The organism is Bovifimicola ammoniilytica (assembly GCF_025567085.1).
Classification (GTDB): Bacteria; Bacillota; Clostridia; order Lachnospirales; family Lachnospiraceae; genus Bovifimicola; species Bovifimicola ammoniilytica.
Genome location: NZ_JAOQJN010000002.1, coordinates 1 through 115,343 on the forward strand (window position 1 = coordinate 1; position 115,343 = coordinate 115,343).

Genomic DNA, 115,343 nt, shown 5'->3' on the forward strand with positions numbered 1-115,343 from the left:
AGTTTAATTCAGACATAAGCAATAAGAATGATGAAAATCTATGGTCAGATTGTGTTTATAGTGAAGCGACTATAACAGAAGTATACACAAATCACTACGGAGCAAGTGAACTTCGTGATACACTGCAGGGTATGGCTACGAATACATCCTACTTCACCTCAGCCGAGCAGGGCTTGATGAATGCCACCACAGTGACAACGAAGGATACGAAGAATAGTAGTGTAACCTATACCACCACAGACAAACTGTATGCGTTACAGGGAGATTATGATAATGACCAATACTTGTGGGCAGGAACCGATGACAGTACAGTACTTGCCATGAGTAGTTACTTGAGGAACGGAGAGTGGTTCTGGCTGCGCTCGCCTTACGGTGGTAGTGGTGACATTGCGTTGTGCGCGGATCGGGGCTATTATGTCATCCTCGGCCGTGTCGACATCGACTCCGGGAGCCCTGTTCAGCCCGCTTCCAATCTGGATCTGTCATCTGTTCTCTTCGCATCTGCTGCGACAGCAGCATCATCTGATACAAAATCGGAAAAGATAACAGACAGTGCGGCGATGACTTTAAGACTGGACGGAACAGGTAAGGATATTGGTACAGTAACATATAACACCACAACAGGTGATATTAAGGTGGTGAAGGGTACCACATCACAAACCGTGGCACTTGTCGTACAGGGCAATGACGGAACAAATGACTGGTATTACAGTAAACAGATTACAGGAACAGAGACGATAAATGCTTCAGATATTAAGTCAGCACTCAGTTTGACATCAGATATAGATTTATCAGCCTGCAAAATCTGGCTGGAAACTACAGACAGTACCAGTAATCTGACTTATGCGGTAAATGCAACTGACATAATAAGTATCACATCAGTAGCAATTACAGATATTGATATTCCGGTGTCTAATACTGCTTTGGATACCGAAGCATCATGTACAACAGAAGGTGTAAAAAGCACCACACCACAGATTACATGGACACCAAGTGATACCACAGCGGGATATAATACGAGATACACGGCAAGCATTACACTTACAGCAGCTACAGGCTACGAATTTGCAGATAATGTGACAGCTACCGTATCAGGCAATACCGCAACGAGTGTTACAAAGAATGCTGCAGATGATACATTGACAGTAACCAAAGAATTTACAACAGACAAGAGAAAGATAGAAAGTGTAGCTGCGCCGACAGTACCGGAAAATAATACATTTACAGCTTACTATGGCTATGATGGATATGATACAACGCCTATAAGCGGAACGAACACGGAGCTTGGAAAGACGGCAACAGTAACATTTGAAGGAACAACGTCACCAACTACAGAAGATATGGCTGTGACATGGACCATTGAGAGTGACGGAGGAGTTTATGACAAAACGCCGGAAGCAGAGAACATCTTTAGGTGGACAATCCCTGAATCTGCATTGACGAATTATAACGCTGCTAACTGTCAGGGCTATGATACAAGTACAGGCAATATCACAGGCACGATTACGGTTAAGAATAAAGCCGCAACCCCTGTCGCCATCACCGGAACAGACAGCAGTATAACATATACAGGTGAAACCGTTGATGTATCACAGTATTTTAGCATCGACAATAATGCAGGAGCTGCAACGTATACACTTGTTACTGGAACGAATGGCGGAACCGGAAAAGGCACGCTTTCGGGTACAACACTTACCGTAACCCAGACAGGAACCTTTAAGATTAAGGTAAGTACTGTAGCAAACGGAATCTTTGCGGCAGGAGAGAAAACAGTTACTCTTACGGTAGATAACGGAACCATCCTGTATACGGCAACGGATTACAGCACAACCTATGACGGACAGCCACACAGCATCAGCGTGAGCGTGACCAATCCTGAAGGAGCAGCCGTAACCTATAGCACCGATGGCATAACCTACGGCAGTGATAATCCTTCTTTTAGCAATGAAGGTACGTATACCGTATACTATCGGATTACGAAGGATAACTATACTACCGTTGAGGGTTCAAAGACAGTAACCATAAATAAAAAGCCTGTTACCATAACAGCACAGGAACAGGATATTGTCTGGGGTAAAGATATTAACCAAAGTCTGTATACCGTATCAGAGGATGGACTCATTACAGGTGACAGCATTAAAGAAATAACCCTTACACCAAGCACAACAGATCGTACAGAGAATGGAACAATCTCCGTAAGTGGTGTGAAGATTGAAAGTGCTGCAGGTGTGGATGTGACAGCCAACTATGATATCACAATGGCTAATGGTAATTTGAAGATTACCCACAATACAGCCCTTGCTCCTGAGCGGATTGAAGCATCAAAGACAAAGACCACGTATACAGCAGGCGATACCCTGAATGTGGATGACCTTGCAGTCACTGTGTACTATGCAGACGGATACAGTGAACCTGTGCAGGATTATACAACCAATGTATTCGCAATAGATATGTCAGCGGATGGAGATAAGATACTGACAGTATCATATACTAAGAATGGCGTAACAAAGACAAAGGATATTACCATAAAGGTAAATGCAGCTCCGACATCTTATAAAATTATATCCGGTGCAGACAGTGAGTGGAAGCAGAATACAGACGAAACCATCACTATCATAGGAAATGGAGAATTTTCTAAATTTGAAAGCGTAAAAGTAGATGGAGGCATAATTGATGCAAAGAACTACACCGCAAAAGAAGGTTCAACGATTATTATCTTAAAGGCAGATTACCTGAAAACACTTTCTGTCGGAACACATTCATTTGAAATTGTATGGGTAGATGGCTCCGCAGTTACAAGCTTTAAGGTAAGCAAGAATACATCAGATAATGAAGGTAGTAAAGACAACAGCAATGATAATCCAAATAGTAATCCAGTAGATGTACCTGATGACAAGAAAACTAATGGCAGTGACAGTGAAAATAATGCAGATGACAGCCTGCAGATAACAGCACCTCAGACTGGCGATAACAGCCATCCAATGCTCTGGGTGACATTATTAGCTGCTTCACTTGCCAGTCTGCCTGCATTGTTAAGTGTACGCAGAAAAAAAGATGATGAATAATATGCAGCGTTAAGACTTACGGCATGTAATTTCATAAAAGGGATAACCGGGTTGTGCTCGGTTATCCCTTTTAAGATGGAAGCATTTCAATCAGTTTACCATGCTAGTTTTATTTTGTGTTATACTGCTTTATAAGATTTTATTTCCCTTATTATTTCCCTTATCAGAGTTTGTAAACTCGTATGGGACGATATAACACAAGGGAAAGTCTAAGGGGAGGTTCACCTGCGATAAACTTTGTGTTTTCAAGGGCTTGAGAGATATTTGATAACAAAATATAACAGTTATTATTTGCACATGGCTATGCGAGTTTTATTGTGAATAATGCATTAGTCTGTGATGAGGAAAAGGTTAAGGCACAACTTGATCAGCCGGAAGAGAGATGATGTAAAAATAATGTAAAGTAAATATAATAAGGTAGTGTCAAATAAGTTATGAAAAAAATAAGCCAAAAAAAAGCTCAAGTGAACTTTGAAAATTGCAGATATTTAATCTTTTAATGAGTGACGCCACCCTTGACAGCACAACAAAAACTGCTGTAACGCGATTGCCGACGGTGAAGATGAAGAGTACAGTTAGTTCTTTTTCCGTCGCTCACAGCAGTGTAGCAGTTTTGTTTGAACCATCAAGGGCATAGCCAGAATCAAAGATTCTGGTGGCTGTTTATTATGCCTCGGGTTCAGAATCTAAGAACAGTTAGAGCCTTCGGCTTTTTGTAGATTTAGTATTGTCTGCTGTCCAAGATAGATAAGCAACTGCCATTTACCGGGCATATTGTTAGCATTGGACAGTTCGTTAACTTTATTGAGAACTTTGTATTTATTGTGTTTGTGAGGCCTTAAAAAGTTATAGTAGGCAACCCAGAGAGCAAGGTCGTAGTTGGCACCGTCGATGTTATCAAATCCGTTAGTAGTTCTGTAAGATGCTTTGTATGTACGATTTAGTCGTTCAATCATCTGCTTAAAGGGACGGAATTCGGTTGAGACTTCATCGTCGTTGGTAAGTCCAATTACTCGGGTAATATCAAAGTTAATTTTACCTTTTGATTCACGGAAAAACTGTTGTGCAGCAAGAGGATATGCACTGTATCCATCAGCAATAAATTTAAAGTCTTTTGGTATTTCTTTCAGATGTTTAAATGCCATACGCATTGCAAGGATGCAGGGACCAACACCCCCGATTATTAGATACCTGATAGCCAATGATGGAACGTTTGGCGGCATCCATAATGAACCAGATGTAGGACTTTATGCCACGGATTTTGATGTATGTTTCATCTGCTGTAAATGTTTTATCAACACCATAATCATAGTTGTCAACAAAAGGCTTAACGCATATAGCTGCAGTTTTGCAATAGTTGGCAATGGTCTGATGTGAAATGTTGATGTTGTAAAGGTCTTTTAAAGCCTGTTTTGTCTTGCGAAGAGATAATCCAAGATTAACATGCAGTGTAAGACAAAGAGACATTATGTGTGAATCAAACTTGTTGAATTTTAGAGAAGAAGCATTTTTAGGCAGAGAGTTTAAATCAATCTTAAAGAAATCTATCGTGAATTCGCGATAGATGTAATGGAGTTTGTATTTGTTTTTGCCATATTCTTCTTTCAGATGCTCTTTATCAACCTTCTTAAGATTGTGGATATAGTAAGGGCACTTGGGATTAACACATTTATGGATAATAAAGTGTTTACGGTCTTTCTTGCGAACCAGTGTATGAGAGCAATGAGGGCATCTCAAAACAGAAGTTTTTGAAAAACGACTTTTATCAGATGGTGCAAAACGATTCTGGCATATCTTACAAAGAAGCTGGCTTTTCTTTTTGCCATCATTCCATATAAGATATTGGAATGGAGCATTGCAAAGGTAAAAGTTGCAGTCCTCTGGAATATCACATTCACCACGACGAAAGACGGGTTTGATGGTTTTGTTATAGCGTTGTTTGTAGTAGGAAATGAGGTCAGTCCATTCACAATCCTGCTTGAAGGATATGATTTTGGGAAGTTCATCAATTTTAAACTTCTGATATTTTGGAGAATGGGAATCATCAAAAGCCCACTGCTTAAGAGAAATGTATCTGCAGATAAAGTTTAATAACTGACCAATAATTTTATTTTGGTATTTGATGTAATGTAATAAGTATAGTATAATGTCCATTAGCATTTATCCTTTCTGGTATTATGGATTTTTGAACGATGACATTATATCAAAAAAGGGAGGTAAATGCTCTTTTTATTTGCAAACTCCCTAAAATAAAGGTTTTTAATAAAAAATAAGGTAGTAAATTTGACACTACCATATGTGAAATGGAGGAATTGTTATGCCAAACATTAAACCAGTATCGGATCTTAGAAATTATACAGAAGTATTAAAGGAAGTTGATGTGTCTAATAGAGTATATTTAACACGTAATGGACACGGCCAGTATGGAATCCTCACAATGGCAGAGATTGATGAGCTTGATAGATATCGAGCTGCATATACATTGTCTTCAAAACTGAAAAGCTCTGAGGAGCGTGCGAATAAAGAGGGATGGATTTCAGCAGATGATTTAGAAAAAGAACTGGTGGTATAGAATTTGAAGAGATTAGAATACTCACCGGATGCGGCGCAGAAATTGCGTAATATCAAACGTGATGTAACGGTAAATTATGACGCAGATGTAGCAAAACGTGTTGTGTCAAATATGACGCAGACGATTCGACGGTTACAGAGATTTGAACAGTCTGGAATATCAGTAGAAAAGGCAATAGGTGTACCATGTGATTATCTGATGGTATATACAGAACATTATTTGGAATACGAACAACATCTCAGGAGACAGAAGATTACTGGGATGAAGATTAGAATGATTGATGTTGAAAATTATGTAAAACAGAGTGTCTAATGGTGTATAGATGAATATAGAGTGATAAGTTGCTGAAGATAATGCGTATATGGAAGTGGTAAGTATACTGTTGAAAAATTAATCCTAGATTATTAGAAGAAAGAGCAGTAAGGATAGATGGATACAGCGGTTTCCTTTTTCTGGATGAGAAGGGAATGCCGTTTGTGGCAATGCATTGGCAGCATCGATTCAATCATATGGTTGGCCAATACAATGATATTTACCGGGTGCAAATGCAATATCACGCCGCATATATGCAGGCATACCTACTGCAGTAATATGGCGAAAGCTGGTATGAATTCGAAGACACTGCAATACTTGATGGGACATAGTGATATAGGTGTTACGCTTAACACATACACCTATTTGGGATTGGAAGATGCCGAAGATGAATTGAAGCACCTGGAATATTTGAAGAAGGCAAGGAATGAGCTTGATAAGACAGAAGGAAAGTGGAATGTAACGCAGAAAATGTTTAAGGCGATTTGACAGGAATCAAGTTGCCGAAATTGTGATTTTGTAGTAGAATAGGCAATAACAGAGTTGCCAGAAACAATATTGTATTTGGAACCAAGCCGGGCGATTATGCCTGGCTTATTTACTTTATAATAGAAAGAAGGTATATGAATATGTGGTATGAATGGTTTTTTGATGGAATTGGATCTACCATAGTATCGCTTGTTCTAGGTGCGATTATAGGAGGATTCACTGGCTATAAAGTAGGAATTCATCATACAGTAAAACTTAATCAAAAAGCAGAAAATTCGGCAGAGCAGAAACAAATAATTAAAATGGCAGAAACATTTGACAGTACAGAATCAAATCACAATACAAATGTAATTATGAAACAAAAAGCAAAGAATAACGCAAAACAAACACAGATAGGTGGTATTGGGAATGGAAGAGATTAATCAGGTACAAAAAGCTGGAAAAGAAGCACAACAGTATCAAATTGGTAATATAACTATAAATTCAGGTATAACCGAAGAAAGAGCAAGAGCTGTTTTTGATGAAATGATTCCGCAGGCATTAGCAAATTATACGCAGGAAGCGTACAAGACTGCTAATGAAAGGGTAAACAAGTTAGAAGAAAGAATAATGCCTCGTTTAGAAAAAGTGGAGGGATTGTTACCTTCTTTTGCAGATCCAGCATTTCATGTATTACTCAGGAAGGCACAGAATAAGGCGGCAGTCACTGAACGAGAGAGTGATTATGACTTGTTGACAGAATTGTTGATATGTCATGTTCAAAAAGGAAATGACAGAAAAAAGCGAGTCGGAATAGATAAAGCAATAGAGATTATTGATTTTATAGATAATGATGCATTATGTGCTTTAACAATAGCATTTGTTACAAGAGCTTTTTTGCCTGTAACCGGAAACGTAGAAATGGGTATAAGCATATTAAATCAGATGTATCAAGAACTTATTTATGAAAAATTACCAGTAGGAGATTCTTGGATGGATCATTTAGATATCCTGGGAACAATCAGGATTACTCCATTTAGTAGTGTAAATAAAATAGAAGAAATCATTGCTAATAGTTTAGATGGATATGTAGCTGTTGGAATAAAGAGAGATTCTGCTGATTATTTTAAAGCTACTCAATTACTTCAAACGGTTGGCTTGAGTAATAATATTTTAGTGGCGAATGAATTTTTGCAAGATTACGTAAAGTTAGAAATACGAAATGTAGATGCAATCAGTCAATTATCTATCATTAACGACAAGATATCGAGACCGATAAATCAAAAAGAAGTTGATATATTGAAAGAAATTGTAAAATTATATGATGATAACAGTGAATTAAAAACTAAAGTCAAAGAGAAATTCTTTTTACGGTTCGATTCATATGATTCCTTAAAAAAATTACATGAATGGTGGAATTCAATAGAGGGTTCTTTTTCTATTACTGAGGTTGGAAGAATCATTGCATATATTAATGCAAAAAGATGTATTCCTGAATTACCAGACATTCTAGCGTAGTAACCACCCACCATTTTTACTACGTTCCTACTACGATAGAGGTTCACACCTTACGATATCTTGTCAGTTTTTGCATTTTTGACCGAAATCTGTACAAGAAATAAAAGAAAATTTAAGAGTGCAAACCAGGGCAAAAGCTTGGTAAACTGCGCTATTTAGGAGGTACTATGAAAAAAATACGTGTTCTCATGGTTTGCCACGGCAATATCTGTCGTTCACCAATATCAGAATTTGTCCTCAAGGATATGGTAGAAAAACGTGGCATACAAGAACAATTTGAAATAGCATCGGCGGCAACATCCACCGAAGAAATTTGGAATGGAAGAGGTAATCCTATTTATCCGCCAGCACAGGCAGAGCTTAAGAAACATAATATTGGCAACACTCCATATACCAACTTTGCAAATAAGAGAGCAAGACAGGTAAGAAAGGAAGATTATCAATACTATGATTACTTGCTTTGTGCAGATTCGGCGAATATAAGAAATACGATTTGTATTACCGGAGAAGATACGGAAAATAAGATTCAATTACTATTAGATTATTCGTTTAATCCTAAGAGGCGAGGCCAGTCAATAACTGATCCATGGTACAGTAACCGGTTTGATGAGACCTATAGAGATGTATATGATGGATGTGAGGGCTTTTTGAAATATTTAGAAGATAAAAATATGATATAATCATATTAATAATAGATACATTTATTGATTTTTATCAATTGGTTTATTAGTTTTGAAACAAAAGTGGGTAGCATTTATGTCAAGGAGAAAATATATGAGAAAGGTACTTAAAATAGAGCTTATAATAGTTGTTGTAGTAATAATTATAGCAATTTTACATCCTGTTGTATCGAATAATATTAAATACTCAAAGGCAGAGAAGCTGATGGAAAAGGGAAATTATTCAGAAGCAAATGACATATTATTTGATTTAGAATTAGACGAATTTCGAGAAAGTGAGAAGTTGCGGGAAATATGTAATGCACATATTTTATATGGCAGGGGTGAGATTGATATGGCAAAATATTATATGAGTAATGTTAATTTGAATATCTTATCTAAAAAGCAGAGACGTATTGAGAAAGAATTTATTGAACAGATAGATTCAGAAGTTGATGATTACGTAGAAGAAAAGGATAAAGAAAAAAGAAAATATGAAAATAAGGTGAAAAATGGTGTTCCATTTGTAGGAATGTATGAAAAAGATATAGATAATACGAAATTAGGAACGCATACAAGTGTTGAAAATCAATATCTGAATAGTCAGAATAAAAAGTATAAAAAGATAGTTTATGCAAAGAATTATTATTTTAAAGATGGTGATTTTATAATTTTCAGTGCAAAATGCGTAAATGGTATGGTAACGTGGGTAACGGATAATAGAGAAAAGTACGATGAATATTTAAAAGCAAAGAAAAATGCAAATAAGAATTATCATTCAGGCAGTTATAATCCATATGATTCAATGGATGATTATGATGATCCGGAGGACTACTATTATGACAATATGGATGAATATGATGATTATGGCGATGCAGAAGATGACTGGGATGATTATATGGATGAAAAAGATTGACAAAAATGAAAGAATTATAAAAAATATGTCATAAATATAGTATTTACTGCATAAATTATAATTAAAAAAAATTTAAAATAGGAGGTTTTAATTATGAAATCAAAATATTTAGACAAGCCATTCGATAATTTTGAACAAGATTTTGCAGATAAGAATTATTATTTAATGGATAAATATTTGAATTCCAGAAAGTTGAAAGATAAGGACGAGATGAGATCGGCATTAGGTGAATATTATATGTTGGCAGTAAGAAAATATCTTAAAAATGAAAAATTAAGGAAAAAATATAATTTTGAAGCAATATGTATAATGACACTTAAAATGGGCGAAAGTAATTATTGGAGAGCATTAAATCGTAAGAAAAGATGTCCGATAGGTGGTATTATAAGTTATGATGATTTTAGGACATCTTATACGGAAGATAATAATTGCAATATAGTTCTAGAGTGTAATATTTACATAGAATTTGTAGACAATTATGCAATTAATATGGCTATGGCTGAAGCTATATACAATGAATTATCAACTGTAGAGCAGAAAATTTTTCTATATCGTTTTAATAGATGGAGCGATAGTGAGATTAGAAAAGAACTAAATATAAGTGAATATAGATATGACAAATATTTAAAGGAAATAAAGAAAAAGGTAAAGAGAATAATTAAAGAATGATAAAGTGTTTAAGAGTAGTCATATAAACTGTGTATACATAAATTAAGTGAATATATTTATATAAGTATATTAGAAAATAGCTTCTAAAATAATTTGATTTAGCTTATTCTAAAATGATTTTAATATACTTTGTTACACAATCTTCTATTTGAATTTATTTATAATAGGGTTAACTATTCTATCCATCTGTACGATAAATATATTAGAAGGTTGAGTTCAGAATCAGCCAAAACAATTGAATATATAATGAAAAGGAATTTATTAATGATTCAAATGGATGATGCTTTCTTTCTTTATTATTTAATTTATTTATTTACACATTCAAGGAGGAATGAAAAATGAGTAATATATTTACAGATTCAAATGTATCAACAATAGCTAATGGAGTAGCAGCATATTCAAATATGAATAATAAAGGAGCTGCTAATAAGTCAGCAAAGATGAGTAATAATAGTAGTGTTAATGACAGTGCATCGACTGCTGAAACAAGTGCATCAGATACAGTTAAGAAGACTAAAGTAAGTGGAAAGACAATAGGCACGCCTGAATTATCTGAAAAAGCGGCAAAATATTATGAGACACTTAAGAAGAAATATTCTAATATGGATTTTATCTTAGTAAGTGCTGATATGAAAGAGCAGGCTAAGAGCCAGGCAGGAAGTTATGCTAATGCAAATAAGATGGTCGTGCTAATTGATGAAGAGAAGATAGAGAGAATGGCTGAGGACGAGAAGTTCCGTAAGCAGTATGAGGGCATCATTGCAAATGCAGCAAGTGGCATTTCACAACTCGGAAGTAAGATAGCAGGCAGTGGAGCAAGTGTAAAAGGCTATGGTATGCAGGTTAATGATAATGGAACAGCCTCATATTTTGCAGTTCTTGAGAAATCAAGTGAAGCACAGAAAGAGCGTATTGCTAAGAAATCAGCAGAGAATAAGGCTAAGAAGAAAGAAGAGCAGAAAAAGGCTGATAAGGCAGCAAAGCAGGAAAGATTAGAAAAGAGTCGTGAAAATAATGCAGCAAAGAATTCATCAGGAGTTGATTCAGATGATATAAATGTGAGCGGGGATTCTGATACAATTACTATTACGGCATCATCTATTGACGAGCTTTTGAGAAAGATAGATGATTATAACCAGCTTTATAAGAGTGATAATGTAAGAACTGATGCAGAGAAGAAAGTCGGTCAGAGATTTGACTATTCTATTTAACTGTACAGCTAATCATTTGAAAATTTGGAGATTTACAAATGAATAATTCGGCTAATTTAGATTTGACTGAGGGAAAGATTACAACTAAGTTATGGCATTTGTGATACCTTTAATGCTTGGAAATGTGTTGCAGCAGCTCTACAATCTGGTTGATACATGGGTTGTTGGAAAATATATCGGCGAAAATGCTTTAGCGGCAGTAGGGTCATCATATACTTTGATGACCTTTTTGATGTCCATAATAATAGGCTTGTGTCTTGGAAGCAGTTCATTTATTTAAATGGCATTTGGAAAAAGAAGAGAAGATTTGATAAGAAATGGAATATACACATCATTTGTAACAATTGCGACATTGACAGGTATATTAATGCTTATATCATATTGTGGAATAAATGAAATTTTTAATATAATGAATGTTCCTGATAATGTGAAAAGTGGAATGAAGATATATATGCTATATTGTCTTGCGTGTTTTGCAAGGCCGCTTATGGCAATATTTGTAAATGCATTTAAGACAAATATTATAAATATCGGGGTACACTATTTAAGGATAGAGGGTGCATTTTATATAGGAATTGGCATTTTATTTATGCTATATGGTTATTACCGCGCAGTTAACAGCCCGATGGTTTCAGTAATATTAACAGTTATTTCACTTGGAACAAGAGTGATTTTAGCATATGTATTGTCGGGAATTTCATTTATCGGAGTTACAGGTATATGGGCAGCCATACCGATTGGCTGGTTTTTAGCAGATTTTACAGGAATAATAATATATTTATATGATGCCAGGGTCAAAAGGTCTAAAAAAATATGAGCATGCGTATAGGTGAGTGAAAGACCTTTGAAACCGCTACAATATGAGCATAATTATGGAGGAATTTATATGTGTACAGCAGCAACTTATAAGACAAAAGATTTTTATTTTGGAAGAACTTTAGATTATGAATTTTCCTATGGAGACGAGATAACGGTCACACCGAGAAATTATGTATTTAATTTCAGACATATGGGTGAGTTAAAGACTCATTATGCAATGGTTGGAATGGCACACGTTGCAGATGAGTATCCTCTTTATTACGATGCATTTAATGAAAAGGGCTTATGTATGGCGGGACTTAATTTCGTTGGAAATGCAGTCTACGAAGAGATTGATGATTCGAGAGAGAACGTGGCCCAGTTTGAATTTATTCCATGGATATTAAGTAAATGTGCGACTGTAAATGAGGCACGTAAGTTATTAGATAAAATGAATCTTGTAGGAACGCAGTTTAATGAAGTATTTGCGGCAGCACAGCTACACTGGATTATAGCCGACGAAAATGAGGCGATAACGGTTGAATGTGTTAAGGAAGGCTTGAAAATATATGATAATAAAGCGGGTGTTCTTACGAATAACCCACCATTTCCACAGCAGATGTTTCTATTGAATCAATATATGAGTTTATCATCAAAGCAGCCAGACAATACATTTTCGAAAGTGCTTGATTTACAGCAATATAGCAGAGGAATGGGAGCAATCGGGCTTCCGGGAGATTTATCATCGACATCGAGATTTGCAAGGGTTGCATTTACAAAATTGAATTCGATTTCAAGTGATTCAGAGGAGGAAAGCGTAAGCCAGTTCTTCCATATATTAGGTTCCGTTGACCAGCAAAGAGGGTGCTGTGAAGTGGCAGATGGCAAATATGAGATAACCTTATATACATCATGCTGTAATGCAAATAAGGGTATCTATTACTACACATCATATGATAACAGCCAGATTTCAGCAGTAGATATGAATAGAGAGAATTTAGACGGAAGTAATCTTATTAAATATCCTTTACTTACAAAAGGACAGATTATGTGGCAGAATTAATGATATATGAATTGCACATTTGGTAAAAATGTGCAATTTTTTTTCTTTAAATTACCTGATTTTTTATTTGCGGATAGAAGCATAGAGTGATATTATTATAACTAAAGTTAGAGAAAACTAACTAAAATATGACATATATAACTCGATAAGATATGAGGATTGTGACATATGAGATTCAGATGCCATTGATTTATATGTTGAAATAAAAAGATAAAGGAGATTTAAAGATGTTTATTGATATTAAAGGAGCCAGAAAACAGTATGGTAGTGGGGAAACACTGGTAAATGCATTAGACGGAGTGGACATATCATTAGATGAGGGAAAGATTTATGTAATTCTTGGACCATCGGGTTCAGGAAAGAGTACCCTGTTAAATATGATAGGAGGACTTGATTCCTTAGATTCAGGAACAATTACAATTTCAGGTAGAAATATAAGTAACGCCAATAAGAAAGATTTGACAGAATACAGAAGAGAGGATATTGGTTTTGTGTTCCAGTTCTATAATCTCATTCCTGATTTAACAGTTCAGGAGAATATAGAGGTGGTTTCAGATATTTCTAAGAATCCTATGGATATTGATGAGGTATTAGAAGCGCTTGACATCAGCAAATACCGTAGACGTTTTCCTAAGGAATTATCAGGAGGACAGCAGCAAAGAGTGGCAATTGCGAGAGCGCTTATTAAGAATCCTAAATTACTTCTTTGTGATGAATTGACAGGTGCGCTTGATTCTAAATCATCACGTAGTGTACTTAAATTCATTGAGAAAGTTAATGAGCGGTTTAAAACTACTATAATCATTATTACACATAATGAGGCAATAGCTGATATGGCGAATAAGGTAATCAGAATTAAGGACGGTCGTATTGATTTGTGCAAGGAAAATGCAACGAAGAAAAAGGCAGACGGATTGGAGTTGTAAATTATGACATTAAATAAGAGATACATAAGAAATATTAAAGACAATCTTTCGTTCTATATTGCATCAATTGTACTTACTGCAGTTGCCCTTTTGATGTTTTTCCTCTTTTATATAGCAGGAACAGGAATTAAAGATTATGGTGACAAATTCTTTGACAGGAATAAATTAGAAGATGCGACATTTACTACATATTTAGAGATTCCTGATGAAGAAATAGAGAAGTTAGAAGATAAATATAACATTACATTTGAGAAAGAACATTATGTAAATATCAGTGAAGATGATTATAAAGTAAGAGTATTTAAAGCTAGTCATAAGATTGATTTGTATGAAGTAATTGACGGAAAAGATATTGAAAATGATGATGAAATAGTTATATCCAGAGGTTATGCACAGAATATGAATGTGAAATTAGGTGACAGCATAGAAATTGCAGGTAAGAGTTACAAAGTCACAGGCTTCTTCTTGAGACCGGATTATCTGTATATGCTTGAAAATGCAGATGACACCTATAAGAATATTACATCATTTTTCTTAGCATATATGACCGATGATGCTTATGATGCACTTGGTTCTAATGCGTGTCAGTACAAAGTTATCTATAATAAGAATAGTGACAGTACAGCATTTAGAAAATATATTAATGATGAATATAAAGTAAATTCATATTTATCAAAAGATGATAATGAGAGAATTACAATGGTAGATGACCAGGCTGTAATGTTTATTGTTATGGCATATGTATTCTTAGTAACACTTCCACTTATTACTGTTGCACTCATTTCGATTATAATTGGCAGAAAAGTTAAGAATGAACAGAAAATGATAGGTACTCTTACAGCACTTGGATATAAGAAGAGCCAGTTAGTAAGACATTATGCTATACTTGCCGTGATTCCGGGAGTTGCTGGTGGAATACTTGTAACAATAATAACTAAGATATTACAGCAGCCATATGGTGAACTTGGGCTTGCGGATTACGAGCCTATGCCTGTTAAATTCCGTTTGCCAATATTTGCAGCTATTCTTGGTATAGTAATTCCTACATTATTATATGCATTAGCAGCAATTAAGAAAGTAAATAAGTTGTTAAAGAAAGATACAGTTACCTTACTTAACGGAAATGCTGATGAATCAAAGAAAACTAAAAGAGTTATGGTTAATTCTAAAAGCAAGGTTAAGAATAAATTCGCAGTAAGAAGTCTGATTGGCAATCCTGGAAGAACATTTGTCGTATTTTTAGGTGCTGCACTTGGTGCATTTATTATTACAATTGGATTCACATTTATTGATACTTTTAATGATATTGCGGATAATGGAATGGGTAATATAGGAACATTCAAATATGAATATATCCTCAATTCGCTTGAAACAAAAGAATATGATGATGCAGAGAAACTTATTGTTGGAAATTATGAATATAAAGATGCAACATTTAGCTTAATGGGTGCTGATTCAGATGTTTCACTTATGAATACGAATACTAAAGATGGTAAAAAGGCTGACCTTGATAAAGGCTTCTATATCAGTAATGTAATGGCTTATGCTTATAAAATAAAAGCAGGCGATACGGTAAAATTTAAAAATCCTTATACAATGGAAGAATATTCAGTTGTGATTGAGGGTATTATTGATAATGACAGCCAGAAATTAATACTTGGAAGAAATGACAAAGTAAGAGAAATTATGGGAATAGAAGATGATGTGTATAACTGCCTCTTATCTAAAGAAAAATTAGATATTGGTGACAAGGTTTCTAAGACAATCACATCAGATGATATAAAAGAACAGATGCAGACAGTTATGGACGAAATGGGAAGTATTATATATGCACTTATCATAATCGGTGCTATAATATGTGTATCAGCATTATATGTATCTGTTAATATGTTATTGACTGAGAACCGCCATAACATATCTATGCTTAAGGTATTAGGACTTACTGACAAAGAGATAAACAGAATGGTAATAAATGTTAATCATTTTATTATTCCATTTTCAATTGCAGTTGGTATGGGATTAGGATATCTTGCAATGGTTATTGTGTTCAGAGTATTTTCACAGCTTGAGGGCAATTACTATAAGTCTACATTTAGTTTTGGAAACTTTATTCTTACAATTGTAATTGTAACATTGTGCTATGTAGTTTCACTTATATTAGTACGACGTAAAGTAAATAAGGTAAATATGGTGGAAAGTCTTAAGGATAACAGAGAATAAAAATACCTGGAGGCAGAAAAAGTGATTAAAGGATTTGCGCACATAGCTTTATACACAGAGAAATTCAAAGAGACAATTAATTTCTATAAGGAAATATTCGATGCAAAGGAAATGGGATATTTTAAGACTAAGACTGATGCCTGCTGGTTGTCGGTAGGTGACGATATTTTGGAAATATTTAATGAAGAGAGTCTTGGAGACGGTGCTTTTAAACATATTGCAATTGAATGTGATAATGTAGATAATTTATTCGAAAAGGCGCTTAAATGTGGAGCAGCACCACATGTCTATCCTAAAGATATTGCTCTTGCACTTAATGATAAGGTAGAAGCAAGGATAGCTTTTATCAAAGGAATTAATGGTGAACAGATAGAATTATTTGAAAGAAAATGATAAAACCTCTCATATAGAATGCTTGTTATTTAGGCAATAATAAGATATAATACATAACGAGTTAGACATAACTAACTTGTGTGTAAATCATAAAGGACTCCCTATAAACAAAACTGCTGAATTTGTTTACCGGAAAACTTCATTTTCCGGAGGGAGAACCTTGAATTGCTGAAAGGAGAGCGAAAGCCATGAATTATTTAGAAATTGAAAAAGTAATAGGAAGAGAGATATTAGATTCGCGTGGAAATCCAACAGTAGAAGCTGAAGTAGTATTAGCAGACGGAACAGTTGGAAGAGGAGCAGCACCAAGTGGAGCTTCTACAGGCGAATTTGAAGCACTTGAACTTCGCGACGGAGTGAAAGATAGATATTTAGGAAAAGGTGTTGAAAAAGCAGTAGAAAATATCAACACAATTATTAATGATACATTAGCTGGAATGGATGCATCTGACATTTATGCAGTAGACAAAGCTATGATAGATGCAGACGGAACAAAGGACAAGTCTAAATTAGGAGCAAATGCAATTCTTGCAGTATCTATCGCATGTGCAAGAGCAGCATCAATATCACTTGATATTCCTCTTTATCGTTTCCTTGGTGGCATCAGTGGTAACAGGTTGCCGGTTCCTATGATGAATATTATTAATGGCGGATGTCATGCATTATCATCAGGATTAGATGTTCAGGAATTTATGATTATGCCTGTTGGTGCACCATCATTCAAAGAATGCTTAAGATGGTGTTCGGAAGTATTCCATGCACTTGCATCTATTCTTAAAGAAAGAGGACTTGCTACATCAGTTGGTGATGAGGGTGGTTTCGCTCCGGCATTAAAATCTGATGAAGAAGCAATCGAAACAATCTTAGAGGCTGTTAAGAAAGCAGGTTATGAACCTGAGAAAGACTTTATGATTGCTATGGATGCAGCATCCTCAGAATGGAAAACAGGAAAGAAAGGCGAATACAAATTACCTAAAGCCGGAACAGTATTCACATCTGACGATTTAATTGAACATTGGAAGAATCTTGTTGAGAAATATCCAATCATCTCAATTGAAGATGCATTAGATGAAGAAGACTGGGAAGGATGGCAGAAGCTTACAAAAGAACTTGGAGACAAAGTTCAGTTAGTAGGTGATGACTTATTCGTTACAAATACAGAGAGATTATCTAAGGGTATCAAACTTGGTTGTGGTAACTCTATATTAATCAAATTAAATCAGATTGGTTCAATCTCAGAAACACTTGAAGCCATTAAGATGGCACATAAGGCAGGTTATACAGCTATAAGCTCACACCGTTCAGGTGAAACAGCAGATACAACAATTGCTGATTTAGCAGTTGCCCTTAACACATGCCAGATTAAGACAGGTGCGCCAAGCCGTTCAGAACGTGTAGCTAAGTACAACCAGTTACTCAGAATCGAAGAAGAATTAGGCGATAGCGCGGTTTATCCTGGAATCAACGCATTCAATGTTGTTAAATAATAATATAAAATATATATAGTAAAGCAATAATAAAGCAATAAAGACCAGCTGGAATTACACCAACTGGTCTTTATTATTTACCAGGAAATTCCTGTTGAAATACACATTATATAATATTAGCAACCAAAACAATTACGGATATAGTTCCATAAATCGCTACAGTTTGAAATAAACTTAAAACACATTTTAATATCCTCCTTTATTTTTTATTGAATACTTTTATTTGTCTTAGCTAATGACAAATGAATCGTAACAATTTTGTAACATATTTGCAATATGATAGTATTGGAAGATAAGTCAGCAACTGGAAAATGATATATCTGTCTTAATCGTAAAAAAAATTTAATAGATTAATTGCATTGTCTATGATATAATCAACAGATAAGCAGATTGTGGATATTTTTGTGAAAGGAATATGGAAGATAATGCTTAACGAAGAAAAGATAAGACTTATGACGAAGTTAGCAATATATGAACAGGGAGAGGGCAAGGAATCAATTAAGAGCAACAAGTATTATAAGAAAGATTATGTTGGACTTAAAATGATTAATACAGCCATAACCATAACATTGGCATTTATGTTGTGCCTGATATTGTGGGTAATATATAAGGTGGATTTTTTTGCGAAGAACATAGTATCTATGAATTTATTTACACTTGGTAAGAAGATTCTTATTATATATGTTATAACATTTATTATATATATGCTTATTTCGTATGTGGTTTATTCTATAAAATACCTGAAGATGCATGATATGAATGTAGAATATTCAGAGAATTTAAAAGAATTATATATGGTTTACAAAAGAGAAGAAAAGAGTAAAAGCGAAACAAAATTAGGAGGAACAGACTCTGATGACAAAACTTTTGGTTTTTAAGGAAAAAATAAGAAAATTATATAGTTCACATTCAACGTATATATTGCCGGTTATAAGATTTGTATTGGCACTTACATATGTCTTGATGATTAATAATTATTTAGGTATTGGCGGGATACTAAATAACTCTGTGTTAGCTATAATTATAGCAGCTTGTTGTTCGTTGTTGCCAGTCAATGTAATAGTGTTTTTAATGTCATTACTGTTGATAGTGAATATATATAGAATAGCAGCAGAGATGGCATTAGTTGCATTAGTTATATACCTTATAATGTATATTGCTTATTTCAGATTTTCGGTTAGATATGGTTATGTATTACTCGTTATGCCAATAGTATTTTTATTAAGAATACCATATTTAATGCCACTTGTTATAGGAGTTGGATTATCTATGACAGCGATTGTACCTATGGTATTTGGTACAATAATATTTTTCATAATGAAATATGCAGGAAGTGAGGTTATAGCCGATGGAAGCAAGGCTTCAGGTGTAGATAAGGCAAGTTCATTTTTAAGAAATGTATTAGCTAATAAGGAAATGTTTGCTATAATTCTTGCATTTGTATTAGCAGCGCTTGTTGTATATGGGATTAAACGTTTATCTATAGACCATTCAATGCAGATAGGCATAATTGTTGGCGGAATTTTAGAATTAATTATAATTGTATGTGCAACATATATATTTGATATTGATGGTATATATCCTATATGGATGGTAGCTGTAATGGGGCTTCTGGCAATAGGAATATCCTATATATTACAGTACTTTGTACTTGCAGTAGATTATTCGGGAACAGAGTATATACAATTTGAAGATGACGATTATTACTATTATGTCAAGGCAGTACCTAAGATAAAAGTTACAGCATCAGATGTACAGGTAAAGCGTATAAATGTTAAGAAGATGAAATAATCAAAGGAATAAAATAATCTGAAAAATAAGATAATTAGAAAATAATCAGTAATACTTGAAGAAGAAAAATATAAAAAATTAAAGAAAAGAAATAATCGAAGTTTTGTGAGGAAGTGATTACGTGGAAGAAGTTATCCAGAATGTTGTGTCATTTGTTGAAAGATATATAACGATACCTAAAGTCGGTGTTACCGACATAGTTGAAATAGTAATCATAGCAGCTTTAATATATGAGATTATGATATGGATAAAGAATACAAGAGCCTGGACATTATTCAAGGGTATAGTTATTCTTATTGTATTTGTATTATTAGCAGCAATCTTTAATCTTAATACAATATTATGGATTGCAGATAAAACATTAAATGTTGGTATTATTGCGGCAATAATTGTATTTCAGCCTGAACTAAGAAGAGCCTTAGAACAGTTAGGAAGAAAGAATTTTATCAATAATATATTTACATTTGATGATTCGAAGAATACAAATGAGAGATTCAGTGACAGAACGATTACGGAATTAGTAAAAGCTACATATGAACTTGCAAAACACAAGACAGGAGCATTAATTGTAATAGAGAAAGAAATCAGTCTTACTGAATATGAGAGAACAGGAATTGCAATAGATTCAGAGATAAGTAACCAGCTTTTGATAAACATTTTTGAACATAATACACCACTACATGATGGTGCAGTTATTATAAGGGGAGACAGAATCGTAGCAGCCACATGTTATCTGCCATTATCGGATAATATGGAACTTAGCAAAGAACTTGGAACCAGACATAGAGCAGGTGTCGGTGTCAGTGAGACCACAGACAGTTTTACAATTATTGTTTCAGAGGAGACAGGTAAGGTTTCAGTGGCAGAAGGTGGAAAATTAATTAGAAATGTTGATGGTGAGAATCTTAAGAGCGAGCTTGTTGCATTACAGAATAAAACCGTAGATTCAAAGAGATTTAAAATATGGAAGGGAAGAAAACACAATGAAAAAGATATTAACGAATAATATTGCATACAAGTTATTATCATTATTTTTTGCTGTAATATTCTGGCTCATTGTGGTGAATATCGATGATCCGGAAGTTACAAGAACTATTCAGGGAATACCTGTAACAACATTAGATGAAGAAGTTATTACCGAGAAGAATCAGGTATATACTATTCTGTCAGGTAAAGAAGTGACAGTAACAATAAAAGGGCCAAGGTCAGAAGTAGATAAAATGAGCAAAGAGGATTTCGTAGCCGAAGCACCATTTAGTGAGAAATCGAATGTTGATGCGGTACCTATATATGTGAAATTTAGAAATTCTAAGTATGATAAAGACTGTGAAATATCGCAGAAGACTATGTCGATGAAGTTAGAGATTGAGAATATAGTAACGAAGACTTATGAGATAGAGATTAATCAGACAAGTGGACTCACGTCTTCATATTATCTGGGAAAGGAAAGCATTGAACCGTCATCAGTAACGGTTTCAGCACCGGAATCTGTGATTAACCAGATAAAACATGTGGGTGCAGATGTCGATTTATCAAGTCATACCGGAGATTTTACAACACAGCTTAATATAAAGTATTATACAGCGACAGGTACATTAGCAGATATGAAATCTAATGTTAAAACTGATACAGATACAGTTAATTATACAGCAAAGGTATATCCGGTGCGTGAAGTGCCACTTAAGTTTGGAACAACAGGTACGGTAGCTGATGGATATGAATTAGTTGAAGTTACTGGAGAAAAGAATACTCTTAAGATAGCAGGACCTGGAGCAGAACAGATAGAGAGCATAGTTTTTCCAGACGAATTAATTAATATCTCAGGTGCAAGTTCGGATATTTCAGTTTCGGTAGATGTTTCAGCACAGCTGCCAAGCGGTGTGTTCCTGTGTAGCGAAAATGATTCAACTATGAATGTAACAGCCAAAATAGAGAAACTTGTTACAAGCACATACAGAATACCAATAAGCGAGATTGATAAGAATAACATTCCAGATGGATATTCGGCAGAAATAGTTCAGTCGAGTATTAATATAACATTGTCAGGTTTACAGAAATATCATGATAGTTTTAATGTTAATAATTTAAATGCATATGTGGATTTGAAGAATACTGTAGAGGGAAATAATGAAGTAATTGTAAAATTCACATTACCTGAAGGATTACGTGTAGTTTCAGAAGTCAGAGTAAATGTTTTAATAACAAAAAATAACAGTAACAATAATGGTGAAACAACGACGGCATCTACTGGTAGTACTGAAAATACAAGTAATACCCAAGATATAAGTCAATAATAAAAAAGTGTAATATGCCTGTATAAAGCAGGCATATTATAACGTAGAAAGGTATGAGAAAAATGGTAAAACAAAAGGTGCGGGTTAAAGTTTTATCAGGAATTCATTTCAGACCGGCAGGCAAAATTACAGAAAAAGCACTACAATACGAGTCTGCTATTAAAGCGGTCAGGGAAGAGACAGAATCAAATGTTAAAAGCTTTCTGAATCTCCTGGCAGCATGTATAAAGTGTGGAGATGAAATAGAGATAAGATGTGAAGGTCCGGATGAGAAAGAAGCACTAGAAGAGATAGTGAAGATGTTTGAAGATACTAATCTTGGAAGGGAAGAAGGTCCGGGTTAATGCACATATGAATTTAAAATTTCTTATATAAATAAATTAATATAAGAAACTATTATAATAATAAATTAATTGAGCTGATAACTACAAACAGATGATTTATTAAAAATAAAAATATAGAAGGAGAGCGTTTTTTAGACGCGAAATTGAAAATGGGAAAATATTTTGGAACTGATGGATTCAGAGGCGAGGCAAATGTAGATTTAACAGTTGAACATGCTTTCAAGGTAGGAAGATATTTAGGCTGGTACTATTCAAAGGAACATAAAGCAAAAGTTGTAATAGGTAAAGATACAAGAAGAAGCAGCTATATGTTCGAGTACGCACTTGTAGCAGGACTTACTGCATCAGGTGCAGATGTGTATCTTTTACACGTAACTACTACACCTAGTGTATCGTATGTAGTAAGAACGGATGGCTTTGATTTAGGAATAATGATTTCAGCAAGTCATAATCCATATTATGATAATGGTATTAAGGTAATAAATGCACAGGGTAAGAAATTAGAAGCAGAAGTAGAAGAAAAAGTAGAAGAATATATAGATGGTAAAGCCGGTGAGATTCCATTTGCAAAGAGAGAGAATATTGGTAAAACAGTAGATTATGCAATAGGAAGAAACAGATATATAGGATATCTTATTTCAATAGCAACACGCTCATTTAAGGATAAGAGAGTTGGACTTGACTGTTCTAACGGAAGTGCATCAGCAATTGCAAAGAACGTATTTGATGCATTAGGTGCTAAGACATATGTTATTAATAATGAACCTGATGGAACTAATATTAACAGAGAATGTGGTTCGACACATATAGAATATTTACAGAAGTTTGTTAAAGATAATAACTTAGATGTCGGATTTGCTTATGATGGAGATGCAGACAGATGTATCGCTGTTGATGAGAACGGCGAGGTTGTAGATGGCGATAACATCTTATATGTATGTGGTGTGTACATGAAACATCATGGACAGTTAGAAAATGATACAATTGTTACGACCGTAATGTCTAATATAGGTCTCTATAAAGCACTTGACAAAGAAGGTATCAAATATGAAAAGACAGCAGTAGGAGACAAATATGTATGCGAGAATATGATGCAGAATGGGCATTGCCTGGGTGGTGAACAGTCAGGACATATAATATTTAGTAAACACGCTACAACCGGAGACGGAATACTTACATCATTAAAGATTATGGAGGCAATGTTAGAGAATAAGAACACACTTGGTAATCTTAGAAAAAATCTTAAGATTTATCCACAACTTTTGGTAAATGTTAAAGTTAAGGATAAAAACGAAGTAATGAATAATGCTGAACTGAATCAGTTGTCGGACAAAGTTTCGGAAGAACTTGGTAATCAGGGAAGACTGTTATTACGCCAGAGCGGAACAGAACCTTTAGTAAGAGTTATGGTTGAAGCTGAAACAGATGAAATTTGCAAAAAATATGTAGATATGGTTGTGGATAAGATTAATCAGATTAGCAAGTAAGATAAACTAAGTAAGCAGATAAGAATAAGTCAAATTAACAAATAACATTAATTAGATTATTAAGCAGAATAACATAAATCAGATTAGCAGGTAAGGAAAAGAAAATATGAAAAATAAAGATTTGTGTACTGTTGATGTGATAATACCAACATATAAACCAGATAAAAGGATATATAAGATAATTGAAAAATTAAATATTCAGCATCATAAAGTAAATAAAATTATTATTATGAATACTCAGACAGAAAAGCAATATATAGATGATAATATGATATCTGAGAAATATAGTAATGTAGAAGTATATAATGTGCCTAAGAAAGAATTTAATCATGGATTAACAAGAAATCTTGGAGTATCACATTCACAGGCAGATTATATAATATTTATGACACAGGATGCGATGCCTATGGACAAATATCTTATAGATGAACTCATAAGACCGTTTTCAGATGAAGATGTATATGTCACATATGCAAGACAGTTACCAAATAAGAATTGTAAGTATGTTGAGAAATATATAAGAAGCTTTAATTATCCGGATAAAGATATCGCAAAAAATAAAGAAGACATAGAGACTATGGGCGTTAAAGCATTTTTCTGTTCAGATGTATGTGCGGCATATTCGAGAAAACATTTTATTGAACTTGGAGAATTCGTTGAGACAGATTTTAATGAAGATACTTATTTTGCATATAAAGTATTAATGAATGATAAAAAGGTGTATTATGCTTCATGTGCGAGAGTATTGCATTCCCACAATTACACATATAGGGAACAGTTTAAGAGAAATTATGCGATAGGAAAGTCGCAGAAAGAATTCGCCTATGTATTTGAAAATGTCAAATCAGAATCCGAAGGAATAAGAATGGTTAAAAGTGCAATGAGTCATATACTCCGTCATGGTAAATGGTATATGATTCCTGATTTAATAATAAGTTCAGGGTTTAAATTATTAGGTTACAGAATGGGTAAGGCATTTGGAACCAAGAGTTCTGAGACTGTTAATGAAAATAATGAGTGATTAAGTTAAAGGGAAATACTTGTATTGACGAAAAGTTAGTGTTATAATCTTTCGAAAGTGTTAACATTAATCGAGAATTGTAACACACTAATATTTATAAAATAAAAAGGAATGATGTTAAATGGGACTAATAAGTATGAAAAAGTAAAAATTATTATCTTGAAAAAATACAGTGTGATTTATCGACTATCGACTCTGAAACTGACTAAAGAATGAATATATAGAAAATTTTATGCAGATTCAGAATGGAAAGGAAATAAAAATATGTTAAATTATAAGAAATATAAAAGAGTACCCGTAGTAAAAATGGAGACCAGAGAATGGCCTGATAAAGAGATACAGAAAGCACCAGCATGGTGTAGTGTGGATTTAAGAGATGGAAACCAGGCATTAATAGAGCCTATGGTTGTGGAAGAGAAGATAGAATTCTTTAATATGCTTGTTAAACTTGGATTTAAAGAGATAGAAGTAGGTTTTCCATCAGCTTCACAGATAGAATATGACTTTTTAAGACAATTAGTAGATAGAAACTTAATACCTGATGATGTAATGGTTCAGGTCCTTGTACAGTGTCGTGAACATCTTATTGCAAGAACATTTGAAGCATTAGATGGCATCAAACAGGCAGTAGTACATATATATAATTCAACATCTACACTTCAAAGAGATGTAGTATTTGGAATGAGTAAAGATGAGATTAAGCAGATAGCAATAGACGGAACAAAGCTTGTTAAAAAATATGCAGAAGAATTTCCAGGTAAGATTGTTCTTGAATATTCACCTGAAAGTTTCACAGGAACAGAGTTAGATTATGCTTTAGATGTATGTAATGCAGTCCAGGATGTGTGGCAGCCAACACCTGATAATAAGATTATCTTTAATTTACCAGCAACAGTAGAGATGACAACACCTAATGTCTATGCTGATCAGATTGAATGGATGAATAAACATTTTAAAGACAGAGACAGCATTATATTAAGTGTTCATCCTCATAATGACAGAGGAACGGGAATTGCAGCTACAGAATTAGCTTTACTTGCAGGTGCAGACAGAGTAGAGGGAACATTATTCGGAAATGGTGAGAGAACAGGTAACGTTGATGTGCTTACAATTGCATACAATATGTTCTCTCAGGGAATTAATCCAGAACTTAATTTAGAACATATCAATGAGATTATCGAAGTATATGAAAGGTGTTGTAAGATGCCTGTAGGCATGAGACATCCATATGCAGGTAAGCTTGTATTTACTGCGTTCTCAGGTTCACATCAGGATGCTATTAATAAAGGTATTCATGCTATGGCTAAGAGAAATGATGGAATATGGGAAGTTCCTTATCTTCCAATTGATCCTAGTGATGTCGGAAGAGAATATGAACCGATTGTAAGAATTAACAGCCAGTCAGGTAAAGGTGGTGTGGCATTTGTTATGGATACATATTTTGGATTCAAGCTTCCTAAAGGTATGCATAAGGAATTTGCCGATGTTATCCAGAAGATTGCAGAGGAACAGGGAGAAGTTTCACCAGATACGATTATGGATAAATTCACAGAAGAGTATCTTGTTGCCAAGACTGAAAAAGAATATCCATATGAATTTGAAAGTTGCCAGGTAGTAGATAATGGCACTAATAGTGCGTCAGTTAAACTCACATTTAAGTATAAAGGCGAAAAGAAATATGTAGAAGCTGAAGGTACGGGACCTATTGATGCTGTTCAGAAAGCAATTATGAAAGAAACAGGTGTAGACGTTAAACTTTTAGACTACACAGAGCATACATTAGGTGAGGGTTCTCACGCAAAAGCAGCAGCTTATATCCAGATGTTAGATAAGACTACTAAGAAGACAACATTTGGTGTAGGTGTAAGTTCTAATATTACAAGAGCCTCAATTAGAGCAATATTCAGTGCTTTAGACAGATTGGAAAAATAATCTTGAGATGGAGATTTCAGGTATAAACAATAGTTACTTGATTTTTAAATACATATACTGTAAAATGTGCAAGGTGCATAATTACAAAGAGAGGAAGATCGCAAGATATGAAACTAATTATTCAGATTCCATGTTATAATGAAGCGGAGACATTAGAAATTGCGTTGAATGAATTACCAAAACACATTGATGGCATTGATATAATTGAGTATTTAATTATCAATGACGGCAGTAAAGATAATACAATAGAAGTGGCACGCAACTGGGGTGTCAATTATGTTGTCGATTTAAAGAGAAATAAAGGACTTGCAAAAGGTTTTATGGCAGGTTTAGATGCCTGCCTTAGAAACGGAGCCGATATCATCGTAAACACGGATGCGGATAACCAGTATGTTGCAGATGATATAGAGAAACTTGTTCGTCCAATCATAGAGGGAAAGACAGATATTGTCATAGGAGAAAGACCTATTGATAAAACAGAACATTTCTCACCGATTAAGAAGAAGTTACAGCATTTTGGAAGTTATGTTGTAAGAAAGGCTTCTAACTCAGATATTCCTGATGCACCAAGTGGTTTCAGAGCATATAGCAGAGAAGCAGCAATGAGAATGAATGTTACTAATGAATACACATATACATTAGAGACAATTGTGCAGGCGGGAAGAAATAAGATTCCTCAGACATCAGTTCCTATAAGAACTAATGGCGAGTTAAGACCATCACGGCTTTTTAACAGTATGATGGGTTATGTTAAGAAATCAATGTTTACAATTCTAAAGGCATTTATGATGTATAAACCACTAAGATTCTTTACATGGCTGGCATTAATTCCGGGTATGATAGGACTTGGTATAGGTGTAAGATACATTATATTTATGTGTATGGGACAAGGTGGCGGTCATATTCAGTCACTAATTCTTGCAAGTACATTGATGCTTCTTGGTTTCTCAACTTATATTATGGGATTACAGGCAGATTTAATTGCATCAAACCGTAAGTTATTAGAAGATATTCAGTATCATGTCAGAAAATTAGATTATGATAAAGATTCAGAGAAAAACAAAAATAAAGATAATGAGTAACAAGAGAGTAGTTTTTAATCTCATTATCACTTAATATGGCAGTAAACAGATAGTCTTGAATAAATGGAGATTGTTATGATATCTTACAATAATAAAAATGTATTATTTATCACAACTAAGAATCTTGATTATTTACGAAATACCCAGGAAATCGAGATGATAAAGAAAGACGGAGGACAATTGACAGTTATTGGTTCATATTCAAAGAGCTACGTTAAAAGATTGCTTAGTGTTTACGCAAAGATATTAACTACGTCAATGAGAAAATTTGACGTAGTTTTTGTTGGGTTTGCACCACAATTGATATTTGCACCATTTAACTGGAAATTTAAGAAGAATACGGTAGTAATTGATTTCTTTATTTCTATGTATGATACTATTGTATTTGATAGAAAGAAGATTAAAGATGGAAGTTTATTTGCAAAACTTCTGAAGCATTATGATAAAAAGGCAATAAAGGCAGCCGATGAGATAATATGTGATACTAATGCACATGGCAGATATTTTGTTGAAGAGTTTGGTGCTAATAGAGATAAGATGCATACATTATATCTTGAAGCGGACAGAAGCATTTATTATGTGAGAAACCTTGAGAGACCTGAAAGAATGAAAGATAAATATGTGGTATTATATTTTGGAAGCATATTGCCGCTTCAGGGTATTGAAGTTATATTAGATGCAATAGATAAGATTAAAGACAATAAAGAATTATACTTTATTATAGTAGGTCCTATTAAGGATGAACTAAATAAACCGATAGCTGATAACGTAGAATATCATAATTGGTTAAGTCAGGAAGAACTGGCAGAATATATTGATTATTCTGATTTATGCCTGTCAGGTCATTTCAACAAAAATATTAATAAAGCAAAGAGAACAATTCCTGGTAAGGCATATATCTATGATGCGATGAATAAGAAGATTATTTTCGGTGATAATCCGGCAGTCAGGGAACTATATTCAGAAGATGAAGACAAATATTATTTTGTGGAGATGGGGAATCCTGATGCTCTTGCAGAGAAAATTGTTGAATGTTCTAGGAAAAGGAATTAAAAATGTTATCAGTAACCAGAAAATATTTAATAAACAGTAAGAATGTGGATAAATCTGCATATGTCTGGAATACGTTTGCAGCAATGCTTAATTCATTTCAGACAACATTAATACTATTAATAATAACCAGAATGGGTAATGACTATGATGGAGGTGTATTTACCATAGCGTATGCAATCGGTAATCTTATGATGACGATTGGTAAATATGGTATGAGAAATTTCCAGGCAACAGATGTTAATGAGAAATATTCATATAAAGAATATATAATTTCAAGATATATTTCAAGTATAATTATGATAATTTCAAGCACAGCCTATATACTTGTGTGTATATTTGTTAATGATTATCCTACTGATAAATGCATAGTAGTAATATCTGTATGTGCAGTCAAGTTTGTAGAAGCCGTAGAAGATATTTTGCATGGAAGAATGCAGCAGAAAGGCAGATTAGATGTTGCTGGAAAGATACTTGGAATCAGATTATTTATATATATAGTGGTATATATAGGTATGTATATTGCTACAGGTGATTTAGTGCTTACGTCAGTTGTGGCATTCGTAACAACCACACTTCTAGCAATTATATTTAACACATCTGTATATAAGGAATTTAGTACAAAAGAAAATAAATATGAGACTTCTAATGTTAAGAAGCTTATGATTACATGTTTTCCGCTTGCAGCATGTACATTTCTTATTATGTATATTGCAAATGCACCTAAATATTCGATTGATGCTGTATTAGATGAGAAGACACAGACATGTTTTAATATTATTTTTATGCCGGTATTTGTAATATCATTACTTAGTAACTTTATATTTCAACCTATGTTGTTCAAGGTTGCCAGTGTATGGCAGGAGAAGAAAACCCATGAATTTAAGAAGATAATTGTAAGACAGACATTCATAATATTAGGTCTTACAATTATAATAGCACTTGGTGGTTTCTTACTTGGAATTCCGGTTTTAAGTGCAGTATTCAGCGTTAACCTAAAAAGCTACAGAACAGAATTAGTTATATTAATCCTAGGTGGTGGAATGTTAGCGTTAATTAATTTTGAAAATATGATTATTACGACTATAAGATACCAGAGATTTCTTATCTGGGGATATTTGATAGTTGCTGTAATTTCATATGTATTTGGTAACAGAGTAGTAAGAAATTATGGAGTATTGGGGATCTCAACGTTTTATTCAATATTAGTCACCTTGCTTGCAATTGGATTCTTCATTCTTATGAGATGGTCAGTTGTAAGAATTGCTAAGAAAGATTTAAAAGAAGAATAAAAACTATACACGAGAAAGGAATTAATTTATGAAGATAGCAGTAGCAGGTACAGGATATGTCGGCTTAGTTACAGGTGTATGTCTTGCGGAACATGGTCATAATGTAGTATGTGTGGATGTAGACGAGGAAAAAGTTGCAAAAATGAGTAAAGGTATTTCTCCAATATATGAACCAGGTCTAGATGATCTTATGATTAAAAATATGGAGAGACTTACGTTTACAACAGATTATGCATCTGCATACAAAGATGCAGAAGTAATATTTATCGGTGTAGGTACACCAGAGAAGAAAGATGGTTCGGCTAATTTGACTTATGTATATAAAGTTGCTGAACAGATTGCTGAAAATGCTGAAAATGACTGTATAGTAGTCATTAAATCTACTGTTCCAATCGGAACAAATGATAAAGTGGAAGCATTTATAACAGAAAAGGCTAAAGATGGAATATCAATCCATATTGCATCTAATCCTGAATTTTTAGCACAGGGAACAGCAGTAAGAGATACTCTTCATGCATCCCGTATAGTAATTGGTGCTGAGAGCAAATATGCAGCAAATATCCTTAAAGAAGTATATAAAGATTTTGATGCTCCGATTCTTGTTACAAACAGAAGAAGTGCTGAAATGATAAAATATGCATCAAATGATTTCCTTGCACTTAAGATTTCGTATGTAAATGAAATCGCGAACTTATGTGAAATTGTGGGTGCCGATATTAATGATGTAACAAAAGGAATGGGATATGATCCTAGAATAGGTGATAAATTCCTTAATGCAGGCATCGGATATGGTGGTTCATGCTTTCCAAAGGATACTAAGGCATTACATTGGCTCGCTAATTTCAATGACTATGAATTAAAGACAGTTAAGGCAGCTATTGAGACAAATGATAATCAGAAATTCAAGATAATTAAGAAGGCAAGAAAGTATTATGAAAATCTCCAAGGCAAGAAAATCGCTGTATTAGGTCTTACGTTTAAACCTGGTACAGATGATTTAAGAGAAGCACCATCACTTGTAAATATCCCAATTTTCCTTGACGAGGGTTGCGAGATAAAAGCATGGGATCCTGCAGGTGTAGAAAATTATAAGAAGAAATACCCAACAGAGATTATTTACTGTGATTCAATAGATGAGGCAATTAAAGATGCAGACCTTTGCGTCATTTTTACTGAATGGGATGAAGTTAAGAAGTATGATATTACTAAGTTCGAGAAACTTATGAGAAATCCTATTGTTATAGATGGTAGAAACTGTTACGATTTAGAGCAGATAAAGAAAACAAATGTTATATATGACAGCATGGGAAGAAAGACAGTTAATCTCATTTAATGAAAGGATTATCCTATGAAGAAGATACCCGATATGAAAAACTTATTTAATTGGAAAGTTGTACTGACGTTTTTACTTGTAATATGTAACCTTATGGTTATATTTGGAAGTATGCCAAGTACAAATCCGATAATAGGGTGGTATGATGATGACATTACAGGTAATGAAGAATATGAAGTCCTGATTGTAACAAATGACAATCAGACGTATATAAAAGAATTAGATGTGAGTTATGGAGTGGCTACACTATATATTCCTGAAGAATATACTGATATAAAAAGTCTTACATTAACAGGCGATGTTGATATATTGAATGATTCTAAGGTAGTATTATCAAGCAGAGATATTATTATATATAGAGATGATATTAAAGCGGATATAGATGATAATGAACTTACATTGAAAAATAGTCAGTTTAAAAAGATACAGTTTTTATTAATGTTTGACTGGCGTGTTAAATTAGAAGTATTAACGGTAATATGGTTTGTTTATATATGTATAATGATATTTGGTATTCTTCGTGAAAAGAATAAGCTGAATCTTAAATATATTGGAACTGTAATTCTTACTTTATTACTCATAGGAAGTGCAGATATCATTAAGGATATGGGCAGGACCTATAGAACTACGAAATTAAACCTTAATGCCAGTGGTCTTACAGATATAATAAAATCTGATTCTGATATGTTACAGAAGATAAATACAGATAAAAATCTGCAAGGTGTAAGTGTGAGATTTGCAACATATTCAACTGAAATTAAAGGTAAATATATATTTACACTCTATGATGCAGACAAAAATCCATTGGAAAATGTAGAGGTCAGAGGAAGAGATTTTGCAGATAATGAATATGGTATAGCAATGTTTAATAATATTTATCCAAAGGGTGAATATTATTTCGGAATTGCTGCACAAGATAATAATGATGATACATTATCTGTATGGACAACAGGCGGCAATGACTATAAAGATGGTGCATTTTATAATAATGGAATTGATACAGGTGTGGATTTAGATTTTAATATTATAGTTGATGGACCCAATACCAAAGTCATTGCAATGATTATTGTATTAGTATTCTATCTGCTTGTATTGATGGTTATCTGGCATAATAATATTAGGTTTTTATCCAGAATAACAGTTAAAGCCATATATGGTATAACATTTGTATATGCAGTATTTATGATGATATTTGCATGGAAATACATGTACTTAGGCGTATATGACGAGATGGCACATATCTCATATCTTGCAGACCTGACAAGAAATCCACATATTGTATCCGAATATGAGAATCAGAATCTGTTAGTTGGTGAAACAAATGGAATAAGTGAAACCACAGCTAATACTATAGCATTACACCAGTCATTTGGAACATTTAAAGGCAAATGGAGTAATACAGTAAGTTATTTAGGTCATCCATCATTATACTACTGGCTTATGATACCACTCAATGCAGTAACATTTCATGATAATCTGGTATATGTGAATCTGGATATATTGAGGATATTTAACATGGTGTTAGTTGCGATGGGAATAGCCTTATTCTTGTATATCGGATATTCAAGAATTAATAAACGTTATCCTGCATTACATCTAATGTATGCAATGATGGTAGTATCATTTCCGATGCTTACAGGCTGTGCACCGATGATTAACAATGATAATCTGGCAATTTTGGTTGTTGCAATATTCACACTAGGAATAATAAGGTTTGCAGAGAATAAGAGAAATAAGCTCACATATTTCCTTATTGCAATAGGAATAACAGCGTCAGCACTTACAAAATTAACAACGTGTCTCATGCTTGTGATATGTGCATTATTCTTTGTTATAAAGACCATTATTGATGAGAAAGATATTAAGAAAGTATTTGGCAGAGATTTCTGGTATACGGTTCCGGTATATTTAATTGCTGCAGCTTATTATATGTTAGTATTTGTACAATATGGAAAGATACAGATAAGTCTTCATGATTTAGTAACAGATGAGGTATTTAAAACATACAACATTGTTTATAAAGAACCAATTATGAGGACAAGAATAACATTTTATGAGTTTATTAAAAGGTTTGAAAAGGGATTCATTAAGCAATGGATTCGTGGAGTTACCTGGCATACAGATGTAGATTTTAATAAGAAAGCCATCAGACTTGCGTATGAAATATTATGGTTATCACCAATAATAATGTTAATAAGAATAAAATATAAAGAAAATGAAAAGCAGATAAGAAACTTCTTTAAAAGCTTTTCAATTGCATTAATAATAACTGTTCTAATGCAGTTTATACGTGCATTTAAGGACTTCCAGTTTATATCAGGACATCCGGGATTACAGAGCAGATATTACATCTGTGTAATGCCTGTTATGGTAATGATGTTATGCTATGAACTTCAGTCACGTATGGAAGAAAATAAATTTATAACATCTTCTGTGAAAAATGATAAGAAAATTTACTTAAATAGTATTTTTAATGCAATTGCCATCACATTGGCGCTGTTAGCATTGTATGGAGGTGGATTAATTTACATCTTTTTTACAACAAGTTTTATAAAATAGTGATAAAATGTAATATAAGGCTTGCATTTTTTGCGATAAAATAATATATTAAATAAATACAAATAGCAAAGGAGTTAAATTATGAGAACTTATTTAGTAACAGGTGGAGCAGGATTCATAGGCTCAAATTATATTCACTATATGTTTAAGAAGTATGATAATGATATTAGAATTATCAATGTTGATGCATTAACATATGCAGGTAACCTTGAGAATTTGAAGGATATTGAAGATAGAGATAACTACACATTTGTTAAAGCTAATATCTGCGATAAGGAAGCAATTGCTAAAATATTTGCAGAAAATGACATTGACAGAGTTGTACATTTCGCAGCAGAGAGTCATGTTGACAGAAGTATTAAGAACCCTGAAGTATTTGTTCAGACAAATGTATTAGGAACAGCAGTTATGTTAAATTGTGCTAAAGCAGCATGGGAATTACCTGATGGAACATTTAAAGAGGGCAAGAAGTTTTTACATGTTTCTACTGATGAGGTATATGGTTCATTACCAGATGATGATAATGCATTCTTCTATGAGACATCACCATACGAACCACATAGCCCATATTCAGCAAGTAAAGCATCTTCAGATATGTTAGTTAAGGCATATATGGATACTTATAAGTTTCCAGCTAATATTACTAACTGTAGTAATAACTATGGACCTTACCAGTTCCCAGAGAAGTTGATTCCACTTATTATTAACAATGCATTACAGGGAAAGAAGCTTCCAGTATATGGTGATGGCAAGAATGTTCGTGACTGGTTATATGTTGAAGACCATGCTAAAGCAATTGATATGGTTCAGGAAAAAGGTAAGTTATTTGAGACATATAATGTCGGTGGACACAATGAAAAACAGAATATTGAAATCATAAAGATTATTATTGATACTTTACAGGAGATGCTTCCAGACGGAGATCCAAGAAAAGCACTTGTAAGTGAGGATTTAATTACTTATGTTGAGGACAGAAAAGGTCACGACAGAAGATATGCGATTGCACCTGACAAGATTAAAGCTGAAATTGGCTGGTATCCAGAGACAATGTTTAAAGATGGTATCAGGCTTACAATCAAATGGTTCTTTGAACATGAAGATTGGATGAAGAATGTAACAAGCGGTGATTACCAGAAGTATTACGAAGAAATGTACAAATAAAATGAATTAAAATGGGAATATGTGGAATGTTCCCATTTTAGTGTGTAAAATTAAATTGATAAATATCAAGAATATATGTTGAATATTTTATAAAAGCAGATTTTAGAGACATTAAAATGATAATATCAAGATAATGATATTAAGATGATGACATCAAGATGATATGTATAAGAATGGAGGAATATTGTGAAAGGTATTATTTTAGCAGGCGGTTCAGGAACACGTCTTTATCCATTAACAAAGGCAGTATCAAAACAGATTATGCCTGTATATGACAAACCAATGATTTATTACCCATTATCAACACTTATGTTAGCAGGAATCAGAGAGGTATTAATTATCTCAACTCCTAGAGATTTACCAGTATTTAAGGAATTATTCGGTTCAGGCGAACAGCTTGGCATGAGATTTGAATATGCTATTCAGGATCAGCCAAGAGGACTTGCTGATGCATTTATTATTGGAGAGAAATTTATCGGTGATGATAATGTTGCACTTGTACTTGGTGATAATATATTCTATGGACAGAGCTTTTCAAAGGTTCTCAAGAATGCAGCATCAAGAGAAAAGGGCGCTACAATATTCGGCTATTATGTAAAGGATCCAAGAGAATATGGTGTTGTAGAGTTCGATGAGAATGGCAAGGCTTTATCAATTGAAGAGAAACCTGCTAATCCAAAGTCAAATTATGCTGTACCAGGATTATATTTCTATGATAATGATGTAGTAGAAATAGCTAAAAATGTTAAGCCTTCTGCAAGAGGAGAGATAGAGATAACTTCAATTAACAATGAATATTTAAGAAGAGGAACTCTTATGGTGGAGACATTAGGAAGAGGATTTGCATGGCTTGATACAGGTAATCATGATATGTTACTTGATGCAGCAGATTTCGTGGCAGCATTCCAGAAGAGACAGGGCTTATATATTTCATGTATTGAAGAGATTGCATATAAGAGAGGATTCATTGACAAAGAGCAGCTTCTTAAACTTGCAGAGCCTTTAATGAAGACAGCATATGGACAATATCTTGTAGATGTTGCTAATGGATTATAGAATAAGAATTGAATGGAGATTTTAAAATGGGAAAAATAACAGTAGAAACATGCGAAATAGAAGGATTAAAAGTTATAACACCTTCAGTATTTGGCGATGAAAGAGGATATTTTATGGAGACTTATAATTATAATGATTATAAGGCAGCAGGAATAGACCAGGAATTTGTACAGGACAATCAGTCAAGCTCTAAAAAAGGAGTTCTTAGAGGACTTCATTTCCAGATTAATTTTCCACAGGATAAGCTTGTAAGAGTAGTAAGTGGAGAAGTTTTTGACGTAGCTGTTGATTTAAGAGAAGGTTCAAAAACTTACGGAAAATGGTTCGGGGTATTATTATCAGCAGAGAATAAGAAACAGTTCTTTATTCCAAAGAATTTTGCACATGGATTCATAGTGCTATCTGATTCAGCAGAATTTGCTTATAAATGTACTGACTTCTATCATCCAAATGATGAGGGTGGACTTAAATGGGACGATCCTGAAATTGGTGTAGAATGGCCAATGCCAGAAGGTATGACAAAAGAAGATTTGACTATTTCAGATAAAGACCACAAATGGCCTGGCATTAAAGATTTTAGAAAATAATTAGCTACTTTTAGAAAATAGCATAAAAAGAGCCGCCAAGCGACTCTTTTTTATCGACTATGGGTTTTAAGAATAAAATCTATAGTCGATAAAGCTATTTATAAGCAGGAAAGTGGAACAAATGAGGAAAGTGAAAAAAATAATGCTGATGCGATTATTTTTTTCACAGCTAAATGTTTGCGGGCGAAAACATTTAGCAACATATGGCAGAAGAGAAATCGCCTGCGCGAATTTCTCTTCGCCTCTTCGCGATAAACCGCGAAGAAATGAGGAAAGTGTGAAAAATAATGCTGATGCGATTATTTTTCACACAACTAAATGTGTTGCAGGCAACACATTTAGCTATAATCGCAGAGCTGAATCTGAAATTCAGCTCGCGTTCCTCCGGCAACAAGTGCCTGCGGAAATGAGGAATAGAATGAAAAAACTATCTAAACTTGCTGAAAGTAAAGATTTAGTATTATATTTATCAAAAAATGACTTTAAAACTAAATATGCCGGCTCATATATGGGTATTATCTGGGCATTTATACAGCCACTTGTAACTATAGTTTTATATTGGTTTGTATTCCAGGTAGGATTAAGAAGTGGTGATATTGGAGATACACCATTTATCTTATGGTTAATGGCAGGACTTATACCATGGTTTTTCTTTCAGGAAGCACTTGTTAATGCGACTAATTGTTTTGCTGAATATAGTTATCTGGTTAAAAAGGTTGTATTTAACATAAATATTTTACCGGTTGTGAAGGTTGTTTCATCATTATTTGTTCATATATTCTTTATGGGACTTTTAATAGTTGCATATATACTTATGGGATATTTTCCGGGAATAATAGTAATACAGTTAGTATATTATTCTTTCTGCATGATAGTATTAGTATTGTCAATATCATATTTTACATCTGCGATTTCGGTATTTTTCAAGGATACTACACAGATAATAAATGTTTTTATGCAGGTTGGAACATGGTTAACACCAATATTATGGAACTTCTATGCACCTGAATTTCAGAAAGCATTAGGTAAATTAGGTATAATATTTAAGTTAAATCCAATGTTTTATATAGTAGATGGCTGTCGTGGAACTATGATAGAGAAAAGATTATTCTTTGAAAAACCAATGCTTACATTATACTTCTGGTTATTTGTATTAGTAATGTCTCTTATCTCTAAATTTGTTTATACCAGACTTAAACCACATTTTGCAGATTCATTATAAGACAAGGGTAAATTATTAAGTATGGAATAATACTGAATATATCTTAAGGCACATTGTGTCTTAGAAAACCAGATTAATATGAACAGATTACCCATAGAAAATTTGAAGAAATGAGGATTATTAAGGAATGAGCGATTACGCAATTAAAGTTACAAACTTAAATAAAGTATATAAATTGTATGACAAACCAACACTAAGATTTAAAGAGGCATTAAGCATTACAAAGAAGCAGTATCATAAAGACTTTGTGGCTTTAAATGATATATCATTTGAGATTAAGAAAGGTGAGATGCTTGGTATCATTGGTAAGAATGGTGCCGGTAAGTCTACCGTTCTTAAGATTATAACAGGTGTTCTTACTCCTACTTCAGGAAAAGTGGAAATCAATGGTAAGATATCAGCTCTCTTAGAGTTAGGAGCAGGTTTTAATCCTGAATATACAGGACTTGAAAATGTATACCTTAATGGTACAATGATAGGATTTACCAGAGAAGAGATGGATAATAAGATTGATGATATAATTTCTTTTGCCGATATCGGTGATTTCATCAACCAGCCGGTAAAGACATATTCAAGTGGTATGTTTGCAAGACTTGCATTTGCTGTTGCTATTAATGTAGAACCGGACATTCTTATTGTCGATGAGGCACTTTCTGTAGGAGATGTGTTCTTTCAGGCTAAGTGTTATAAGAAGTTAGAGGACCTTAAGAACTCGGGTAAGACAATATTATTTGTAACACATGATATGGGAAGTGTTATGAAATATTGTAACAGGGCAATCATATTTAATCATGGTTCAATAGTCGCAGAGGGCGAACCCGCCGAGATGATAGACATTTATAAGAAAATATTAGTAGGTCAGTTTGACGGCGAGCAGAAAGAAAATGATGTGGCAGACAATGAAGCCGTAAGTAGTGATGTTGATGCTCTTATTAATAAAGAAACTCCAACAGAGATGATGGATAGTGCTAAGAAAAAGAAACAGCAGGATATCACTAACTGGAAAGAGTATATGCTCATTAATCCTAATAGTCAGATATATGGTGATAAGCGAGCCGAAATAATTGATTTTGGTATATTTGATGATGAGGGACAGGTAACTAATACGGTTTATAAGTTCAAAGATTTCTCATTGAAAATGAAGATTAAGTTTAATGAGACAATAGAAAATCCTATTTTTGCATTCAGTTTTAAAGATATTAAAGGTACAGAATTAACAGGTACTAATACAATTATCGAGAAAGTTGATACCGGAACTGTGAAAAAAGGGCAGATTGTAGAGATAGAATTTAAACAGAATATGATATTACAGGGTGGACAGTATCTGTTACTTCTAGGCTGTACAGGTTACGAGAAAGATAATCTTGTCGTATATAACAGATTGTATGATATATGTTGTGTAAATGTCATATCTGATAGAACAACAGTAGGATATTTCGATATGAATTCTAAGGTAACATATAATAAATAGAGTTAGAAAGCTCAGAAACGAGGAATTATGTCTAAGATAAAGAAAACATTAGCGATTACAAAAAGATGTATAAAAGAGCCTAAATTAATCGGTAAGGGCTTTCAATACATAAGAGTAAATGGTATACATGGTATTAAGGCAAAGGTTAATTCAAAGATTAACCCTGCCGTTACTGAGAAGATAACAGAAGTTAAGCCATCTGAACCCAATGTACAATATGACAGTGATATTAAGTTTTCTATTGTTATGCCGGTATATAATGTTGAGATAAAATGGTTAGAGAAAGCTATTGAATCAGTAAAGAGACAGAATTATGTTAACTGGGAAATCTGTATGGCTGATGACTGTTCAACTAAAGAAGGTGTAAGAGAGTACTTAAAGAGTGTTGAAAGTGATAAGATTAAAGTAGCTTATTTAGAAAAGAATCAGGGTATATCAGGAGCAAGTAATGCAGCTGCAGCACTTGCAACAGGTGATTATATTGTACTTATGGATAATGATGATGCCATTACTTATGATGCGTTATATGAATTCTTAAGAAAGATTAAGGAGACAGATGCGGACATAGTATATAGCGACCAGAATATAATTGATGAATTCGATAATGGACGTGAACCACTTCATAAACCTGACTGGTCACCTGATTTATTCTTAAGCCAGATGTATATCGGACATCTCTTAGGCTTTAAGAAGAGTCTGTTTGATTTAGTAGGAGGCTTTAGAACAGAATTCAACGGAAGCCAGGATTATGACCTCGTGCTTAGAATGATTGAACATACAGATAAGATAGAGCATGTATCAAAAGTTCTATATGGCTGGAGAGATTTACCAAGTTCAACGGCAACTAATCCGGGTTCAAAACCATATGCACAGACAGCAGGTCTTAATGCAATACAGTCACATTTAGACAGAATATATGGAGAGGGCAAGGCAACAGCTTTAGAGACAGAAGATTTATTTGTATATGATGTAAGATATCATTATGATGTGATGCCTAAAGTATCTGTTATAATTCCTACAAAGGACCATGTTGATTTACTTAAACAGGATATTGATTCAATAGAAGAGCTTACAACATATAAAGATTATGAAATAATTGTCTTAGATAATAATTCCGAGAAAGAGGAATCATTTAAGTATTTTGAAGAAGTACAGAAACAGTATTCAAATGTAACAGTTCATAAGGCAGCATTTGGATTCAACTGGTCTAAACTTAATAACTACGGAATGACTCTTGCTAAGGGTGATGTATATGTATTTATGAATAATGATATGAAACTGATTACACCTGACTGGTTAGAGAGATTAGCTGAAAAGGCAATGAGAGATGATGTCGGTATTGTGGGCGGACTTCTCTTATATGAAGATGATACAATTCAGCATGCAGGCGTGGTAGTCGGTATTCAGGGCTGGGCAGACCATATTTATAAAGGAATGAAACCGGTACACTATGGTTCGCCATATGTATCACCTATGGTTACTAGAAATGTAACAGCATGTACAGGTGCTTTGATGGCAATATCGAAAAAGGTAATTGAAAGAATCGGTGGTTTTGATGAAGATTTCATTATCTGCGGAAGTGATATCGAGATATGTATCAGAGCATATTTAAGAGGATATGTTAATATTTACGACCCACATATTAAGTTATATCATTATGAATCAAAGAGCAGAGATTCATATATTCCTGAAGTGGATTTTGAAATGTCTGCATTTGCATACAGGACATACAGAGAAGAGGGTGATCCATATTATAACTGTAATTTAGATTATAATTTAACAACACCAACTGTAACTAATAGAAATCAATTTGTAAAAATGGAAAGTGACGTTATGAGAAGCATAAATGAAAAAAATTCAGGCACAAAGATGCCAGAGTCAGAAGTAGCAATAGCAGAGATTTTGAAATATGAATTCAGAAAGTCAGATTTTAGTGAGAAAAGAATAAACCTCTTAGTACCATCAATTAATCCTGAGCATGTATTTGGCGGAATCTCAACAGCCCTTAAGTTCTTCGAGAAACTTATCGAAGAATCAGGATATTGCAGCAGAATTATTCTTACTGATGCAACACCATCGAGAACAGCCCTTAAACAGTATAAGGATAAATATACTTATGTAAAAGCAAGCAAAGACAGTGATGCAAGACATCAGATAGTAGGCTACAGTGACAGGTATATGCAGAGTATTCCTGTATCTGAAAATGATTACTTTATGTTCACAGGCTGGTGGACAGCGTATTGCACACAGGAAGCATATCTTGAATTCACTAAGGAGACGGGAATTAAACCTAACAAATTCATTAATTTTATACAGGATTATGAACCAGGCTTCTATCCTTGGTCAAGCAGATATCTTTTAGCAGATTCAACATACAGAAATGAATATCCACAGTTAGCGGTATTTAACAGTAAGTTATTACACGAATTCTTTATACAGAATGGTTATTCATTCTATAAAGAATATGAATTTGATCCTGTATTAAATGGTAAATTAAAAGAGATTCTTGAGAAAAACTTCGGTAAAGTCAATAAGAAGAAACAGATTCTCGTATATGGCAGACCATCAGTAGACAGAAATGCATTCTCGATAGTAGTATCTTCACTTAAGAAATGGGTAGAAAACCAGAAAGATATAGAAGAGTGGGAGATTTTATCAGCAGGAGAATATCATCTTCCTGTAGATTTAGGCAGAGGCAAAGAGTTAGTTTCAGTTGGTAAACTTACAATTGAGCAATATGCACAGACAATGTTAGACACATATGCAGGTATATCGCTTATGTCTTCACCACATCCAAGTTATCCACCACTTGAGATGTCAGTATTTGGTATAAAAGTAATAACAAATAATTATTCAAATAAAGACTTATCATCATTTAACAGTAATATTACTTCAGTGGCAAGTGCTAGTCCAAGTGTAATTGCTGCTAAATTAAATGAGATTTGTGATGGATATTCTAAAGAAGTGGAAATTAAGAATGAGAATCCTGATTATATTGAAAATACTCACGTATTTGATTTCATAAGTGATATAATTAAAGAACTTTAATAACAAAAATTTTAATAATAAAAAGTATTTGCTACACTTGCATACAGCATTATGTGTAGCATTAACTTTTAACACTTTAATCATTTGAAAATATAAAGGAAAGGCAAGTTATTGTATGGAAAAAGTAGGAAATGTTCAACTGAATTATGAATATTATAGTGGTACTGACGATTATAGTGATGGTGCAATTGAATTAGAATTATTAGATTATGTTAAGAGTGATAAAAGCATAATGGAAATACTTAAGAATGATAACAGATGGCCTATTCTTTATCATTTATCACCAGTAAGAAAGAATATATTAGAATGGTATCCATTCGATAAAAATGAGGAAGCTTTAGAGATAGGTTCGGGTTGTGGCGCTGTAACAGGTGCATTATGTGAAAAACTTAAATCAGTAACCTGTATCGAATTATCTAAGACAAGGTCCTTAATAAATGCCAACAGAAATAAAGAATATGATAATCTTGAAATTATGGTTGGTAACTTTAATGACATTAAAATTGAGAAGAAATACAAATATATAACACTTATCGGTGTGCTTGAATATTCAGCATATTATACGGATACTAAGAATCCTTTTGTGGATTTCTTAAAGAGAATTAAGAATTATCTAAAGCCTGATGGTAAATTATTAATTGCCATAGAGAATAAATATGGACTTAAGTATTTCGCAGGTGCATGTGAAGATCATACAGGAAGAATGTATGATGGAATTGAAGGATATATTAATTCTGATGCAAAAGTCAGAACATTTTCTAAGAATGAATTAGAGAATATAATTAAGGAAGCAGGATATGATGATGTGAATTTCTACTATCCTTTCCCGGATTATAAATTACCTACACAGATATATTCTCCGGAATTCCTGCCTGATGGTAAAGATCTTGTATGTAGTTTAGATTGTTATGATAATAACAGAGTCAGAGTATTTGATGAAACGGTGGCATTTGAAAATATTATAGATGCAGGAATGTTTGAATTTTTCTCAAATTCTTATTTCATAGAAGTAGGTCAGAAAGAAAATAAGGAATTCTCTAAATTTACTAAGGAAAGAAAAGAAGAATTCCAGATAGAAACAGGTATATATCATTCAGATAATGAAAGATACGTTGTAAAACGCGGGCTTAATGAAAAGAGTAAGCCACATGTTATGAAAATGTTTGATATATATGAAGAATATAACAGTAAAGGCATTACTAACCTAAATAAATGCGAAAAATACGGCGATGAAGGATTAAGATTTGAATTCTTAAAGGGTGAGAGTCTTAACAACAGCCTTGTAAATGCTGTTATGAAAAGAGACAAGTCATTATGTAAAAAATTAATTAATGAATATAAAAATGTTGTTAATAACATTACTGATAAATTAGGAACAGAAGAATTTGATAATAATGAACAATTTACAAGTGTCTTTGGTGATGCTAAGGAATTAGTAGGAACTGAAGCGTGCAAAGATATTGTATTTGACCTGATTTTTGAGAATCTTATTGATAATAAAGGACAATACAGTGTTATTGATTATGAATGGTGTTTTGATTTCGCGGTTCCTGTTGAGTTTATTATGTTCAGGGCGATGTGGGGCTTTTATTCCACACATGGCAGACTTATGGACGGATTTATGACATTAGAAGAGATAATGGATATAGCAGGAATCCAGGAGGACAGGGCAGAGATTTACAAACGCCTTAATAATAATTTCATAGAATATGTCTATGGTAAGGAAAGTTATCAGAGTATTTTATCCGCATATAAGAAGATAAATGCAGATATTTTAAATTCTTCAATTAAAGACAGTATTTTAAATTATGCCTATATGAAATTAGGATATACCGAAAATGAGAATTTTAAATATGAAAAGAAGATATTAGAAAATATCATTTCAGTTATGAATGAACATAGTGAATTATATGATGATGCAAATAAATTTTTTAAGACTACTGAAAAACTTGCTAAACAGGGTGCTAAACAGAATAAATTATTTCTTGGAAGTGAAATCTTCTGCACTGAGCTAACGAACTGTTTAGAGGACTTAAATAATACAATTACTTATTATAAAGAAATGGCATCGAAAAAAGATAAGATATGTACTGAACTGATAAGTAAGAAAAATGATATTGATGAAGAGAATAAAAGATTACAGGACGAGTTAGAAAAAGTACATCAGGAATTAGATTATATAAAATCTACTAAGGTTTACAGATATGGTCTTAAGAATAAAGTAGATAAATATAAGGAGCAGTCTGGTAATTAAGTATAACTAATCATACGGAGGCAGAAGTGAAAGAAAAAGTAACAGTAGTAATACCAAACTATAACGGAATTAAATATGTAGATAAATGCCTTGATTCGCTTAAGAAACAGACATATAAGGAATTCAAAGTTATCATTATAGATAATGCATCTACTGATGGAAGTCTTGAGTTGATTGAAGAAAATTATGAAGAATTTGAGCTTGTGAAAAATAGCATTAATACAGGCTTTTGTAAAGCTGTTAATCAGGGAATTGAAATTGCTGATACAGAATATGTATTATTGCTTAATAATGATACAGAGTTAGATGATAATTTCCTGACAGAAATAGTTGAGACTATGGAAAAATCAGATAATATATTCTCAGTAAGCAGTAAAATGATTAGTTACCACGACAGAGATATTTTAGATGATGCAGGTGATGGTTATACAATTCTTGGCTGGCAGTATCAGAGAGGTGTAGGACAGAGTAGTAAGGGATATACTAAAGAGTGTGACGTTTTTACTGCATGCGCCGGAGCCGCATTATATAGAAGAAATATATTTAATAAAATAGGTGTATTTGATGAAATGCATTTTGCTTATATGGAAGATATAGACGTCGGTTATCGTGCAAGAATCAATGGTTACAGAAATGTATATTGTCCTAAGGCAATAGTTTATCATATCGGAAGTGCAACAAGTGGCTCTAAATATAATTCATTCAAGGTTAAACTTGCAGCAAGAAATAATATATTTCTAATATATAAGAATATGCCTGCACTCCAGATTATAATAAACAGTCCATCTATTATTCTTGGATTACTTATTAAGTATATGTTCTTTAAGAAAATTGGTTTTGCAAAAGACTATAAAGATGGAATAAAAGAGGGAATAAGAAAGACATATAAATTAAAAAAAGTATGTTATAAACCTGAAAATCTGAATAATTATATAAGAATTGAACTTGAACTTATAGTAAATACATTTGAGTATGTTTTCGATTATGTGAAAAGACATATTTAGAATAAAATATAAAAGTAATGTAAATATATAAAGTGATAAAAAGACATATGTAAAAATAATGTAAATATAATATTTTAATAATTGATATTTTAAAAATGATGTAGTATTATAAGTAAACATAGTTTTGACTGTATAAATCAGGAAAAACTCCATAATTGTATGTAAATTGATTAGGAGACTTATTGTGATAAGAGATAACCAGAAATATTTTAACAGATTACACGTAATAATAGATTTATTTGTAGTAGAGTCCTCATATCTTGCAGCGTGGTATCTGAAATTCAAAACACCAATATTCGAACATGAATCAGGCAGACTCTCATTCGATACTTATATGCGAGCATCGTGGTTCATTGTTCCCTTATATATGTTATTATACTTAGCATTTCATCTGTATACTTCTAAGCGTGTACAGGGCAGAAGAATGGAATTCGGCAATATATTGAAAGCTAATGTATTAGGTCTGATGATAGTTCTTACAGTATTGTATATTACGCGGCAACATTATTTTTCAAGAGAGATGTTATTCATATTCTTTGCGATTAACATGTTGATAGAAGTATTAGTCAGATCATTTATAAGATTTCTTCTTCATATGATGCGAAAGAGTGGGTTTAATAAGAAACATATTCTGCTAGTCGGATACAGTCGTGCAGCAGAATCATATATTGACAGAATTAAAGCATTTCCACAATGGGGATATGAAGTGAAGGGTATTCTTGATGACAATGTGGAGATAGGAACTAACTATAATGGAGTTAAAGTTATAGGTAAGACTGATACTCTGTTAGAACTTTTAGCAGAAAATGATTTAGATGAAATAGCTATTACACTCGGACTTAATGAATATAGCAAGTTAGCTAAATTAGTTAATCTGTGTGAAAAATCAGGTGTTCATACACAATTTGTGCCGGATTATAACAATATTATTCCATCAAGACCTTATACAGAAGATCTTATGGGACTCCCAGTTATCAATATAAGATATGTACCTTTATCAAATACATTTAATGCATTGATAAAGAGAGTATTTGATATAGTATTTTCGGGTATTGGAATTGTTGTATTATCACCATTATTACTTATTATAGCATGCGCTGTTAAATTCACTTCAAAAGGACCACTTATTTTCAAACAGGAGAGAGTCGGACTTAGAAATGAGCCTTTTATGATGTATAAATTCCGTTCCATGAGAGTTCAGGACGAGAAAGAAGAGAAGAAAGCATGGACTGTTAAAGATGATCCGAGAGTAACTAAAGTTGGTAAGTTTTTGAGAAAGACAAGTCTTGATGAATTGCCACAGTTGTTTAATATATTTAAAGGTGAGATGAGTATTGTAGGTCCAAGACCGGAGAGACCATATTTTGTAGAGAAGTTTAAGGAAGAGATTCCAAGATATATGGTCAAACATCAGGTAAGACCTGGACTTACGGGATGGGCACAGGTCAATGGGTATCGTGGAGATACTTCAATCAAGAAGAGAATCGAATACGATTTATATTATATTGAGAACTGGACATTCGGCTTTGACATAAAGATAATGTTTATGACGATATTTAAAGGCTTCGTAAATAAAAATGCTTATTAGAAAAATTTAGTGAAAGGTACAGTGATATGAAAACAATTAATGAAACTAAGACTCCGAAATGGAAAATTGCATTATTAGTATTTGAATCAATAGTTATATTTTTATATTTATTTGTAACGGTCTTTTTCGTATGGTATAAAGTGGATAAGAATGGATTTATAGCAGCATGTTCAAAGAATCCACTGGTACGTTCATTGATTAATTATACTACTAAAGATGATTACGAGCAGAATGTACAGGATACAGATTATGATAAAGAGAATATTAACCAGAATGAGGGACTTAATGGTAATGTAGAAACCTATAGAAACATTGCATTATTTGGTATCGACTCAAGAGGCAGCGAATTTGATGATTCTACTCATAGTGATACAATTATTATTGTAAGTATCAATAATAAAACTGGAGAAGTAAAGATGGCATCTTTATACAGAGATACAATGCTTAAGATAGTAGATAAAGATGGTGATGTAAGCTATACTAAGGCAAATGCAGCATTTTTTAAAGGTGGTCCTGAATGTGCAATCAATATGCTTAATACAAATCTTGACTTGAATATCACAGATTATGCGGTTGTTAACTTTACAGGACTTACAAAGATTATAGATGCATTAGATGGAATTGATGTTACACTTACAGATGATGAAATGAATTATGTAAATGGATATCTTACAGAGACAAGACTTATTACAGGTCTTGATGCACCGGATCTTACTCATTCAGGCCAGGTACATTTATCAGGATTACAGGCTACAGCATATTGCCGTATCAGATATGTTACTTTCTATGATGAGGACGGACAGAAATATTATTATGATATGGGTAGAACAGCCCGTCAGCGTTCTGTAATTAAGAAAGTTGTAGAGAAGGCTAAAGATGCAGGAGTCGGACAGGTACTTCAGATTGCAGACAGTATTCTTCATTACAATACAGCAGATGAGAAGATAATTACAACAAGCTTATCATTAGACGAAGTAATGGACTTAATACCAACATTACTTAAGTTTACATTATCAGATAATACAGGTTTCCCATTTACATGTGATACTCCTAAAATCAATGGAGCAAGTATGGTAGTAGCACAGGGACTTGAATATAATGTATCAAAATTACACAAATTCTTATTTGGCGAAGAAAACTACCAGCCAAGTGAAACAGTAAAGACAATTAGTGATTACCTGATTAACTACACAGGTATCTCAACAGTCAAATTAGATGAGGATATTGAACCGGAGACAGACAATGATAATGTTAATACTGATAATTTGACTCAGGAAGATAATTCCGAGGAATAATTTGGAAATTTAGTTGTTAAATGATTTGTGACACCATAATCATTACAGAAATTATAGAGCATATCAATCTTTTATGAGATGAATTGAAGAAATTCGGTCATAAAATTGATATGCTCTATTTGTATATAATTGTCATTTGATTTATATAACTCAAATAAATCATATATAAAAATAGATAAAACTAACGAAAACCAACGAAATAGTAAAAATTATTGAAAAATTATTAAAATTAATTTATAAAACCAACGAAAACCAATTGTTGCTAACGTAGAAAATATAGTAAAATAATATATATTTATGTAGAATATTGTGGCGGAGAGGAAAGGTGAAGGTAGAATTAGTATATAGATTCAAATAATCGAAAGGAAAATACATATGAAAATTAAGAAAATAATTATATTACAGCTTTTATTAATAATAGCAATTAGCATCGTTGCGTGCAGCAAATCAGATAAGTCAGATAAGAAAAATGAAGAAGATAATGGACAGTATGAAGATATCGTTAATATGATTTTCAAAGATGAAGATAAAGATATAAAGGAATACTTAAATTCATTGGTAGTAAAGGATGTAGGAGCATTAGAATTAAGAGATTTTAAATTCTCACTTGATGAAATTATCTTTGACAGTCGGACAGGAATAGGTGCATATAAGATGAATGTTAAAAGTGATACAGTAAATTTGTCAGAATTAAATGCTGATCTTACATTAGAGAGTTTATATTATGTAATGGAAAATAATAATTATTCAATTAGTTTTTTTGATGGATTTGTTCCAAAAGATATATTTAATCACAAATACAAAAAATTACCATTTAAAAGCTATCAGGTGTCTCGAATAAGTGATAATGAAGTCATAATATATGGGGCATTAGATGTAAGTGAAATGGAGAATGAATTAATGATTCAGACAAATGATAGAATAAAAGCAGAGGAAAATCTTAGAAAGGAAGATGAGGGGATAGAGATAGAAGAAGATGAGAATGCATTACCATACTACGGCAGAATTAAATTGCCACAGTCAGATAACAGTATATCAATAAATGTTACAGAAGATAATACAATTTTAGAATTCTACATATCACCATTAGGTATCAGAAGCAGAGAAAGAGGAAGTGATAAAGAATCAAAACTGTTTAATAAAAACTCATATATAACAATGGAAAATGGTAAGAAAATTAAGATGGAAGATTTTGTACAGTATGGAGATAACTGGCAACTTGATGATTCAGATTCATATGAAATATATTTTGTTAAGAAATTTATTAATATAAATGAAATTAAAAGTGTAACCATAAATGGTGTAGAATATTCACCGGAATAGATACTACCACCAGATATAATAGGAGAAAACGTATGAAGAAAAAACATAAAATAATTATCTTAAGTCTTATAATAGTATGCGTAATCTGCTTATCAATAATATTATATAAAGTCTTTAATAAACCGGAAAGCAGACAGATAAATATTAATTACGATGAAGTAGAATATATAGAGATTAAATATCATAATAAAACAAGCGAAATTGTAAATAAGGAAACTATCACAGAGATAATAGATAATCTTAACAAATTACGAATAGAGAAGCATAAGGAAAATATCATAGAACAATTGTTTTATACAAGTTCTAATGTATACAAAGTTAAAATATATAATGATAAAGAAAATAGAACTCTCAAATATGAAATGGTTATTAAGTCAGATGATAAAATGACATTAGATAATGTATCATATAAAATAAAGAATAAGACAGATATATATGAATATTTAAAGGACAAAGAGTTATATTGCAAGAAAGCATTGCCGGAAGAAACAGAAAAGAATGTTTACAAATTTCAGGTAAATGGTTTAGAAAATATTGATAAAACTGAATTCATAAATACATATAATGAAATGACAGACGCTAAACCTATTAAGGAAAGTGAAATGCAGGAAAGTGAAAAATATATTGAAATGGAAACCTATGATGATGACAAGATAGTGGTATATTATGTGGACAGCCGGGTTTATATTAAATACACTTATAAAAATTTTGTTGTTTATTTTATGTATCAGGATAATTCATTGAATTAGAACTTAAATTTTTCACTACTTAAACACAGAAATGACACAAAACATTGTTATTATACTCCTATCAAAAGAAAGATAGTCAGTATAAACATAAAAGTTTGTACTTTACATACTGATTTATAGAATGGAGGAAATAACATGACTAACGAATTTGATTTCAATAATGAGAATAACACATCAGAGGAGACTTCAGTAAATGGAGCAAATGAAGTGAATACTACTACAGGTGATGATACAAATAATAATTTCTTCAGTAGCATATCTAATGAGACAGACAATAACACTTCAGATACATCCTCAGAAAATTTTTCAGATATGGCAGCTAATGATAGCCAGAGTACAAATTTTGTTATGGTTGACAGAACATCAGAAGATACAGAGGCAATGAAAGCAAGACAGCAGGTCGAGAAAGAGAAGAGTAAGTTCGAAGCAAAGAGAAGAAAAGCAGCAGCTAAGCTTGAGAAGAAAGAAGCTAAGAAGAAAGCTAAAGCGGGAAAAGGACATGGAGTCGTATTTAAGACAGTAAGATTAGTTGTATGTGCAGCAGTATTTGGTGTTGTAGCCACAGGAACGATGTATTTCACAGGTGATTCATTAGGAATATTTAAGAATAATTCAAAAGAAGCGGTTGTTATACCAAGTACTTCAGTGGGTGCAGGCAATACAGGAATAACAGGTTCAGAAGGTGGAACAACATTACAGACTGCTGCAGATAAGACTACTACATCAAGCAGTGGTGAAACAGTAATAACAGATGTATCTGGTGTAGTTAAGAATGTAATGCCATCAGTTGTAGCTATAACAAGTACACAGCTTGTACAGTCAGGTTACAGTGGAAGCTTATATGATTATTATTTTGGAAATGGTAATAGTAATAATAATCAGTATGAAGAACAGACAGGTGCAGGTTCAGGTATAATTATTGGTCAGAATGATACAGAGTTATTGGTTGTTACTAATAATCACGTTGTAGAGGGTGCAGACAGTTTACAGGTACAGTTTATAGATGGTGAAACAGTTGATGCTGCTATAAAGGGAACAGATTCAGAAAAAGACCTTGCAGTTGTGGCAGTTAAATTATCAGATATTAAGAAGTCTACATTAGAGCAGATAAAAGTAGCAACTCTTGGCGATTCAGATAAATTAGAAGTAGGCGAGGGAACAATTGCAATTGGTAATGCATTAGGATATGGACAGTCAGTTACAACAGGTGTTGTAAGTGCCTTAAACAGAGAAGTTCAGTATGAGAACAGAACAATGAAATTAATCCAGACCAATGCAGCTATTAACCCTGGTAACAGTGGTGGTGCATTACTTAATTCAAAAGGTGAAGTAATCGGTATCAATGCAGCAAAATATTCATCATCTTCAGTAGAGGGAATGGGATTTGCAATTCCGGTTTCATCTGTAAAAGATGTAATTGAAAATCTTATGAATAAAGAGACACTTACTAAGGTGGATTCAGACAAAAAGGGTTATCTTAACATTTATGGCAGAGATGTAACAAGCACTCTTTCAGAGACATATAGTGTACCAACAGGTGTATATGTTATCGAAGTAATAGAAGGTGGTGCTGCAGATAAGGCAGGTATAGAGAAATCAAATGTAATAACTAAGATAAATGGTGAATCAGTCTCATCAATGGAAGATTTACAGAGAAAACTTGAATATTACGAAAAAGGAACTGAAGTAACACTTACAATTCAGTATGCTAAGGGTAATGAATATAAAGAAAAAGAAGTAAAGGTTACTTTAGGTGATGAGATGAAATAATCAGATTTACTATTATTAATTAAAAGTAATTTACAGACCGGACGATTTAAGATCCGGTCTGTTTTTTGCTTATCAGGAAATTTCGTTGAAATTATCCTGGTAAGCAAAAACGTTCCGCGGGGATCGCCCTGCGGCGGAGTAGAAAATGTTGCTATCGCAATCCGCCGCAGGCGAAGAATGTCGCAAGCGACATTCTTTATTTTATAAATAAATATTTTCCACTAGATTAATATATGCTTTTTTGTTATACTTATCTATATATGGTTTAATTTATATACCAGATTTTAAATTATAAAGTCTAACGGTAGAATTAGGGAGAAAAGGTATGCGCAGAGTACAACTAAATCAACTAACAGAAAATATGACACTTGCAAAATCTATTTATCATGATGGAAATCTTATACTTGCTAAAGGTATGGATAAACTTAAAGATTATGTTGACAAATTGGAAAAATTTGGAATATTTTCAGTATATGTTAAAGATGATGTATCTGTTGACATAGAGGTTTTAGATGCAATACATTATGAAACCAGAGAGAAATGTAAGCGCATATTGAATAGCTGTTTCAATACAATAAAGAATCAGGGAAATTTAAGTAACAATATAATTGATGAGATGGTAATTTCAATACTAAGTGACTTATTTGAGAAAGAAGACGTAATTGTCAGTATGGCAGATATAGGTGTAAAAGATGATGCAACCTTGATACATTCTGTCAATACGGCAGTATTTTCAGTTTTAACAGGAAGAAGAATGAATTTATCTGAAATTGAATTAAAAAATTTAGCGGAAGGCGCATTATTACATGACATAGGAAAAGTGCTTATCAGTTCAAATATATTGCTTAAAGATGGAAAATTATCAGATGATGAATTCGCTAATATTAAAGAACATTCACTGTTAGGATATGAAATATTATTAGAGCGAACCAATATGAGTGAGGAAGCGAGAAAAATTGCTTTGCAGCATCATGAAAGATTAGATGGCTCGGGTTATCCGTATGGTTTATATGGTGACCAGATAAGCAAATTAGCAAGAATAGTTGCAGTTTCAGACGTATATGATGCACTTACGGCGGAAAGGTGTTATCGTAAAAGTATGTCTAATTTTAAAGCCTACAGCATTATAAAACAGGACGTAGGAATTAAATATGACGAAGAAGTATTTAAAAAATTTATGCTAAATATAGCTGTTTATCCTAATGGTGTGGTAGTACATCTATCTGATGGTACGCATGGAATTGTTAGCAGACAGAACAAAGGCATGCCATTCAGACCGGTAGTCAGGGTAATTGATGACAAGGATAAAGAAGACATAAAATTATATGATCTAAATCTGTTAGATGATTATGGAATATACATATTAGATTAAGTGAAAGGAAAGGATTATTATGAGTTTAGTAAATATTGCAGTAGGACAGAGTGGAGGACCAACAACAGTTATTAATGCAAGTTTATATGGAGTAATTAAAGAGGCTTGTGATAATAATGACAAGATAGACAAAATCTATGGAATGATTAATGGAATTGAGGGATTTATAGAGGGTAAGGTAATAGATATTATAGGTAAAGTTTCAGAAGAAGAAATAGAGTTATTAAAACATACACCTGCTGCATATTTAGGTTCATGCAGATATAAGCTTCCTGAATCTATGGAAGATTCTATTTACAGAATTATATTTGAAAAATTTGATAAGCTTAATATAAAATATTTCATTTATATCGGCGGAAACGATTCTATGGATACAGTTCATAAATTGTCGGTATATGCTAAAATGACAAACAGTCCCGTAAGAATAATCGGTGTTCCTAAGACAATTGATAACGATTTGACTAAGACAGATCATTCACCTGGATATGGAAGTGCTGCAAAATATGTTGCAACAACCGTAAGAGATATTGTTATGGATGCAAATGTATATGATACACATTCGGTTACGATTATTGAATTAATGGGAAGACATGCAGGCTGGATAACAGCTGCGAGTGTGCTTGCAAGAAAATATAAAGGAGATAATCCTGTTTTAATATATTTACCGGAAGTAGCATTTGATGTTAAAAAATTTGTGCAGAGAGTTAAGTTGGAATTAAATAAGAAACATAATGTTATCGTGTGCGTATCAGAAGGAATTAAAGATTCAGAGGGCAAATTCATATGTGAATACTCATCTGAAGCCGGAGTTGATACATTTGGACATAAGATGCTTACAGGTTGTGGAAAATATCTTGAAAATGTTATAAAAGAAGAATTAGGCGTTAAAGTACGTTCGGTAGAATTAAATGTAAACCAGCGTTGTAAGGCTGCATTAGCATCAATGACAGATATAGAAGAAGCTATTATGGCAGGCAGAAATGGTGTAAAGGCAGGGCTCAATGGTGAAACAGGCAAGATGATTGCTATGAAGAGAGAAGATACAGAAGAATATTCGATAGTATATGAGACAGTTGATTGTTCAGAAGTATGTAATCAGGAAAAAGTTGTGCCAAGAGAATGGATAAGTGAAGATGGTACAGATATTTTACAAGGCTTTATAGACTATGTACTTCCGTTAATTCAGGGTGAGAGTTTAACACCAATAGAAAATGGATTGCCTAAATATTGTTATAGGAAATAAACGGAATGGAGATTAACATGACAGATAATAATCAGAATATAAATGATGATGAATACGAAAAGATATGTTTTGTATGCAGAAGACCGGAGAGTAAGACAGGAAAACAGGTTACTATGCCAGGGGGAATTACGATTTGCCCTGATTGTATGCAAAGAACGTTTGATGCAATAGAACATAATAGCTTGAATGGTGGAATGGACTTAAATGATGTAGCACTTAACTCATTAATATTTGGCAATTCCAATAATTCAGGCGGAGGTACAAATAGTACAAAAGAAACTTCCAATACAGCTTCAAATGAGTCTTCAAATACAGAGAATAATGAAAATACTTCTTCTGAAAATACAGATGTTGTCAATGGCGGAGAGGACAAAGAGAAAGAAGACAAAGGCCCGGATAGAAACGGACTCAATAATATAGAAGGAAGATTGCCTAATATACGTTTTGTGAATCTGGCAGATTTGCAAGGAGATTTCAGAGGACAGAAGAAGCTTAAGAAGAGAAAACCAGGTGAGAAGAAAGACATCGGTTTCGATATTAAGAAGATACCTGCACCACATAAGATTAAGGCAATGCTTGATGAGTATGTAGTTGGACAGGAATATGCTAAGAAAGTTATTTCTGTCGGAGTATATAATCATTACAAGAGAGTAGGAGCAGATGTTGCAGATGGTGTGGAGATAGAGAAATCTAATATGCTTATGATTGGACCAACAGGTTCAGGTAAGACATATCTTGTAAAGACTCTTGCTAAATTATTAGATGTGCCTCTTGCAATAGCAGATGCTACATCACTTACGGAAGCTGGATATATCGGTGATGATATTGAAAGTGTAGTTTCTAAATTACTTGCTACAGCCGATAATGATGTAGACAGAGCTGAAACAGGAATAATATTTATCGATGAAATAGATAAGATAGCAAAGAAGAGAAATGCATCAACAAGAGATGTAAGTGGAGAAAGTGTACAGCAAGGATTATTGAAGTTACTTGAGGGAAGCGAAGTAGAAGTTCCTGTAGGTGCTAACAGTAAGAATGCTATGGTTCCATTGGCTACAATTAATACTAAAAATATCTTATTCATCTGTGGTGGAGCATTTCCTGACTTAGAGGATATAATTAAAGAAAGATTAAATGAGCAGGCATCTATCGGTTTCATAGCTGATTTAAAAGATAAATATGATGATGTAAATGACATAATCAGACAGGTAACAATTGAAGATTTAAAAACATATGGAATGATTCCTGAATTCCTGGGAAGAATGCCTATCATATTTACTTTGGATGGACTTACAGAAGAGATGCTTGCAAAGGTTCTTAAAGAGCCTAAGAATGCAATATTAAAACAGTATAAGAAATTATTAGAACTTGATGAAGTAGATTTGGAATTTGATGACGATGCGATATTGGCAATTGCTAAGAAAGCAATCGAGAAGAAGACAGGTGCGAGAGCTTTAAGGTCTATAATTGAAGAATACATGCTTGATATTATGTATGAGATACCTAAAGATGATAATATCGGAAAGGTAACGATTACAAAAGAATATATAGAGAAAACAGGTGGACCACGTATTGAAATGCGTGGAGCTGACAGACCACAGATAGAAAGTAAACAGGCTGAGGAATAGATATGTTTATATCTGCATAGAATTTATAAAATATGTGTATGTGGGTGAATTATGGATTGCCGACAGAATATTATATCAGAAATTTATGTAGATTTTATAGAAGAAGCAGTTCCTGATGTTGAAGAATATATAAGGAAAAACCTTGATGGAAAATGTTTCATTTATCCGGGAATACAGATTGTTTTTGTGTATAAATCGATAAATGAGATAATCGGAAGTGGATTGTCTACCTATGATTATGATGAGATTCCTAAATTATATGGACTGATGGATGCTGTTGCAATAGAAAGTACAGGGGCATCAAGACTTCAGAATATTCCGGGGCTTCAATTAAAAGGAAATGGAATAATAATAGGAATTATAGATGATGGAATTGATGCATACCATAGTGCATTCAGATTTTCGAATGGTGATACTAGAATATTGAGTGCGTGGAATCAGGAGGATCAGTCACTTGCTCCACCAGACGGCTTAGCATATGGAAGTCAGATTACGAGAGAATTAATCAATGAAGAATTGTCTAATCCCGATTCAGTTATTCTTAATAATTTGGCAAATGATAGTATACATGGGACATTTACGGCAGGAATTGCAGCAGGAAATATTAATTTAGAACAAGGATTTGCAAGTCCCGCACCTCAGGCAGATATTGTGGTAGTAAAGCTAAAACAGGCTAAAAAATATCTGAAAGATTATTATTTTATAAGAGAAGGCGCTAAAGCATATCAGGAAAATGATATTATTAATGCTGTTGTATATATAAGCAACATAGCTGATATGTATAATAAACCTGTTATAATATGTGTACAACTTGGAACCAATCAGGGTGGACATAGTGGAATAAGTACGCTTGGAACATTTTTAAACAGTTATGCAATAAGAACCGGAGTAGCCGTTGTATGTCCCATAGGAAATGAGGGAAACAGCAGACATCATTTTAGTGGGAGAATTACAGAAGCAGATGCATTTGAAGATGTACAGATACGAGTCGGTGCAAATATTTCAGGATTTACGATAGAATTATGGGGAAGATCCCCGGACATTTTTGAGGTCGAAATTATTTCTCCGACAGGTGAAAGAGTGAAAAGAGTTCAAGCAGTTTCAGGGCAGGAGCAGGTATTTAAGTTATTTTTAGAACGTACAGTTATCTATGTAAAATATGAACTTGTAGAGAGAATGACCGGTGAGGAATTAATACAGATACGATTAGAAGCTCCTACAGAAGGAGTCTGGACTATACGTGTATATGGTGAGCTGGTAATCTCGGGAACATTTAATATATGGCTTCCTATTACGGAATTTGTAGGCGACGATGTGTATTTTCTAAAACCTGATCCATTTACTACGTTAACGAGTCCGGCAGATTCATTTATACCAATATCTGTGGGAGCATATAACCATTCTACAGCAGGACTTTATATTAATTCAGGAAGAGGATATGCAATAGGCACAATGATGAAACCAACATTTGTTGCTCCGGGAGTTAATATCCTTGCACCGACATTGAATAATTCATATATCAGATTATCGGGAACAAGTATCTCAGCAGCTATAACAGCAGGTGTTATGGCACAATTTATGGAGTGGGGTATATTAAGAGGCAACAGAGTTAATATGAACACAATAGAAATTAAGAATTATCTTGTAAGAGGTGCGAGCAGAAAGCCGACGTTATCATATCCTAACAGAGAATGGGGATATGGAACACTTGATGTGTATAATAGCATAGATATATTGCGTACCTGAAATAATGATGATAGGAGGATTAGTATGGCTGCACAACAGAAATATTATGCCGTAAGAGTAGGCAGAACTCCAGGAATATATCTTAACTGGGACGATTGTAAGAGGCAGGTAGAGGGATATAAAGGAGCTAAATATAAAAGCTTTTTAAGCCCTAAAGATGCTGCTGATTTTCTTAATAACAAAGTTAATACAGGAATAAGTACCGATGAGGCTGGCAGACCTGTAACTGATGAAGATACTGCGGTTGCATATGTTGATGGAAGTTATAACAATGTGACAAAGGAATTTTCATATGGAGTTGTAATGTTTCATAATGGAAGTGAAAAGCATTTCTCACAGAAAGTTGATAATAAAGAATTAGCAGAGATGAGAAATGTAGCAGGCGAGATTAAAGGTGCAGAAGCAGCTATGCAGTATGCATTAGATAATAAAGTTAAAAAGCTTGTGATTTATCACGATTATGAGGGAATAGCAAGCTGGTGCCTTGGCTATTGGAAAACAAATAAGCAGGGAACGATTGCATATAAAGAATTTTATGATAAAATTAGTAAAGAAGTTAAAATCAGTTTTGTCAAAGTAAAAGGTCATTCAAACGATGTATATAACGATTTGGCCGACAACCTTGCGAAAAAGGCGATCTTTTAGATATTCATACAACGATATATGGAATCTGATAATAAAACATAAGAGAGAGAGGAACATTTAAATGAGTATTTTAGCAGAAGCATTAAGTTTGCAACTTGATAAGAAAGAAATTAAACATTCTGTACATGGAGATGATAAGGAAGGTGTAATAATGATGCAGCAATTACCTGAAACTAAGATTACAACTACTGTATTATTTCTGACTGAAGATAAGACTAATTCCGTATCAGTAAGATTTTATAATTTCTATAAAGTTGAAGAACAGGATAAGACGGGTAATTTATTCTTCCTGCTTAATAAGATGAACCAGAGATATAGATGGGGCAAGATAGTACTTGATGGTGACGATATTATGATATCAATGGATGCAATTGTTACACCATTTAATATTGCAGACATATGTGTGCAGCTTACAATCTACGGAGCACAGATAGCTGATGAGACATATACGGCATTAGAAAAATTGAAATATCGGTTGTAAGATATATTTTATTAGGTATAAGTCTAAATATAGATAACTCAGGCTTAGCACATACTAAATAAAATTAAATCATCTGCATTAGGTAAATTTGCATATATAAATATCAAAACATTTGTAAAAATTGCTAATTTGTAGATATTATTTTTCGGCTCTTTTGATTATTTGAGTTCATTCAATGCCACACACTTAAACCGATGTGTCCGTCTATGCCACACACTTGATTTATGACGTATCGTGTGCAAGTTATATGCTGTCAGATGCAAAAGGTCGGTGCAGTAAATCACCATTCAAGCGAAGCACGTTTGATTAACTGCACCGTAATAGACTTTGCGAATGACGGCATTTACTTGCACTAGATTAAGGAATTATGAAAGTGTGTGTCATAGTCGGACATCTCGGCTTAAGTGTATGTCTGTTGAATGTACACAAAATTTGAGCCGAAAAAGATATCTTACAAATTTGTACAATTATTTACAAGGTGTTTTGATATTTATATCTGTCAAATTTACTTTAACAGATTAATATAAAATATATTAGTATGTGCAAAGTCTGAGTTAGATATAAGAAAAGGACTATCCTACAATATGGATAGTCCTTTTATATTGTAATAAAATATCTTACAACTGATATTTTATATTATACACTTGAACTCTCAGAAGTTACTTCAGTAATTGGTTCTGTTGTCTCTTCAGAAGAAGGGTTTTCGGTAGAAGAAGACGATTCAGTAGTTGACTGTGTAGGCTTAGTTGTAGTTTCAGTTGGTTTAACACTAGGTTTTGTTGGTTTATCAGTAGTTGAAGTAGGATTGGTACTGTTATTCTGGTTGTTGTTAGAACCGGTTACTGTCAAGATAATTGTCTTTGCTGCACTTCTTCCTAACAGATCTGTTACATTGAATGTGACCTGATATGAACCTGGTACAGTAAGATTATAGTCACCTGATATTTTAACTGTAGATGTTACATCATTTCCACAGGTATCTTTAGCTTTAATCATATTTAATAAGTTAATACCTGAATTAGCAGCAATAGTCATATCGCTGGCTTCTATGCTTGGAGAACAGTTATTCCATGGATTGGATGAATCGGGGTCCGTTGGGTCCCAGCCTCTGTATGGGCTGTCCTCTGGTATCTTAATAACTGATGGTTTACCAAGTGGTCCAGGTGATGTCTCATCATCATAGACTATAACAGTTGTACCATATGGACAGTTATCATATATCCATTTGGCATCCTGTACATTTAATCTTACACAACCAAGAGAAGCAGGAGAACCTAATTTGTTGAATTCCTCATATTCTAATTGGTTTTTGTGTGGAGAATAGCAAGGAACTGAATGGAACAATATTCCACCATAGAATCTTGTGGCATATTGTGAATGAGTTCCATCGACCATTAATCTCCATGTATAACGTGATGATACCTTAAATGTTCCAAGTGGAGTATTGTTAATATATTTTCCGGTTGAACAAGCCATTGATTTATAAGGAACTGTAAATTTTCCGTTTGAATCCTTAGTATATACAGTTACACAGTTTAATACACGATTAACCTTAACTAAATAAGGGTATTTATCGGAAGTCATAGTTGTTTCAGTTTCTGATGTCTCATCTTCAGGCAATGTAAATTCTAAATCAGATAATCCTGTTGTTTCTCCTGAAACTGATTCGTTATCAGGTAAATTAGTTGTCTTATCTGACTGGGTTTCATCATCAGGTGAAGTGGTTTCGTAATCTGAATAAAATTCACCGCCTGAGGCTATATTAGTCTTATTATTTCCTTTTAGAAAGGAAATGGTAATTATTATAGCTATTAATGCAACTGCCGATAATATACTTGCAGTTATAAACTGTTTGTTTTCATATATATAATTTTTAATCTTATTAAGTAAATCTTTCATAAATAAATCTCTGTCCTTTATTATTGGGCATCGATAGAAGCTTTTACAAATCCTAAGAAAAGAGGATGAGGTCTGTTAGGTCTTGATTTAAGTTCAGGGTGTGCCTGAGTACCAATGAACCAAGGATGATTTTCTAGTTCAATCATTTCAACAATTCTTCCGTCAGGAGAGATACCTGATAACTTCATTCCATTTTCTGTGAGAACCTGTCTGTAATCATTATTAACTTCATAACGATGTCTGTGTCTCTCATGAATAGTTTCTTCTTTATATAATGCATAAGCTTTTGATGTCTTATCAAGTACGCAAGGATAAGAACCAAGTCTTAATGTTCCACCGATATCCTCAATGCCATCCTGGTCAGGCATAAGATGGATAACAGGATGAGTAGTCTGTGGATTTAATTCTACACTATGAGCATCTTCATAGCCTAATACATCTCTTGCAAATTCCACGATAGATAATTGCATACCGAGGCATAAGCCAAGGAAAGGAATGTTATTCTCACGGGCATATCTGATTGCCTGAATCTTACCCTCAATTCCTCTGTCACCAAAACCACCGGGAACTAGGATACCTGTTACGTCAGATAAGAGTTCACCAACATTTTCAGCAGTTACAGTCTCTGAATCAATCCATTTGATATTAACAGAAGCACTGTTAGCTATACCGGCATGCTTTAAAGATTCCACGACACTTATATATGCATCATGCAGGGAGATATATTTACCGACTAAAGCTATATTTACTTCTTTAGTAAGATTCTTGCTTGCTTTAACCATATCTTCCCATTCTTTAAGATCAGGTGTACGGTTCTCTAATTCAAGACACTGGCATACAACTTCAGCAAGATGTTCTTTTTCCATTGCCAAAGGTGCTTCATATAGAGATTCAACATCAAGATTCTGTAAAACATGAGATGTTGGGACATTACAGAATAAAGCAATCTTTTCTTTGATACCTTTGTCAAGAGGATGTTCAGAACGACATACAATTATATCCGGCTGTATACCCATTCCCTGTAATTCCTTAACACTTGCCTGTGTAGGTTTTGTCTTCATCTCACCAGAAGCTTTAAGATATGGAATTAGAGTTACATGAATTAAAATTGCATTCTCATGTCCGACATCATGCTGGAACTGTCTTATTGCTTCTAAGAAAGGCTGGCTTTCGATATCGCCGACGGTACCACCAACTTCAATTATAGCAATTTCAGTTTCAGTAGTAGAGTAGTTTCTGTGAAATCTGCTCTTTATTTCATTAGTAATATGTGGAATAACCTGAACAGTTCCTCCACCGAAGTCGCCTCTGCGTTCTTTCTGAAGAACAGACCAGTATATCTTACCGGTTGTTACATTAGAATTCTTAGTAAGGCTTTCATCTATAAATCTTTCATAATGACCTAGGTCTAAATCTGTCTCCGCACCATCATCGGTTACGAATACTTCACCATGTTGTACAGGGTTCATAGTTCCAGGATCAATGTTAATATAAGGATCAAATTTCTGCATGGTTACCTTATATCCTCTTGATTTTAATAAACGTCCAAGGGATGCGGCAGTTATACCTTTTCCTAAACCGGATACAACTCCACCTGTTACAAATACATATTTTACTGGCATTAATTTTCCTCCTAATAAATCACACGAAAAAATAAAACACAAAATCAATTATACAACGCACAATAAATAAATGCTAGACAAAAATAAAAAAACTTAAAAAAATATTAAATAAGAAATAACACTATTGATTTATGGAAAAACTACTTTTATAATAGTTAAGAAATTCAAGAAATTTATTTATGACAAGACAGACATTTTAAAGATTATTAATGCTAAACAAATGTCTGGGAAATATAATATAAAGAGGTATTTATGGAAAATAATCAAATGAATGGAGGCGGAGGCAACAACCGTCCGAATAATAATCGAAATGATAATAACAATAATAAGCAGAAAAAGCGTAACCAGACCATAATTATTATTGTTATCGCTGCATTAATTACAATAATTGCATCAACTTTTATGTCAAAGGTATTTGAAAATGCTACATCTAAGGAAATCTATTATAATGATTTTCTTAAAATGGTAGATGATGGCGAAGTCAAAAAAATAATATTCTCTGATGATGGTAAAATCTATATAACACCAAAGAAGCAGGAAGATGAATATTTCAAAATGACATATTATACAACACAGATAAATGGTGATGAGGAATTATTGCCTAAATTAAATAAAGCAGGCGTTGAATATAAAGGTCAGCTATCAGACAAACAGTCAAGCGTATTAACATTTATACTTGAATGGATATTGCCATTTGCACTTATATACTTCATTATGGGACTATTATTTAGAAAAGTAAGTAATGGTTCAGGTATGATGGGTGTTGGTAAATCTAATGCAAAAGTATATGTTGAGAAAGAGACGGGAGTAACATTTGCGGATGTTGCCGGACAGGACGAAGCTAAGGAATCGCTTACAGAAATAGTTGATTTTCTTCATAATCCTGGTAAATATGCTTCTATTGGTGCAAAGCTTCCTAAAGGTGCATTGCTAGTTGGACCACCTGGAACAGGTAAGACATTACTTGCTAAGGCTGTAGCAGGTGAGGGAAAAGTTCCATTTTTCTCATTGTCAGGTTCTGACTTTGTGGAAATGTTTGTCGGTGTCGGAGCATCAAGAGTAAGAGATTTATTTAAACAGGCACAGCAGTCAGCTCCATGTATCATTTTTATAGATGAGATTGATGCCATAGGTAAGAGCAGAGATGCAAAATATGGCGGAGGAAATGATGAAAGAGAACAGACACTTAACCAGCTGTTATCAGAGATGGACGGTTTCGATACATCTAAAGGATTGTTCATATTAGCTGCGACTAACAGACCGGAAGTGCTTGATAAGGCATTGTTAAGACCGGGACGTTTCGATAGAAGAATTATAGTTAATAAACCTGATTTAAAGGGAAGATTAGACGTATTAAAGGTACATTCAAGAAACGTTGCCATGGACGAAACTGTTAATCTTAATGAAATAGCACTTGCGACATCAGGAGCCGTTGGTTCAGACCTTGCAAATATGATTAATGAAGCGGCAATTAATGCTGTAAAACATGGAAGAAAAGCTATTTCACAGGCCGATTTACTTGAATCGCTTGAAGTAGTAATTGCCGGAAAAGAAAAGAAAGACAGAATCTTAGGCGAGAAAGAGAAAAAGACTGTTGCATATCATGAAGTTGGTCATGCACTTATAACAGCCTTAGAGAAACATTCAGAACCAGTTCAGAAGATAACTATTATACCAAGAACAATGGGTGCATTAGGTTATGTAATGCAGGTACCTGAAGAAGAAAAATATCTTATGTCTAAAGATGAACTGATTGCAAGAATAGTTACATTATTAGGTGGACGAGCTGCTGAAGAGATTGTATTTGAATCAATAACAACAGGTGCTTCAAATGATATGGAGAAAGCTACACAGATTGCAAGAGAGATGATTACACAGTATGGTATGTCTGATAAGTTCGGACTTATGTCATTAGAGACTGTAGAGAATCAGTATTTATCAGGAAGTGCCAGATTAAATTGTTCTGATGTAACAGCAGCGGAAGTTGATGAAGAAGTCAAGAAATTATTAAAACAATGTTATGAAAAGGCTAAGACACTTTTGAGTGAAAACAGAGCCGCTCTTGATAAAATTGCTGAATTCTTATATGAGAAAGAGACCATAACAGGTAAAGAATTTATGAAGATTTATAATGAAATTAATGGTTCTGATGAGAGTTCAGAAGATATTATCGAAGCAGTAAGTGAAGATATAAATTAAGAAAAGCTGACAAAATATATTAAATAAATTAATTAAGTTCAGGAAAACAGTTATAAAATATAATTAAGAGAAAAGTGAATAAAAATGTTTTGTATTGAAGAAGAGTTAAAGAAATTGCCGGGTTCGCCCGGCGTATACCTGATGCATGATGATACAGACGAAATCATCTACGTAGGAAAAGCAATCAGCTTAAAGAACAGGGTAAGACAATATTTTCAGACAAGCAGAACAAGAACGGCTAAGATTGAACAGATGGTTTCGAGAATTAGCCGTTTTGAATATATTGTTACCGATTCTGAGTTAGAGGCACTTATATTAGAATGTAATCTGATTAAGGAATACAGACCGAAATATAATACTATGTTAATGGATGACAAGGGTTATCCATTCATTCGTGTTACTGTGAATGAGGATTATCCAAGAGTTATGATGGCAAGAAATATGAAAAAGGATAAGGCTAAATATTTCGGTCCATACACAAGTGCGGGTGCAGTAAAAGATACAATAGAGCTGCTTACAAAGATATACAAGATAAGAACGTGTTCACGCGTACTTCCAGAGAACATAGGAATTGGCAGACCTTGCCTTAATTACCAGATAAAAAGATGTGATGCACCATGTATGGGTTATATTTCATCGGAAGAATATAAAAAGAATATTTCAGAAGTAGTAGATTTTCTAAATGGTAATTACACCAAGGTATTAAATATGCTTACCGAGAAAATGTATAGTGCATCAGAGAAAATGGAATTCGAAGAAGCAGCAACATACAGAGATCTGATAAATAGTGTGAAAGCAATTTCAAATAAACAGAAGATAACCACGGATGAAGATATGGACAGAGATATTATTGCATATGCGATGGAAGGCAATGATGCGGTTGTTCAGGTATTCTTCATTAGAAATGGTAAAGTACTTGGAAGAGAACATTTTCATGTGGAACTTGCACCACAGGCATTAGGGAGAGATGTTCTTACGAATTTTGTCAAGCAATATTATGGCAATTCACCATTTATTCCTAAGGAATTATTAGTCCAGGAAGAGATAGATGACGTGGAAGTAATAGAAAAATGGTTATCCATAAAACGAGGACAGAAGGTTGTGATTAAGCAGCCTAAGAAAGGTGAAAAAGAAAAACTTGTGGAATTGGCTGCAAGAAATGCTGGAATTGTTCTTGAACAGGATAAGGATAAGATAAAGAGTGAAGAAAGAAGAACAAAAGGAGCTGTAACAGAAATAGATAATTTATTAGATATAGCATATACTAAGAGAATAGAAGCATTTGATATATCTAATATAAATGGATTTGAATCAGTAGGCTCAATGATAGTGTATGAAGATGGCAAGCCACGTAAGAATGATTATAGAAAATTCAGAATAAAATGGGTAAAAGGTGCAGATGATTATTCAAGTATGAGAGAAGTTCTGACAAGACGTTTTACACACGGACTTAAGGAAATTGAAGAATTAAAAGAGAATAATATGGAAGAAAAATACGGAAGTTTTACGAGATTTCCAGACCTTATTATGATGGATGGTGGACGAGGACAGGTAAATATAGCCCTTGAAGTATTAGATGAATTAGGCCTTAATATTCCGGTTTGTGGTATGGTTAAGGATGACCATCACAGAACAAGAGGTTTATATTTTAATAATATTGAGATACCGATTAATAAATCAGGCGAGGGATTCAGACTTATAACACGTATACAGGATGAAGCACATAGATTTGCCATAACATTCCATAGAGATTTAAGAAGTAAGAAACAGATACATTCTATCCTGGACGATATAGAGGGAATCGGTGATGTAAGAAGAAAGGCACTTATGCGTGAATTCAAATCATTTGAGGCAATCAAAGAGGCAAGCGTGGAAGAACTTAAAAAAATTCCATCAATGAATCAGGCAGCGGCCGAAAAAGTCTATCAATTTTTCCATTGATATGCTATAATATAATGACAGCGAAAGAAAAGGAGAAGGCATATGCAATCAGTAAGTTTATCCAAAATTATTGAAAAAATGGGTCTTAAAAATCTTACTCCCGATATAGATGTAAGTCAGATTAAAGTTGAACAGACAGATATTAATAGGCCAGCATTACAATTGACAGGCTTCTTTGAACATTTTCCAACTGACAGAGTTCAGGTTATAGGACATGTTGAGAGTACTTATCTGACAACATTAGATGAGGGACGAAAGAAATATATATATGACCAGATATTTGGTGCTAACATACCATGTATGATTTTCTGCCGAGGTATACAACCAGATGAATATATATTAGAAGCAGGAAATAAATATGGTGTTCCTGTACTCGTAACTAATATGACCACATCTTCATTTATGGCAGAGATAATAAGATGGTTAAATGTAGAACTCGCACCTTGTATATCGATACATGGAGTGTTAGTAGATGTTTATGGTGAAGGTGTACTCATAATGGGTGAAAGTGGTATTGGTAAGAGTGAAGCAGCACTTGAACTTATTAAGCGTGGACACAGACTTGTAACTGATGATGTTGTAGAGATAAGAAAAGTAAGTGATGAAACATTAATCGGTACAGCACCAGATATTACAAGACATTTTATTGAACTTCGTGGTATAGGAATCATAGATGTAAAGACCTTGTTCGGTGTGGAAAGTGTAAAAGAGACACAGGGCATTGATATGGTTATTAAATTAGAGGACTGGAATAAGGATAAAGAATATGACAGACTTGGATTAGAGGAACAGTATACAGAATTTCTCGGCAATAAGGTTGTATGTCATTCGATTCCTATTCGTCCAGGACGTAACCTTGCTATTATAGTTGAGTCAGCAGCGGTTAACCACAGACAGAAGAAGATGGGATATAATGCTGCACAGGAATTATATAGAAGAGTACAGGCGAACTTAGTAAAACACGAAAATGATGAATAATATTAAAATTACATTTAAGAAAAATTTGAAGAATAGTATTTATACAATAATATATATTTATTAAAGAGGAAAGGATAAAATATATGGATAACCCATATATGGTATATTGAAATGGGAAAAGTGTGTTTTGGTATTGACGTAGGTGGAACTACAGTTAAAATCGGTTTATTTACAACAGAAGCAAAATTAATTGACAGTATGGAGATTCCTACAAGAAAAGAGGATGATGGAAGCCATATACTTCCAGATATATGTGCAGCGATTGATGCTAAATTAGTTGAGAAACAGATTACAAGAGATGATTTACTCGGTATTGGAATAGGTATTCCAGGACCTATAACAAAAGATGGTACAGTATTAAATTGTGTTAATTTAGGCTGGGGAATATTCAATGTAGAAGAAAAATTATCACAGATGCTTGGTGGCGTTAAAGTTAAAGCCGGAAATGATGCAAACGTTGCAGCCTTAGGCGAGACATGGCAGGGCGGCGGACGAGGCTTTGAAGACTTAGTTCTCGTTACATTAGGAACAGGCGTTGGCGGTGGTGTAATCATCGGCGGAAAGATAATAGCAGGTTCGAATGGTGCAGCAGGTGAGATCGGACATATTCCGGCAGTATTTGGAGATGATGCTGAGACTTGCGGTTGTGGTAAGAAAGGCTGCTTAGAGACAGTAGGTTCTGCTACAGGAATCGTAAGAGAAGCTAAGAAACTTCTTGCTAAATCAGAAGAAGATTCAGTATTACGTGGTATGGAAGAATTCACATGTAAAGATATATTTGATGCAGCTAAAGATGGCGATAAATTATCAATGGAAGTAGTAGATAAACTTGCATATTATTTAGGAAATGCAATTGCAGGAATTGCGGCAGTTACAAACCCACAGGTAATCGTAATCGGTGGTGGTGTAAGCAAAGCAGGTAAATTCCTTCTGGATAAAATAGAAGAAAACTTTCTTGCAAATGCGTTCCATGCAACTAAAAATGCTAAATTTGCATTGGCAACATTAGGCAATGATGCTGGAATGTATGGTGCAGCAGCACTTATTTTGGATTAATATAATGTGAAATATATGAAATGATATTGCGCCGCTTAATAAGCGGCGTTTTAGATAGTTGTAAAGGAGTAAAAAGTATATGTACCAGGAATTAATCAATATCTTAGGCAAAGAAAATGTATTTACTGATGAAGATATGAGTAAACATACTACGTTCAAGGCGGGTGGTAAGGCAAAATATTTTGTTACTCCTGACAGCTTTGAAAGGTTATCTGAATTAATTCGATTTTTAAAAGACAAAATTGACTATTACATTATTGGCAATGGAAGCAATCTTTTAGTAAAAGACGAGGGATATAATGGTGTAATCGTTAAAATCGGACAGAAACTTTCTAATATAACACTTGATGATAAGGTGATGTCATGTGAAGCAGGAGCATATGTCTCTAAAATAGCTAATTATGCCTGTGAGAATTCGCTTAGTGGACTTGAATTTGCGGCAGGAATACCGGGAATGCTTGGCGGTGCCGTTGCAATGAATGCAGGTGCATATGGAGGCGAATTTAAAGATATAATTATGAGTGTAACACTTATGGATAAATATGGCAACATTGTTGAAAAGTCAAATGAGGAAATGAAATTTGGCTATAGAAATAGTGTTGTTCAGGAAGAAGATTATATTGTTCTATCTGCAAAACTTAAGTTAGAAGCTGGAAATAAAGATGAAATAAGTGATAGAATGAATGAACTTCTTAAGCAGAGAAGAGATAAACAACCTTTGGAATATCCAAGTGCAGGAAGTACATTCAAGAGACCTGAGGGATATTTTGCAGGTAAACTGATAATGGATGCAGGTCTTAAGGGCTATAGTGTAGGTGGTGCATGTGTATCGGAGAAACATTGTGGTTTCGTGGTAAATAAAGGAAATGCAACGGCTGCGGATATAATAAGACTTATGAAGGATGTGGCTGATAAAGTAGAGGCTGAATTTGGTGTAAGATTAGAACCTGAAGTTAAAATAATTGGCTAAGCAGTTATCATAAAAGTTATTATAAAGTATGAAAAAGCAGATTAATAAGTCTGTTTTTCTTATAGCTATTGGTTTCTTTATGAAAACAAATAGCTATTATAGCAATAAATTATAAATTGCGCAGAATAAGAGAAAGGAGATTAGTGTATGAGATTTGTTATCATTACAGGGATGTCAGGGGCAGGTAAGAGTAGTGCCTTAAAAACATTAGAGGATAATAACTATTTTTGTGTAGATAATCTTCCTATTGAACTTATATTGAAATTTGCAGAGCTGACTTTCAGTGATAAGAATTCTAATGATAAAAATGTTGCACTGGGAATAGATATACGAAGTGGACAGGCGTTAAGTGAGTTAGATTATATTCTTGATAAAATGAAAAAATCAGGTTATCATTATGAAATTCTGTTTCTTGATGCTAATGATGATGTACTTATCAAGAGATTTAAAGAGACCAGGCGTGCGCACCCTCTGACACCAGAGGGACGAGTTGATGAGGGCATAGTTAACGAACGTAAACAGTTAGAATTTCTACGAAAACAAGCTGATTATATCATAGATACAAGCACACTTTTGATACGTGAACTTCGCATGGAAATAGAAAAAATATTTGTGGAGAATAAAGAGTATAAGAACCTTTTTGTTACAATTTTATCATTCGGTTTCAAGTATGGAATTCCTGTTGATGCTGACCTTATTTTTGATGTAAGATTTATGCCTAATCCATATTATATAGATGAGCTTAAGTATAAAACAGGAAATGATGATGAAGTGAAAGAGTTCGTGATGTCATCTGAAGTATCACAGAAATTTCTTGATAAGCTCTATGATATGATTAAGTTTTTAATACCTAATTATGTTAAAGAAGGCAAGAACCAGTTAGTTATCGGAGTAGGTTGTACAGGTGGAAAGCACAGGTCAGTAACTGTTGCAAATATGTTGTATGACAGGTTGTCAGAGGATAAGAATCTTGGTATAAAAGTTGCACATAGAGATATTATGAGATAAAAAGTTAGTAGAAGAAGAGGAATACAATGTCATTTTCAGGAAAAGTTAAGGATGAATTATCGAAACAGTGTCCGGTTGCAAGACATTGCCAGATTGCAGAAGTAGCGGCAATAATAAGCCTGTGTGGAAGAATCGGAATATCGCAAAATGATACATATTCGGTAAGAATTCATACGGAAAATATTGCTGTTGCAAGAAAATACTTTACATTATTGAAAAAAGCATATAATATAGATACGGAAATTTCAATCAGACAAAGTTCTAAATTAAGAAATTATACAATTACAATCAAACATCATAAAGATGCTATGAAAGTATTACAGGCATCGAAGTTAATTGATGAGTATGGTGAAATATGTGAGAATCTTTCAGTTTCAAGTAATATTCTGATACAGAAAGAGTGTTGTAAACGTGCCTTCATAAGAGGCGCATTTTTAGCGTCTGGGTCAATAAGTGATCCGGAGAAATTTTACCATTTTGAAATTGTATGTACTACAGAGGATAAAGCAGTTCAATTAAAGAACATAATTCAATATTTTAATATTGATGCGAAAATAGTTGAAAGAAAGAAGCATTTTGTGGTATATATAAAAGAAGGCGCTGGAATCGTAGATATTTTGAATGTGATGGAGGCGCATGTAGCACTTATGGATTTAGAAAATGTGAGGATACTGAAAGAAATGCGTAATTCAGTTAACCGTAAAGTGAATTGTGAAACAGCAAATTTAAAGAAAACAGTGTCGGCTGCTGTAAAGCAGATAGAAGATATAAAGTTTATCAGGGATAAAGTCGGCTTGTCAGTGCTTTCGGACAATTTAGAAGAGATGGCAAGACTAAGACTTGATAATCCGGATGCTTCTTTGAAAGAATTAGGAGAAATGCTAACCCCGGCTGTAGGCAAATCCGGTGTAAACCATAGGTTAAGAAAAATCTGCGAAATTGCAGATGACTTACGTGAAAGCTAAGGAGGATTATTATGGTAACCAAAAATATGAAAATTGAAATTCAATCAGGGCTTGAAGCCAGACCTGTAGCAATGTTTGTACAGACTGCAAGTCAGTATGACAGCTCTATTTATGTAGAACATGAGAACAAGAGAGTTAATGCTAAAAGTATTATGGGAATGATGACACTTGGTCTTGCAGCAGGCGAAGATGTATTAGTATCGGCAGACGGTACAGATGAAGAAGCTGCAATTGAGGGTATTGAAAAATTCTTAAGCAATACTAAATAGCAATAAATAAGCTGCATAAAATAATATCAATTGAGACAAAATATTACGGTAACGTAAAGTTATAAATTAATTAGAAAAGAGGAAAATTATGACTGATTTAAAATGTTCCGTAACCAATTGCTATCACAACAAAGAAAAATTATGTTGCTTAGACAGTATAAAAGTAGATGGTACAACAGCCGAGGTATCTGACGAAACAGCATGTGCAAGCTTTAAGGACAGATCAGAGAATAACTTTAGTAATTCCTGCGGTTGTAGTTCATCACCAAACCATTCTATAAAAATTGAATGCATGGCGGAAAAATGTGTGCATAATACAGCATGTTGTTGTACAGCTTCATCAATTGATGTAGATGGTGCTAATGCATGTACTTGTCGCGATACAAGATGTTCTACTTTCAGAATGGAATAGAATATAAAATAATAAAAAATAAGGTAAAATTATATTGACAAAACATCACAACAATGATAAACTATCAAAGTTGTGAAAAATAAATGAAGCAGAGTATCCGCTCTCACCTATGCACGAATGAGTGACATATGGTTGATGTTTTGAATATAAGCGTAAGCATTAATTTGAAAGTGGATAGTCTGACTATCCACTTTTTTTGGAGGTGCACTACTATTAGCGAATTAAATATTAACGAACAGATAAGAGACAAAGAAATTCGATTGATTGGAGAAAACGGCGAACAGTTAGGAATTATGTCGGCTAAAGAAGCTCTTAAACTTGCTAAAGAAGCAGATTTAGATTTAGTTAAAATTGCTCCAACTGCCAAACCACCTGTATGTAAGATTATTGATTATGGCAAATACAGATACGAGATGGCAAGACGTGAGAAAGAAGCTAAGAAAAAACAGAAAACAATCGATATTAAGGAAGTGAGATTATCACCTAATATTGAAGCTAATGATATGAAGACAAAAGCAAATATGGCTAGAAAATTTCTTGAAAAAGGTGACAAAGTTAAGGTTACACTTCGTTTCCGTGGAAGAGAAATGGCACATATGACAAATAGTAAACATATATTAGACGATTTTGCTGAGTTGCTTTCAGACATTTCTGTAGTAGAAAAGCCTGCAAAATTAGAAGGAAGAAGTATGCAGATGTTTTTAGCTGAAAAGAGATAATCAATATAAGATATTGTTTATTTATATAGTTAAAAAATAGATGAATTTAAGGAGGACGAACATAATGCCAAAAATGAAGACAAGCAGAGCTGCTGCTAAACGTTTCAAAAAAACAGGTACAGGTAAATTAAAGAGAATGAAAGCTTACAAGAGCCATATTCTTACAAAGAAGACAACTAAGAGAAAGAGAAATCTTAGAAAAGCAACTATTACAGATGCAACAAATGTAAAGAATATGAAGAAAATATTACCATATTTATAGGATAAAATAAAATAGGAGGAAGACTGAAATGGCAAGAATTAAAGGCGGAATGAACGCTAAAAAAAGACATAATAGAACATTAAAACTCGCTAAAGGTTACAGAGGCGCTAGATCAAAACAGTATAGAGTAGCAAAACAGTCAGTTATGAGAGCATTAACAAGTTCATATGCTGGCAGAAAGCAGAAGAAGAGACAGTTCAGACAGTTATGGATCGCAAGAATTAATGCTGCTGCAAGAATGAACGGATTATCATACAGTAAATTTATGTATGGTTTAAAAGTTGCAGGAGTTGAAATTAACAGAAAGATCTTATCTGAAATGGCTATCAACGATGCAGAGGGATTTGCTAAATTAGCAGAACTTGCAAAATCTAAACTTGCTTAATTATCATATAATTGAGAATTAAATAGAAATATAACATATAGATACCAAGGTTTTATTGAAAGCCTTGGTATTTTTGTGTTGTATAAGATTATATAGAAAGAAGCCTGATATTAAAGAATTCTTAATAAAGTCATAAGTAAGAATTAAAAAACTAAGAATTTGGATATGCTACAATATATAGGTCGATATTAACAGGTAAAATATGACGAATTACTTAGAAACGAGGATTAATGCTTATGAATAAGAAAAAATCAGTCAGAAGAAGAAAATGCAGAATTAAATATTTTATAAAAATCCTATTTATGATAATTATGCTTGTTACTGTATGTTATGCTACTGATAAGATAATTAATATGAATGGTGATGATAAAGAGGGAGCCGAGAAAATAAGAAATCTTGCGGTAAGTTCGAGAAATGCCAAACAATCAGAACAACTTGCTTATATAATGAAGAATAAGGATAATTATACAACAGATTTAATAGAGTTAGCCAAACGTAATTCTGAAGCAATAAAGTTTGTGTATGATTATCCGGAAAATAAAGATAATAAAATAGACATTTCAATTGATAAAGACATAGATTGTAACGGAGTGCCTTTATTTATGCAATGGGATGAGCGTTGGGGATATGATAAATATGGTGATGGAATAATTGGAATAAATGGCTGCGGTCCAACATGTCTATCAATGGTTGCAATTTATATTCTTAAAAATAATTATATGAATCCAGAGTGGATGGCGAACTTTAGTGAAGAATCGGGATATGTTTCGGATAATGGTACATTATGGGCCTTGATGGGTAGTGGAGCAAGAAAATTAGGACTTGAGTCTATTGAAATTCCATTAGATGAAAACAGGGTATATAGTAACTTAGAAGTAGGAAATCCTATAATATGTAGTGTCGGGCCGGGAGATTTTACAACAGAAGGACATTTTATAGTCCTTGCAGGACTTGAAGATGGTAAAATAATAGTAAATGACCCTAATAGCAGAAAGAACAGTAAAAAGAGGTGGACATTTGATGAAATAAAGGGGCAGATTAAAAATTTATGGGTGTTCAGATGAGACAAAAATTCATACACAGAATAGAAATATTAATCTGAAGTTAAAAGTCATATTTAAAAATTATGGATATTCAGATGATTTGTATAATTTGCACAAAAAAATAAAAACAAGGTAAAGAAAATCATACTATTGTTAAAAAATGATATATATGGTATAATCATTTTATGTTAAAAAATGTAAATTATAATGCAAGGAGCTGAAGAAGATGCAGATAACAGATTATATTGAATTAGAATCGTTAAAAGGCATAAAGGAAGACTTAGAAGGCTTAGTAGATGTAAAATTTGAGATAGCCAATACAGAGAATAGAAACATACTTAGTGCAGACGAAGAGATTCTTGATGACAATTTAGCAGTATCAGTTGTGGAGATAACATTAGAAGATGAATTATTGGGAAAAGTATTAATTTATAGCGAAGATGTTTTGGACGAAGAGAAAGTTAATCATCTAGATGGATTGATAAACAGACTTATTAATGATGTAATCAAAGATAAGCGATTAGAGGATGATGAAGAGAAATCAAATAGTGAGTACGTGAATAAAGCTTCAGGATTATTAGATGAATTAAAAGAGAAATCAAAAGCTCTTGATAAGATTGAATCTAAACAGAAGATACTTGCACTCAATGCTGCGATAGAAGCTGCGAGAGCAGGTGAATTTGGTAAGGGATTTGCTGTAGTAGCAGATGAAGTTGGTAAACTTGCCAGAAACTCAGGTGATATTAATCAGTCTATCAAAGTGTCACTTGGTGAGCTTACAGAATGTATAGATGTTTTGGTGAATAACTAAGGTATAATTAAAGAAAATATTATAATTTAACGATAACAACCATATGAAGATAAATAATATAAATGTGATTATTTTCATATGGTTGTTTTTATTATTATGTATGAAAGTGATTATTGTAATTTATATAGTATTATATAATAAATCGAGAAAATGTACTTTATGTTAAAGAACGATTTGAAAAGTGGTAAATAAAATGACTCAAGGATAATAAAAATGGATAATAAAAATCAAAAAATAGTTGACAATATGAAATTATGAGTTATAATATCATATGTAATTAATGTTCCTCGATAGCTCAATGGTAGAGCACACGGCTGTTAACCGTGGGGTTGTTGGTTCGAGCCCAACTCGGGGAGCTATTTTTATACTCAAAATGATATAAAAATTGAAGTTAATGAGTCCCTATATTTGATTTCTTATCATAAAGATGCATACAAGATAATTAGATGAGAAATTTTATATAGAGACTTTTTTAGCTTTAGTGACAATATAAAAATAGTGGTATATAATTAGCTTAAAAAAGTATTTAAATAATGCATAATATAAAATGCATAGAAAAGTTTAGAAAGGAAAAGTTACATTGGTATAATATAGATATAAATACCAAATAAACTATATTTAAAAGGATGAAAAAATTAATATCTTGGAATGTAAATGGAATACGTGCATGCGTACAGAAAGGTTTTGTGGATATATTTAAGGAAATGGATGCAGATATATTCTGTATACAGGAAAGTAAAATGCAGGAAGGACAACTGGTACTTGAATTAGAGGGGTATCATCAATATTGGAATTATGCAGAGAAAAAGGGATATTCGGGAACTGCTATATTTACGAAGGAGCAACCAATAAGTGACAGTTATGGTATAGGCATAGAAAAACATGATAAAGAGGGAAGAGTAATTACACTGGAATATGATAAATATTATATGGTAAATGTCTACACACCAAATTCGCAGAATGAATTAGCACGTTTAGATTACAGAATGGAATGGGAAGAAGCATTTAAAGCATATTTGAAGAAATTAGAAGAAAATAAGCCTGTAATTGTATGTGGTGATATGAATGTTGCACATAATGAGATAGATTTAAAGAATCCTAAAACTAATAGAAAAAATGCAGGATTTACAGATGAGGAAAGAGGAAAGTTCACAGACTTGTTAGATGCAGGTTTTATAGACACGTTCAGATATTTTTATCCTGATATGAAAGATATATATTCATGGTGGTCATATAGATTCAGTGCAAGAGCCAAGAATGCAGGTTGGCGTATAGACTATTTTCTTGTATCAGAGGCACTTAAGGGTAATCTGGTAGATGCAAAAATTCATACAGAAATTATGGGGTCAGATCACTGCCCTGTTGAACTTGATATAGAAATATAGTGATAAGAATAACTGCCGCTGAAAATTTTTATAAAATATATTGACTTTAGTATAATAAAGTAATATAATAAATTTCGAGGTTGATACCAAAGGCGGCTACATAACTCGTTTATTTGTAGTACCCTGAGGTATTTTTTACTTTATAGAAAAATTTATATTGTATAATATGTGTGAAGGAGGAAACCACTATGTCATATGTTGACGAGGTAATTGAGCAGGTTGTAAAACAGAATCCTGCAGAGCCTGAATTCCATCAGGCAGTTAAGGAAGTATTAGAATCATTAAGAGTCGTTGTTGAGGCTAATGAGGAGAAATTCAGAAAGGATGCTTTACTTGAAAGATTAGTTAATCCTGAAAGACAGATTAAATTCAGAGTTCCTTGGGTAGATGACAAAGGACAGGTTCAGGTTAACACAGGTTACCGTGTACAGTTCAATAGTGCAATTGGACCATACAAGGGAGGTTTAAGATTACATCCATCTGTTAACTTAGGTATTATTAAATTCTTAGGTTTTGAACAGATTTTCAAGAACTCACTTACAGGTCTTCCAATTGGTGGTGGTAAAGGTGGTTCTGACTTTGATCCTAAGGGAAAATCAGATAGAGAAATTATGGCATTCTGTCAGAGCTTTATGACAGAGCTTTGCAAATATATCGGTGCTGACACAGATGTTCCAGCGGGTGATATCGGAACAGGTGCCAGAGAAATTGGTTATATGTTTGGTCAGTATAAGAGAATCAGAGGCGTATATGAGGGCGTATTAACAGGTAAAGGCTTATCATATGGTGGTTCTTTAGCTAGAACAGAAGCTACAGGATATGGTTTATTATATTTTACAGAAGAAATGTTAAAATGCAATGGACAGGATATCGTTGGTAAGACAGTTGCAGTATCTGGTTCAGGTAACGTTGCTATCTACGCAACAGAGAAAGCACAGCAGTTAGGTGCTAAAGTTGTAACAGTTTCAGATTCAAATGGTTGGGTATATGATCCAGACGGAATTGATGTTGCAGCACTTAAAGAAATCAAAGAAGTAAATCGTGCGCGACTTACAGAATACAAGAAATACAGACCAAATTCTGAATATCATGAAGGAAAAGGTGTATGGACTGTTAAAGTTGATATTGCTCTTCCATGTGCAACTCAGAATGAATTAAATCTTGATGATGCAAAATCATTAGTAGCTAATGGTGTTATGGCTGTATGTGAAGGTGCTAATATGCCTACAACATTAGAAGCTACAGAATATTTACAGAAAAACGGAGTATACTTCGCTCCTGGTAAAGCAGCTAATGCAGGTGGCGTTGCTACATCAGCACTTGAGATGTCTCAGAACAGTGAAAGATTAAGCTGGACATTCGAAGAAGTTGATTCTAAATTAAAGAACATCATGGTAAATATCTTCCATAACCTTGATGCAGCATCTAAGAAATATGGATTTGAAGGTAACTACGTTGTAGGTGCTAACATTGCCGGATTCGAAAAAGTTGTTGACGCTATGAATGCACAGGGTATTTGCTAATAATACCTTATATTGCCCCTAATCCTCGTGGTTAGGGGCTTTTTTAGTTATAAAGGAAATTATTTCATAATATTCCTTTATAACTAAAGCTCCGCATAGATGCGACTGATGTAAAAATGAATTTTGCAAGTTAAAGCTTGCATACATCAGCGCCTGAAAGAGTTGCTAAGCAACTCTTTTATTAAAATAGACAATTCTGACAATTCATAAAATAAGTGGGTAAAAACAGGCCGTAATAGGCAAGTAATAGGCGAGTAATAGGCAGGTAATAGGCTTTAGAACAAAGCATTTAATTTCTGAACTTCGGTATGTCTTAAGGATTATCCATTCTTATTTTTGAAATAAAAAATCTTATATCAAATGATAATAAAGATGGTATAATAAAATAAAGACAAATTAATTATTTAAAGATGTATTAACTTGATTAAAATATGAAAATATAAAGTTGAATGTTATTAGAAGTAAATTAGATATAGAAAGTAGATGAGAATATGCAAAAAACAACCGAAGTATATAAATTATGTTTAGATTGTAAATGTTTGTACTGTAAGAATGAAACTATTACGAAAGAACCTTATTCTTGCAAAATTTATACTAAAAGAAGGCAAATACCACCACAAATATGGAATCACAAAGAAGTAGAATGTGAATATTTCTCTCCTAAAGAATTGGAGGGTGAAGAAACATTGTAATCCGCAAAAACTTCTTATAAGTAGTTATGATATACTGCTTACAATTTTAAAAGGAGTGAAATAGTATGAATGAAAAATTAGACAAAGCATTAGAGGATTATGCAGAAAAATTCAATGATGGTTTTCCAACATTTCAGATGAGTGCAGAATCGCCTGAAAGAATAATTGAAATCATTAGTGATTGTATAAAAAACAATAAAGACGTATATGATAGTGGGTATTTAACTTTGGATGATGACATATCATATTAGGTATATGAAAGTACAGCCAAACGGCTGTGCTTTTTAATATCTTAACAATTTATCCAATATATCATCAAGGAGATTATATATATTAAAAACCAAAGCATTCTCATATAAAAGATAAATGAATATTATATAATTATGATTCAGTTGAAATATGCGTAATCATATTTTCAAAGGCTTTGTTTGATTTTTATGTGAATTTACTATATCTATTTATAGAGAAAACATTGACGCATTGGAAATTAATAAATATAATTTAGATAAGATAATGTCTATGTATGATATGAGTGGAGGTGTTTGATGTGGAAATAGAAGAAATTAAAGAAATGTCAGAAATTAATGAATCAACAGTATATTGGAAATTGACAGATTATGAACATCAAAATCAGGTGATTAAAAGAGTTGGTTGTAAGTCATATCAAATGGAAAATGGTAAATGGGTAAGAATAGGATTATCAATAGGATATTTTTATCCTGATGCACCAGAGTTTGATTGCTATGAAGAAATCCCGGAGGAAGATGCATTGGAGTTGCTGAAACAAAATGATAAAAGTATTAGAAATATTAAAAGCACCGAAGCTTGAAACATTGATTTGTAACATAGATAAAGATGGAAGAACTGATAAAATTAAACTTATATATGAAAATAGCAGTGAGATAGTTGAAAAATTTAGAATATATAAACCATTGACATGTTTTTCCGATAGAGGTGTGGAATACATTGATATATATCGAACAGGAGGTGAAAAAATAATCGAAATAATATTTATATAGTAACTGTAGAAATAAAAAATATAGAGGAGGTATGTATTATGCCACAATTAAATGCGTATGGTATAATGAATGTTGAAAAAAAGACGGTTGTTAATTGTGTATATGAAGCCGATAAACACGTTGCAAAAGGAAGTAATATAGAAATTGAATTTATGTCCGGACAAAAAGTTGTAAGTAAAATAAATGAGTTGCATTTGAGTTATCCGCCATATGCAGACCCTGTATTGAGCATAGTTATTGATGATTGGATTGATGAAAGAGAATGCGGTAGAATAAAGAGCGTATATGTCTATAAAGACATAGCTGAGTAAATAAAAGGAATTGAATTCATGAAATCAAAAATAGAGAAGGTATTTGTTGGAGGTAGATATATACCAGCACCTCAGGATTATTATGATGCACCTATTATAAGAAAGGATATATCGCTAGAACAACTAGAGAAAGAGATTAAGGAAGAGGAAGAAAAGAGTAAACATCGAAATGATTGAGAATATAAAATAGTATTTGAGAGTAAGCTGGTAGAATTTAATCTTCACTCGAAAAATGTCGAAAGATATTGAAATATTTTATATTCAAACAACTTTACAATACATAATGAAATATGCTAACATGTCATATATTAGCATATTATTTTTATTTAAATTTATGTAAAATAACACAAAAGGTACTAAATGAATATTTTGGTACTGTGTATAATTAACAAAAATATATGCTGTTAATTTTGAGCATATGAACTTTGAAGGACGTATGCAAAATGTAATAAGATTAGGAGAATGAGATTATGCAAAAAAAATTTTTTAGTGGACTGAAAAAAACAGTTGCATCTGTTCTTTCAACAGTAATGGTGCTATCTACATTTTCAGGTTTAACGATAATCAGAGCAAAGCAGGAAATTGCATATGCTTCTAATGGTTATGAACTTGTAGATGATATACAGGATTCAGCAATACTTCATTGTTGGAACTGGTCATATTCAACTATCGAGGATCATCTGGAATTAATTGCACAATGCGGATATTCAGCAATTCAGACTTCACCGGCACAGCAGCCTAAGGATTATGCATGGGAGGGTGTTGTAGGGATGGACGTTGGTTTCCCAAGCTGTGGTGGAACTGGTAACTGGTGGAAGTTATATCAGCCGGTTACGTTTAGTGTTTGTAACAATGGAATTACATGGTTAGGTACAAAGGCAGAACTAGAGTCGCTTTGTGCAAAGGCAGAAACATATGGAATAAAAGTTATTGTCGATGTTGTGGCAAATCATATGGGAAATATTACAGGTTGGAAGAATAATTTAAGTGATGTTTCAAAGCAGGTCGGTGAATATTGGAATCCTGATATGCTTACAGACGAAACATTCTGGCATATTAATACAAGATTTGTACATGATGATGACAGCCGAATAAGCTTTACTATGGGTTGTATGGGTATGCCTGATTTGAACACAGCTGATTCAAGAGTACAGACATATGTTAAAAATTATCTGAATGAATTAATTGACTGTGGCGTAGATGGCTTTCGTTTTGATGCGGCAAAACATATTGAAACACCAGATGATGATCCGTCATACGCAAGTGATTTCTGGCCAAATGTATTAAATTCAGCGAAATCATATTATAAATCCAAAACGGGTAAAGACTTATATGTATATGGAGAAATATTAAATACAGTCGGTGATAATTTTGATATTTCAGGTTATACAAAATATATGTCAGTCACAGATAATAATGCTGGAAATAAAACACTTGAAGGTGTGAGAGGTAATACACCTTCAACACCAGCTCTTAAATATCCGGCAAATAAATCAGTGCTTTGGGCTGAATCGCATGATACATATATGAATGAATCCTCAAGATATGCATCAGACAGAGCGATCATTCGTGCTTGGGCAGCAGTTGAAAATGTGGACAATGCAGCAGCATTATTTTATGTAAGACCATATTATTCAACAGAGACATTAGTAAACGATATGGATAATCAGTTTATTTCTAATCCACAGAAGAATCTTGAGAAAAGACTTATGGGAGTATGTAATACATACACCTGGGCAACAAAAGAAGTAGCAGCGATTAATCATTTTAATAATAGATTTTATAACTGTTCAGATTCGCAGGGAACAAGTGATAATATTACATATATAAAAAGAGGAAATGGTATTATACTTGTAAACTTTAATGGATCAGGAGAGATTTCAACAGATGCACATGGATTAGCTTCAGGAACTTATACAGATGAAGTATCAGGCAATACATTTACAGTATCAGATGGAACAATAAGTGGAAATATTACAAGTGAATATGGTATTGCGGTAATCTATCAGAATGTTATGTCAAATCCTACTACTAAACATCCAGCACAGATAGCTACAAACCTTGGAAATGGTTCGGTATTCTATACAAATGGATTAGATGTAGATGTAACAGTAATGAATGCGACAAGTGCATCATACACTGCCTCAACAGGAGAATCTGGCACACTTACGGGTGAAAAAACTGTTACAATAGGAAAAGGTCTGAAAGATGGACAAACAGTAACATTAACGGTTAAAGCTACAAGTTCATATGGAACAGTAACTAAGAAATTTACTTATACAAAGCAGTCAAAAGCAGTTGAAATCAGTACAAGTAAAAAGGATGGTTCAGGTTTCTATACAGATGGATTTACACTTACAATGGAAGCATTATATGCCACAAATGCAACATATACAACATCAGATGGACAGTCAGGTTCATTTGCAACCACAAAAGATATCACTATAGGTACAGGACTTAAGGTTGGAGAAAAAGTAACAGTTACTATTAAAGCAAATAATGATTTAGGTTCTGTAACAAAGACATTTACATATATAAAAAAAGAGGGCAGCAATGCAATATACTTTAAGAATACAAATAACTGGTCTGATGTAACAGCATATGCATGGAAAAATGAAACTGTTAAAAATGCAGCATGGCCGGGAGCACCAATGGAATGTATTGATGCAGAAAATCAGATATTTATGGTTGAATTAGATCCAGATGCAGGATATACAAAGATTATCTTTAGCAATAATGGAGCAAGTCAGACAGCAGATCTTGATATACCGGAATTAGGATATATATATACAGGTTCTGGTTGGGAAGAATATGAAGAAACAAAGACCGGCTGGCAGCAGGCAGGTAAATATTGGTATTATTATGATTCCAACGGGAAAATGGTTACCGGCTGGCAGAAAATAAGTGGAAAATGGTATTACTTTAATGATTCAGGAATAATGCAGACAGGCTGGATAAAACTTGACGGAAAATGGTATCATTTAAAAGGTTCAGGAGAAATGCAAAAAGGCTGGATTAAGTTAAGTGGAAAATGGTATTATTTAAAAGGCTCAGGAGTAATGCAGACAGGCTGGATAAAACTTGATGGAAAATGGTATCACTTAAAAGGCTCAGGAGAAATGCAAAAAGGCTGGCAGAAAATAAGTGGAAAATGGTATTATTTAAATGCTTCAGGAGTAATGCAGACAGGCTGGATTAAGTTAAATGGCAAGTGGTATTATTTGAAGAGCAGCGGTGAAATGATATCAGGAGAGAAAGTAACTATAGGAGGCAAGAGCTATACATTTAATTCTAATGGTGTATGGATTAAATAGAGTAGTCTGTAATCAACAAAATAATTACAAATGTAAAAACTCTTTTGCATAAAATTCTTCAATAAAATGAACTATAAAAAATGTCAGATAAGTACATGGTTAATGTATATCTGACATTTTTTTGTATCCACATAAAAATAAACCACCTGCTATGCAGGTGTGTTCCCGGTAAGCTTTAGCTTCAAGAAAAACCTCCAGTACTATAATTAGTAAAGGTTCGCCAACCGTACTAAATAGCAAAGGAGGTGTCCGGATGGACAATAATAGTTTATCACATACAAAATGGACTTGCAAATACCATATAGTATTTGCAACAAAGTTTAGAAGAAAAGTGATATATAAGCAACTAAGGCAAGATGTAGCACATATATTAAGTGAGCTATGTAAAAGGAAAGGTATTGAGATAATTGCGGCAGAGTGTATGCCGGATCATGTGCATATGTTTGTAAGTATAGTGTGTCAGAAGTAATGGGATATTTGAAAGGTAAAAGTTCGTTAATGATATTTGATAGGCATGCGAATTTAAAGTACAAATATGGAAACCGACATTTCTGGTGTAGAGGATATTATGTAGATACAGTAGGTAAAAATGCAAAGAAAATAGAAGAGTATGTACGAAATCAGTTACAAGAGGATTTAGAGTATGACCAAATGTCGTTGAAAGAGTACATTGACCCGTTTACGGGTGAGCCAGTAAACAAGGCATAAAAAAAACCTTTAAGGGGCAACCTGTGACAGTAGTGCGGCTGGCGGACTCTTCATAGTTCTTTAGAGCTGGCAGGTATCACAGGCTTATAGCCGCAGAGCAAACCACCAGCTAAGCTGGTGGTACTGATTGCTTACCAGGAAATTTCGTTGAAATTGTCCTGGTAAGTAAAAAAAGCTCCGCAAGGATCACACTGCGGCGGAGCAGAAAATGTTGCTATAGCAACCCGCCGCAGGCGGAGAATGTCGCAAATGACATTCTTTATTCTTAGTTTACAGGCATATTTTCCATTAAAAACAATGAATTCATTGACAAACATATACATATTTTATATGGAAAGCCGTTCATAGCCTTACGTATCTTTTACTCATAATTTACATAAAGTGCGTTTTACATTTTACATACAGATTTTACAATGTGTTCAACAAGTTAAATAATACGACTTGTGGACTAGTGATATAAATACAAATTAATTGTAGACAAGAAAGGAAATGTAAAAAAATGAAATTAAAGAAAATCGCATTAATAACACTTAGTACAATGTTAGCAGCAAGTTGTCTTGCAGGTTGTGGTAATTCAAAAGCATCAGGTGGTTTTGATACATCTAAAACCATTACGGTAATGTCTCGTGAAGATGGTTCAGGCACAAGAGGAGCATTCGTTGAGTTATTTGGAGTAGAGCAGAAAGATGAAAATGGTGAGAAAGTTGACCATACAAGTGATGAGGCAATCATTACAAACAGTACATCGGTTATGATGACCAGTGTTGCCGGAGATACATATGGAATCGGATACATTTCACTTGGTTCATTAAATGACACCGTTAAAGCATTAAAGATTGATGGTGCAGAAGCAACAGTAGAGAATATTAAGAGTGGTTCATATAAAATATCAAGGCCATTTAATATTGCTACAAAAGATAAAGTAAGCGAAGTTACTCAGGACTTTATCGATTACATTATGAGTGCTGATGGTCAGGCTGTAATCGAAGAAAATGGCTATATTTCAGCAAGTGATGCGGCAGCATATTCAGGAAGCAAACCATCAGGTAAGATTAAAATTGCAGGCTCATCTTCAGTAACACCAGTCATGGAGAAATTAAAAGAAGCATATCTTAAGGTGAATACAAATGCAGAAATTGAGATTCAGCAGAATGATTCAACAACAGGTATGACATCAGCAATCGAGGGAATCTGTGATATCGGTATGGCATCAAGAGAATTAAAAGATACAGAAACTGCAAAAGGTATCAAAGGAACTACAATTGCATTAGATGGTATTGCAGTTATCGTAAATAAAGACAATAAAGCAGAAGATTTAACATCAGAGCAGGTTATGAAAATCTATACAGGTGAAATTACAAAATGGTCAGATGTATTATCATAAAAATCTGTATAAAAGCACAAACACATATATAAGTTAAAATAAGATTTTCCAAAGAAAGATACATATATAAATATTTTTCCTTGGAAATTTTCAAAAAGAGGTAAGTAGATTTGCAGAAAGAAAAAGATTCAATTAAAACAAAATCTGATGGACAAATGCGTATGCAGTCAGTCATTGAAGTTGTAATGAGAATAGTATTCTTTTTGGCAGCATGTGTTTCAATAATAGCGGTAGTTCTCATTTGCATATTCTTATTTGCTAATGGTATTCCTGCTATTAAAGAAATTGGGTTCAAAGAATTTTTATTAGGCAGGGTCTGGCGACCTGGTAATAAAATATTTGGGATATATCCTATGATTTTAGGAAGTATATATGTAACTGCCGGAGCAATACTTGTCGGTGTTCCAATAGGAATTTTCACAGCAACATTTATGTCGAAGTTTTGTCCGAAAGGATTATATAAGATAATGAAGCCGGCAATTGATTTGCTTGCAGGAATACCATCAGTTGTATATGGGTTCTTTGGAATAGTAGTATTAGTTCCATTTGTCAGAGATAATTTCGAGGGAAATGGAAACAGTATATTTACAGCATCACTTTTGCTTGGAATAATGATACTTCCAACTATCGTAAGTGTAGCTGAATCAGCAATAAATGCTGTGCCAGACAGTTATTATGAAGGTGCATTGGCACTTGGAGCAACTCATGAGAGAAGTGTATTTAAGGCGGTGCTTCCAGCGGCTAAATCAGGAATAATGGCTGGTGTAATATTAGGTGTTGGAAGAGCAATCGGAGAGACAATGGCTGTAATTATGATAGCAGGTAATCAGGCAAGAATACCTGACAGTATGTTTGATGGTGTCAGAACATTAACTGCTAATATCGTAATGGAAATGGGATATGCTACAGATTTACACAGAGAAGCATTAATAGCAACAGGTGTTGTATTATTCGTATTTATACTTATTATAAATGTTTTATTCTCAATAATGAAAAGGAGGTCTGAGTAATTTGAAAAATATATTTAAGAATTTCGATTATGAAAAGTTAAAAGCAAGAATGAAAACATATAAAGAAAGACCTCTTTCATTCATTATGATGTTATTAGTTGTATTGTCAGCGGCAATAACAATAGGTATCTTAGGATTTATCATTGTCTATATTTTAGTAAATGGTATTCCTTATCTCACACCTGAGTTATTTGTATGGAAATATACATCAGACAATTGTTCGATGATGCCTGCGATAATTAATACATTAATAATTACCATTCTTGCACTTGCACTTGCCATTCCATTTGGAATATTTTCAGCAATATATCTTGTGGAATATGCTAAAAAAGGCAACAAGATAACGGCAATAGTAAGAATAACAGCAGAAACTCTTACAGGTATTCCATCAATTGTATATGGTTTATTTGGATATCTGTTCTTTGTAATAGCTTTAAAATGGGATTATTCAATATTAGCAGGTGCATGTACATTAGCAATAATGGTTCTCCCGGTTATTATGAGAACTACGGAGGAAGCACTTATGTCTGTGCCTGACTCATATAGAGAGGGAAGCTTTGGATTAGGTGCAGGTAAATTAAGAACAGTATTTAAAATTATATTGCCAAGTGCAATTCCTGGAATCCTTTCAGGTGTAATTCTTTCAATAGGGCGTATCGTTGGCGAAACAGCAGCACTTATGTATACGGCAGGAAGTGTAACAGAGGTTGCTAAGAGTGTATTTGATTCAGGACGGACACTTTCGGTACATATGTACAGTCTTTCAACAGAAGGATTACATATTAATCAAAGCTATGCGACAGCAGTTGTATTACTATTCCTTGTTATTTTAATTAATTTTGTATCAGGAAGAATTGCTAAAAAAATTAAGAAAGCATAATTAAAGAAGTGTCATTAAAGAATTTGTAACCATTTTATATTTGCACACATTATTGAAAGTAAATATATTATGGGAGAAAGCGAGGAATTAGAAGATGTCAGAGAAAAGTAAATTTTCGGTAAGTAATCTTGATTTATATTACGGTGATTTTAAGGCATTAAAAGATATAAATTTAGAAATATTACCAAATGAAATAACTACATTTATAGGGCCATCAGGCTGTGGTAAATCAACATTTCTAAAGTCGTTAAACAGAATGAATGATTTAGTTGAAGGCTGTAAGATAACAGGAAATGTGTTATTAGATGGTGAAAACATATATAAGGACATGAATGTCAATCTGCTTAGAAAAAGAGTAGGAATGGTATTCCAGAAGCCAAACCCATTTCCTATGAGTGTATATAACAATATAGCATTTGGACCACGTACACATGGTATACGTTCCAAAGCCAGACTAGATGAGATAGTTGAAAAATCATTAAAAAATGCGGCAATCTGGGATGAGTTAAAGGATAGACTAGATAAAAGTGCATTAGGTCTGTCAGGAGGACAACAGCAAAGACTCTGTATTGCGAGAGCACTTGCGGTTTCACCTGAGGTTATATTGATGGACGAACCTACTTCAGCACTTGATCCTATTTCTACAATGAAAATTGAAGATTTAGTAATTGAATTAAAGAAAGAATATACAATTATTATGGTTACACATAATATGCAGCAAGCAACAAGAATATCCGATAAAACAGCATTTTTCTTATTAGGTGAGGTTGTAGAATATGATGATACAGAAAAATTATTTTCTATGCCGGCTGATAAGAGAACAGAGGATTATATTACAGGAAGGTTTGGTTGATATGAGAAATAGATTTGACAGACAATTAGAAGAACTTAATAATGGCCTTATTAAAATGGGAAGTCTTATTGAAAAAGCTATTGAAATGGCAATAACCGGAATGAGTAATCAGGATGTTGAACTGGCTAAGAATGCAATAGCATTTGATAATGAGATAGATGAGCAGGAGAAGGAGATTGAAAATCTGTGCCTTAAGCTTCTGTTACAGCAGCAGCCGGTAGCAAGAGATTTACGTCTTATTTCAGCGGCACTTAAGATGATAACTGATATGGAAAGAATCGGCGACCATGCAGCAGATATTTCAGAGATAACCATACATTTATCAAATGAGAAATACATTAAAAAGCTTGAACACATAAGTCAGATGGCTAAAGAGACTACGATTATGGTTGTTAAAAGCATCAATGCATTTGTAAGTAAGAATTTAGATATGGCAAAGGAAGTTATAGAAAGTGATGATGTTGTTGATGACCTGTTCGATAAGGTCAAAAATGAGTTGATTGAACTTATTAATAAAGATACGAAGAATGGGGAGCAGGCTACAGATTTACTTATGATTGCAAAATATTTTGAGAGAATTGGAGACCATGCGACTAATATTGCAGAGTGGGTAATATTTTCAATAACAGGAGAACATAAATTTAATTTTACATAGATTTTACATACATACTATTTGAAATTTACATAGATAAATTATAATCCACTTGTTTAATGAGTAAAATACAGACAGAAACGAGGATTAAAATGAATATTTTTAATGTTTTATCTATGTTAGGTGGATTGGCACTTTTTCTTTATGGAATGAATACACTAGGTGATGGACTTTCTAAATTATCAGGGGGGAAGTTAGAAAGAATATTGGAGAAAATGACTAATTCCAAGTTAAAAGCGGTTCTCTTAGGTGCGGGAGTAACGGCAGTTATCCAGTCATCTTCTGCCACAACTGTTATGGTTGTGGGTTTTGTTAATTCAGGAATTATGAAATTAACACAGGCAGTCGGCATTATAATGGGAGCAAATATAGGAACTACTGTTACATCATGGATTCTTAGCTTGTCAGGCATTAAAAGTGATAATTTCTTAGTACAATTTTTAAAACCTACATCATTTTCTCCAGTACTTGCATTTATCGGAATATGCCTTGTTATGTTCTCTAAGAAAGATAAGAAGAAGGATATCGGTGCAATCCTATTAGGTTTTGCAATATTAATGACAGGAATGGAGACAATGAGTGCAGCAGTAGCACCATTATCTGGTGTTAAGGGTTTTACGGATATTCTTACAATGTTTTCTAATCCTATCTTTGGTATGCTTGCAGGACTTATACTTACTGCAGTAATTCAGAGTTCATCAGCTTCAGTAGGTATACTTCAGGCACTTTGTGGAACAGGACTTGGTTTCTCTTCTGCACTTCCTATTATTATGGGACAGAATATAGGAACATGTGTTACAGCATTGATTTCAAGTATCGGTGCTAAGAAGAATGCTAAGAGAGCAGCACTTATTCATCTGTATTTTAATCTTATTGGTACGGTTATATTTATGGGTGTGTTCTATCTGCTTAATTCATTTATACATTTTAGTTTTATGAGTACAAATGCAACAAAGTTCGGAATTGCCATAATTCATACAACATTTAATATTGTAGCAACACTTATTTTGTTACCATTTTCAAATGGGCTTGTGAAACTTGCCTGTGCTACAATTAAAGATGAGAAAGAGACAGAGGATGTTTCTGATGATAACAAGAAAGATGATGGGATTATGCTTCTTGATTACAGATTTCTTGATAATCCATCATTTGCTATAGAACAGTGCAAAAATGTAAGTGTTGAAATGGCTAATATATGCAGAAATTCGATTGAGTCAGCGATAAGCCTGTTTGATAACTATGATGAAAAAGTAAGACAGAGTGTTGTCGAAATGGAAGAAAAAGTGGATAAATATGAAGATGAATTAGGTACTTATATGGTTAAATTAAGTAGTAAAAGTTTGTCAGAAACAGATAGTAAGACATTATCTATGTTACTTCATTGTATAGGAGATTTTGAAAGAATTTCAGACCATGCGTTAAATATATGTGAAACAGCTCTTGAGATGGAGGAGAAGAAATTATCATTCTCAGACGCAGCAGCCAAAGAAATAAATGTCTATACAAAAGCACTTGATGATATAGTAAATCTTACTACGGATATTTTTGATAACGGGGATATTAATGCGGCAATTAATGTAGAACCATTAGAAGAAGTAATAGATGGTCTTAATGTAGAACTTAAGAAGAGACATATTAAACGTTTAAGAAATGGCGAATGTACTATTGAATTAGGTTTTATACTTTCTGATATTATTACTAATTATGAAAGAGTTGCTGACCATTGTTCTAATATTGCAGTTGCATTAATACAGATTAATGATGATGGCTTTGATACCCATGAATATCTTGGCAAGGTCCGTAGAGAAGATAACGAAGAATTTATGAAAAAATACCATGAATATAAGAGAACTTATAATCTTCCTGTTTAAAAACGGAAAGTTCACATAAAATAAGCGGTTAAATAAAGATAATTTTTGATTTAGACAGTATTGGACTTATAAAAGTCTATAAAAAATATTGAATGAATTATTAGTTAGTTGTATAATTTTACAGGGAATATATGTATGCGTTGCTAACATATATTTCCTGTATATTTTATTATGCAACGCAGAATCGAGGAAAAAATGAGCAAAATAGATGAAGTCAGAGCCGAAATGGTTACTGCAATGAAGAATAAGGATAAGGACAGAAAGGAAGTTCTGTCATTACTATTATCAGCACTTAAAAATGTAGCTATTGATAAGAGAGCTGATTTAACTGAGGAGGAAGAAAATACTGTTGTATTAAAAGAGATAAAACAGTTAAACGAATTATTAGAGCAGACTCCGTCAGACAGAAAAGATATCATAGATTTATGCAAATACAGAATAAGTGTATTAGAAGAGTTTGCACCAAAGATGCTTACAGAAGAAGAGATAAAAGCAATAATTACAGAGGTAATTAACGGACTTGGAATCACAGAGCCTAAGGCATCTGATAAAGGTAAGATTATGAAAGAGCTTATGCCAAAAGTAAAAGGAAAAGCTGATGGTAAAGTCGTAAATCAGATGGTTGCAGAAATGTTCAAATAGAACATCATATATTATCATACAATTGAAATTATATAAGAATTATTTTTATGCCAGTTTTATGAAAATAAAATTGACATATTTATAATATGACTTAAACTTTGCACATTCATATATATATTTATATTCATCTGCTTAATACAGATAATTTAATTTTATTATGAATGTGCAAAGTTTGTGTTAATAATAAATGAATGTCGCTTTGCGGAGAAATGAGGAGAAGAATGGCTTTAGAAGTTAAGAATCTTGTTAAGAAATATGGAGAGAAAACAGTTGTTAACAATATAAGTTTTCAGATGTCTGAGCCAGGTGTATATGCACTTTTAGGTACAAATGGAGCAGGAAAGACTACTACTATAAGAATGATTCTTGGTATGTTATCAAAAGATGGAGGAGAGGTTTTATGGAATGGTAAAGAATTAGATGTTATAAGCACTAATATCGGTTACCTTGCTGAGGAACGAGGACTTTATCCTAAATATTCGCTTATGGATCAGTTATTATATTTTGCTAAATTAAAAAATGTCCCTAAATCAGTTGCAAAAGAAAGAATTAAATATTGGGCTAAACGTCTTGAAGTTGAAGAATATATCTATCCAAAGCCTGCTAAGAATAAGAAGTCAAAGTCTATGAATGCAGACCAGTTATCAAAGGGTAATCAACAAAAGATTCAGCTTATGGCAGCACTTATATCGGATCCTGATTTAATAATCTTAGATGAACCTTTAAGCGGTCTTGATCCTGTGAATGCAGATTTATTTAAAACTATAATAAGAGAAGAGATTGATAAAAATAAATATCTTATTATGTCAAGTCATCAGATGGCAACTATAGAAGAATTTTGTACAGATATTACTATATTAAATCGCGGAAATGCAGTGTTACAGGGAAATCTTAATGAAATTAAGAAGAGTTATGGACGTGTAAATATGCATGTCAGATGTGAAGAAAATATAGATAATATTATAGAAAAATTTGATTTTATATCAGTTAATAAAAATGCTGAAGAATATGAGATAAAAGTAACAGGAGAAGAACAGGCTAAGAATTTCCTGGCAGAATTAGTTGAGAATAATATAACTATAATTAAATTTGAACTTCGTGAGCCTTCATTACATGAAATCTTTGTGGAAAAGGTAGGAAATGCTCATGAAGAATAGTATAAAAGGATGGAAGGATATATTTTCATTTACATTTATCCAGGGTATAAAGGCTAAATCCATAATTATTTCAACTGCAATTATGTGTGTGATTATAATAGCAGGTGTACCGATTGCCAGTCTTATAAGTAGTAAAAGTGAAACAAAAAAAACATCTATTGAAGAAGTATGTATCGCAGATATGACAGGCATAAAAATAGCTAAAGATTTTGATATACTTAAAAATGTAAAAAATGATGATGAAACCGAAAATATGTACTCGAAAATAAAATATACTGAATTAGATTCACAGAAATTAAACATTGATGAGAATACAGGACTTAAGGATATATATAAATTTGACAAGGATTCTAAGAAGGTTTACTTACAGATTACATATCTAGAAGATAGCTTTGATATAGAAGTAATCTATGATGGAAAAGGAAAGTTAGAATCTGAAGATGTTAATAATTATAGTGATTTTATTAAAGACAATTTTCAAAAAATTCTTATGAAGAATATGAGCGTTGCTGATAAAGACATAGAAATTGTTAATTCAGTAAATACAATTAATTATTGCAATATTGATTCAGTAAAAGATGAAAATAATAATACAGATGCTTCATTAAATGAGTCTGATGATAAGTTAAATTCAGATAAACTGGAAGATGACAATTCTTCAAGTAATGCAGACGGAAAACACAGCAAAGGAAAATATAATATTTTATATACAATGCTAATGGCAACATTATTTATACTTACATTTTGTGGTGAAAGAATTGCGATGTCTATAATTACTGAAAAATCCTCAAAGGTAATGGAATATCTGATGACATCAATTAAACCTATGGCTATAGTTGTAGGAAAGGTTCTTGCAAATCTTTTAATTATTGGTGTACAGGTTGGACTTATAGCTATCTCATTTATAACAGCGATATTTGTTAATATATCGATTACAGGAGAGAAGCTTCCTGAAAGTCTGAGAAATATATTAAGCAGAAATAATTTTGATAGTGCGAATGTATTAACAATTCTTGTAAGCATAATTCTGTTAATCGGAGGAATTATTCTATTCAGCCTTATTGCCGCACTTGCGGGAGCTTCTGTAAGTAAGATGGAGGAAATGAGTGAGGGTATAAAAATGTTTACATTTGTTCTTGTAATAGGTGCATACATAGCGTTATTTGTATTAACAAGTAATACGTATGAAAAGGCTTCAGTAGTTAAATATGTCACAATGTTAGTTCCACTAACCTCAGTATTTTTGACACCAGGAGCTTTATTGACCGGATATCTGTCAGCCGGCTTAGGCGTCCTTGCATTGTTAGTTATGATTATTTCTAATGTTTTACTTGTCAGATTTGTTGCAGATGTATATGAAAGTATGATTTATTACAATGGAACGCATTTGAAATTGAAAGATATAATAGGTATTTCTAAGCAGAACAGAAATGGCAGCAAAAGGAGGGCTGAGTAGATGAAAAAAGGAATGTTTACAGGCTGGAAAGATGTGTTAAATTTTACATTTATACAGAATACTAAAACTAAAACTTTTAAAACTTCACTTATTGGAATTGCTGCATTGATATTTATTATATTCTTTGGTGCAAATGTCATTATGGGATATATGTCTGATAAAGGTGATAAGAAAAAAGCTAATGTTGTCAATAAAGCAGATAATATATGGATTATTAACGAGGTTGAAATTAATAACGAATTATTAGAAGAATTTAAAGAAGCAGATGATTATGTAAAAGATTCTGATATTGTTGTGTATAGTGATAAAAAGATTTCAGAAGTAGTAGAAGACATAGAGGATAGCACGATAGTTATCAATGTGTATAAAGGTGAAGAGAACGAAGATAAAAATGTAGAATATATGTTAGATGTATATGCTACGAAAGATTTATCTAAGAAAAATGTTAAGAAAGTGGCTAAAGCATTTTCAAAATATTTTGATGATATAAAGTATAATTTAACCTCTCTTAATCCTGATGTTATGCATATTGTGACCAGTGATTACGCAGTATATTCTGTTGATGTTAATGAGAAAGAAGAGTCGTTTGGAGTTATAATTGCTAAAATATTTGTACCTATGATATTTGTGCTTTTAATTTATTTTATGGTATTAATGTATGGACAGAGTATCAGCAAGGCTCTTATTATAGAGAAGAACTCTAAATTAATGGAGATGTTACTGACTTCTATTAAGCCACACGCAATTGTATTAGGAAAGATACTGGCAATGTATCTGAATGCAATTATGCAGATGGGAATATGGATTATATCAGCTGTGGCAGGATTTATAGTTGGAGACAGAGTTGCTAAGAATATGTTTAATAGCTATGATAATTCAATAATTAAGGTTATTAATCTGATAAGGGCAGATTCATCATCCGCATTCTCGGTAAGTGCAATAATCATAGGAATAGCAGCAATGTTTATCGGCTTCTTACTATATTGTGTATTTGCTGCACTTGTAGCATCTAATATTACGAAAGCAGAAGAACTTGCAAATGGAATGAGTGTATTTCAGATGGTTACGATAGCAGGCTTCTTAGGTGCATATATGCTTCCGCTGTTACAGGCAGACAGTCCTATTGTGGATATATTAAGATATGTTCCGGTAACATCACCATTTATGATAACATCAGATGTGATTATCGGCAATATAGGAATTATCGGTGCAATTGTATCTGTACTTATTATGATTGCTACAACAGTAGTTATGATTATAATGACAGGTAAAAATTATAAAAAGAAAGTCTTTTAATTATTTATAAAAAATGATAAACTATAAAACGAATGGCTATTAAAAAAACAATGGCTAATGATTTGAAAATATTTCCTTAATGGATTTTAATGGAAATAAACAGCATTTTGGAGGCTTTGCAGATGCGAATTACTTATCATTTGTTATCAAATAAAGGAAGTAGAAAGATAAACGAAGACAGAGTCGGAAGTTATGTTAAGGATGAAGAATACTGTTTTGCATTGGCTGATGGGCTTGGTGGCCATGATAAAGGCGAGGTTGCATCTAAGATAGCAGTTGAAACATGCATAGATTTGTTTAAAGAAGATGGCTTTAATGAATTCTATATACGTAATGCATTTGAAGAAAGCCAGGAAAATATACTTAACAGACAGATAAGAGATATGAAACCTGATGATTATAAGACTACATTGGTTTTATTATGTATCAAAAATGGATATATCAACTGGGGACATATCGGAGACTCAAGATTATATTTTTTCAAAAAGAATAAATTAATTTTACATACATTAGACCACAGTGTTCCACAGATGTTAGTTAACATCGGAGAGATAGAAGATAAAGATATCAGAAATCATCCGGACAGAAGCAGGTTGTTAAGTGCAATGGGAATCGAATGGGAGAGACCTAAGTATGAGATTGCTGAGCCTGTGGAAGATGAAAAGGGAATGGCATTTTTAATGGCTACTGACGGCTTCTGGGAACTTATTAATGAAGAAGAAATGATAAAATGTCTAAAGAAGGCATATGACGTACATGAGTGGGTTAATTCAATGGAGCGGATAGTTGTCAAAAATGGTAAAAATAAAGATATGGATAACTATTCCGCCATTGGTGTGTGGATTAAATAGATGTTTGAATAAAGTATGAGAATAAATGCTTGAAAGATTGTTAATTAAGAAAAATTAAGTTAAAAAAGTTAGAAGTAATATTGCAAGTAATATTAATCAATGATATACTAAATCTAGTCGAATTATATAAATTTCTGCAAGAAATGGGAGGCGTAGTTTTATGAGCAAAATTAATCCAGATTATTTATGCCCTGGTTGTATGGCGGTTTTAGATGAACCGGATTTACCTTGTCCTTTATGTGGATTTGATAAGAATACATATGCAGCATCTCCACGTAGTTTAAAACCATTTACAAAGTTAAATGGTAAATACCTGGTAGGTAAAGTAATAGGTGAAGGTGGATTTGGAATTACATATATTGGCTTTAATATGGAAACAGATTTACCAGTAGCAATTAAAGAATATTTTCCGTCAGAATTAGCAACAAGAGATTCATCACAGGGAAATACAATTAATGTATTCTCTGGTGAAGCTAAGGACTTATACAGAGAAGGATTAGAGAAATATTTAAGAGAAGCAAGAAATCTTTCAATGTTCTCTGATCTTCCGGGTATTGTTACTGTTAAAGATTTCTTCTATGAGAATGAGACAGCATACATAATTATGGAATACATAAATGGTATGACACTTAAGCAGTATCTGACAAAAGTCGGTGGAAGAATGAAGCAGAATGAAGTAATCAAGATGATGAAACCTGTTCTTGAATCTATGAATAAGATACATGAAGTAGGTATTATCCACAGAGATATAAGTCCTGATAATATTATGATTACAAGAAATAAACAGATAAAGCTTACAGACTTTGGCGCGGCAAGAGTGTTCGATACAGAAGATAATAAGAGTATAACAGTTGTACTTAAACGTGGTTATGCTCCGGAAGAACAGTACAGAGCTAAAGGTAATCAGGGACCTTGGACAGATGTATATGCATTATGTGCAACAATGTATAGAATGATTACAGGTGTAACTCCACAGGAAGCACTTGAGAGAATTATAGAAGATAATGTTGAACCTATATCTAAATATGATCCAAACGTATGGCCTGAGACAGAATATGCGATAATGAAAGGTTTGTCATTACGTGCACAGGACAGATTCCAGACAGTCAACGAGTTAATTGATGCATTATATTATAGTGTATTAGAGAAAGATGAAAATGGTAAGCCATATCTTGTGGTTACTAAAGAAAATGTATCGGAACCACAGCCAGTAGCACCTGCACAGAATCCAGCACAGGAAGATGAATTTGATTCTAAGCCAATTGTTGTAAGTATTGGAAGAACGACAGCAGAAGAGTTTGCAGCACAGATGCAGGCAGAACAGTCTGTAGAGCCTGAACCTGTAGTAACACCACAACCACAGGTGACATCTTCGAAGTCTGTAGAGTCTGAACCTGTAGTAACACCACAACCACAGGTGAAATCTTCACAGTCTGTAGAACCTGAACGACCAGTAGCACCACAGCCACAGGTGACAGAGAGACCAGCACCACAAGGACAGGTAGTACGACCACAGGTAACAGAGAGACCAATACCACAAGGACAGATAGCCCAGTCACAGTCTGCTGTATTACAAGGACAGAAGTCACAAACTGAAGAATTACAACTACAAGAGGTATCTGCACCAACTAGGTCACAGGAGAAGAAAGGAGGTTTCTTCAAATCGACATTCAAGAAACTTGTTAAATTACAGTTAGGTAAAGTCAGATTTGAAGATACTGTTACAGAACTTAATGTAGAGCATATGGATGTTGGAAATATTCAAGTACTTAAGGAATGTTATGGACTTAAGAAACTTGTTTTAAATAATAATATGCTTGATGATTTATCGCCTATTTCTGAATGTAGTAAGTTAGAGTATCTGGCTCTTAGAAATACATTAGTTGGTGATTTATCACCAATATCAAACTGTACAAATCTTAAATATCTAGATTTGTGGGGAACTAGAGTTACAGACTTACATGATTTATATTCGCTTACGAAGTTAACATATCTGTGTGTTAAAAATACAGATATAAGAGAAGCACAGGTAGAAGATTTTAAGAAGCATATTCCTGATTGTGTAGTAGAATTTTAGATGTAATCAATTAGTCCTAGGATATTTATGTATCTTAGGACTATTGTTTATATAGCATATTAAATGCTGATACATTTTAAAGAGGAAAAGAAAAAGGAGAAAAGAGAGAAATGACAATGTTCAAGGAGATTAAAAAAAGAGCAACAAGAAATGCGATTTTGACACTTATATTTTGTATGGTAGCAGGTGGCTTTTTATTTGTATGCTTTGGTAAAGATGCACTTACATATTTAAAAGGTGCAACTGATATCACAGAGGCTTCGGTCGCAAAGATTAAGGATACAGATTATGCAGAGATTACACTTGACAAATATAATCTATACGGTTGTTATTCTGAACAGTATTCTAAAAGCGGAAGTTCGCAAACAGTATCTGATTACTATTATCTTGTAGTAGTTGGGGATGATAATGATATGAGATTTATGGGCGTAAAAGTCAAAGCAAAGAATCGTTCAAAATTAAAGAAAATCGAAGAAGAATATACAGCTATGGATAATGGCGAAGATACAGGTACGACAACTACTTTGAAGATTAAAGGTAAATTAACTAAAATGGAAAGTAAGCCATATGTACATTTTAAACAGACAATATCACAATCATATGACTTTTCATACAGTGAACTTGACAGTGTTACATTAAACTTAATGGTAGTAGATGGAACTGTTAATGTTGGAGAATTGGTATTTTGTCTGGCTGGTGTTGTTATTATCTTAGTTGGTATAATAACAATGATTGTGGCTGCATCAGGAGTTACAGTTAACAAGTTTAAGAATGAATTAGAATCAAGGGGTCCTGGATATATTGATTATGTTGAACAGGATTTCATTAACGCAGTTAAGTTTACTAAGACAGTAAGAATTGGTAGAGAATTCACATTCTTAATTAAAGGTACCAAATGTGTAATGATTCCTAATAATGAAATAGTATGGGCATATCCTGTTAAGACAACACATAGAACAAATGGTATCAAAACAGGTTCTACACATTCAGTTAAATTATTAAATAATCGTAAGAAAGCATTTATATTACCTGCTGATAATGCAGACCAGGCAAATGATATTATTGCTTTATATGCAAATATGACAGATACAATTGTTTTAGGATATGATGATGGATTAAACGGATTGTTTGCAAGAAACTTTGATGAATTCCTTAATATAGCATATAAGAACCATATATATGGTGACAAGAATAATCAATATGCAAATGATAATTACAATAATTATGATAATGGTAATTATGACAATGTAAATAATGGCAATAATAATTATGATAATTTAAATAATGATAATAATAATTATGACAATGCAAATAATGGTAATAATTATTATGATAATACAAATAATACTACTATGTAAAGAAAAGAGGATATATGGTTAATAATCAGATTAACGACATAAAAAAAGAAATCAGTAAAGCTATAGTAGGTAAAGAGAATATTATTGACAAAGTTCTTGCAGCGATTTTTGCAGGAGGACATGTATTACTAGAAGATGTGCCAGGAGTGGGTAAAACCACTCTCGCTCTTGCATTTGCCAAGACACTTTCATTAGAATATAAGAGGATACAGTTTACACCTGATGTATTACCATCAGATGTGGTTGGTTTCTCAATGTTTAATAAGAAGATAAATGACTTCGAATTCAGAGAGGGTGCGGCAATGTGTAATATTCTGTTGGCAGATGAGATTAACAGAACATCACCTAAGACACAGGCAGCTCTCTTAGAGGTTATGGAGGAGGGGAAGGTGACAGTTGACGGTACAACACATTATCTTCCTGATCCGTTCTTTGTAATAGCTACACAGAATCCTATGGGATATGTCGGAACACAGAAGCTTCCTGAATCCCAGCTTGACAGATTTATGATTAAAATGTCTATGGGATATCCTGATGAGAAAAGCGAAATAGATATCTATAACGGCAGAAGTTATTCGGCATTAGATGAGGTCAGGGAAGTTATTTCTTCAGAGGATATAGTTAATATCAGAAAGACAGTAGAAAATGTTCATATCGATGAAAAATTAATGGAGTATCTTGTTAGGATAGTGAGATTATCAAGAGAGAATCAATATGTTTCATTAGGCATAAGCCCAAGAGGTGGTATTGCATTAGTTAAAATGTCTAAGAGTACAGCATATATGAATGGAAGAGATTATGTTATACCGGAAGATATTCTAGAATGTATAGATTCTGTTGCAGAGCATCGTCTTGTTCTTAATTCCAAGGCGAAAGCAAATGGTTATACTGAGCAGGATATTATTAACGATTTAAAAGATAGAATAGCAGTACCATAGATAAAAGGAGAATATTAAATAATATGTGGTTTGCAAGAATTAATTATTTGACATTAATAATACTTATAATAGTTGGAATGTTATTTTATAACAATTATGCATTATTATTTATGCTTATTTTGTTATTAGTATTACCGGTAATATCTTATTTTATTGCGAGATTTAATAAGGATAAAATATCGGTAGATATATATACAGACAAAACGTCAGTCGGAAAGAATTCATCCGTTGGCGTTTGTTTTTCTGTAAATAATAAATCAATTCTATCTATGGAGAACTTCACATTAGTTGTAAAGATATATAATGCATTTTACGGAAATGAGAAGACCTATGAGATAATTATTCCGGCAGCTTCTTATAGTGAGCGTAAGGCAATTCTTACTATAGAGAATAAATACTGTGGAAGAATGGTTGTATCACTAGAAGAAATCATAGGCTATGACTTATTTGGAATGTACAGGTTTAAAAAATCCTTTAATAAGACGAAAGAAGTAATGGTAATGCCATATGGAGCGATGGAGATAGATAATCTTCCACTTTCACTTCAGGGCAAATCAGATGATGAAGAACTTCAGTTTAAGAAAGGTGATGATGTTTCACAGATTTCACAGATTAGAAACTATATCCCAGGTGATAAATTGCAGAATATTCATTGGAAATTAAGTGCCAAAGCCGAGGAACTTCAGGTTAAAGAGTTCAGTATGCCTTATTCTGATGATGTAATATTACTCATAGAATTATATTCAGATAAGGATAATCCGGATATATTTGATGAATTAATCGAAAAATTATTTGCAATATCCGTATATATTATTAAGCAGGGAAGAAAATTCTATATATCCTGGTATGATAAAATGAGTGAGGACTTCTATAAGAAAGAGATAAATAATGATGACGAACTTATGGAGGCCATAATAGATTTATATTATGCAGAAATATCAGATACAGATGGCAGAAGTTATGAAATATATGAAAGAATATATGGATTTGATAAAAGCACAGTTATATATCTTTCTGATAAAGCCGGCAAACCAAAGGATGGTAGTGAAATAGATATTAATTCAGAAAGGGTGGTGCTTACATGTCTAAATTAGATTGGAATTTTCTATTCAAACCTATAGTTCAAAAAAAGAACAAAAAGGACGATGAACAGATAAAGAAAACAGGAATAGAGATTAAAGAAGCACCAAAACTTGATGAAAATAAGAAGATATATTTCATTCTTACTAATGCACTAATTAATTTTCTCGTGGTAATCGGAACAACTGGTTCATTTGTAAAACCTTTTGGTATAAAATGCTATATGCCGGTTATATGGGTGGTTTCGCTGATTATTGCTATATTTATGGCATTTTTATATTATAATATGCTCGCTAAGACTTTGGGATATTTCATATCTTTAGTAGCATTTATATATGGTATATTTAATCTTAAATACATGATAAAAGGTGGTTTTGGTTATATTTCTAATAAGCTTATGGCATTTTTTGAAAAGGAATTAGATCTTCCTGTAGAAAGAAGTTATAACGTATATGGATATAGTGAGAAAATATCTGTTACAGTTTGTATGATATTCATAATATTTGCGATAATGTTGTTGTTTAATATGGTTATATCGGAGATTAAAGGTTTTGTCTTTATATTTCTTGCGACATTTCCTGTAATGCAGATGGGAATGTATTTTAACCAGAAGGCGGATATGCTGTATTTTACAATATATATATCAGGCTTATTAGGCTTATTTTTCCTTAGAAATTCAAGACATTATCATATGGAATATAAGAAGAAAAAGGGATATAAGCAGATAAACAGAAAGAATAAGGTCATATATGATTATACTAATGACGGCAAGAATTCTCTTAGTTTTGTATTGATACTTGCAGCTTTAATAATTGGGATAACCCTGGTTGGTGGAGCTGCATTTCCACAAAGGGAATATCATACTAATTCTGACTATGATAGCTGGAGAGAAGATACGAAAGATTTCACCAAACAGCTTATTATGGTTGGTTTCTGGGGAATGATAAGTCCTAATGGTGGAAGTGCAGGAGGAGTCGGTAGAAACAGACTTGGACAGTCAAAGTATGTAAGATTAGACTATGAAACGGATTTAATTCTTAGGATGCCTGTGTATAAAGATGAAGAAAGCACATACCTTAAGTCATTTATCGGGACATTCTATCGTGATGAATACTGGGAAATGATTTCTGAAAATAAAGAGAATAAAATCAAGTTAGAAGATTATGGGCTGACATCTGATGACATTGTAGAATTACAGAGCGAAATAATAAGCAAATGCAATTTGTATTCGGGATATAGGGCATTTATTAAAAGAACTAAGGACATGGAAGTTATAAATGTAGCAGCTTCTCCACAATTTATGTATGTTCCTTATAATGATTTTACATTGAATCTGTATGATAATGTTATAAATGATGATGAATATATTGGCAGACACAGAATTAATAGAAGGATGATTATACGATCATTTCCGTTTGGTAATAATATTAATATTGATGAATTCAGAAATTATATAAGAAATTATATGGATATTATTAAGACGAATATATCGGCTATAACGCAAGAAGGCAGAGAACTTACAACAGAAGAAAGTGAACAGGATAATATCATTAAAACTGAAGAGAAGTATTCTGAATATGTTCATAATATGTATATGGATGTTCCCAAAAAAAATGAGAAAGTCATAGCAGAATTCTGTGAAAAATATGGTCTTAATAAAGATTCAGAAAATATAACGGAAAAACTTAAAGAGATATTTCAGACGGATTATACCTATACCTTAATGCCTGGAATTACACCAAAAGATAAGGAGTTTGTGAATTATTTCCTTACTAAGCAGAAGAAAGGTTATTGTACTTATTTTGCTACTTCAGCAACTCTGATATTCAGATATCTTGGAATTCCGGCAAGATATGTAGGCGGTTATGTATTACAGGATGTGGATTATCTTAGCGGAGTTTCTGTAAGTGATAATATGTTTGATAAAGATTTTACTAATCAGACTGGCGGAGATATATATGAGTATGAAATTAATGACAGCCAGGCTCATGCGTGGGTTGAAATCTATATTAATGGTTTTGGATGGATACCTGTAGAAGTTACTCCATCATTAGATGAAGATATGGAAGAGCCTAAACAGGATAATAATAACAATATAGCGGATTTTTTAGCCAATCAGGTATTTACGAAAAAGACATTTGATGCGGTTAAGAATACAACTGTAAGTATGATTTATATTGCAATAACAGGTGTCAGTCTGTCATTTGTAATCTATATCTGTACAGGCATGTGCGTGAGAAACAGAAGAAGAAATAACAAAAATGTCATAAAGCAATATCATTATTTGTGTATGGTAACTAAATTTATAGGATTAAATAAAGCTGACGAAGAATCTTATGCTTCATTTGGAAAAAGGATTATAGAAAAGAATATATCTGATGCAGACAGTGTTAACAGAATCAATGAGATACTTGAAAAAGATAAATTCAGTCGTAATAATATAAGTAATGAAGAAATTAAAGAATTCAATGATATTGTTATAAGAATATCTGAAAATGTATATATGAAACTAAGCTGGTATAAAAAACTATTATTCAGATATATAAAATGGTTATAAAAGCTACTTGTAATTAAGTGGTAAATGGTGTTATACTAATATTAGGTATAGACAACTGTCATATATTATAAAAGTTGTAATTCAATCGTTTTGTACAGGTGAAACGATTAAAAATAAAATATAATAATGGAGGTATGCATATGAGTTACTTTCTTGGAACAAATTCTAATTCAATAAGTATGTTGTTTTCTGGTATGTCAGGAAATGCAGGAAATTTAACAGGCAATATGATTTCAGATTATTATAGTATTAGAAATGGAAGCTATAAGAAGTTACTTACATCATATTATAATAAGTTAAATGCAGCTGATGATAAGACAAACAGTAATAAGACATCTGCCTCAACAAATATTTCTATAGATTCTAATGCACAGCTATCACAGATTAGCAGTGTGAGCAGTAAACTTCAGGAGAGTTCGACTAATCTGCTTGCTAAAGGTTCTACATCATTATTTAAGACATCGGAAGTTAAAGATGAAAATGGTAATGTAACTAAAGAATATGATATGGACAAGATTTACAAGGGTGTCAAAGAATTTGTAGATAATTATAATTCGGTACTTTCGAAGGCTTCTACATCTAAGGTTAATTCCATCAGTAAAGCTGTAGCTAATATGGCTTCATCAGGTAAGGTTAATTCTAACCTTTTGAAATCAGTAGGAATTACAGTTAATGATAATAATACATTAAGTGTAGATGAGAAGAAATTAAAAGAAGCAGATGTATCAACACTAAAGACATTATTCAATACATCAGGTTCATATGGATATTACATAGGAACAAAGGCTTCAGAGATAAATGCCACAGCGAAATTCGAGGCATCTAAGACGAATACATATACCCGCACAGGTTCATATTCATCATATGTATCTACAGGTAATTTATATAATTCATTTTATTAAGAAATACAATTAGCTATTAAGGAGACAGAAAAGAGCAATGACTAAGATAAGAACACGTTTTGCACCAAGCCCAACAGGAAGAATGCATGTAGGAAATTTAAGAACAGCACTTTATGAATTTCTTATTGCAAAGCATGAAGGAGGAGACTTCATTTTAAGAATTGAAGATACTGACCAGGAGAGATTTGTTGAGGGTGCATTAGACATTATATACAGAACATTAGAGAAGACAGGCCTTGTACATGATGAGGGACCTGATAAAGATGGCGGTTATGGTCCGTATGTCCAGAGTGAGAGACAGGCAAGTGGAATGTATCTTAAATATGCTAAACAATTGGTAGAGAAAGGTGAGGCATATTATTGTTTCTGTACAGAAGAGAGATTACAGACACTTAAACAGACTATAGGCGATAAAGAGATTATTGTATATGATAAGCATTGTCTGTCATTGTCTAAAGAAGAGATAGAAGAGAACCTTAAGAAAGGTATGCCATATGTTATAAGACAGAACAATCCTAAAGAGGGAACTACTACATTTGTAGATGATATATATGGCGAAATTACAGTAGATAATTCGGAGTTAGATGATATGATTCTTATTAAATCAGACGGATATCCAACATACAATTTTGCTAATGTTATAGATGACCATTTGATGAATATTACTCACGTTGTACGTGGAAATGAATATATATCATCGTCACCAAAATATCAAAGATTATATGAAGCATTTGGCTGGGAGCCACCTAAATATGTACATTTACCATTGATTACAGATGAGAATCATAAGAAATTAAGTAAGAGATGTGGACATTCTTCATTTGAAGATTTAATCGAACAGGGTTTTGTAGCTGAAGCAGTAGTTAACTATATAGCACTTTTGGGCTGGAGTCCTGAAGATAATACAGAGATAATGTCGCTTGACGAATTAATTAAGAAATTCGATTATCATCATATTAATAAATCACCTGCCGTATTCGACATTGTTAAATTAAAATGGATGAATGGCGAATATATTAAGGCAATGGATAATGAGAAGTTCTATGAACTTGCTATGCCATATATTAAAAAGGTGATTACTAAAGATTTAGATTTAAAGAAGATATTAGATTTAGTTAAGACAAGAATAGAAATCTTACCTGACTTAGAAGAACAGGTAGACTTCTTCGAAGAATTACCGGATTATGATATAGCGATGTATACTCATAAGAAGATGAAGACTAATTCGGAGAATTCTTTAGAAGTCTTAAAGGAGATGTTACCTATTCTAGAGAACCATAATGATTACTCTATAGATTCATTACATGATTTAATTATGAAATATATAGCTGACAAGGGAATTAAGAATGGTCAGGGTTTATGGCCACTTAGAACAGCAGTTTCAGGTAAACAGATGACTCCTGGTGGTGCATTTGAGATTATGGAGATTCTTGGTAAAGACGAATCAATAAGAAGAATAAAAGTAGGAATTGAGAAACTTGAACAGGCAGTTTAGTGAAGCACAGAGTAAGGCAATCAGACATTATACAGGTCCGAGCTTAGTATTAGCCGGACCTGGTTCTGGTAAAACGACAGTAATTACTCACAGAACGAAAAATTTAATAGAAGAATATGGAGTTAATCCGGCAAATATCTTAGTTATTACATTTACTAAGGCATCGGCAATTGAAATGCAGGAAAGGTTCGAGAAACTTATGGACGGAGTAAGATTACCCGTTTCATTTGGAACTTTTCATGCAATTTTTTTTAGAATTTTGAAATATGCATACAATTATTCGGCACATAATATCATAAGGGAAGAGGACAGATTCAGACTTATTAAGGAACTAATAGAAAGAGAAGAATTAGAGATTGAAGATGAGAATGAATTTGTCAGGTCAATAATGGCAGAGATAGGCAATGTCAAAGGCGATATGATAGACATTAATAATTATTATTCTGCAAACTGCAGCGACCAGATATTTAGAAAGATTTATAATAAATATGAAGAAAAATTAAGAAATAGAAATATGGTAGATTTCGATGATATGCTTATAATGTGTTATGAATTGTTTAAAGCAAGGCCGGATATCTTATCAGCATGGCAGAAAAAATATAAGTACATACTTATAGATGAATTTCAGGATATCAACCGGGTGCAGTATGAAGTGATGAAGATGTTAGCTGCTCCTGAAGATAATCTCTTTATTGTCGGTGATGATGACCAGTCAATATACAGATTCAGAGGTGCAAGACCTGAGATAATGCTTAATTTCGAGAAGGATTATGAAACGGCGGTTAAAATCGTATTAGACGAGAATTACCGCTCAACCGGAGCTGTTATTAAAGATGCACAAAGCCTTATTAAGAATAATAAGAAGAGATTTGATAAGAATATAAAGGCAGTACGTGACATCGGAACTCCGGTGAAATATATGGAATTCAAGTCGGTTGTCGAAGAGAACAGCTATATTATAGAGGATATTCTGAAACATATACAGAGAGGTGGAAGATATTCAGATATTGCAATCCTATTCAGAACTAACATAGGTCCACGTTTTCTGATAGATAAATTAATGGAATATAACGTACCATTTCATATGAAAGATGCGATGCCTAATATTTATGATCATTTTATAGCTAAAGATATAATAAGCTATATTAATATTGCATTAGGCGAAAATAGTCGTGAAAATTACTTAAGAATAATTAACAGACCTAAGAGATATATTTCAAGAGAAGCACTTAAAAATGAAGAGATATCATTAGATAGTTTAAAGCATTTCTATAGTGATAAAACGTGGATGGTCGAAAGATTAGAGAAGCTGGAATTCGATTTAGTAATGTTAAGAAGAATGTCACCATATTCGGCGATTAATTATATAAGACAGGGCATAAGATATGATGAATATTTAGCAGAATATGCAGAACTTAGAAGAATGAAAGTGGAGGACCTCTATGAAATAATTAATGAAATCGCAGAGGCAGCCAAAGAATATGATACCTATGATAAATGGTTTAAGCACATTGAGGATTATGCTAAGGAATTAGAGAAACAGTCAAATAAGAATTCTAAAACAGATAATGCGGTGGAGTTATGCACGATGCATAGTTCAAAAGGACTTGAATATAAAATTGTATATATCATTGATGCAGTCGAGGGAGTTACGCCTCACAGTAAGGCTACATTAGATGAAGATATTGAAGAGGAAAGACGACTGTTCTACGTGGCTGCCACGAGGGCGAAGGATTATCTTAATGTATTCTGGATTAAGGAAAGATTTAATAAACCTGTGGATATATCACGATTTGTAAGTGAAATGATGCTTGATTATGATGATATATGTGAAGGCAGAAAAGTTTATCACAGGAAATATGGTGATGGAGTAATTAAGACAATTGAAGATGGAAAGGCAGTTATCTATTTTAGTAAATATAGAAAAGAATTTGTTTTTAATATAGAATTTGCATTTGGAAACAAAATTATACAATTAAAATAATGAAGTAAATGCTAATTAAACAGCTAAAGGTCTAAAGAATGTATCTTATGACTTAAAATATGGAAGATTGATTAGATTTTTGACAAAAATCAGTTGACTTATTATTAAAATCATATAAAATATTTATGTACAAATTACAAAAGCATATGGAAGGAGAACATTTGTGGTTACGAATAACGGTGGCGAAAGTCGCAACAAAGGCACTAAGAATAATGGAGATGGAAAGGAAAGAGGAACAAGTTATCGTAATGGTGAGAAAAAAGACTATAAGTCATATAACAAGGGACCTAGAGATGACGACAGAAGAAATGTAAGGAATAATAATGATAACAAAGGTCCAAGAGATGGCAAGAAAGATTATAGAGACAATAAGAACGGCGGTAATGACAGAGGACAGAGGAACTCTTTCAAGAACAATGATTCCAGACAGAATAACAAATTCGGAGGAAACAAATCTTATAAGAAGAATTTTGGTGACAGGAATTATGGAAATCCATATGATAAAGATAGTGATGAAGATTCAAGACCTCAAAGAAGGCCAAGCGCTAATAAAGATAACAAGATAAAAGAGCAGCAGCCGGATAAGATAGAGATAATTAATAGAATTGAGAAAGAGAAAAAGGCAATGCAGAAAAAACAGGCAGAGAGAAAGAACAACAAACCTGTAAGACAGCAGACAAGACCTAAGAGAACTAATAATATTGATTGGACAAGAGCATATGAAAATGATTCATATGATGATGACGATTTAGATATGTATTTATAAAAAAGACATAACGATAAGTGGTATTTACAAGTGAACTTGCGATACCACTTATTGTGTACGTCTGATGAATATACAATTATGATATGTAAGAAATATATAGTCTATAGCAATGTATGGATAGTATAAGTTTAAAACTATGTATTTTTGAATGTGTAATGTAACAATGGAAAGTTGACAGATAAGGAGCAGCATATGATAAACAATGAAGTAAGGAGTAATATTCAAAAGTATGGTCAGGAACATTTGCTGAAATATTATGATACTTTATCTACTAAAGAGAGAAGTATATATGATGAGCAGTTGAATAACCTGAACTTTGGATATCTTGACATAAATAGAGAAAATAAAAATGAGAAAAAAGAAACTCACTATGAACCTATACAGGCCCTCAGAAAAGATGATATCAATAAAGATAGAGAACAGTTTGAGAAAATTGGAATTGATGCAATTAAGAATTGTAAAGTCGGTGCTGTGCTATTAGCTGGAGGGCAGGGAACACGTCTGGGTTTTGATAAGCCTAAGGGAATGTTCAATATTGGTATAACTAAGGAATTATACATATTTGAAAGACTTATAAGAAATCTTTTGGATGTAGTAGAGAAAACAGGAAGTTATATACCATTATTTGTAATGACTAGTGAGAAGAACGATTCTGATACCAGACAGTTTTTTAAAGAGAAGAACTATTTCGGATATGATAAGAATTTTGTATACTTTTTCGTTCAGGATATGGCACCAAGTATCAGCTATGATGGAAAATTCCTTATGGAAGACAGATATAAGTTGGCACTTTCACCTAATGGTAATGGTGGATGGTTTTCATCTATGGTATCATCAGGCTTATTAGATAAGATGAATAAGATGGGAATAGAGTGGCTTAATGTGTTCTCGGTTGACAATGTGTTACAGAGAATAGCTGATCCTATATTTATTGGTGCTACCATATTATCAGGTTGTCCTGCGGGTGCAAAAGTAGTAAAGAAATCAAAACCTGATGAGAGAGTCGGTGTTATGTGTAAAGAAAATGGTAAGCCATCAATTGTGGAATACTATGAGCTTACACCAGAGATGATGGAAGCAAGAGATGCATACGGAGAACCAGCGTATAATTATGGTGTGACACTTAATTATCTGTTCAGGGTTAAGGATCTGATAAAAATTAATAATAATAAATTAGTCAATCATATAGTAGAGAAGAAGATACCTTATATCAATGAGAAAGGTGAAATTGTTAATCCCGAAGAACCTAATGGATACAAGTTTGAGACATTGATTTTAGATATGATAAATATGCTTGATGACTGTCTTGTGTTCGAAGTGGAAAGACAGAAAGAATTCGCACCTGTTAAGAATAAAGAGGGTGTTGACTCGATTGATACAGCGAGAGAATTATTGAAACTCAATGGAGTAGAGATATAATTAAATCGCGCAGAAATGGAGATTAAGAATGAAGAAGATAATAGAATTAATCAATGACGAATTTGTCAAAGCATTTGATGAGTGCGGATATGATGTGAAATATGCTAAGGTAACTATTTCAAACAGACCTGATTTATGTGAATATCAGTGTAATGGTGCTATGGCAGCTGCTAAAGCATATAAAAAAGCACCGATAATGATAGCTAATGAAATCGTTGAAAAACTTTCAGGTAATAATATATTTAGTGAAATAAATGCGGTTATGCCGGGCTTTATTAACTTTAATATAAGTGAAGAATTTGTGGCCGGATATATTGATAAGATGAAGAATGATGAGATGTTTGGATGCAATAAGACAGATAATCCTAAGAAGATAATAATTGACTATGGTGGAGCGAATGTTGCAAAGCCTTTACATGTAGGTCATCTACGTTCAGCAGTTATTGGTGAAAGTATTAAGAGAATGACAAGCTATCTCGGGAATGATGTCGTAGGTGATGTTCATCTTGGTGACTGGGGACTTCAGATGGGTCTGATTATTGTTGAACTTAGATTAAGAAAGCCTGACCTTGTATATTTTGATGAGAATTATACAGGAGAATATCCTGAAGAACCACCATTTACAATTTCAGAATTAGAAGATATTTACCCTTGTGCTAATGCTAAATCTAAGGAAGATGAGGCATTCAAGGAAGAAGCAAGACAGGCTACATTTGAATTACAGAATGGTAATAAAGGTTATCATGCAATATGGAATCATATAATAAATGTTTCGATAAAAGATTTAAAGAAGAATTATGATAATCTAGATGTCCATTTTGAATTATGGAAGAAAGAAAGCGATGCACAGCCATATATTCCTGATATGATTAAATATATGAAAGATAATAATTATACAAGAATAAGTGAGGGTGCTTTAGTGGTTGATGTTAAAGAAGATACAGATACTAAAGAGATACCACCTTGTATGATTCTTAAATCTAATGGTGCAACGCTGTATAATACAACAGATTTGGCAACAATCGTTGAGAGAATGAAATTATTTAACCCTGATCACATAATCTATGTAGTAGATAAACGACAGGAGTTATATTTCGAACAGGTATTTCGCTGTGCAAGAAAGACTAAACTTGTTAGTGATAGTACAGAATTAACCTTCCAGGGCTTTGGTACAATGAATGGCAAAGACGGTAAGCCATTTAAGACCCGTGACGGCGGTGTTATGCGTCTTGAGAATCTTATTAAGGAAATTAATGATGCTGTATATGATAAGATAATGGAGAATCGTTCTGTATCAGAAGAAGAAGCAAGACAGACAGCTAAGATAGTTGGTTTATCAGCACTTAAATATGGTGATTTATCTAATCAGGCATCTAAAGATTATATATTTGATATTGAGAGATTTACTTCATTCGAGGGAAATACAGGTCCATATATTCTGTATACAATTGTTAGAATTAAGTCTATACTTAATAAATATGCAGAGAATTCTACAGTAAGCCATAACAAGATTCTTACAGCATTAAATGCGAGTGAGAAAGAGCTTATGCTTGTATTATCTAAATATAATGATGTAATTGAAAATGCGGTTTCGGAACTTGCACCACATAAGATATGTGCATATATCTATGAACTTTCAAATGCATTTAATAAATTCTACCATGAGACAAAGATACTCACATGTGAAGATGAAGAAAGAAAATCAGGCTATATTAATCTTATAAGTCTTTCTAAAGAGATACTTGAAAAGAGCATTGATTTGCTTGGATTCTCTGCACCTGACAGAATGTAATTTGTAATCGAAAAATTCGCTTGTAATTTGTAGAGTTTCGAAGTTTAAAAATTACTCTTTGTGACAATCTTAAAGACAATAAAAAATAAAGAGTTTCGTATTATTTGCTGATTAAATAATACGAAACTCTTTTCAAGTTCTAATATACAATATTATATCAGGTAAAATTTTAAGATGATATCTTAGATGTCAAAATATTAAGAAGCAGTAGTTTCTTTGTTAGAAGTAGTTTCATCTGAAGAAGTAGTTTCATCAGAAGCAGTAGTTTCATCAGAAGAAGTCTCATCAGTTGATTCTTCAGCCTCTTTCCATGCCTTTGAAATCTCTTTCTCAGAAAGGCTGTATGTAGTTGGTTCTGTATTAGCTGGCTCTTTATAAATGTAATCTTTATATATTGAATAACCAAAGAAACCTACGAATGCTACAATAACTAGAGTTGTTATGATAGCTCTTAAGACTTTCTCTCTTTTCTGCTTAGCAAGCATTTTCTTTCTGTTAGATTTCTCTTTTTTATATTGTTCTACTTTCTGCTGACTCATTTTTCATAAATCCTTTCTATCAATGTTTTATTATAGGGTACTTACAAAACAGTATAATAAATATATATTTTGCTTTCACTTCATAAATAATAAGAGATTAAAATGTAAAACACATTAACTTTATCTATTATATAACAAAATATGAAAATAATAAACAATAAAATACAAAATATAAAAAATATTTAGTATTTTATTTAGAAAATGCTATTAAATCAATATGATTTTTGTGTAAATTATATAAAAACAGGAAAAAATTCGTTGACATAAAGGCGGGTGTGTACTATATTATTTATGTATAGAAAAGTTCGTGAATAGTTAAGTCATTATTGGCAATTGCAGGATATTTGTTTGTATTTAGGACACTTATCTTAATCGTTCTTTTTTATAAAAAAATACTATAGAAATGGGGATACATGTAGATGGTAAAAAGTTTTGTACAGATTCTAAATATTGGATTTGGTATTATTAATAATACACAGCCTATTGAGGATAAGAATCCTGAAGTGATTATGGAAAAGGTATTAGCAATGGATGATCCGGCTCGTGATATTAGAATAATCGGATTTAGAACATATGATATGGATACTGATACCGGTGTGATGAGTAACCAGAGTGGAATCTATTACTTAGAAGGTGAAGAATTTACATATCCAAAAGTTGACCCAGAGATTACAGCATTTATGAAGAATGCAGGAATTGACTATGAAAAGGGTCAGCAGCTTATTAAGATTAAGAAACCTAATGTTTTAGTTTATCCATTCAATGCTAACGATGTAATTCTTGATACA

General features: G+C 33.0%; 98 protein-coding genes, 1 tRNA gene and 2 pseudogenes (1 of these 101 running past the window's edge). 96 read left to right on the forward strand and 5 right to left on the reverse strand.

What is annotated here, in order from left to right; translation table 11 throughout:
* A partial coding sequence (locus OCV48_RS01815; RefSeq protein ID WP_147591002.1) for a bacterial Ig-like domain-containing protein occupies window positions 1–3,065 on the forward strand: 3,065 nt, incomplete at its 5' end.
* A gap of 686 nt (window positions 3,066–3,751) precedes the next feature.
* On the opposite strand, the gene OCV48_RS14015 is transcribed toward OCV48_RS01815, so the two are convergent.
* Both OCV48_RS14015 and OCV48_RS01820 read right to left on the reverse strand, forming a co-directional pair.
* Entirely contained in the window at window positions 3,752–4,210 is a 459-nt protein-coding gene (locus tag OCV48_RS14015) for an integrase core domain-containing protein (protein WP_394803215.1), read from the reverse strand.
* Window positions 4,200–5,219 carry an IS66 family transposase gene (locus tag OCV48_RS01820; RefSeq protein ID WP_394803216.1) on the reverse strand — a complete coding sequence of 340 codons (1,020 nt, stop codon included), beginning with the start codon at window positions 5,217–5,219 and terminating at the stop codon, window positions 4,200–4,202. The genes OCV48_RS14015 and OCV48_RS01820 overlap by 11 nt, the downstream gene beginning before the upstream one ends.
* Window positions 5,220–5,382: 163 nt before the next feature.
* Between OCV48_RS01820 and OCV48_RS01825 the strand changes: the two genes are divergently transcribed.
* The 48 genes from OCV48_RS01825 to OCV48_RS02055 all read left to right on the forward strand — a co-directional run bounded on the left by OCV48_RS01825 (window position 5,383) and on the right by OCV48_RS02055 (window position 60,105).
* The gene (locus OCV48_RS01825) at window positions 5,383–5,637 is read left to right on the forward strand and encodes a prevent-host-death protein (RefSeq protein ID WP_147591003.1); all 255 of its coding nucleotides are present in this window, start codon (window positions 5,383–5,385) and stop codon (window positions 5,635–5,637) included.
* 3 nt (window positions 5,638–5,640) lie between these two features.
* Window positions 5,641–5,949 carry a type II toxin-antitoxin system RelE/ParE family toxin gene (locus OCV48_RS01830; protein ID WP_147591004.1) on the forward strand — a complete coding sequence of 103 codons (309 nt, stop codon included), beginning with the start codon at window positions 5,641–5,643 and terminating at the stop codon, window positions 5,947–5,949.
* A 279-nt stretch (window positions 5,950–6,228) separates the two neighbouring features.
* Window positions 6,229–6,438, forward strand: a complete 210-nt coding sequence (locus OCV48_RS14020) for an integrase (protein ID WP_394803217.1) — start codon at window positions 6,229–6,231, stop codon at window positions 6,436–6,438.
* Between the two features lie 140 nt (window positions 6,439–6,578).
* On the forward strand, window positions 6,579–6,860 hold the full coding sequence (locus OCV48_RS01840) for a hypothetical protein (RefSeq protein WP_147591005.1): 282 nt from the start codon (window positions 6,579–6,581) through the stop codon (window positions 6,858–6,860).
* Entirely contained in the window at window positions 6,847–7,935 is a 1,089-nt protein-coding gene (locus OCV48_RS01845; RefSeq protein ID WP_147591006.1) for an LPO_1073/Vpar_1526 family protein, read from the forward strand. The genes OCV48_RS01840 and OCV48_RS01845 overlap by 14 nt, the downstream gene beginning before the upstream one ends.
* A gap of 167 nt (window positions 7,936–8,102) precedes the next feature.
* Window positions 8,103–8,615 (forward strand): low molecular weight protein-tyrosine-phosphatase, encoded by a 513-nt coding sequence (locus tag OCV48_RS01850; RefSeq protein ID WP_147591007.1) that lies wholly within the window; start codon window positions 8,103–8,105, stop codon window positions 8,613–8,615.
* A 94-nt stretch (window positions 8,616–8,709) separates the two neighbouring features.
* On the forward strand, window positions 8,710–9,510 hold the full coding sequence (locus OCV48_RS01855) for a hypothetical protein (RefSeq protein ID WP_147591008.1): 801 nt from the start codon (window positions 8,710–8,712) through the stop codon (window positions 9,508–9,510).
* A 93-nt stretch (window positions 9,511–9,603) separates the two neighbouring features.
* The gene (locus tag OCV48_RS01860; RefSeq protein WP_147591009.1) at window positions 9,604–10,179 is read left to right on the forward strand and encodes a hypothetical protein; all 576 of its coding nucleotides are present in this window, start codon (window positions 9,604–9,606) and stop codon (window positions 10,177–10,179) included.
* Window positions 10,180–10,517: 338 nt separating this feature from the next.
* Window positions 10,518–11,390 carry a DUF6033 family protein gene (locus tag OCV48_RS01865; RefSeq protein WP_262558639.1) on the forward strand — a complete coding sequence of 291 codons (873 nt, stop codon included), beginning with the start codon at window positions 10,518–10,520 and terminating at the stop codon, window positions 11,388–11,390.
* A gap of 91 nt (window positions 11,391–11,481) precedes the next feature.
* Window positions 11,482–11,670, forward strand: a complete 189-nt coding sequence (locus tag OCV48_RS13945; protein ID WP_317246800.1) for an MATE family efflux transporter — start codon at window positions 11,482–11,484, stop codon at window positions 11,668–11,670.
* Complete coding sequence (locus OCV48_RS01870) at window positions 11,671–12,207, forward strand: MATE family efflux transporter (protein WP_317246801.1); 537 nt, start codon at window positions 11,671–11,673, stop codon at window positions 12,205–12,207.
* Window positions 12,208–12,276: 69 nt separating this feature from the next.
* Window positions 12,277–13,251: a choloylglycine hydrolase gene (gene bsh / locus OCV48_RS01875; protein WP_147591010.1), complete on the forward strand. Its 975-nt coding sequence runs from the start codon at window positions 12,277–12,279 to the stop codon at window positions 13,249–13,251.
* 227 nt (window positions 13,252–13,478) lie between these two features.
* A complete protein-coding gene (locus OCV48_RS01880) occupies window positions 13,479–14,177 on the forward strand; it encodes an ABC transporter ATP-binding protein (protein WP_147591011.1) in 699 nt (232 codons plus the stop codon).
* Window positions 14,178–14,180: 3 nt separating this feature from the next.
* A complete protein-coding gene (locus OCV48_RS01885; RefSeq protein ID WP_147591012.1) occupies window positions 14,181–16,397 on the forward strand; it encodes an ABC transporter permease in 2,217 nt (738 codons plus the stop codon).
* 21 nt (window positions 16,398–16,418) lie between these two features.
* Window positions 16,419–16,790, forward strand: coding sequence for a VOC family protein (locus tag OCV48_RS01890; protein WP_021982779.1), 372 nt, complete (start codon window positions 16,419–16,421; stop codon window positions 16,788–16,790).
* 188 nt (window positions 16,791–16,978) lie between these two features.
* Complete coding sequence (eno, locus tag OCV48_RS01895; protein ID WP_021982778.1) at window positions 16,979–18,277, forward strand: phosphopyruvate hydratase; 1,299 nt, start codon at window positions 16,979–16,981, stop codon at window positions 18,275–18,277.
* 404 nt (window positions 18,278–18,681) lie between these two features.
* On the forward strand, window positions 18,682–19,155 hold the full coding sequence (locus OCV48_RS01900; protein WP_147591014.1) for a hypothetical protein: 474 nt from the start codon (window positions 18,682–18,684) through the stop codon (window positions 19,153–19,155).
* Window positions 19,133–20,068 (forward strand): hypothetical protein, encoded by a 936-nt coding sequence (locus OCV48_RS01905; protein ID WP_147591015.1) that lies wholly within the window; start codon window positions 19,133–19,135, stop codon window positions 20,066–20,068. The genes OCV48_RS01900 and OCV48_RS01905 overlap by 23 nt, the downstream gene beginning before the upstream one ends.
* 121 nt (window positions 20,069–20,189) lie before the next feature.
* On the forward strand, window positions 20,190–21,074 hold the full coding sequence (cdaA, locus tag OCV48_RS01910) for a diadenylate cyclase CdaA (RefSeq protein WP_317246802.1): 885 nt from the start codon (window positions 20,190–20,192) through the stop codon (window positions 21,072–21,074).
* On the forward strand, window positions 21,052–22,362 hold the full coding sequence (locus tag OCV48_RS01915; RefSeq protein ID WP_147591016.1) for a CdaR family protein: 1,311 nt from the start codon (window positions 21,052–21,054) through the stop codon (window positions 22,360–22,362). The genes cdaA and OCV48_RS01915 overlap by 23 nt, the downstream gene beginning before the upstream one ends.
* A gap of 53 nt (window positions 22,363–22,415) precedes the next feature.
* Window positions 22,416–22,706 carry an HPr family phosphocarrier protein gene (locus OCV48_RS01920; RefSeq protein WP_317246803.1) on the forward strand — a complete coding sequence of 97 codons (291 nt, stop codon included), beginning with the start codon at window positions 22,416–22,418 and terminating at the stop codon, window positions 22,704–22,706.
* 149 nt (window positions 22,707–22,855) lie between these two features.
* Window positions 22,856–24,193 (forward strand): phosphoglucosamine mutase, encoded by a 1,338-nt coding sequence (gene glmM / locus OCV48_RS01925; protein ID WP_147591017.1) that lies wholly within the window; start codon window positions 22,856–22,858, stop codon window positions 24,191–24,193.
* Between the two features lie 106 nt (window positions 24,194–24,299).
* On the forward strand, window positions 24,300–25,214 hold the full coding sequence (locus OCV48_RS01930) for a glycosyltransferase (RefSeq protein ID WP_021982771.1): 915 nt from the start codon (window positions 24,300–24,302) through the stop codon (window positions 25,212–25,214).
* A gap of 264 nt (window positions 25,215–25,478) precedes the next feature.
* Window positions 25,479–27,146, forward strand: coding sequence for a 2-isopropylmalate synthase (gene leuA, locus OCV48_RS01935; protein ID WP_021982770.1), 1,668 nt, complete (start codon window positions 25,479–25,481; stop codon window positions 27,144–27,146).
* 107 nt (window positions 27,147–27,253) lie between these two features.
* On the forward strand, window positions 27,254–28,228 hold the full coding sequence (locus OCV48_RS01940; RefSeq protein WP_147591018.1) for a glycosyltransferase family 2 protein: 975 nt from the start codon (window positions 27,254–27,256) through the stop codon (window positions 28,226–28,228).
* 75 nt (window positions 28,229–28,303) lie between these two features.
* On the forward strand, window positions 28,304–29,281 hold the full coding sequence (locus OCV48_RS01945) for a glycosyltransferase (RefSeq protein ID WP_262558642.1): 978 nt from the start codon (window positions 28,304–28,306) through the stop codon (window positions 29,279–29,281).
* A 2-nt stretch (window positions 29,282–29,283) separates the two neighbouring features.
* On the forward strand, window positions 29,284–30,570 hold the full coding sequence (locus tag OCV48_RS01950; protein ID WP_147591020.1) for a lipopolysaccharide biosynthesis protein: 1,287 nt from the start codon (window positions 29,284–29,286) through the stop codon (window positions 30,568–30,570).
* Between the two features lie 28 nt (window positions 30,571–30,598).
* Window positions 30,599–31,903, forward strand: a complete 1,305-nt coding sequence (locus tag OCV48_RS01955; protein WP_021982766.1) for a UDP-glucose dehydrogenase family protein — start codon at window positions 30,599–30,601, stop codon at window positions 31,901–31,903.
* Window positions 31,904–31,918: 15 nt separating this feature from the next.
* Window positions 31,919–34,462: a hypothetical protein gene (locus OCV48_RS01960; protein WP_147591021.1), complete on the forward strand. Its 2,544-nt coding sequence runs from the start codon at window positions 31,919–31,921 to the stop codon at window positions 34,460–34,462.
* 81 nt (window positions 34,463–34,543) lie between these two features.
* Window positions 34,544–35,623, forward strand: a complete 1,080-nt coding sequence (rfbB, locus tag OCV48_RS01965; RefSeq protein ID WP_147591022.1) for a dTDP-glucose 4,6-dehydratase — start codon at window positions 34,544–34,546, stop codon at window positions 35,621–35,623.
* 186 nt (window positions 35,624–35,809) lie between these two features.
* Window positions 35,810–36,679: a glucose-1-phosphate thymidylyltransferase RfbA gene (gene rfbA / locus OCV48_RS01970; RefSeq protein ID WP_021982763.1), complete on the forward strand. Its 870-nt coding sequence runs from the start codon at window positions 35,810–35,812 to the stop codon at window positions 36,677–36,679.
* 26 nt (window positions 36,680–36,705) lie between these two features.
* Window positions 36,706–37,266, forward strand: coding sequence for a dTDP-4-dehydrorhamnose 3,5-epimerase (rfbC, locus tag OCV48_RS01975; RefSeq protein WP_021982762.1), 561 nt, complete (start codon window positions 36,706–36,708; stop codon window positions 37,264–37,266).
* 418 nt (window positions 37,267–37,684) lie between these two features.
* Window positions 37,685–38,488: an ABC transporter permease gene (locus OCV48_RS01980; protein ID WP_262558648.1), complete on the forward strand. Its 804-nt coding sequence runs from the start codon at window positions 37,685–37,687 to the stop codon at window positions 38,486–38,488.
* A gap of 127 nt (window positions 38,489–38,615) precedes the next feature.
* Complete coding sequence (locus OCV48_RS01985; RefSeq protein ID WP_147591024.1) at window positions 38,616–39,959, forward strand: ABC transporter ATP-binding protein; 1,344 nt, start codon at window positions 38,616–38,618, stop codon at window positions 39,957–39,959.
* A gap of 27 nt (window positions 39,960–39,986) precedes the next feature.
* On the forward strand, window positions 39,987–43,007 hold the full coding sequence (locus tag OCV48_RS01990) for a glycosyltransferase family 2 protein (protein WP_147591025.1): 3,021 nt from the start codon (window positions 39,987–39,989) through the stop codon (window positions 43,005–43,007).
* A 115-nt stretch (window positions 43,008–43,122) separates the two neighbouring features.
* A complete protein-coding gene (locus OCV48_RS01995) occupies window positions 43,123–45,261 on the forward strand; it encodes a methyltransferase (protein WP_147591026.1) in 2,139 nt (712 codons plus the stop codon).
* A 26-nt stretch (window positions 45,262–45,287) separates the two neighbouring features.
* Window positions 45,288–46,265, forward strand: coding sequence for a glycosyltransferase family 2 protein (locus OCV48_RS02000; protein WP_021982757.1), 978 nt, complete (start codon window positions 45,288–45,290; stop codon window positions 46,263–46,265).
* Window positions 46,266–46,449: 184 nt separating this feature from the next.
* Window positions 46,450–47,853, forward strand: coding sequence for an undecaprenyl-phosphate glucose phosphotransferase (locus tag OCV48_RS02005; RefSeq protein WP_021982756.1), 1,404 nt, complete (start codon window positions 46,450–46,452; stop codon window positions 47,851–47,853).
* A 26-nt stretch (window positions 47,854–47,879) separates the two neighbouring features.
* Entirely contained in the window at window positions 47,880–49,148 is a 1,269-nt protein-coding gene (locus tag OCV48_RS02010) for an LCP family protein (protein ID WP_147591027.1), read from the forward strand.
* A 375-nt stretch (window positions 49,149–49,523) separates the two neighbouring features.
* Window positions 49,524–50,471, forward strand: a complete 948-nt coding sequence (locus OCV48_RS02015; protein WP_147591028.1) for a hypothetical protein — start codon at window positions 49,524–49,526, stop codon at window positions 50,469–50,471.
* 32 nt (window positions 50,472–50,503) lie between these two features.
* On the forward strand, window positions 50,504–51,220 hold the full coding sequence (locus OCV48_RS02020) for a hypothetical protein (protein WP_147591029.1): 717 nt from the start codon (window positions 50,504–50,506) through the stop codon (window positions 51,218–51,220).
* Between the two features lie 135 nt (window positions 51,221–51,355).
* On the forward strand, window positions 51,356–52,990 hold the full coding sequence (locus OCV48_RS02025) for a S1C family serine protease (protein WP_262558654.1): 1,635 nt from the start codon (window positions 51,356–51,358) through the stop codon (window positions 52,988–52,990).
* Between the two features lie 325 nt (window positions 52,991–53,315).
* A complete protein-coding gene (locus tag OCV48_RS02030; protein ID WP_147591030.1) occupies window positions 53,316–54,362 on the forward strand; it encodes an HD-GYP domain-containing protein in 1,047 nt (348 codons plus the stop codon).
* Window positions 54,363–54,381: 19 nt separating this feature from the next.
* Complete coding sequence (locus OCV48_RS02035; RefSeq protein WP_021982750.1) at window positions 54,382–55,605, forward strand: 6-phosphofructokinase; 1,224 nt, start codon at window positions 54,382–54,384, stop codon at window positions 55,603–55,605.
* A gap of 17 nt (window positions 55,606–55,622) precedes the next feature.
* A complete protein-coding gene (clpX, locus tag OCV48_RS02040) occupies window positions 55,623–57,233 on the forward strand; it encodes an ATP-dependent Clp protease ATP-binding subunit ClpX (protein ID WP_021982749.1) in 1,611 nt (536 codons plus the stop codon).
* Between the two features lie 51 nt (window positions 57,234–57,284).
* Window positions 57,285–58,979, forward strand: a complete 1,695-nt coding sequence (locus OCV48_RS02045; protein WP_021982748.1) for a S8 family peptidase — start codon at window positions 57,285–57,287, stop codon at window positions 58,977–58,979.
* A gap of 24 nt (window positions 58,980–59,003) precedes the next feature.
* Window positions 59,004–59,624 carry a ribonuclease H1 domain-containing protein gene (locus OCV48_RS02050; protein WP_021982747.1) on the forward strand — a complete coding sequence of 207 codons (621 nt, stop codon included), beginning with the start codon at window positions 59,004–59,006 and terminating at the stop codon, window positions 59,622–59,624.
* Between the two features lie 61 nt (window positions 59,625–59,685).
* Window positions 59,686–60,105: a type III secretion system chaperone family protein gene (locus OCV48_RS02055; protein WP_021982746.1), complete on the forward strand. Its 420-nt coding sequence runs from the start codon at window positions 59,686–59,688 to the stop codon at window positions 60,103–60,105.
* A gap of 636 nt (window positions 60,106–60,741) precedes the next feature.
* On the opposite strand, the gene OCV48_RS02060 is transcribed toward OCV48_RS02055, so the two are convergent.
* The gene (locus tag OCV48_RS02060) at window positions 60,742–62,004 is read right to left on the reverse strand and encodes a L,D-transpeptidase family protein (RefSeq protein ID WP_147591031.1); all 1,263 of its coding nucleotides are present in this window, start codon (window positions 62,002–62,004) and stop codon (window positions 60,742–60,744) included.
* A 20-nt stretch (window positions 62,005–62,024) separates the two neighbouring features.
* On the reverse strand, window positions 62,025–63,626 hold the full coding sequence (locus OCV48_RS02065; protein WP_147591032.1) for a CTP synthase: 1,602 nt from the start codon (window positions 63,624–63,626) through the stop codon (window positions 62,025–62,027).
* Window positions 63,627–63,878: 252 nt separating this feature from the next.
* Between OCV48_RS02065 and ftsH the strand changes: the two genes are divergently transcribed.
* From ftsH to argS, 46 genes and pseudogenes are all read left to right on the forward strand, one after another.
* Entirely contained in the window at window positions 63,879–65,825 is a 1,947-nt protein-coding gene (gene ftsH, locus OCV48_RS02070) for an ATP-dependent zinc metalloprotease FtsH (protein WP_021982743.1), read from the forward strand.
* Between the two features lie 84 nt (window positions 65,826–65,909).
* On the forward strand, window positions 65,910–67,766 hold the full coding sequence (gene uvrC, locus OCV48_RS02075; RefSeq protein ID WP_147591033.1) for an excinuclease ABC subunit UvrC: 1,857 nt from the start codon (window positions 65,910–65,912) through the stop codon (window positions 67,764–67,766).
* Window positions 67,767–67,808: 42 nt separating this feature from the next.
* Entirely contained in the window at window positions 67,809–68,744 is a 936-nt protein-coding gene (hprK, locus tag OCV48_RS02080) for an HPr(Ser) kinase/phosphatase (protein ID WP_021982741.1), read from the forward strand.
* A 111-nt stretch (window positions 68,745–68,855) separates the two neighbouring features.
* Window positions 68,856–69,800, forward strand: coding sequence for an ROK family glucokinase (locus OCV48_RS02085; RefSeq protein ID WP_021982740.1), 945 nt, complete (start codon window positions 68,856–68,858; stop codon window positions 69,798–69,800).
* Between the two features lie 79 nt (window positions 69,801–69,879).
* A complete protein-coding gene (gene murB / locus OCV48_RS02090; RefSeq protein WP_147591034.1) occupies window positions 69,880–70,770 on the forward strand; it encodes a UDP-N-acetylmuramate dehydrogenase in 891 nt (296 codons plus the stop codon).
* A 147-nt stretch (window positions 70,771–70,917) separates the two neighbouring features.
* Entirely contained in the window at window positions 70,918–71,778 is an 861-nt protein-coding gene (gene rapZ, locus OCV48_RS02095) for an RNase adapter RapZ (RefSeq protein ID WP_021982738.1), read from the forward strand.
* A 26-nt stretch (window positions 71,779–71,804) separates the two neighbouring features.
* Window positions 71,805–72,743: a DNA-binding protein WhiA gene (gene whiA, locus OCV48_RS02100; protein WP_147591035.1), complete on the forward strand. Its 939-nt coding sequence runs from the start codon at window positions 71,805–71,807 to the stop codon at window positions 72,741–72,743.
* Window positions 72,744–72,754: 11 nt separating this feature from the next.
* Window positions 72,755–73,012 (forward strand): HPr family phosphocarrier protein, encoded by a 258-nt coding sequence (locus OCV48_RS02105; protein WP_147591036.1) that lies wholly within the window; start codon window positions 72,755–72,757, stop codon window positions 73,010–73,012.
* 88 nt (window positions 73,013–73,100) lie between these two features.
* Window positions 73,101–73,424, forward strand: coding sequence for a DUF1540 domain-containing protein (locus tag OCV48_RS02110; protein WP_021982735.1), 324 nt, complete (start codon window positions 73,101–73,103; stop codon window positions 73,422–73,424).
* Window positions 73,425–73,588: 164 nt separating this feature from the next.
* The gene (gene infC, locus OCV48_RS02115) at window positions 73,589–74,143 is read left to right on the forward strand and encodes a translation initiation factor IF-3 (protein ID WP_449495037.1); all 555 of its coding nucleotides are present in this window, start codon (window positions 73,589–73,591) and stop codon (window positions 74,141–74,143) included.
* Between the two features lie 64 nt (window positions 74,144–74,207).
* Window positions 74,208–74,405 carry a 50S ribosomal protein L35 gene (gene rpmI / locus OCV48_RS02120; protein WP_021982733.1) on the forward strand — a complete coding sequence of 66 codons (198 nt, stop codon included), beginning with the start codon at window positions 74,208–74,210 and terminating at the stop codon, window positions 74,403–74,405.
* A gap of 28 nt (window positions 74,406–74,433) precedes the next feature.
* Window positions 74,434–74,790: a 50S ribosomal protein L20 gene (rplT, locus tag OCV48_RS02125; RefSeq protein ID WP_021982732.1), complete on the forward strand. Its 357-nt coding sequence runs from the start codon at window positions 74,434–74,436 to the stop codon at window positions 74,788–74,790.
* A gap of 236 nt (window positions 74,791–75,026) precedes the next feature.
* Entirely contained in the window at window positions 75,027–75,854 is an 828-nt protein-coding gene (locus tag OCV48_RS02130; RefSeq protein WP_262558664.1) for a C39 family peptidase, read from the forward strand.
* A 529-nt stretch (window positions 75,855–76,383) separates the two neighbouring features.
* Window positions 76,384–76,644: pseudogene (locus OCV48_RS14125) on the forward strand (methyl-accepting chemotaxis protein); the annotation flags it as partial.
* 284 nt (window positions 76,645–76,928) lie between these two features.
* Window positions 76,929–77,000 (forward strand) — tRNA-Asn (locus OCV48_RS02140).
* Window positions 77,001–77,270: 270 nt separating this feature from the next.
* On the forward strand, window positions 77,271–78,029 hold the full coding sequence (locus OCV48_RS02145; RefSeq protein WP_021982729.1) for an exodeoxyribonuclease III: 759 nt from the start codon (window positions 77,271–77,273) through the stop codon (window positions 78,027–78,029).
* 188 nt (window positions 78,030–78,217) lie between these two features.
* Complete coding sequence (gene gdhA, locus OCV48_RS02150) at window positions 78,218–79,552, forward strand: NADP-specific glutamate dehydrogenase (protein WP_021982728.1); 1,335 nt, start codon at window positions 78,218–78,220, stop codon at window positions 79,550–79,552.
* A gap of 757 nt (window positions 79,553–80,309) precedes the next feature.
* The gene (locus tag OCV48_RS02155) at window positions 80,310–80,495 is read left to right on the forward strand and encodes a hypothetical protein (protein WP_021982727.1); all 186 of its coding nucleotides are present in this window, start codon (window positions 80,310–80,312) and stop codon (window positions 80,493–80,495) included.
* A 296-nt stretch (window positions 80,496–80,791) separates the two neighbouring features.
* Window positions 80,792–81,073 (forward strand): hypothetical protein, encoded by a 282-nt coding sequence (locus tag OCV48_RS02160; RefSeq protein ID WP_021982726.1) that lies wholly within the window; start codon window positions 80,792–80,794, stop codon window positions 81,071–81,073.
* Window positions 81,033–81,263, forward strand: coding sequence for a hypothetical protein (locus OCV48_RS02165; protein WP_021982725.1), 231 nt, complete (start codon window positions 81,033–81,035; stop codon window positions 81,261–81,263). Before OCV48_RS02160 ends, OCV48_RS02165 begins: the two co-directional genes overlap by 41 nt.
* Window positions 81,264–81,301: 38 nt before the next feature.
* Window positions 81,302–81,574 (forward strand): hypothetical protein, encoded by a 273-nt coding sequence (locus tag OCV48_RS02170; RefSeq protein ID WP_021982724.1) that lies wholly within the window; start codon window positions 81,302–81,304, stop codon window positions 81,572–81,574.
* A gap of 18 nt (window positions 81,575–81,592) precedes the next feature.
* Window positions 81,593–81,751 carry a hypothetical protein gene (locus OCV48_RS02175; protein ID WP_021982723.1) on the forward strand — a complete coding sequence of 53 codons (159 nt, stop codon included), beginning with the start codon at window positions 81,593–81,595 and terminating at the stop codon, window positions 81,749–81,751.
* Window positions 81,752–82,044: 293 nt separating this feature from the next.
* The gene (locus OCV48_RS02180) at window positions 82,045–84,888 is read left to right on the forward strand and encodes an alpha-amylase family glycosyl hydrolase (protein ID WP_147591038.1); all 2,844 of its coding nucleotides are present in this window, start codon (window positions 82,045–82,047) and stop codon (window positions 84,886–84,888) included.
* A gap of 253 nt (window positions 84,889–85,141) precedes the next feature.
* Window positions 85,142–85,596, forward strand: a pseudogene (gene tnpA, locus OCV48_RS02195) (IS200/IS605 family transposase).
* 499 nt (window positions 85,597–86,095) lie between these two features.
* Window positions 86,096–86,980 carry a substrate-binding domain-containing protein gene (locus OCV48_RS02200; protein WP_021982719.1) on the forward strand — a complete coding sequence of 295 codons (885 nt, stop codon included), beginning with the start codon at window positions 86,096–86,098 and terminating at the stop codon, window positions 86,978–86,980.
* 161 nt (window positions 86,981–87,141) lie between these two features.
* Window positions 87,142–87,990, forward strand: coding sequence for a phosphate ABC transporter permease subunit PstC (gene pstC, locus OCV48_RS02205; RefSeq protein ID WP_147591176.1), 849 nt, complete (start codon window positions 87,142–87,144; stop codon window positions 87,988–87,990).
* A 49-nt stretch (window positions 87,991–88,039) separates the two neighbouring features.
* A complete protein-coding gene (gene pstA, locus OCV48_RS02210; RefSeq protein WP_147591177.1) occupies window positions 88,040–88,870 on the forward strand; it encodes a phosphate ABC transporter permease PstA in 831 nt (276 codons plus the stop codon).
* A gap of 94 nt (window positions 88,871–88,964) precedes the next feature.
* Window positions 88,965–89,723, forward strand: a complete 759-nt coding sequence (pstB, locus tag OCV48_RS02215; RefSeq protein WP_021982716.1) for a phosphate ABC transporter ATP-binding protein PstB — start codon at window positions 88,965–88,967, stop codon at window positions 89,721–89,723.
* 1 nt (window position 89,724) lies between these two features.
* Complete coding sequence (phoU, locus tag OCV48_RS02220; protein WP_021982715.1) at window positions 89,725–90,378, forward strand: phosphate signaling complex protein PhoU; 654 nt, start codon at window positions 89,725–89,727, stop codon at window positions 90,376–90,378.
* An 89-nt stretch (window positions 90,379–90,467) separates the two neighbouring features.
* Window positions 90,468–92,246, forward strand: a complete 1,779-nt coding sequence (locus OCV48_RS02225; protein ID WP_021982714.1) for a Na/Pi cotransporter family protein — start codon at window positions 90,468–90,470, stop codon at window positions 92,244–92,246.
* Between the two features lie 195 nt (window positions 92,247–92,441).
* Window positions 92,442–92,888: a GatB/YqeY domain-containing protein gene (locus OCV48_RS02230; RefSeq protein ID WP_147591039.1), complete on the forward strand. Its 447-nt coding sequence runs from the start codon at window positions 92,442–92,444 to the stop codon at window positions 92,886–92,888.
* Between the two features lie 221 nt (window positions 92,889–93,109).
* Complete coding sequence (locus OCV48_RS02235; protein ID WP_021982712.1) at window positions 93,110–94,045, forward strand: ABC transporter ATP-binding protein; 936 nt, start codon at window positions 93,110–93,112, stop codon at window positions 94,043–94,045.
* Window positions 94,035–95,501, forward strand: coding sequence for an ABC transporter permease (locus OCV48_RS02240; RefSeq protein ID WP_262558675.1), 1,467 nt, complete (start codon window positions 94,035–94,037; stop codon window positions 95,499–95,501). Before OCV48_RS02235 ends, OCV48_RS02240 begins: the two co-directional genes overlap by 11 nt.
* The gene (locus OCV48_RS02245) at window positions 95,502–96,797 is read left to right on the forward strand and encodes an ABC transporter permease (RefSeq protein ID WP_147591041.1); all 1,296 of its coding nucleotides are present in this window, start codon (window positions 95,502–95,504) and stop codon (window positions 96,795–96,797) included.
* Window positions 96,798–96,919: 122 nt separating this feature from the next.
* The gene (locus tag OCV48_RS02250; protein WP_262558677.1) at window positions 96,920–97,648 is read left to right on the forward strand and encodes a PP2C family protein-serine/threonine phosphatase; all 729 of its coding nucleotides are present in this window, start codon (window positions 96,920–96,922) and stop codon (window positions 97,646–97,648) included.
* A 160-nt stretch (window positions 97,649–97,808) separates the two neighbouring features.
* Window positions 97,809–99,725, forward strand: a complete 1,917-nt coding sequence (locus tag OCV48_RS02255; RefSeq protein WP_147591043.1) for a protein kinase domain-containing protein — start codon at window positions 97,809–97,811, stop codon at window positions 99,723–99,725.
* A gap of 110 nt (window positions 99,726–99,835) precedes the next feature.
* Window positions 99,836–101,083 (forward strand): DUF6709 family protein, encoded by a 1,248-nt coding sequence (locus OCV48_RS02260; RefSeq protein ID WP_147591044.1) that lies wholly within the window; start codon window positions 99,836–99,838, stop codon window positions 101,081–101,083.
* A 14-nt stretch (window positions 101,084–101,097) separates the two neighbouring features.
* Entirely contained in the window at window positions 101,098–102,021 is a 924-nt protein-coding gene (locus OCV48_RS02265) for an AAA family ATPase (protein ID WP_147591045.1), read from the forward strand.
* A 23-nt stretch (window positions 102,022–102,044) separates the two neighbouring features.
* On the forward strand, window positions 102,045–103,115 hold the full coding sequence (locus tag OCV48_RS02270) for a DUF58 domain-containing protein (protein WP_147591046.1): 1,071 nt from the start codon (window positions 102,045–102,047) through the stop codon (window positions 103,113–103,115).
* Entirely contained in the window at window positions 103,103–105,658 is a 2,556-nt protein-coding gene (locus OCV48_RS02275; protein ID WP_147591047.1) for a transglutaminase-like domain-containing protein, read from the forward strand. The genes OCV48_RS02270 and OCV48_RS02275 overlap by 13 nt, the downstream gene beginning before the upstream one ends.
* A gap of 140 nt (window positions 105,659–105,798) precedes the next feature.
* Window positions 105,799–106,560 carry a hypothetical protein gene (locus tag OCV48_RS02280; protein WP_147591048.1) on the forward strand — a complete coding sequence of 254 codons (762 nt, stop codon included), beginning with the start codon at window positions 105,799–105,801 and terminating at the stop codon, window positions 106,558–106,560.
* 37 nt (window positions 106,561–106,597) lie between these two features.
* Window positions 106,598–108,055 (forward strand): glutamate--tRNA ligase, encoded by a 1,458-nt coding sequence (gene gltX, locus OCV48_RS02285; protein WP_021981786.1) that lies wholly within the window; start codon window positions 106,598–106,600, stop codon window positions 108,053–108,055.
* Window positions 108,039–110,039, forward strand: a complete 2,001-nt coding sequence (locus tag OCV48_RS02290; protein WP_021981785.1) for an ATP-dependent helicase — start codon at window positions 108,039–108,041, stop codon at window positions 110,037–110,039. The genes gltX and OCV48_RS02290 overlap by 17 nt, the downstream gene beginning before the upstream one ends.
* A 163-nt stretch (window positions 110,040–110,202) precedes the next feature.
* A complete protein-coding gene (locus tag OCV48_RS02295; RefSeq protein WP_021981784.1) occupies window positions 110,203–110,805 on the forward strand; it encodes a hypothetical protein in 603 nt (200 codons plus the stop codon).
* Window positions 110,806–110,997: 192 nt separating this feature from the next.
* Window positions 110,998–112,224, forward strand: coding sequence for a UTP--glucose-1-phosphate uridylyltransferase (locus tag OCV48_RS02300; RefSeq protein WP_147591049.1), 1,227 nt, complete (start codon window positions 110,998–111,000; stop codon window positions 112,222–112,224).
* Window positions 112,225–112,252: 28 nt separating this feature from the next.
* Window positions 112,253–114,016, forward strand: a complete 1,764-nt coding sequence (gene argS, locus OCV48_RS02305) for an arginine--tRNA ligase (protein ID WP_147591050.1) — start codon at window positions 112,253–112,255, stop codon at window positions 114,014–114,016.
* A 197-nt stretch (window positions 114,017–114,213) separates the two neighbouring features.
* On the opposite strand, the gene OCV48_RS02310 is transcribed toward argS, so the two are convergent.
* Window positions 114,214–114,555 carry a hypothetical protein gene (locus OCV48_RS02310; protein ID WP_147591051.1) on the reverse strand — a complete coding sequence of 114 codons (342 nt, stop codon included), beginning with the start codon at window positions 114,553–114,555 and terminating at the stop codon, window positions 114,214–114,216.
* Window positions 114,556–114,974: 419 nt separating this feature from the next.
* Between OCV48_RS02310 and OCV48_RS02315 the strand changes: the two genes are divergently transcribed.
* A protein-coding gene (locus tag OCV48_RS02315; RefSeq protein ID WP_147591052.1) for a hypothetical protein crosses the window boundary here: on the forward strand, window positions 114,975–115,343 show its 5' portion. Its footprint extends 291 nt past the window's final position; 369 of the gene's 660 nt are visible here — the first part of the coding sequence; it begins with the start codon at window positions 114,975–114,977; its stop codon lies beyond the right edge, outside the window.

Excerpts from the sequence above, each read along its gene's own strand:
- OCV48_RS14015 (WP_394803215.1), bottom strand. The coding sequence starts at position 4,210 with ATGGCATTTAAACATCTGAAAGAAATACCAAAAGACTTTAAATTTATT.
- OCV48_RS01820 (WP_394803216.1), bottom strand. The coding sequence starts at position 5,219 with ATGGACATTATACTATACTTATTACATTACATCAAATACCAAAATAAA.
- OCV48_RS01825 (WP_147591003.1), top strand. The coding sequence starts at position 5,383 with ATGCCAAACATTAAACCAGTATCGGATCTTAGAAATTATACAGAAGTA.
- OCV48_RS14020 (WP_394803217.1), top strand. The coding sequence starts at position 6,229 with ATGGCGAAAGCTGGTATGAATTCGAAGACACTGCAATACTTGATGGGA.
- OCV48_RS01840 (WP_147591005.1), top strand. The coding sequence starts at position 6,579 with ATGTGGTATGAATGGTTTTTTGATGGAATTGGATCTACCATAGTATCG.
- OCV48_RS01845 (WP_147591006.1), top strand. The coding sequence starts at position 6,847 with ATGGAAGAGATTAATCAGGTACAAAAAGCTGGAAAAGAAGCACAACAG.
- OCV48_RS01850 (WP_147591007.1), top strand. The coding sequence starts at position 8,103 with ATGAAAAAAATACGTGTTCTCATGGTTTGCCACGGCAATATCTGTCGT.
- OCV48_RS01855 (WP_147591008.1), top strand. The coding sequence starts at position 8,710 with ATGAGAAAGGTACTTAAAATAGAGCTTATAATAGTTGTTGTAGTAATA.
- OCV48_RS01860 (WP_147591009.1), top strand. The coding sequence starts at position 9,604 with ATGAAATCAAAATATTTAGACAAGCCATTCGATAATTTTGAACAAGAT.
- OCV48_RS01865 (WP_262558639.1), top strand. The coding sequence starts at position 10,518 with ATGAGTAATATATTTACAGATTCAAATGTATCAACAATAGCTAATGGA.
- OCV48_RS13945 (WP_317246800.1), top strand. The coding sequence starts at position 11,482 with ATGGCATTTGTGATACCTTTAATGCTTGGAAATGTGTTGCAGCAGCTC.
- OCV48_RS01870 (WP_317246801.1), top strand. The coding sequence starts at position 11,671 with ATGGCATTTGGAAAAAGAAGAGAAGATTTGATAAGAAATGGAATATAC.
- bsh (WP_147591010.1), top strand. The coding sequence starts at position 12,277 with ATGTGTACAGCAGCAACTTATAAGACAAAAGATTTTTATTTTGGAAGA.
- OCV48_RS01880 (WP_147591011.1), top strand. The coding sequence starts at position 13,479 with ATGTTTATTGATATTAAAGGAGCCAGAAAACAGTATGGTAGTGGGGAA.
- OCV48_RS01885 (WP_147591012.1), top strand. The coding sequence starts at position 14,181 with ATGACATTAAATAAGAGATACATAAGAAATATTAAAGACAATCTTTCG.
- eno (WP_021982778.1), top strand. The coding sequence starts at position 16,979 with ATGAATTATTTAGAAATTGAAAAAGTAATAGGAAGAGAGATATTAGAT.
- OCV48_RS01905 (WP_147591015.1), top strand. The coding sequence starts at position 19,133 with ATGACAAAACTTTTGGTTTTTAAGGAAAAAATAAGAAAATTATATAGT.
- OCV48_RS01915 (WP_147591016.1), top strand. The coding sequence starts at position 21,052 with ATGAAAAAGATATTAACGAATAATATTGCATACAAGTTATTATCATTA.
- OCV48_RS01920 (WP_317246803.1), top strand. The coding sequence starts at position 22,416 with ATGAGAAAAATGGTAAAACAAAAGGTGCGGGTTAAAGTTTTATCAGGA.
- glmM (WP_147591017.1), top strand. The coding sequence starts at position 22,856 with ATGGGAAAATATTTTGGAACTGATGGATTCAGAGGCGAGGCAAATGTA.
- OCV48_RS01930 (WP_021982771.1), top strand. The coding sequence starts at position 24,300 with ATGAAAAATAAAGATTTGTGTACTGTTGATGTGATAATACCAACATAT.
- leuA (WP_021982770.1), top strand. The coding sequence starts at position 25,479 with ATGTTAAATTATAAGAAATATAAAAGAGTACCCGTAGTAAAAATGGAG.
- OCV48_RS01940 (WP_147591018.1), top strand. The coding sequence starts at position 27,254 with ATGAAACTAATTATTCAGATTCCATGTTATAATGAAGCGGAGACATTA.
- OCV48_RS01945 (WP_262558642.1), top strand. The coding sequence starts at position 28,304 with ATGATATCTTACAATAATAAAAATGTATTATTTATCACAACTAAGAAT.
- OCV48_RS01950 (WP_147591020.1), top strand. The coding sequence starts at position 29,284 with ATGTTATCAGTAACCAGAAAATATTTAATAAACAGTAAGAATGTGGAT.
- OCV48_RS01955 (WP_021982766.1), top strand. The coding sequence starts at position 30,599 with ATGAAGATAGCAGTAGCAGGTACAGGATATGTCGGCTTAGTTACAGGT.
- OCV48_RS01960 (WP_147591021.1), top strand. The coding sequence starts at position 31,919 with ATGAAGAAGATACCCGATATGAAAAACTTATTTAATTGGAAAGTTGTA.
- rfbB (WP_147591022.1), top strand. The coding sequence starts at position 34,544 with ATGAGAACTTATTTAGTAACAGGTGGAGCAGGATTCATAGGCTCAAAT.
- rfbC (WP_021982762.1), top strand. The coding sequence starts at position 36,706 with ATGGGAAAAATAACAGTAGAAACATGCGAAATAGAAGGATTAAAAGTT.
- OCV48_RS01980 (WP_262558648.1), top strand. The coding sequence starts at position 37,685 with ATGAAAAAACTATCTAAACTTGCTGAAAGTAAAGATTTAGTATTATAT.
- OCV48_RS01985 (WP_147591024.1), top strand. The coding sequence starts at position 38,616 with ATGAGCGATTACGCAATTAAAGTTACAAACTTAAATAAAGTATATAAA.
- OCV48_RS01990 (WP_147591025.1), top strand. The coding sequence starts at position 39,987 with ATGTCTAAGATAAAGAAAACATTAGCGATTACAAAAAGATGTATAAAA.
- OCV48_RS01995 (WP_147591026.1), top strand. The coding sequence starts at position 43,123 with ATGGAAAAAGTAGGAAATGTTCAACTGAATTATGAATATTATAGTGGT.
- OCV48_RS02010 (WP_147591027.1), top strand. The coding sequence starts at position 47,880 with ATGAAAACAATTAATGAAACTAAGACTCCGAAATGGAAAATTGCATTA.
- OCV48_RS02015 (WP_147591028.1), top strand. The coding sequence starts at position 49,524 with ATGAAAATTAAGAAAATAATTATATTACAGCTTTTATTAATAATAGCA.
- OCV48_RS02020 (WP_147591029.1), top strand. The coding sequence starts at position 50,504 with ATGAAGAAAAAACATAAAATAATTATCTTAAGTCTTATAATAGTATGC.
- OCV48_RS02025 (WP_262558654.1), top strand. The coding sequence starts at position 51,356 with ATGACTAACGAATTTGATTTCAATAATGAGAATAACACATCAGAGGAG.
- OCV48_RS02030 (WP_147591030.1), top strand. The coding sequence starts at position 53,316 with ATGCGCAGAGTACAACTAAATCAACTAACAGAAAATATGACACTTGCA.
- OCV48_RS02035 (WP_021982750.1), top strand. The coding sequence starts at position 54,382 with ATGAGTTTAGTAAATATTGCAGTAGGACAGAGTGGAGGACCAACAACA.
- clpX (WP_021982749.1), top strand. The coding sequence starts at position 55,623 with ATGACAGATAATAATCAGAATATAAATGATGATGAATACGAAAAGATA.
- OCV48_RS02045 (WP_021982748.1), top strand. The coding sequence starts at position 57,285 with ATGGATTGCCGACAGAATATTATATCAGAAATTTATGTAGATTTTATA.
- OCV48_RS02050 (WP_021982747.1), top strand. The coding sequence starts at position 59,004 with ATGGCTGCACAACAGAAATATTATGCCGTAAGAGTAGGCAGAACTCCA.
- OCV48_RS02055 (WP_021982746.1), top strand. The coding sequence starts at position 59,686 with ATGAGTATTTTAGCAGAAGCATTAAGTTTGCAACTTGATAAGAAAGAA.
- OCV48_RS02060 (WP_147591031.1), bottom strand. The coding sequence starts at position 62,004 with ATGAAAGATTTACTTAATAAGATTAAAAATTATATATATGAAAACAAA.
- OCV48_RS02065 (WP_147591032.1), bottom strand. The coding sequence starts at position 63,626 with ATGCCAGTAAAATATGTATTTGTAACAGGTGGAGTTGTATCCGGTTTA.
- ftsH (WP_021982743.1), top strand. The coding sequence starts at position 63,879 with ATGGAAAATAATCAAATGAATGGAGGCGGAGGCAACAACCGTCCGAAT.
- uvrC (WP_147591033.1), top strand. The coding sequence starts at position 65,910 with ATGTTTTGTATTGAAGAAGAGTTAAAGAAATTGCCGGGTTCGCCCGGC.
- hprK (WP_021982741.1), top strand. The coding sequence starts at position 67,809 with ATGCAATCAGTAAGTTTATCCAAAATTATTGAAAAAATGGGTCTTAAA.
- OCV48_RS02085 (WP_021982740.1), top strand. The coding sequence starts at position 68,856 with ATGGGAAAAGTGTGTTTTGGTATTGACGTAGGTGGAACTACAGTTAAA.
- murB (WP_147591034.1), top strand. The coding sequence starts at position 69,880 with ATGTACCAGGAATTAATCAATATCTTAGGCAAAGAAAATGTATTTACT.
- rapZ (WP_021982738.1), top strand. The coding sequence starts at position 70,918 with ATGAGATTTGTTATCATTACAGGGATGTCAGGGGCAGGTAAGAGTAGT.
- whiA (WP_147591035.1), top strand. The coding sequence starts at position 71,805 with ATGTCATTTTCAGGAAAAGTTAAGGATGAATTATCGAAACAGTGTCCG.
- OCV48_RS02105 (WP_147591036.1), top strand. The coding sequence starts at position 72,755 with ATGGTAACCAAAAATATGAAAATTGAAATTCAATCAGGGCTTGAAGCC.
- OCV48_RS02110 (WP_021982735.1), top strand. The coding sequence starts at position 73,101 with ATGACTGATTTAAAATGTTCCGTAACCAATTGCTATCACAACAAAGAA.
- rpmI (WP_021982733.1), top strand. The coding sequence starts at position 74,208 with ATGCCAAAAATGAAGACAAGCAGAGCTGCTGCTAAACGTTTCAAAAAA.
- rplT (WP_021982732.1), top strand. The coding sequence starts at position 74,434 with ATGGCAAGAATTAAAGGCGGAATGAACGCTAAAAAAAGACATAATAGA.
- OCV48_RS02130 (WP_262558664.1), top strand. The coding sequence starts at position 75,027 with ATGAATAAGAAAAAATCAGTCAGAAGAAGAAAATGCAGAATTAAATAT.
- OCV48_RS02145 (WP_021982729.1), top strand. The coding sequence starts at position 77,271 with ATGAAAAAATTAATATCTTGGAATGTAAATGGAATACGTGCATGCGTA.
- gdhA (WP_021982728.1), top strand. The coding sequence starts at position 78,218 with ATGTCATATGTTGACGAGGTAATTGAGCAGGTTGTAAAACAGAATCCT.
- OCV48_RS02155 (WP_021982727.1), top strand. The coding sequence starts at position 80,310 with ATGAATGAAAAATTAGACAAAGCATTAGAGGATTATGCAGAAAAATTC.
- OCV48_RS02165 (WP_021982725.1), top strand. The coding sequence starts at position 81,033 with ATGATAAAAGTATTAGAAATATTAAAAGCACCGAAGCTTGAAACATTG.
- OCV48_RS02170 (WP_021982724.1), top strand. The coding sequence starts at position 81,302 with ATGCCACAATTAAATGCGTATGGTATAATGAATGTTGAAAAAAAGACG.
- OCV48_RS02175 (WP_021982723.1), top strand. The coding sequence starts at position 81,593 with ATGAAATCAAAAATAGAGAAGGTATTTGTTGGAGGTAGATATATACCA.
- OCV48_RS02180 (WP_147591038.1), top strand. The coding sequence starts at position 82,045 with ATGCAAAAAAAATTTTTTAGTGGACTGAAAAAAACAGTTGCATCTGTT.
- OCV48_RS02200 (WP_021982719.1), top strand. The coding sequence starts at position 86,096 with ATGAAATTAAAGAAAATCGCATTAATAACACTTAGTACAATGTTAGCA.
- pstC (WP_147591176.1), top strand. The coding sequence starts at position 87,142 with ATGCAGTCAGTCATTGAAGTTGTAATGAGAATAGTATTCTTTTTGGCA.
- pstA (WP_147591177.1), top strand. The coding sequence starts at position 88,040 with ATGAAAACATATAAAGAAAGACCTCTTTCATTCATTATGATGTTATTA.
- pstB (WP_021982716.1), top strand. The coding sequence starts at position 88,965 with ATGTCAGAGAAAAGTAAATTTTCGGTAAGTAATCTTGATTTATATTAC.
- phoU (WP_021982715.1), top strand. The coding sequence starts at position 89,725 with ATGAGAAATAGATTTGACAGACAATTAGAAGAACTTAATAATGGCCTT.
- OCV48_RS02225 (WP_021982714.1), top strand. The coding sequence starts at position 90,468 with ATGAATATTTTTAATGTTTTATCTATGTTAGGTGGATTGGCACTTTTT.
- OCV48_RS02230 (WP_147591039.1), top strand. The coding sequence starts at position 92,442 with ATGAGCAAAATAGATGAAGTCAGAGCCGAAATGGTTACTGCAATGAAG.
- OCV48_RS02235 (WP_021982712.1), top strand. The coding sequence starts at position 93,110 with ATGGCTTTAGAAGTTAAGAATCTTGTTAAGAAATATGGAGAGAAAACA.
- OCV48_RS02240 (WP_262558675.1), top strand. The coding sequence starts at position 94,035 with ATGAAGAATAGTATAAAAGGATGGAAGGATATATTTTCATTTACATTT.
- OCV48_RS02245 (WP_147591041.1), top strand. The coding sequence starts at position 95,502 with ATGAAAAAAGGAATGTTTACAGGCTGGAAAGATGTGTTAAATTTTACA.
- OCV48_RS02250 (WP_262558677.1), top strand. The coding sequence starts at position 96,920 with ATGCGAATTACTTATCATTTGTTATCAAATAAAGGAAGTAGAAAGATA.
- OCV48_RS02255 (WP_147591043.1), top strand. The coding sequence starts at position 97,809 with ATGAGCAAAATTAATCCAGATTATTTATGCCCTGGTTGTATGGCGGTT.
- OCV48_RS02260 (WP_147591044.1), top strand. The coding sequence starts at position 99,836 with ATGACAATGTTCAAGGAGATTAAAAAAAGAGCAACAAGAAATGCGATT.
- OCV48_RS02265 (WP_147591045.1), top strand. The coding sequence starts at position 101,098 with ATGGTTAATAATCAGATTAACGACATAAAAAAAGAAATCAGTAAAGCT.
- OCV48_RS02270 (WP_147591046.1), top strand. The coding sequence starts at position 102,045 with ATGTGGTTTGCAAGAATTAATTATTTGACATTAATAATACTTATAATA.
- OCV48_RS02275 (WP_147591047.1), top strand. The coding sequence starts at position 103,103 with ATGTCTAAATTAGATTGGAATTTTCTATTCAAACCTATAGTTCAAAAA.
- OCV48_RS02280 (WP_147591048.1), top strand. The coding sequence starts at position 105,799 with ATGAGTTACTTTCTTGGAACAAATTCTAATTCAATAAGTATGTTGTTT.
- gltX (WP_021981786.1), top strand. The coding sequence starts at position 106,598 with ATGACTAAGATAAGAACACGTTTTGCACCAAGCCCAACAGGAAGAATG.
- OCV48_RS02300 (WP_147591049.1), top strand. The coding sequence starts at position 110,998 with ATGATAAACAATGAAGTAAGGAGTAATATTCAAAAGTATGGTCAGGAA.
- argS (WP_147591050.1), top strand. The coding sequence starts at position 112,253 with ATGAAGAAGATAATAGAATTAATCAATGACGAATTTGTCAAAGCATTT.
- OCV48_RS02310 (WP_147591051.1), bottom strand. The coding sequence starts at position 114,555 with ATGAGTCAGCAGAAAGTAGAACAATATAAAAAAGAGAAATCTAACAGA.